Origin of the sequence: Polynucleobacter sp. UK-Gri1-W3, from assembly GCF_018881595.1 — a bacterium.
In the GTDB taxonomy this organism is placed as follows: Bacteria; Pseudomonadota; Gammaproteobacteria; order Burkholderiales; family Burkholderiaceae; genus Polynucleobacter.
In genome coordinates this window covers 287541-399648 of the sequence record NZ_JACVQA010000001.1, presented here as the reverse complement: position 1 = coordinate 399648, position 112108 = coordinate 287541, and the positions used below count along the sequence as shown (strand labels likewise).

General features: G+C 44.6%; 123 protein-coding genes, 4 tRNA genes, 2 rRNA genes and 2 pseudogenes (2 of these 131 only partly in view). 53 read left to right on the top strand and 78 right to left on the bottom strand.

The features are described 5' to 3' along the window. From ICN36_RS02105 to ICN36_RS02090, 4 genes are all read right to left on the bottom strand, one after another. Positions 1-2370, bottom strand: a 23S ribosomal RNA gene (locus ICN36_RS02105); it reaches 504 nt to the left of the window's first position. A gap of 268 nt (positions 2371-2638) precedes the next feature. Next, positions 2639-2714: transfer RNA gene (locus ICN36_RS02100), tRNA-Ala, on the bottom strand. Between the two features lie 30 nt (positions 2715-2744). Then, positions 2745-2821 (bottom strand) — tRNA-Ile (locus ICN36_RS02095). Between the two features lie 58 nt (positions 2822-2879). Beyond that, a 16S ribosomal RNA gene (locus tag ICN36_RS02090) occupies positions 2880-4412 on the bottom strand. Together the 16S and 23S rRNA genes with 2 tRNA genes alongside form the textbook arrangement of a ribosomal RNA operon. Before the next feature lie 481 nt (positions 4413-4893). Between ICN36_RS02090 and ICN36_RS02085 the strand changes: the two genes are divergently transcribed. Beyond that, positions 4894-5550: a GNAT family N-acetyltransferase gene (locus ICN36_RS02085; RefSeq protein ID WP_216226777.1), complete on the top strand. Its 657-nt coding sequence runs from the start codon at positions 4894-4896 to the stop codon at positions 5548-5550. Between the two features lie 21 nt (positions 5551-5571). Here the strand turns inward: ICN36_RS02085 and ICN36_RS02080 are convergent, their stop codons facing one another. From ICN36_RS02080 to ICN36_RS02070, 3 genes are read right to left on the bottom strand one after another with little or no spacing between them, the layout of a single operon-like run. Beyond that, positions 5572-5925: a c-type cytochrome gene (locus tag ICN36_RS02080; RefSeq protein ID WP_216226776.1), complete on the bottom strand. Its 354-nt coding sequence runs from the start codon at positions 5923-5925 to the stop codon at positions 5572-5574. An 18-nt stretch (positions 5926-5943) separates the two neighbouring features. Further along, positions 5944-6594 (bottom strand): BON domain-containing protein, encoded by a 651-nt coding sequence (locus ICN36_RS02075; RefSeq protein ID WP_216152356.1) that lies wholly within the window; start codon positions 6592-6594, stop codon positions 5944-5946. A gap of 33 nt (positions 6595-6627) precedes the next feature. Further along, a complete protein-coding gene (locus tag ICN36_RS02070) occupies positions 6628-7230 on the bottom strand; it encodes a phosphoheptose isomerase (RefSeq protein WP_216226775.1) in 603 nt (200 codons plus the stop codon). 104 nt (positions 7231-7334) lie between these two features. Here ICN36_RS02070 and rsmI point away from each other — a divergent pair, with 104 nt between their 5' ends. Then, entirely contained in the window at positions 7335-8228 is an 894-nt protein-coding gene (gene rsmI, locus ICN36_RS02065; protein ID WP_216226774.1) for a 16S rRNA (cytidine(1402)-2'-O)-methyltransferase, read from the top strand. A gap of 52 nt (positions 8229-8280) precedes the next feature. Here rsmI and ICN36_RS02060 read toward each other — a convergent pair whose 3' ends face one another. Beyond that, the gene (locus ICN36_RS02060) at positions 8281-8514 is read right to left on the bottom strand and encodes a hypothetical protein (protein WP_255531198.1); all 234 of its coding nucleotides are present in this window, start codon (positions 8512-8514) and stop codon (positions 8281-8283) included. A gap of 102 nt (positions 8515-8616) precedes the next feature. Between ICN36_RS02060 and ICN36_RS02055 the strand changes: the two genes are divergently transcribed. The 3 genes from ICN36_RS02055 to ICN36_RS02045 all read left to right on the top strand — a co-directional run bounded on the left by ICN36_RS02055 (position 8617) and on the right by ICN36_RS02045 (position 10144). Then, positions 8617-8692, top strand: a tRNA-Arg gene (locus ICN36_RS02055). Between the two features lie 83 nt (positions 8693-8775). Then, positions 8776-9918, top strand: coding sequence for a fatty acid desaturase (locus ICN36_RS02050; protein ID WP_370623378.1), 1143 nt, complete (start codon positions 8776-8778; stop codon positions 9916-9918). A 40-nt stretch (positions 9919-9958) separates the two neighbouring features. Then, positions 9959-10144 carry a hypothetical protein gene (locus ICN36_RS02045; protein WP_215391856.1) on the top strand — a complete coding sequence of 62 codons (186 nt, stop codon included), beginning with the start codon at positions 9959-9961 and terminating at the stop codon, positions 10142-10144. A 20-nt stretch (positions 10145-10164) separates the two neighbouring features. Here the strand turns inward: ICN36_RS02045 and ICN36_RS02040 are convergent, their stop codons facing one another. Continuing rightward, entirely contained in the window at positions 10165-10809 is a 645-nt protein-coding gene (locus ICN36_RS02040) for an MBL fold metallo-hydrolase (protein ID WP_216862012.1), read from the bottom strand. Between the two features lie 79 nt (positions 10810-10888). Between ICN36_RS02040 and gcvH the strand changes: the two genes are divergently transcribed. Beyond that, positions 10889-11281, top strand: coding sequence for a glycine cleavage system protein GcvH (gene gcvH, locus ICN36_RS02035; protein WP_255531196.1), 393 nt, complete (start codon positions 10889-10891; stop codon positions 11279-11281). 13 nt (positions 11282-11294) lie between these two features. On the opposite strand, the gene priA is transcribed toward gcvH, so the two are convergent. The 26 genes and pseudogenes from priA to dnaA all read right to left on the bottom strand — a co-directional run bounded on the left by priA (position 11295) and on the right by dnaA (position 38029). Further along, a complete protein-coding gene (priA, locus tag ICN36_RS02030) occupies positions 11295-13421 on the bottom strand; it encodes a primosomal protein N' (RefSeq protein ID WP_216226772.1) in 2127 nt (708 codons plus the stop codon). 265 nt (positions 13422-13686) lie between these two features. Continuing rightward, positions 13687-14805, bottom strand: coding sequence for a uroporphyrinogen decarboxylase (gene hemE, locus ICN36_RS02025; protein ID WP_216226870.1), 1119 nt, complete (start codon positions 14803-14805; stop codon positions 13687-13689). 9 nt (positions 14806-14814) lie between these two features. Further along, entirely contained in the window at positions 14815-15231 is a 417-nt protein-coding gene (locus ICN36_RS02020; RefSeq protein WP_216226771.1) for a F0F1 ATP synthase subunit epsilon, read from the bottom strand. Between the two features lie 21 nt (positions 15232-15252). Then, positions 15253-16653, bottom strand: coding sequence for a F0F1 ATP synthase subunit beta (gene atpD, locus ICN36_RS02015; RefSeq protein ID WP_071464385.1), 1401 nt, complete (start codon positions 16651-16653; stop codon positions 15253-15255). A 55-nt stretch (positions 16654-16708) separates the two neighbouring features. Further along, positions 16709-17578, bottom strand: a complete 870-nt coding sequence (gene atpG, locus ICN36_RS02010) for a F0F1 ATP synthase subunit gamma (RefSeq protein ID WP_216226770.1) — start codon at positions 17576-17578, stop codon at positions 16709-16711. A 17-nt stretch (positions 17579-17595) separates the two neighbouring features. After that, positions 17596-19137 carry a F0F1 ATP synthase subunit alpha gene (gene atpA / locus ICN36_RS02005; protein WP_072582050.1) on the bottom strand — a complete coding sequence of 514 codons (1542 nt, stop codon included), beginning with the start codon at positions 19135-19137 and terminating at the stop codon, positions 17596-17598. 45 nt (positions 19138-19182) lie between these two features. Next, on the bottom strand, positions 19183-19719 hold the full coding sequence (locus ICN36_RS02000) for a F0F1 ATP synthase subunit delta (protein ID WP_216226769.1): 537 nt from the start codon (positions 19717-19719) through the stop codon (positions 19183-19185). Position 19720: 1 nt separating this feature from the next. Then, the gene (locus ICN36_RS01995) at positions 19721-20191 is read right to left on the bottom strand and encodes a F0F1 ATP synthase subunit B (RefSeq protein WP_216226768.1); all 471 of its coding nucleotides are present in this window, start codon (positions 20189-20191) and stop codon (positions 19721-19723) included. A gap of 63 nt (positions 20192-20254) precedes the next feature. Next, on the bottom strand, positions 20255-20521 hold the full coding sequence (atpE, locus tag ICN36_RS01990; protein ID WP_011901869.1) for a F0F1 ATP synthase subunit C: 267 nt from the start codon (positions 20519-20521) through the stop codon (positions 20255-20257). Between the two features lie 45 nt (positions 20522-20566). Then, the gene (atpB, locus tag ICN36_RS01985; protein ID WP_216226767.1) at positions 20567-21442 is read right to left on the bottom strand and encodes a F0F1 ATP synthase subunit A; all 876 of its coding nucleotides are present in this window, start codon (positions 21440-21442) and stop codon (positions 20567-20569) included. Between the two features lie 40 nt (positions 21443-21482). Next, the gene (locus ICN36_RS01980) at positions 21483-21974 is read right to left on the bottom strand and encodes an ATP synthase subunit I (protein ID WP_216226766.1); all 492 of its coding nucleotides are present in this window, start codon (positions 21972-21974) and stop codon (positions 21483-21485) included. Between the two features lie 69 nt (positions 21975-22043). Continuing rightward, positions 22044-22934, bottom strand: a complete 891-nt coding sequence (locus ICN36_RS01975) for a ParB/RepB/Spo0J family partition protein (RefSeq protein ID WP_216226765.1) — start codon at positions 22932-22934, stop codon at positions 22044-22046. A gap of 23 nt (positions 22935-22957) precedes the next feature. Continuing rightward, positions 22958-23728, bottom strand: a complete 771-nt coding sequence (locus tag ICN36_RS01970; RefSeq protein WP_216226764.1) for a ParA family protein — start codon at positions 23726-23728, stop codon at positions 22958-22960. Between the two features lie 15 nt (positions 23729-23743). Next, positions 23744-24415 carry a 16S rRNA (guanine(527)-N(7))-methyltransferase RsmG gene (gene rsmG / locus ICN36_RS01965; RefSeq protein ID WP_216226763.1) on the bottom strand — a complete coding sequence of 224 codons (672 nt, stop codon included), beginning with the start codon at positions 24413-24415 and terminating at the stop codon, positions 23744-23746. Beyond that, positions 24408-26330, bottom strand: a complete 1923-nt coding sequence (gene mnmG / locus ICN36_RS01960; protein ID WP_216226762.1) for a tRNA uridine-5-carboxymethylaminomethyl(34) synthesis enzyme MnmG — start codon at positions 26328-26330, stop codon at positions 24408-24410. Before mnmG ends, rsmG begins: the two co-directional genes overlap by 8 nt. 106 nt (positions 26331-26436) lie before the next feature. Next, positions 26437-27186 carry a TSUP family transporter gene (locus tag ICN36_RS01955; protein WP_216862020.1) on the bottom strand — a complete coding sequence of 250 codons (750 nt, stop codon included), beginning with the start codon at positions 27184-27186 and terminating at the stop codon, positions 26437-26439. 107 nt (positions 27187-27293) lie between these two features. Continuing rightward, entirely contained in the window at positions 27294-28223 is a 930-nt protein-coding gene (locus ICN36_RS01950) for a branched-chain amino acid ABC transporter permease (RefSeq protein WP_216226761.1), read from the bottom strand. A 2-nt stretch (positions 28224-28225) separates the two neighbouring features. Further along, entirely contained in the window at positions 28226-29146 is a 921-nt protein-coding gene (locus ICN36_RS01945; protein WP_216226760.1) for a branched-chain amino acid ABC transporter permease, read from the bottom strand. A gap of 18 nt (positions 29147-29164) precedes the next feature. Further along, entirely contained in the window at positions 29165-30388 is a 1224-nt protein-coding gene (locus ICN36_RS01940) for an ABC transporter substrate-binding protein (RefSeq protein WP_216226759.1), read from the bottom strand. A 22-nt stretch (positions 30389-30410) separates the two neighbouring features. Next, a complete protein-coding gene (locus ICN36_RS01935; RefSeq protein WP_216226758.1) occupies positions 30411-31115 on the bottom strand; it encodes an ABC transporter ATP-binding protein in 705 nt (234 codons plus the stop codon). Continuing rightward, on the bottom strand, positions 31112-31879 hold the full coding sequence (locus ICN36_RS01930) for an ABC transporter ATP-binding protein (protein WP_216226757.1): 768 nt from the start codon (positions 31877-31879) through the stop codon (positions 31112-31114). The genes ICN36_RS01935 and ICN36_RS01930 overlap by 4 nt, the downstream gene beginning before the upstream one ends. 107 nt (positions 31880-31986) lie before the next feature. Continuing rightward, positions 31987-32203, bottom strand: a pseudogene (locus ICN36_RS01925) (DUF3717 domain-containing protein). Positions 32204-32214: 11 nt separating this feature from the next. Beyond that, entirely contained in the window at positions 32215-32709 is a 495-nt protein-coding gene (locus ICN36_RS01920; RefSeq protein ID WP_216226756.1) for an SET domain-containing protein, read from the bottom strand. A gap of 3 nt (positions 32710-32712) precedes the next feature. Further along, positions 32713-35211, bottom strand: coding sequence for a DNA topoisomerase (ATP-hydrolyzing) subunit B (gene gyrB / locus ICN36_RS01915; RefSeq protein ID WP_216226755.1), 2499 nt, complete (start codon positions 35209-35211; stop codon positions 32713-32715). Between the two features lie 11 nt (positions 35212-35222). After that, entirely contained in the window at positions 35223-36338 is a 1116-nt protein-coding gene (gene dnaN, locus ICN36_RS01910) for a DNA polymerase III subunit beta (RefSeq protein ID WP_216226754.1), read from the bottom strand. Positions 36339-36601: 263 nt separating this feature from the next. Beyond that, positions 36602-38029 carry a chromosomal replication initiator protein DnaA gene (gene dnaA, locus ICN36_RS01905; RefSeq protein ID WP_255531194.1) on the bottom strand — a complete coding sequence of 476 codons (1428 nt, stop codon included), beginning with the start codon at positions 38027-38029 and terminating at the stop codon, positions 36602-36604. Between the two features lie 222 nt (positions 38030-38251). Between dnaA and rpmH the strand changes: the two genes are divergently transcribed. From rpmH to mnmC, 7 genes and pseudogenes are all read left to right on the top strand, one after another. Continuing rightward, positions 38252-38386 (top strand): 50S ribosomal protein L34, encoded by a 135-nt coding sequence (gene rpmH / locus ICN36_RS01900; protein ID WP_011903922.1) that lies wholly within the window; start codon positions 38252-38254, stop codon positions 38384-38386. Between the two features lie 8 nt (positions 38387-38394). Beyond that, on the top strand, positions 38395-38712 hold the full coding sequence (rnpA, locus tag ICN36_RS01895; protein WP_255531193.1) for a ribonuclease P protein component: 318 nt from the start codon (positions 38395-38397) through the stop codon (positions 38710-38712). Position 38713: 1 nt separating this feature from the next. Next, entirely contained in the window at positions 38714-38956 is a 243-nt protein-coding gene (gene yidD, locus ICN36_RS01890; protein WP_216226753.1) for a membrane protein insertion efficiency factor YidD, read from the top strand. 6 nt (positions 38957-38962) lie between these two features. Further along, on the top strand, positions 38963-40630 hold the full coding sequence (gene yidC / locus ICN36_RS01885) for a membrane protein insertase YidC (RefSeq protein ID WP_216226752.1): 1668 nt from the start codon (positions 38963-38965) through the stop codon (positions 40628-40630). 42 nt (positions 40631-40672) lie between these two features. Then, positions 40673-42034, top strand: coding sequence for a tRNA uridine-5-carboxymethylaminomethyl(34) synthesis GTPase MnmE (mnmE, locus tag ICN36_RS01880; protein WP_216226866.1), 1362 nt, complete (start codon positions 40673-40675; stop codon positions 42032-42034). A gap of 91 nt (positions 42035-42125) precedes the next feature. Next, a complete protein-coding gene (locus tag ICN36_RS01875; protein WP_216226751.1) occupies positions 42126-43991 on the top strand; it encodes a phosphoenolpyruvate carboxykinase (GTP) in 1866 nt (621 codons plus the stop codon). 48 nt (positions 43992-44039) lie between these two features. Then, positions 44040-45137, top strand: a pseudogene (gene mnmC, locus ICN36_RS11995) (FAD-dependent 5-carboxymethylaminomethyl-2-thiouridine(34) oxidoreductase MnmC); the annotation flags it as partial. Here mnmC and ICN36_RS01870 read toward each other — a convergent pair. Then, the gene (locus ICN36_RS01870) at positions 45110-47782 is read right to left on the bottom strand and encodes a DNA topoisomerase III (RefSeq protein WP_370623376.1); all 2673 of its coding nucleotides are present in this window, start codon (positions 47780-47782) and stop codon (positions 45110-45112) included. The pseudogene mnmC and the gene ICN36_RS01870 overlap by 28 nt on opposite strands. A gap of 224 nt (positions 47783-48006) precedes the next feature. Beyond that, positions 48007-48681: a DNA-processing protein DprA gene (gene dprA, locus ICN36_RS01865; RefSeq protein WP_216226750.1), complete on the bottom strand. Its 675-nt coding sequence runs from the start codon at positions 48679-48681 to the stop codon at positions 48007-48009. A 71-nt stretch (positions 48682-48752) separates the two neighbouring features. Between dprA and def the strand changes: the two genes are divergently transcribed. From def to ICN36_RS01830, 7 genes are read left to right on the top strand one after another with little or no spacing between them, the layout of a single operon-like run. Continuing rightward, positions 48753-49268, top strand: coding sequence for a peptide deformylase (gene def / locus ICN36_RS01860; RefSeq protein WP_216226749.1), 516 nt, complete (start codon positions 48753-48755; stop codon positions 49266-49268). Positions 49269-49276: 8 nt separating this feature from the next. After that, positions 49277-50275, top strand: coding sequence for a methionyl-tRNA formyltransferase (gene fmt, locus ICN36_RS01855; RefSeq protein WP_216226748.1), 999 nt, complete (start codon positions 49277-49279; stop codon positions 50273-50275). 2 nt (positions 50276-50277) lie between these two features. After that, positions 50278-51144 (top strand): zinc metalloprotease HtpX, encoded by an 867-nt coding sequence (gene htpX, locus ICN36_RS01850; protein WP_216226747.1) that lies wholly within the window; start codon positions 50278-50280, stop codon positions 51142-51144. 1 nt (position 51145) lies between these two features. Continuing rightward, complete coding sequence (gene rsmB, locus ICN36_RS01845) at positions 51146-52456, top strand: 16S rRNA (cytosine(967)-C(5))-methyltransferase RsmB (protein ID WP_216226746.1); 1311 nt, start codon at positions 51146-51148, stop codon at positions 52454-52456. A 3-nt stretch (positions 52457-52459) separates the two neighbouring features. Further along, positions 52460-53041 (top strand): DUF4390 domain-containing protein, encoded by a 582-nt coding sequence (locus ICN36_RS01840; protein ID WP_255531192.1) that lies wholly within the window; start codon positions 52460-52462, stop codon positions 53039-53041. Then, a complete protein-coding gene (locus ICN36_RS01835; RefSeq protein WP_216226745.1) occupies positions 53038-55326 on the top strand; it encodes an ATP-binding protein in 2289 nt (762 codons plus the stop codon). Before ICN36_RS01840 ends, ICN36_RS01835 begins: the two co-directional genes overlap by 4 nt. Positions 55327-55328: 2 nt before the next feature. Continuing rightward, entirely contained in the window at positions 55329-56012 is a 684-nt protein-coding gene (locus tag ICN36_RS01830) for a response regulator (protein WP_216226744.1), read from the top strand. 354 nt (positions 56013-56366) lie between these two features. Here ICN36_RS01830 and ICN36_RS01825 read toward each other — a convergent pair whose 3' ends face one another. Together ICN36_RS01825 and ICN36_RS01820 are read right to left on the bottom strand one after the other, a co-directional pair. Beyond that, positions 56367-57350 carry a tripartite tricarboxylate transporter substrate binding protein gene (locus ICN36_RS01825; RefSeq protein ID WP_216226743.1) on the bottom strand — a complete coding sequence of 328 codons (984 nt, stop codon included), beginning with the start codon at positions 57348-57350 and terminating at the stop codon, positions 56367-56369. Positions 57351-57373: 23 nt separating this feature from the next. Further along, a complete protein-coding gene (locus tag ICN36_RS01820; RefSeq protein ID WP_216226742.1) occupies positions 57374-58831 on the bottom strand; it encodes a sulfatase-like hydrolase/transferase in 1458 nt (485 codons plus the stop codon). Positions 58832-58924: 93 nt separating this feature from the next. Between ICN36_RS01820 and ICN36_RS01815 the strand changes: the two genes are divergently transcribed. Further along, positions 58925-59716 (top strand): GntR family transcriptional regulator, encoded by a 792-nt coding sequence (locus ICN36_RS01815; protein WP_216226741.1) that lies wholly within the window; start codon positions 58925-58927, stop codon positions 59714-59716. A gap of 50 nt (positions 59717-59766) precedes the next feature. Here the strand turns inward: ICN36_RS01815 and ICN36_RS01810 are convergent, their stop codons facing one another. Beyond that, positions 59767-60192, bottom strand: a complete 426-nt coding sequence (locus ICN36_RS01810) for a hypothetical protein (protein ID WP_216226740.1) — start codon at positions 60190-60192, stop codon at positions 59767-59769. Between the two features lie 113 nt (positions 60193-60305). On the opposite strand from ICN36_RS01810, the gene ICN36_RS01805 reads away from it, so the two are divergent. Beyond that, complete coding sequence (locus tag ICN36_RS01805) at positions 60306-61373, top strand: restriction endonuclease (RefSeq protein WP_216226739.1); 1068 nt, start codon at positions 60306-60308, stop codon at positions 61371-61373. 153 nt (positions 61374-61526) lie between these two features. Here ICN36_RS01805 and ICN36_RS01800 read toward each other — a convergent pair whose 3' ends face one another. From ICN36_RS01800 to ICN36_RS01790, 3 genes are read right to left on the bottom strand one after another with little or no spacing between them, the layout of a single operon-like run. Further along, positions 61527-61955: a hypothetical protein gene (locus tag ICN36_RS01800; RefSeq protein WP_216226738.1), complete on the bottom strand. Its 429-nt coding sequence runs from the start codon at positions 61953-61955 to the stop codon at positions 61527-61529. A gap of 11 nt (positions 61956-61966) precedes the next feature. After that, positions 61967-62365, bottom strand: coding sequence for a surface-adhesin E family protein (locus ICN36_RS01795; protein WP_216226737.1), 399 nt, complete (start codon positions 62363-62365; stop codon positions 61967-61969). Beyond that, the gene (locus ICN36_RS01790; protein WP_216226736.1) at positions 62362-62685 is read right to left on the bottom strand and encodes a hypothetical protein; all 324 of its coding nucleotides are present in this window, start codon (positions 62683-62685) and stop codon (positions 62362-62364) included. Before ICN36_RS01790 ends, ICN36_RS01795 begins: the two co-directional genes overlap by 4 nt. A gap of 112 nt (positions 62686-62797) precedes the next feature. Here ICN36_RS01790 and ICN36_RS01785 point away from each other — a divergent pair, with 112 nt between their 5' ends. Both ICN36_RS01785 and ICN36_RS01780 read left to right on the top strand, forming a co-directional pair. Beyond that, positions 62798-63082 carry a hypothetical protein gene (locus ICN36_RS01785; RefSeq protein WP_216226735.1) on the top strand — a complete coding sequence of 95 codons (285 nt, stop codon included), beginning with the start codon at positions 62798-62800 and terminating at the stop codon, positions 63080-63082. Between the two features lie 109 nt (positions 63083-63191). Then, positions 63192-63506 (top strand): cupin, encoded by a 315-nt coding sequence (locus tag ICN36_RS01780; protein ID WP_216226734.1) that lies wholly within the window; start codon positions 63192-63194, stop codon positions 63504-63506. Between the two features lie 69 nt (positions 63507-63575). Here ICN36_RS01780 and ICN36_RS01775 read toward each other — a convergent pair whose 3' ends face one another. Next, positions 63576-64106 carry a hypothetical protein gene (locus ICN36_RS01775; RefSeq protein WP_216226733.1) on the bottom strand — a complete coding sequence of 177 codons (531 nt, stop codon included), beginning with the start codon at positions 64104-64106 and terminating at the stop codon, positions 63576-63578. A gap of 386 nt (positions 64107-64492) precedes the next feature. On the opposite strand from ICN36_RS01775, the gene ICN36_RS01770 reads away from it, so the two are divergent. Both ICN36_RS01770 and ICN36_RS01765 read left to right on the top strand, forming a co-directional pair. Then, positions 64493-66478: a DUF2075 domain-containing protein gene (locus ICN36_RS01770; protein WP_216226732.1), complete on the top strand. Its 1986-nt coding sequence runs from the start codon at positions 64493-64495 to the stop codon at positions 66476-66478. Continuing rightward, positions 66468-68354, top strand: coding sequence for a DNA/RNA helicase domain-containing protein (locus tag ICN36_RS01765; RefSeq protein ID WP_370623375.1), 1887 nt, complete (start codon positions 66468-66470; stop codon positions 68352-68354). Before ICN36_RS01770 ends, ICN36_RS01765 begins: the two co-directional genes overlap by 11 nt. Here the strand turns inward: ICN36_RS01765 and ICN36_RS01760 are convergent. After that, positions 68344-68679, bottom strand: a complete 336-nt coding sequence (locus tag ICN36_RS01760; RefSeq protein ID WP_216862010.1) for a nucleotide pyrophosphohydrolase — start codon at positions 68677-68679, stop codon at positions 68344-68346. The genes ICN36_RS01765 and ICN36_RS01760 overlap by 11 nt on opposite strands. A gap of 107 nt (positions 68680-68786) precedes the next feature. On the opposite strand from ICN36_RS01760, the gene ICN36_RS01755 reads away from it, so the two are divergent. Then, the gene (locus ICN36_RS01755) at positions 68787-70001 is read left to right on the top strand and encodes a tyrosine-type recombinase/integrase (RefSeq protein ID WP_216226731.1); all 1215 of its coding nucleotides are present in this window, start codon (positions 68787-68789) and stop codon (positions 69999-70001) included. On the opposite strand, the gene ICN36_RS01750 is transcribed toward ICN36_RS01755, so the two are convergent. The 5 genes from ICN36_RS01750 to ICN36_RS01730 form a co-directional block, all read right to left on the bottom strand. Further along, entirely contained in the window at positions 69973-70299 is a 327-nt protein-coding gene (locus tag ICN36_RS01750; protein WP_216226730.1) for a cytoplasmic protein, read from the bottom strand. The two genes, ICN36_RS01755 and ICN36_RS01750, sit on opposite strands and share 29 nt — an antisense overlap. Beyond that, on the bottom strand, positions 70296-70838 hold the full coding sequence (locus tag ICN36_RS01745) for a hypothetical protein (RefSeq protein ID WP_216226729.1): 543 nt from the start codon (positions 70836-70838) through the stop codon (positions 70296-70298). The genes ICN36_RS01750 and ICN36_RS01745 overlap by 4 nt, the downstream gene beginning before the upstream one ends. 9 nt (positions 70839-70847) lie before the next feature. Next, complete coding sequence (locus ICN36_RS01740; protein WP_216226728.1) at positions 70848-71162, bottom strand: hypothetical protein; 315 nt, start codon at positions 71160-71162, stop codon at positions 70848-70850. Positions 71163-71240: 78 nt separating this feature from the next. Further along, complete coding sequence (locus tag ICN36_RS01735) at positions 71241-71933, bottom strand: AAA family ATPase (protein ID WP_216226727.1); 693 nt, start codon at positions 71931-71933, stop codon at positions 71241-71243. Between the two features lie 68 nt (positions 71934-72001). Continuing rightward, positions 72002-72817: a hypothetical protein gene (locus tag ICN36_RS01730; protein ID WP_216226726.1), complete on the bottom strand. Its 816-nt coding sequence runs from the start codon at positions 72815-72817 to the stop codon at positions 72002-72004. A 263-nt stretch (positions 72818-73080) separates the two neighbouring features. Between ICN36_RS01730 and ICN36_RS01725 the strand changes: the two genes are divergently transcribed. Next, positions 73081-73539, top strand: a complete 459-nt coding sequence (locus tag ICN36_RS01725; RefSeq protein ID WP_216226725.1) for a helix-turn-helix domain-containing protein — start codon at positions 73081-73083, stop codon at positions 73537-73539. Here ICN36_RS01725 and ICN36_RS01720 read toward each other — a convergent pair. Both ICN36_RS01720 and ICN36_RS11990 read right to left on the bottom strand, forming a co-directional pair. Next, positions 73536-74102: a site-specific integrase gene (locus tag ICN36_RS01720; protein WP_062306813.1), complete on the bottom strand. Its 567-nt coding sequence runs from the start codon at positions 74100-74102 to the stop codon at positions 73536-73538. The genes ICN36_RS01725 and ICN36_RS01720 overlap by 4 nt on opposite strands. A 314-nt stretch (positions 74103-74416) precedes the next feature. Next, positions 74417-74875 (bottom strand): hypothetical protein, encoded by a 459-nt coding sequence (locus ICN36_RS11990; RefSeq protein ID WP_255531191.1) that lies wholly within the window; start codon positions 74873-74875, stop codon positions 74417-74419. Between the two features lie 385 nt (positions 74876-75260). Here ICN36_RS11990 and ICN36_RS01710 point away from each other — a divergent pair, with 385 nt between their 5' ends. Further along, entirely contained in the window at positions 75261-75701 is a 441-nt protein-coding gene (locus tag ICN36_RS01710) for a DUF6641 family protein (RefSeq protein ID WP_216226724.1), read from the top strand. A 47-nt stretch (positions 75702-75748) separates the two neighbouring features. Here the strand turns inward: ICN36_RS01710 and ICN36_RS01705 are convergent, their stop codons facing one another. After that, a complete protein-coding gene (locus tag ICN36_RS01705) occupies positions 75749-76039 on the bottom strand; it encodes a hypothetical protein (RefSeq protein ID WP_216226723.1) in 291 nt (96 codons plus the stop codon). A gap of 67 nt (positions 76040-76106) precedes the next feature. Here ICN36_RS01705 and ICN36_RS01700 point away from each other — a divergent pair, with 67 nt between their 5' ends. Both ICN36_RS01700 and ICN36_RS01695 read left to right on the top strand, forming a co-directional pair. Continuing rightward, positions 76107-76253 carry a hypothetical protein gene (locus tag ICN36_RS01700; RefSeq protein WP_216226722.1) on the top strand — a complete coding sequence of 49 codons (147 nt, stop codon included), beginning with the start codon at positions 76107-76109 and terminating at the stop codon, positions 76251-76253. A gap of 185 nt (positions 76254-76438) precedes the next feature. After that, on the top strand, positions 76439-76723 hold the full coding sequence (locus tag ICN36_RS01695) for a hypothetical protein (protein ID WP_216226721.1): 285 nt from the start codon (positions 76439-76441) through the stop codon (positions 76721-76723). 561 nt (positions 76724-77284) lie between these two features. Here the strand turns inward: ICN36_RS01695 and ICN36_RS01690 are convergent. Next, positions 77285-77656: a hypothetical protein gene (locus tag ICN36_RS01690; RefSeq protein WP_216226720.1), complete on the bottom strand. Its 372-nt coding sequence runs from the start codon at positions 77654-77656 to the stop codon at positions 77285-77287. A 138-nt stretch (positions 77657-77794) separates the two neighbouring features. On the opposite strand from ICN36_RS01690, the gene ICN36_RS01685 reads away from it, so the two are divergent. Both ICN36_RS01685 and ICN36_RS01680 read left to right on the top strand, forming a co-directional pair. After that, the gene (locus tag ICN36_RS01685) at positions 77795-78064 is read left to right on the top strand and encodes a type II toxin-antitoxin system RelB/DinJ family antitoxin (protein WP_096673161.1); all 270 of its coding nucleotides are present in this window, start codon (positions 77795-77797) and stop codon (positions 78062-78064) included. A gap of 14 nt (positions 78065-78078) precedes the next feature. Beyond that, positions 78079-78354, top strand: a complete 276-nt coding sequence (locus tag ICN36_RS01680) for a type II toxin-antitoxin system mRNA interferase toxin, RelE/StbE family (protein WP_215303927.1) — start codon at positions 78079-78081, stop codon at positions 78352-78354. Between the two features lie 46 nt (positions 78355-78400). Here the strand turns inward: ICN36_RS01680 and ICN36_RS01675 are convergent, their stop codons facing one another. Further along, positions 78401-78553: a hypothetical protein gene (locus ICN36_RS01675; protein ID WP_216226719.1), complete on the bottom strand. Its 153-nt coding sequence runs from the start codon at positions 78551-78553 to the stop codon at positions 78401-78403. On the opposite strand from ICN36_RS01675, the gene ICN36_RS01670 reads away from it, so the two are divergent. Both ICN36_RS01670 and ICN36_RS01665 read left to right on the top strand, forming a co-directional pair. Continuing rightward, positions 78554-78730, top strand: coding sequence for a hypothetical protein (locus tag ICN36_RS01670; RefSeq protein ID WP_216226718.1), 177 nt, complete (start codon positions 78554-78556; stop codon positions 78728-78730). 135 nt (positions 78731-78865) lie between these two features. Beyond that, positions 78866-78941: transfer RNA gene (locus ICN36_RS01665), tRNA-Phe, on the top strand. Positions 78942-79167: 226 nt separating this feature from the next. On the opposite strand, the gene ICN36_RS01660 is transcribed toward ICN36_RS01665, so the two are convergent. Both ICN36_RS01660 and ICN36_RS01655 read right to left on the bottom strand, forming a co-directional pair. After that, positions 79168-79806 (bottom strand): DUF6671 family protein, encoded by a 639-nt coding sequence (locus ICN36_RS01660; RefSeq protein ID WP_216226717.1) that lies wholly within the window; start codon positions 79804-79806, stop codon positions 79168-79170. 231 nt (positions 79807-80037) lie between these two features. Next, the gene (locus ICN36_RS01655; protein WP_216226716.1) at positions 80038-80997 is read right to left on the bottom strand and encodes a sodium-dependent bicarbonate transport family permease; all 960 of its coding nucleotides are present in this window, start codon (positions 80995-80997) and stop codon (positions 80038-80040) included. 83 nt (positions 80998-81080) lie between these two features. On the opposite strand from ICN36_RS01655, the gene ICN36_RS01650 reads away from it, so the two are divergent. From ICN36_RS01650 to ICN36_RS01640, 3 genes are all read left to right on the top strand, one after another. Then, the gene (locus ICN36_RS01650) at positions 81081-81977 is read left to right on the top strand and encodes a LysR family transcriptional regulator (protein WP_112236902.1); all 897 of its coding nucleotides are present in this window, start codon (positions 81081-81083) and stop codon (positions 81975-81977) included. A gap of 156 nt (positions 81978-82133) precedes the next feature. Continuing rightward, entirely contained in the window at positions 82134-82376 is a 243-nt protein-coding gene (locus ICN36_RS01645) for a type II toxin-antitoxin system Phd/YefM family antitoxin (protein ID WP_216226715.1), read from the top strand. Further along, positions 82370-82636 (top strand): Txe/YoeB family addiction module toxin, encoded by a 267-nt coding sequence (locus tag ICN36_RS01640; RefSeq protein ID WP_370623373.1) that lies wholly within the window; start codon positions 82370-82372, stop codon positions 82634-82636. Before ICN36_RS01645 ends, ICN36_RS01640 begins: the two co-directional genes overlap by 7 nt. Before the next feature lie 198 nt (positions 82637-82834). On the opposite strand, the gene ICN36_RS01635 is transcribed toward ICN36_RS01640, so the two are convergent. From ICN36_RS01635 to ICN36_RS01620, 4 genes are all read right to left on the bottom strand, one after another. After that, the gene (locus tag ICN36_RS01635) at positions 82835-83182 is read right to left on the bottom strand and encodes a DUF3024 domain-containing protein (RefSeq protein WP_216226713.1); all 348 of its coding nucleotides are present in this window, start codon (positions 83180-83182) and stop codon (positions 82835-82837) included. A gap of 103 nt (positions 83183-83285) precedes the next feature. Continuing rightward, positions 83286-83597, bottom strand: coding sequence for a helix-turn-helix domain-containing protein (locus tag ICN36_RS01630; protein ID WP_370623372.1), 312 nt, complete (start codon positions 83595-83597; stop codon positions 83286-83288). Beyond that, entirely contained in the window at positions 83594-83869 is a 276-nt protein-coding gene (locus ICN36_RS01625) for a type II toxin-antitoxin system RelE/ParE family toxin (RefSeq protein WP_216226712.1), read from the bottom strand. The genes ICN36_RS01630 and ICN36_RS01625 overlap by 4 nt, the downstream gene beginning before the upstream one ends. 199 nt (positions 83870-84068) lie before the next feature. Further along, positions 84069-84419, bottom strand: coding sequence for a DUF3147 family protein (locus tag ICN36_RS01620; protein WP_216226711.1), 351 nt, complete (start codon positions 84417-84419; stop codon positions 84069-84071). Positions 84420-84566: 147 nt separating this feature from the next. Here ICN36_RS01620 and ICN36_RS01615 point away from each other — a divergent pair, with 147 nt between their 5' ends. The 5 genes from ICN36_RS01615 to ICN36_RS01595 all read left to right on the top strand — a co-directional run bounded on the left by ICN36_RS01615 (position 84567) and on the right by ICN36_RS01595 (position 88714). Then, positions 84567-85787 carry a molybdopterin-dependent oxidoreductase gene (locus ICN36_RS01615; RefSeq protein WP_216226710.1) on the top strand — a complete coding sequence of 407 codons (1221 nt, stop codon included), beginning with the start codon at positions 84567-84569 and terminating at the stop codon, positions 85785-85787. A gap of 10 nt (positions 85788-85797) precedes the next feature. Continuing rightward, positions 85798-86106: a cytochrome c, class I gene (locus ICN36_RS01610; RefSeq protein WP_216226709.1), complete on the top strand. Its 309-nt coding sequence runs from the start codon at positions 85798-85800 to the stop codon at positions 86104-86106. A gap of 141 nt (positions 86107-86247) precedes the next feature. Further along, complete coding sequence (locus ICN36_RS01605) at positions 86248-86916, top strand: glycosyltransferase family A protein (RefSeq protein ID WP_216226708.1); 669 nt, start codon at positions 86248-86250, stop codon at positions 86914-86916. Between the two features lie 405 nt (positions 86917-87321). Beyond that, positions 87322-88218, top strand: a complete 897-nt coding sequence (locus ICN36_RS01600; RefSeq protein ID WP_216226707.1) for a cation diffusion facilitator family transporter — start codon at positions 87322-87324, stop codon at positions 88216-88218. Positions 88219-88267: 49 nt separating this feature from the next. Then, entirely contained in the window at positions 88268-88714 is a 447-nt protein-coding gene (locus tag ICN36_RS01595) for a tetratricopeptide repeat protein (RefSeq protein WP_216226706.1), read from the top strand. Between the two features lie 128 nt (positions 88715-88842). On the opposite strand, the gene katG is transcribed toward ICN36_RS01595, so the two are convergent. Next, entirely contained in the window at positions 88843-90996 is a 2154-nt protein-coding gene (gene katG, locus ICN36_RS01590; RefSeq protein ID WP_216226705.1) for a catalase/peroxidase HPI, read from the bottom strand. Positions 90997-91299: 303 nt separating this feature from the next. Here katG and ICN36_RS01585 point away from each other — a divergent pair, with 303 nt between their 5' ends. The 4 genes from ICN36_RS01585 (at position 91300) to ICN36_RS01570 (ending at position 93880) form a co-directional block, all read left to right on the top strand. After that, complete coding sequence (locus tag ICN36_RS01585) at positions 91300-91860, top strand: peroxiredoxin (protein ID WP_216226704.1); 561 nt, start codon at positions 91300-91302, stop codon at positions 91858-91860. A 7-nt stretch (positions 91861-91867) separates the two neighbouring features. Beyond that, positions 91868-92551, top strand: a complete 684-nt coding sequence (locus tag ICN36_RS01580; protein ID WP_216226703.1) for a haloacid dehalogenase type II — start codon at positions 91868-91870, stop codon at positions 92549-92551. A 10-nt stretch (positions 92552-92561) separates the two neighbouring features. Further along, the gene (locus ICN36_RS01575) at positions 92562-92960 is read left to right on the top strand and encodes an MAPEG family protein (protein ID WP_216226702.1); all 399 of its coding nucleotides are present in this window, start codon (positions 92562-92564) and stop codon (positions 92958-92960) included. 185 nt (positions 92961-93145) lie between these two features. Next, positions 93146-93880 (top strand): sulfite exporter TauE/SafE family protein, encoded by a 735-nt coding sequence (locus ICN36_RS01570; protein WP_216226701.1) that lies wholly within the window; start codon positions 93146-93148, stop codon positions 93878-93880. Positions 93881-93900: 20 nt separating this feature from the next. Here ICN36_RS01570 and ICN36_RS01565 read toward each other — a convergent pair whose 3' ends face one another. Genes ICN36_RS01565 through ICN36_RS01550 form a run of 4 tightly spaced genes read right to left on the bottom strand, consistent with a single transcriptional unit; the run spans position 93901 to position 96254 of the window. Beyond that, positions 93901-94671: a MipA/OmpV family protein gene (locus tag ICN36_RS01565; protein WP_216226700.1), complete on the bottom strand. Its 771-nt coding sequence runs from the start codon at positions 94669-94671 to the stop codon at positions 93901-93903. Between the two features lie 16 nt (positions 94672-94687). Further along, entirely contained in the window at positions 94688-95332 is a 645-nt protein-coding gene (locus ICN36_RS01560; RefSeq protein ID WP_216226699.1) for a histidine phosphatase family protein, read from the bottom strand. 21 nt (positions 95333-95353) lie between these two features. Next, the gene (locus ICN36_RS01555) at positions 95354-95749 is read right to left on the bottom strand and encodes a GNAT family N-acetyltransferase (protein WP_216226698.1); all 396 of its coding nucleotides are present in this window, start codon (positions 95747-95749) and stop codon (positions 95354-95356) included. Next, positions 95742-96254, bottom strand: a complete 513-nt coding sequence (locus ICN36_RS01550; RefSeq protein WP_255531190.1) for an MOSC domain-containing protein — start codon at positions 96252-96254, stop codon at positions 95742-95744. The genes ICN36_RS01555 and ICN36_RS01550 overlap by 8 nt, the downstream gene beginning before the upstream one ends. A 77-nt stretch (positions 96255-96331) precedes the next feature. On the opposite strand from ICN36_RS01550, the gene ICN36_RS01545 reads away from it, so the two are divergent. After that, entirely contained in the window at positions 96332-97204 is an 873-nt protein-coding gene (locus ICN36_RS01545; RefSeq protein WP_370623371.1) for a DMT family transporter, read from the top strand. Between the two features lie 67 nt (positions 97205-97271). Here ICN36_RS01545 and ICN36_RS01540 read toward each other — a convergent pair whose 3' ends face one another. Then, positions 97272-97454 (bottom strand): hypothetical protein, encoded by a 183-nt coding sequence (locus tag ICN36_RS01540; protein WP_216226697.1) that lies wholly within the window; start codon positions 97452-97454, stop codon positions 97272-97274. A gap of 128 nt (positions 97455-97582) precedes the next feature. Here ICN36_RS01540 and ICN36_RS01535 point away from each other — a divergent pair, with 128 nt between their 5' ends. After that, a complete protein-coding gene (locus ICN36_RS01535) occupies positions 97583-97819 on the top strand; it encodes a DUF2798 domain-containing protein (protein WP_216226696.1) in 237 nt (78 codons plus the stop codon). 302 nt (positions 97820-98121) lie between these two features. Here ICN36_RS01535 and ICN36_RS01530 read toward each other — a convergent pair whose 3' ends face one another. Beyond that, entirely contained in the window at positions 98122-99738 is a 1617-nt protein-coding gene (locus ICN36_RS01530; protein WP_216226858.1) for a peptide chain release factor 3, read from the bottom strand. Positions 99739-99806: 68 nt separating this feature from the next. After that, positions 99807-100544 (bottom strand): pseudouridine synthase, encoded by a 738-nt coding sequence (locus ICN36_RS01525; protein WP_216226857.1) that lies wholly within the window; start codon positions 100542-100544, stop codon positions 99807-99809. A 101-nt stretch (positions 100545-100645) separates the two neighbouring features. On the opposite strand from ICN36_RS01525, the gene ICN36_RS01520 reads away from it, so the two are divergent. Continuing rightward, a complete protein-coding gene (locus ICN36_RS01520) occupies positions 100646-101974 on the top strand; it encodes a dicarboxylate/amino acid:cation symporter (RefSeq protein ID WP_216226695.1) in 1329 nt (442 codons plus the stop codon). Positions 101975-101976: 2 nt separating this feature from the next. Here ICN36_RS01520 and ICN36_RS01515 read toward each other — a convergent pair whose 3' ends face one another. From ICN36_RS01515 to can, 4 genes are read right to left on the bottom strand one after another with little or no spacing between them, the layout of a single operon-like run. Then, entirely contained in the window at positions 101977-103395 is a 1419-nt protein-coding gene (locus tag ICN36_RS01515) for a protein kinase (RefSeq protein WP_216226694.1), read from the bottom strand. A 5-nt stretch (positions 103396-103400) separates the two neighbouring features. Further along, positions 103401-104153: a metallophosphoesterase gene (locus tag ICN36_RS01510; RefSeq protein WP_216226693.1), complete on the bottom strand. Its 753-nt coding sequence runs from the start codon at positions 104151-104153 to the stop codon at positions 103401-103403. Positions 104154-104178: 25 nt separating this feature from the next. Then, a complete protein-coding gene (locus ICN36_RS01505; RefSeq protein WP_255531189.1) occupies positions 104179-105063 on the bottom strand; it encodes a lipid A biosynthesis acyltransferase in 885 nt (294 codons plus the stop codon). A gap of 16 nt (positions 105064-105079) precedes the next feature. Continuing rightward, the gene (gene can / locus ICN36_RS01500) at positions 105080-105751 is read right to left on the bottom strand and encodes a carbonate dehydratase (RefSeq protein WP_216226691.1); all 672 of its coding nucleotides are present in this window, start codon (positions 105749-105751) and stop codon (positions 105080-105082) included. A gap of 22 nt (positions 105752-105773) precedes the next feature. On the opposite strand from can, the gene ICN36_RS01495 reads away from it, so the two are divergent. Then, on the top strand, positions 105774-106070 hold the full coding sequence (locus tag ICN36_RS01495) for a DUF167 domain-containing protein (RefSeq protein WP_216226690.1): 297 nt from the start codon (positions 105774-105776) through the stop codon (positions 106068-106070). Between the two features lie 15 nt (positions 106071-106085). On the opposite strand, the gene ICN36_RS01490 is transcribed toward ICN36_RS01495, so the two are convergent. Next, a complete protein-coding gene (locus tag ICN36_RS01490) occupies positions 106086-106982 on the bottom strand; it encodes an aspartyl/asparaginyl beta-hydroxylase domain-containing protein (RefSeq protein WP_216226856.1) in 897 nt (298 codons plus the stop codon). Between the two features lie 157 nt (positions 106983-107139). Between ICN36_RS01490 and ICN36_RS01485 the strand changes: the two genes are divergently transcribed. Next, positions 107140-107505 carry a hypothetical protein gene (locus ICN36_RS01485; protein ID WP_216226689.1) on the top strand — a complete coding sequence of 122 codons (366 nt, stop codon included), beginning with the start codon at positions 107140-107142 and terminating at the stop codon, positions 107503-107505. Between the two features lie 77 nt (positions 107506-107582). Then, positions 107583-107903 (top strand): HU family DNA-binding protein, encoded by a 321-nt coding sequence (locus ICN36_RS01480; RefSeq protein WP_150114176.1) that lies wholly within the window; start codon positions 107583-107585, stop codon positions 107901-107903. 88 nt (positions 107904-107991) lie between these two features. Here the strand turns inward: ICN36_RS01480 and rodA are convergent, their stop codons facing one another. The 4 genes in view from rodA to mreC are tightly spaced (at most 8 nt apart) and all read right to left on the bottom strand, a layout consistent with a single transcriptional unit that may run on beyond the window. Then, positions 107992-109143, bottom strand: a complete 1152-nt coding sequence (gene rodA / locus ICN36_RS01475; protein WP_216226688.1) for a rod shape-determining protein RodA — start codon at positions 109141-109143, stop codon at positions 107992-107994. Then, positions 109125-111032, bottom strand: a complete 1908-nt coding sequence (gene mrdA / locus ICN36_RS01470) for a penicillin-binding protein 2 (RefSeq protein ID WP_216226687.1) — start codon at positions 111030-111032, stop codon at positions 109125-109127. The genes rodA and mrdA overlap by 19 nt, the downstream gene beginning before the upstream one ends. An 8-nt stretch (positions 111033-111040) precedes the next feature. After that, complete coding sequence (mreD, locus tag ICN36_RS01465) at positions 111041-111565, bottom strand: rod shape-determining protein MreD (protein ID WP_216226686.1); 525 nt, start codon at positions 111563-111565, stop codon at positions 111041-111043. Continuing rightward, positions 111562-112108, bottom strand: the 3' portion of a protein-coding gene (gene mreC, locus ICN36_RS01460) for a rod shape-determining protein MreC (RefSeq protein WP_216226685.1). 389 nt of this gene lie beyond the right edge of the window; only the last 547 of its 936 coding nucleotides appear in the window; its start codon lies off the right edge, out of view; its stop codon occupies positions 111562-111564. The genes mreD and mreC overlap by 4 nt, the downstream gene beginning before the upstream one ends.

The window sequence follows — 112108 nt, the reverse complement described above, 5'->3', positions numbered from 1 at the left end:
CACCGGATCACTATGACCTGCTTTCGCACCTGCTCGACTTGTCGGTCTCGCAGTTAAGCACGCTTTTGCCATTGCACTTTAGGTACGATGTCCGACCGTACCAAGCGTACCTTCGTACTCCTCCGTTACACTTTGGGAGGAGACCGCCCCAGTCAAACTGCCTACCATGCACTGTTCCCGACCCGGATAACGGGCCAAGGTTAGAACCTCAAATAAATCAGGGTGGTATTTCAAGGTTGGCTCCAACAGAACTAGCATCCTGTTATCAACGCCTCCCACCTATCCTACACAGACCGATTCAAAGTCCAATGCAAAGCTACAGTAAAGGTTCATGGGGTCTTTCCGTCTAGCCACGGGTAGATTGCATCATCACAAACATTTCAACTTCGCTGAGTCTCAGGAGGAGACAGTGTGGCCATCGTTACGCCATTCGTGCAGGTCGGAACTTACCCGACAAGGAATTTCGCTACCTTAGGACCGTTATAGTTACGGCCGCCGTTTACTGGGACTTCAATCAAGAGCTTGCACCCCATCATTTAATCTTCCAGCACCGGGCAGGCGTCACACCCTATACGTCCACTTTCGTGTTTGCAGAGTGCTGTGTTTTTATTAAACAGTCGCAGCCACCTTTTTATTGCAACCCTTTCGTCCTCCCCTTGTACAGGGTCAAACTACCAGGGCGTACCTTATCCCGAAGTTACGGTACAAATTTGCCGAGTTCCTTCTCCTGAGTTCTCTCAAGCGCCTTAGAATACTCATCTCGCCCACCTGTGTCGGTTTGCGGTACGGTCTTGTTAGACTGAAGCTTAGAGGCTTTTCTTGGAACCACTTCCAATTGCTTCGCGAATGAATTCGCTCGTCTCACGCCCTTGAATTACGCTACCGGATTTACCTAATAGCCATCTCCAACGCAAGAACCGGGACTTCCAACACCCGGACAACTTTCCGCGATCCGTCCCCCCATCGCATCTAACAATGGTCAAGGAATATTAACCTTGTTCCCATCAGCTACGCATCTCTGCCTCGCCTTAGGGGCCGACTCACCCTGTTCCGATGAACGTTGAACAGGAAACCTTGGGCTTACGGCGAGGGGGCTTTTCACCCCCTTTATCGCTACTCATGTCAGCATTCGCACTTCTGATACCTCCAGCATCCTTTACAAGACACCTTCACAGGCTTACAGAACGCTCTCCTACCATCACATTGCTGTGATCCGCAGCTTCGGTTATATGCTTAGCCCCGTTACATCTTCCGCGCAGGACGACTCGATCAGTGAGCTATTACGCTTTCTTTAAAGGATGGCTGCTTCTAAGCCAACCTCCTGACTGTTTTAGCCTTCCCACTTCGTTTCCCACTTAGCATATATTAGGGACCTTAGCTGGCGGTCTGGGTTGTTTCCCTCTTGACACCGGACGTTAGCACCCGATGTCTGTCTCCCGTGCTTGCACTTGTAGGTATTCGGAGTTTGCTATGGCGCAGTAATCCGCAATGGACCCCACTACCATGACAGTGCTCTACCCCCTACAGTGATACACGAGGCACTACCTAAATAGTTTTCGGAGAGAACCAGCTATTTCCAGTTTTGTTTAGCCTTTCACCCCTATCCACAGCTCATCCCCTAACTTTTCAACGTTAGTGGGTTCGGTCCTCCAGTACGTGTTACCGCACCTTCAACCTGGCCATGGATAGATCAACTGGTTTCGGGTCTACACCCAGCAACTAGCGCCCTATTCGGACTCGCTTTCGCTACGCCTTCCCTATTCGGTTAAGCTTGCTACTGAATGTAAGTCGCTGACCCATTATACAAAAGGTACGCAGTCACCCCTTACGAGGCTCCTACTGTTTGTATGCACACAATTTCAGGATCTATTTCACTCCCCTCCCGGGGTTCTTTTCGCCTTTCCCTCACGGTACTTGTTCACTATCGGTCGATTACGAGTATTTAGCCTTGGAGGATGGTCCCCCCATATTCAGACAGGATTTCACGTGTCCCGCCCTACTTGTCTCTAGCCTAGTACCACTCAATAATTTTCACATACGGGACTATCACCCTTTATTGTTGGACTTTCCATTCCATTCTGTTAATTACTGAGATATCACTAGAAGGCTGTTCCCATTTCGCTCGCCACTACTCTGGGAATCTCGGTTGATGTCTTTTCCTCTTGCTACTTAGATGTTTCAGTTCACAAGGTTCGCTTCTCATACCCTATGTATTCAGGTATGGATACCACAAAAGTGGTGGGTTTCCCCATTCAGAAATCCCCGGATCAAAGCTTATTTACCAGCTCCCCGGGGCTTATCGCAGGTTATAACGTCTTTCGTCGCCTGTAATCGCCAAGGCATCCATCATGTGCACTTATTCACTTGATCCTATAACGAGCACCATTGCTAGTAACCGTTATAGGTTTTACTTCTACTTCTGACATGTTTGCCGTAATCCAAACTGTAAGTACTTTGTTAAGAACTTGGTAAAACTCGTTTGTATTACTGATTGATGATTCAATCTTTACCCTTATTACATTGTCAAATGTTCTCTCAAAGAAACATTTGACACTTTGCTTACTCAAATTTTTAAAGAACAGCCATAAATGGCAAAACTAAACGATTAAATATTCGCTTAGTTTTGACATTTAGATGATGGTGGAGGATGACGGGATCGAACCGACGACCCCCTGCTTGCAAAGCAGGTGCTCTCCCAGCTGAGCTAATCCCCCAACGTCCCACTAAGTCTTGTTTCTGGCTGGTGGTGGGTCTGGTAGGACTTGAACCTACGACCCCTGCGTTATCAACACAGTGCTCTAACCAGCTGAGCTACAGACCCGTGGCTTTTATTGTCAACCGATAAGTGTGGGCACTAGGATTCAGCATCTTTTCTCTAGAAAGGAGGTGATCCAGCCGCACCTTCCGATACGGCTACCTTGTTACGACTTTACCCCAGTCATGAACCCTGCCGTGGCAGTCGCCCTCCTTGCGGTTAGGCTAACGGCTTCTGGCAAAACCCACTCCCATGGTATGACGGGCGGTGTGTACAAGACCCGGGAACGTATTCACCGCGACATTCTGATCCGCGATTACTAGCGATTCCAGCTTCACGTAGTCGAGTTGCAGACTACGATCCGGACTACGATGCATTTTCTGAGATTAGCTCCCCCTCGCGGGTTGGCAACCCTCTGTATGCACCATTGTATGACGTGTGAAGCCCTACCCATAAGGGCCATGAGGACTTGACGTCATCCCCACCTTCCTCCGGTTTGTCACCGGCAGTCTCTTTAGAGTGCTCTTGCGTAGCAACTAAAGACAAGGGTTGCGCTCGTTGCGGGACTTAACCCAACATCTCACGACACGAGCTGACGACAGCCATGCAGCACCTGTGTTCACTTTCTCTTACGAGCACCTAATGTATCTCTACTTCGTTAGTGACATGTCAAGGGTAGGTAAGGTTTTTCGCGTTGCATCGAATTAATCCACATCATCCACCGCTTGTGCGGGTCCCCGTCAATTCCTTTGAGTTTTAATCTTGCGACCGTACTCCCCAGGCGGCTGACTTCACGCGTTAGCTACGTTACTCAGGATGTAAATCCCGAACAACTAGTCAGCATCGTTTAGGGCGTGGACTACCAGGGTATCTAATCCTGTTTGCTCCCCACGCTTTCGTGCATGAGCGTCAGTGTTATCCCAGGGGGCTGCCTTCGCCATTGGTATTCCTCCACATATCTACGCATTTCACTGCTACACGTGGAATTCTACCCCCCTCTGACACACTCTAGCTATACAGTCACAGGCGCCATTCCCAGGTTAAGCCCGGGGATTTCACGCCTGTCTTGTATAACCGCCTGCGCACGCTTTACGCCCAGTAATTCCGATTAACGCTTGCACCCTACGTATTACCGCGGCTGCTGGCACGTAGTTAGCCGGTGCTTATTCTTCAGGTACCGTCATTCCCGGACTGTGTTAGAGCCGGTGTTTCTTCCCTGACAAAAGAGCTTTACAACCCGAAGGCCTTCTTCACTCACGCGGCATTGCTGGATCAGGGTTTCCCCCATTGTCCAAAATTCCCCACTGCTGCCTCCCGTAGGAGTCTGGGCCGTGTCTCAGTCCCAGTGTGGCTGATCGTCCTCTCAGACCAGCTACTGATCGTCGCCTTGGTGGGCTTTTACCCCACCAACAAGCTAATCAGGCATCGGCCGCTCTAATCGCGCGAGGTCTTTCGATCCCCCGCTTTCCCCCTCAGGGCGTATGCGGTATTAGCACAGCTTTCGCTGCGTTATCCCCCACGATAAGGTACGTTCCGATGTATTACTCACCCGTTCGCCACTCGCCACCAGGTGCAAGCACCCGTGCTGCCGTTCGACTTGCATGTGTAAGGCATGCCGCCAGCGTTCAATCTGAGCCAGGATCAAACTCTTCAGTTCAATTCCTGTGATCCTTGCGGATCGTCGCACTCATTCAAGAAATTGACTTGGTAATAAAACCAAATCTTTTTACTGTCTATGAGTACTATTTATTTACATCTGTCCCGAAGGACTGGATGCTTTCACTTAGTACCCACAATTATCGGTTGACTAATTTTTAAAGAGGGCTGACTTGTTTCGTATTTCGTAAAACATTCAGCAGAGAGGTGAGACTATATCCCACTTTTTTAGGGTCGTCAACACCTTTCGTAGTCTTTTACTTAAAAAAGGTGAAGTTTTTTCTTTCTTTGGAAATAAACCCAATAAAAACAAGGGTTTAGATTTCGAAAAAAAATTCACTTTTTTTCGAAATATCAATTTTTTTAGCGTTTTGCCTCAATCAGCCAAAAAATTATGCTGTTTTTTCATGTTTATTTAGCCTTTTTCCAACAAACCTAGGGAAAACCCTGAAATTTTCACCTATAACTGCTAATATGGTTTGATGAACAACAAATTAGCGAATAGCCACTTGCCTTCGAGCCTTTATACAGCTGGCCAGGCTGTACCCGTGCGCGAGCTGCATGCCGGTTATAGGCAAGAAATATTGAATCATTTATTGCAACTAAATGATGAAGATAGGCGCTTGCGCTTTGGCACACAGACCCCTGATGAGGTTATTCGTCACTATGTTGAACACCTTGATTTCAATAAAGACGTTGTTTTTGGTGTGTTTGATTTGAATCTTAAGCTTATTGGCATGGCACATTTAGCCTATCTACCAGAGCATAAGGGTCAAGCACGTGCGGCTGAATTTGGGGTCTCTGTATTGCCTGAAGGCCGCTCTCAGGGCTTAGGCACGGCTCTTTTGGAGCGCTCAGCAGTGCATTCACGCAATACCCGCATAGAGACTCTATATGTGCACTGCCTTGCCAACAACAAGGCGATGATGCATTTGGCACAAAAGGCTGGGATGACCGTTGAATATGCTTATGGTGATGCTGATGCCTGTCTTAAGCTTCCGCCAGCGAGTCCTGCGACCATTGTGGCAGAGGCTGCCAATGTGCATTGGGCTGATCTCGATTACGCCTTAAAAGAAAATCTCAAGCGCTCCAATCAAGCATGGTGGTGGCTCTTGGGCAGACCTGATCTCGCGCGTTAATTAATTAATTCGCTTCCTGCATTAGTTCTTACTGGGCGCGCCACGCAATACCCAACCAGTTAGCGCGGATAAATCTGCGTCACTTAATTTTGTATTGGCTGGCATAGGGACTACACCCCAAGAACCAGATCCGCCCTTGGCAATTTTATTTTTTAGAAAAGCTTGTGCACCTGGGGTGTTCTTATATTTTTCGGCTACAGATTGAAAGCTTGGGCCAACAATTTTTTTATTAATTGCATGACAACCTAAGCAGGCATTTTGCTTTGCAATAGCGTATGCATTGTCATCCTCAACAGTCGCTTGCGCAATCGGCACTAAAAAAGCGAGCGTCGTAAAAAGAAAAACTATTTTTACGATTGCTCGCTTATTGAACATCACTAATTTCTATAAAAATTATTGGAATTTTGGTGGACTGCTAGGCTGTGTTTGATCGGCCTTACCTTGTTTTTCTAAACGCATTTTTTCTTCTTGAGAAATGATGTCAAAGTAAACGAAAACTTCTTTTACACCACTAGTATTGCTTGCAACTTTTTTGGCGAGCTCTGCTTCGCTTTGCGTCAAGATACCCATCAAGTAAACACTGCTTCCTTCAGCAATAATAGCCATCGAGTTTGATGGCAGCTGGTCAGTAAAAATCATTTGTGACTTGATCTTAGACTCAAGATAGGAATCATTCGCGCGTGATGTGTAGGTGCTGTTAGGCCCTATAACCAAATCATTAAAGACCGAGCGTGCATTCTTCATAGCTTTTACATAAGCGCCAGCCTCGTTCTTAATGTCATCATCTTTTACTTCACCAGTAAGCAATACTTTTTGATTAAATGCAGTGACATTAATGTGTGCGTTATCGCCAAATCGTTTTGCCAATGCATTCTCTGCCTCTAGCTCAATGCCCTTGTCAATTGCTTGCACTGCGGGGGTTCGACGATCTGCCATGATGGTTGCGCTAGCTGCTACGCCACCAACAGCAACTACCGCACAACCCGAGATCTGCGTTGCAACAAGAGTTGTGAGAAACAATGTTCTGATGAGTGAGGTTTTCATGTGGCTTTTTCTATATTGAAGTAACAATAATTTTTAATCTAGTAAAACGTGGTCTACACCATCACATAAGGCATGAAGTAAAACCAGGTGCGTTTCTTGAATGCGCGCAGTGCGAGTTGATGGTGCGCACAAATGAATATCGTCTTGATCTAATAGCTGAGCAATTTTTCCACCACCATTACCGGTAAGCGCAATAATTTTGATTCCCATCTTTTTTGCAGCTTCAATTGCTTTGATGACATTCTTTGAGTTTCCAGAAGTAGAAATTCCTATAAGAATGTCGCCTTTTTTTCCAAGTCCTCGAACTTGTTTGCTAAAGACTTCGTCATAGCTGTAATCATTTCCTACTGCGGTCAAAATCGAGGTATCTGTTGTCAAGGCAATCGCAGCCAACTCTTGGCGCTCTCGCTCGAAACGCCCAATGAGCTCTGCCGCAAAGTGCTGTGCATCAGCTGCTGAGCCGCCATTGCCACAGGCCATTACTTTGCCGCCAGAGCGCAAGCAATCCACCATCGCCAATACCCCCCTGGCAACAGACTCTGGCAGTAATTTTTCCGCCTCTTGCTTAACGGCAATGCTGTCCAAAAAATGCTGGGATGTGCGCTGGCGCAAACGTTCGTTAATCTCTTTATTCATAACAATATTATGCGCCAAAGATGTCCTAATTTCAGCAGCAAACGGCTTATCTCAAAAGCAACGTATTCTCTTACTAATTACTTAACCTTTCTCAGGCAACCCCTATGGAACTTAGCTCATTCGATTTTTTAAAGCAGCAGGATTTACCTGTTGGGGCTCTTTACATGGTTGCAACACCCATCGGCAATTTAGGCGACATTACCTTGCGTGCCCTACACGTTTTAAATGCGGTAGATGGGATTGCATGCGAGGACACTAGACATAGCGCCGCATTACTCCAGCAATTCGGTATTCATAAAAAATGCTTAGCCCTACATGAGCACAATGAAATTGCAGGAGCGCAAACTGTTATTCAGCATCTTTCTAATAATGAGCGCTGGGCCTATATTTCAGATGCAGGGACCCCAGGAGTCTCAGATCCTGGCGCAAGACTGGTCAATGAAGTTCAAAAAGCGGGGCTAAGAGTCATCCCCATTCCCGGGGCAAGTGCTGTATCAAGTGCAATCTCCGTGGCAGGCTCGGTAATGCATAACTCCGAAGGGCGTTTTCAATTTTTAGGTTTTTGGCCCAATAAAGCCAAAGAACGCGACGCCCTCATGCAAGATATTTCCAAAAGTAAAAAAGCGAATATCTTTTTTGAATCTCCACACCACATTAAAGAAACGCTTATTTTGCTTGCAAAAAATTTAGAGCCCGATCGTCAGCTTCTAGTTTGCCGTGAGTTAACTAAAAAATTTGAGCAACTTGTCTCGCTAAAAGCGGAAGATGTTGTCAGCTGGCTTGATGTAGCAGAGAGCCTTAAGGGCGAGTTTGTCATTGTGGTAGCAGGGCGCTCGTCCAGCAGCGACGAGGCTCCTGAGCATTCATCTCTGCTGTTATGGGCAAATGCATTAAGTCCTTATTTAGGTAGCAAAGAAATCGCTGCCGTTCTCTCGCAAACATTAGGTCTCAGTAAAAAAGAGGCTTATCAAGTAGCGTTGGATGCGAAGAGTGAATAAACGGAAATAAAAAAGCTGGCATGTAGCCAGCTTTTGAATATGCGCCGAAGACTTATTTGGCGCTAGCAGCCGGAGCCGGAGCCGCAGGCTCGCTAGCATCTTTAAAATTGAGTTGTCCCACAGGTTTGATGATTTGATCAGAAGAGGCGGCCGAATCTACTCGCTTGCCATTGTTCACAAATACCATCAGCAACAGAATAATGATGAGTGGCACAAAAAAGCTTGCAAACACCATGATGATGAGTTGTTTTGGGGACTTAATCAGACTTCCGTGCTCGTTGCTCATAAGAATTTATCGTTTGACGGGTTTAGGGTTGAACTGCCGAGATTATAACTAGAGAGCGGGCTTCTGGGCACTTACAATGGAGGGGTAGCTAGTTTGTGATTAGCGCCCGTAGCTCAGTGGATAGAGTATTGGCCTCCGAAGCCAAGGGTCGCAGGTTCGATTCCTGCCGGGCGCGCCAAAACTAGAGGGGTTTTTTGACATACATCATGCGACAAATCATGAAAACCGCTATTATTTGCATCTAACTTATTGATTCTTATCGTGTCTACACATCTAAATTCAGCCCTTTCAGAGCCTTCCCTAAATAATCCTTTGTCACCAGAGGCGCCATTACCGCATCGAAAAATCATTCGAAGCTGGCTAATCCCAATGGCACAAGGCGAAACTGGGCGCGCAATCATGCTCTTAGCAATTGATGCTTTCCTGTGGCTAGGCTGTATCGCGGGAACGATCTTCGTAGAGAGCGTCTTGCTGAAAATTGTTTTTGGTCTTATTGCCGGATTTGTAACTGGTCGCATCTTTATTCTGGGTCATGATGCTTGTCATCAGAGCTTCACGCCAAATCGCGAACTTAACAAAGTTTTAGGTCGCATTGCGTTTTTGCCATCGCTTACGCCATATAGCTTGTGGGATGTTGGTCACAACGTTGTACACCATGGCCAAACCAATCTGAAGGGTTTTGATTTTGTTTGGGCGCCTTTATCGAAATCAGAATACGACGCGCTTCCCCCATGGCGTAAGGCTGTAGAGCGCCTTTACCGTAGTGGCTGGGGCCCTGTTTTTTATTACCTCATTGAAATTTGGTGGAGACGTGAGTACTTCCCAAATGCTAAAAATAAACCTGGCGACCGTCCTATTTTCTTAAAAGACAATTTACTTGTTACTGCATTTGCAATCGTTTGGATTGGCTGCTTAATTGCCGGAGCCATTGCCACTGGACAGTCCATTTGGCTCGGTTTGATCACTGGCTTTGCAGTTCCATTCTTGTTCTGGAACGGCATGATTGGTTTTGTGGTCTACGTGCACCATACCCATCCAAAGGTATCTTGGTACGACAAGAAATCGGAGTGGTTACGCGCCCAGCCATTTGTATCAACAACTGTTCATCTGACATTTAGCTGGATTTGGGGCAAATTGATGCACCACATCATGGAGCATACGGCTCACCATGTGGACATGAGCGTCCCGCTCTATCGCCTGCCAGAAGCCCAGCAAACGCTAGAAACCATCCTTCCAGAGCGTATTTTCATTCAAAAGTTCTCTTGGGGCTGGTACTTCGATACTGCTCGCAAGTGCAAGCTCTACGACTTTGAAAATAAGGCCTGGCTTGATTTCGATGGCAACAAAACGGCTGATTCAGTGCGAGTTGTGCTCAGCCCAGCCCCAGCGGGACAAAACGGGTAAAATAGATCTCTGTATAAGATTTGCCTTACCCGGATTGCCCATGACTACCTCGACTCCAGCAGCTACCCAAGAATCCTCTCAGAGCTTAAAATTTTGCTCTTCTTGCAGCCGTGAAAAACGACTTGAGGGTGGCACATGGATTCCGACAAGTAATCGCAAGCAGCGCTGGATCTGCGCAAGCTGTTTATACAACCGTACACATCGTACTGGTTCTGCAAAAACCTAAATTCATCTGAAGTAAAAGATTTAAGCACCATCCCCAACATAGGGATTGGTTCTACGTTCTTTTCCGAACGTAGACATTGGCCCATGTCCTGGCACAAACTGAACATCATCACCTAGAGGCCACAGTTTCGTTTTTATCGCATGAATTAAATCCGCATGATTGCCGCGAGGAAAATCTGTTCTACCAATTGAGCCGGCGAACAAAACATCGCCAACAATTGCTAAACGATCTTCTTTATCAAAAAATACAATGTGGCCCGGAGTGTGTCCTGGACAATGAAAAACTTCAAGATCAACATTACCTACCTGCACATGATCACCATTGTTTAGCCATCGGTCAGGTTCAAAAACTTTAGCGTGTCCAAATCCAAAGCGCATCGTTTGCTCTGGTAATTGATCAATCCAAAAACGCTCATCCTCTTGTGGGCCCTCAATGGGTGCGCCCAACTGATCGGCCAGGTCCTTTGCGGCTGCGCAGTGATCAAGGTGTCCATGGGTTAGCAAAATCTTTTTAACCTTACCGCCCATCTGTTGAACGCCCTCGAGAATTTTTTCAATATCACCACCTGGATCAACCACGGCAGCGTCGCCAGTCTCTTGGCAAACCAAGATTGAGCAATTTTGCTCATAGGGCGTAACTGGAACAATTCCTAATTTAATTGGCATATATACAAAGCGGTTAAGTGAATCATTGGGCAAGCTAGTTTATGGGAGTCAGCATAAAATGCCTCTAAAGGATAAAACAATGAAAAGCCAAGATACATTTAAATTTGCAGAAACTCATGAATGGGCCACTCAGGAAGATGATGGCTTGGTGTGGGTTGGTATTAGCAATCATGCGCAAGAGGCTTTAGGTGATGTCATGTTTTTTCAAGCGCCCAAAGTTGGGCAACAAGTCAAGCAGGGTGAAGCCATTGCCGCAATTGAGTCTGTAAAGGCGGCGAGCGATATTCATGCACCAGTGAGTGGAGAGATTGTTGCACTCAATGAAGAAGTGGATGCTTCGCCGGAGCTTGTGAATGAAAAACCTTATGGCGTATGGCTATTTAAAATCAAACCGACTTCTGATGAGAGTCTTGCATCTGAATTAAACCAACTATTAAGTCTAGAAAAATATAATTCAGGGCCTGGCGCCTGATAAATCAGATCGCTTAGATGGAAATGGGGTCGCGTTCAATTAACCAGCGAATACGCCCCTCTTTGATAATGCGCCCCTGAGAGTTTTCTCGTAAATAACGATCCATCACCTCTAAGACTTCTTGAAGATTCTTGCGGTCATCAGACTCCACTAAAAGCTGGGCTCGCTCCGATCCAGCTACTCGCATTACAGCTTTTGGCACCGGGTCATAGACCCTTAACCCCTTAGATATAGGGCCTTGAGCTTTTAAATACCTTTTTAGACCACTCAAAAACTGAATAGCCTTATCCAGATTTTTTGCCTCTGCATGGATAAGGGCCTGATAGGCAAATGGTGGCAGGCCCGCTTCTTTTCTTTCATTGGCCGTAAAGGCTAAAAAACCATCTACATCGTGGCGCAATAAAAACTGAAAAACGGCCGCCTCGGGAAACTGGGTTTCGATATAAATTGCACCGCCCATTTCGCCGCTCTTATTGGAGCGGCCAGCACGTCCTGCAACCTGAACCAGCTGTGCAAACAATCTTTCTGCAGCCCTAAAGTCTTGGGAAAAGAGTCTGCTGTCAGCATCCAGTACTGCAACCAAACCTATATTTTGGTAATCATGGCCCTTGGCAATCATTTGAGTACCAACAACAATGTCGATATTGCCCTCATGAATTTGCTGAAAGAGCTCTTCCGCCCCCCTGCTCTTTCTACTGGAGTCTGTATCGACCCGCAGCACTCTTGCGCCGGGCCACATCTCTTCAATAGAGTCCTCGACCTTTTGTGTGCCTTGTCCAAGAGAAGATAAATCGATGTTTCCGCAATCGGGGCAATGGTTTGGGATGGCCTTCACTAGGCCACAGTGATGGCAGTTCAGAACCGACTTCCTGCCTAAAGCACCCGCTTTGTGGAGCACCATATATGAAGTACATTGCTCGCATTTAGAAAGCCATGAACACGCGCCGCAACTAAGAACAGGGGCATAACCACGTCGATTGATGAGTATTAAGCTTTGTTGTTTGCTTTCTAGGTTTTTACTGACTGCATTAGCAAGAGTCTTTGTGATCAGACTTTTTGTTTTGGGCTTTTCGGCATCACCAGGACTAAATTGCGCTTGAGGATCTCGCGTATTGACTAAGCGCACACTTGGCAAGCTTGCTCCTTGTGCACGCTGATCCAAGCGAATATATTCATAACGACCTGCTTGAGCTGCCATCCATGTTTCAAGCGAAGGAGTAGCAGACGCAAGCAAGATCGGTATCTTGAGATCATGAGCGCGCCAAACGGCCAGATCACGCGCAGAATATCGAATACCATCTTGCTGCTTATATGATGGGTCATGCTCTTCATCGACAACAATGGCACGAAGATTCGGCAGGGGCGTTAAAGCCGCCAATCTTGTTCCCAAAATAATTTGGGCTTTACCAGTCAATGCTTCATACCAAGCAATACCTCTTACTTTTTCACTCACGCCACTGTGAAGTACAACCATTTTTTTATCTGGAAAATAGGCGCGGACTCTTCGCTCTAATTGTGGCGTTAAATTTATTTCTGGAACCAAGAGCAATACTTGCGCACTTGCATCCTGCAAAATTCCACTCAACCAATTTAAAAATACAGCGGTTTTTCCGCTACCAGTTTGTCCTTGCAAAAGAATCGCCTTGAATTCATTTGCTGGGAAATTGCGTAATTTTTCAAGCGCTAGTTTTTGCCCATCATTTAAGAGGTGCTCATCAATAAATCCCTCGCTTATTTCTGGCAGAGTTTTTTTCTTCTTCTTTTCTTCATCCGCAGCCAATTTCTTGGGAATCTTTTCCCAGTCGTCTGGCTTTTTCCACATCTGGGGAATGGTTGGAATAATGGTCTCGCCAAGTGCATGAATGTAATACTGGCTTGCAAAATTCATTAGGCGCAAAACAGCTGGGTCCAAAGGGGGCAGCGGGGGAACCTTAGTTACGCCCTTTAATTTATCTATTTCATAATCAGAGTAAGCGCTTACTTTAATTACCATTCCCACGAGCATGCTACGCCCAAAAGGAACCTCGACTATTGAGCCCACCACTGGAAGGCCTCCCAGTAAATTTTCGTCCCACAAGTAGTCAAAGCCCTGGGCAAGGGGCTTATCAATGATGACTTGGACTACGATCGGAGGGGGCATGATTTACTTCAAAACTCTATTTTGCTTGTGGATAAGTCTGTGGATATCATCAGAGGATTCTGATTTATAAGCTAATTTATCAGCTTTTAGTTTTTGCACTCTTTTAAAGCTTTTTAGTAATTTTATATATAAATCAAAGACTTATATTCGTATTCAAAAGTGAATTTTCATCTTTATTCGCAATCTCACTGAATTTCGAATATTCCCGCTATCTGTGCATAACTTTCATTAAAAATTTCAATGGCAAGTTAGCAGTCACTCAGTATTATGACTTTGCCCTGAGAGCCCTTGAGCGATTAATAACTGCTTCAGAGAGGGCTGTGACGCTTTCGGGTGGAGTGAACTGAGAAATTCCATGCCCTAGATTAAAGATATGTCCGTCCAGAGGATGCAAGCCCGGCTTAAGGGCTGGGGCGCTCGCCAGATCCTCCAGCAGAAGGTTAGCCTGCTCTGCAATTTGTTTTGGCTCTGAGAACAGAATAAGCGGGTCTAAATTGCCTTGTAATGCCAAGGGCTTGTTAAGGGTTAGCAATTGTTTACGGGCGCGACTGAGTGACATTGTCCAATCAATAGCAATCACATCGGCGCCAACTTGTGCCATGTCATTTAGCCAAATTGCACCACCTTTAGTAAACATGATGACTGGAATTTTTTTGCCTTCATGCTCGCGTGGCAATAAAGCAATTACTTTTTGCATCGAGGCCAGAGACATTCTTTGATACCAGCCATCTGGAAGCATTCCGCCCCAGGTGTCAAAAATCATCAAGGCTTGTGCGCCAGCTTTTACTTGCTCGGTTAAATAATCGGCCACCGATTGCGCGTTGATGTCTAGAATGTGCTGCATCAAATCGGGGCGACTAAACATCATCGTCTTGGCATGACGAAAATCGTCAGCGCTCGAGCCATCAATCATGTAGCAAGCTAACGTCCAAGGACTTCCAGAGAAGCCAATCAATGGAACGCGTTGTTTGCCATCCTGAATAAGCGCTTTACGAATTTCTGAAACAGCATCAAAAACATATGTAAGTTGATCCATATCAGCAACGCGTAATTTTTTAACCGCCTCTTCAGTGCGAAGGGGGTGTTCAAAGCTTGGGCCTTCGCCTGCAGTAAATTTCAGACCCAATCCCATCGCATCTGGAATGGTCAAAATATCAGAAAATAAAATCGCCGCATCTAATGGATAGCGATCCAAAGGCTGAAGCGTTACTTCTGTGGCATATGCAGGATTTTTTGCGAGGCCTAAAAAACTTCCGGCTCTAGCGCGAGTAGCGTTGTACTCGGGGAGATATCGACCGGCTTGACGCATGAGCCAAAGCGGTGTTTGATCAACCGCTTCGCCCAGGCAGGCCTTTAAAAACCGATCATTTAACAACAAGGAGATGACCGGCTATTACTTTTTACGACGAAAACGAGCAATTGCAGCCAATTGCGCCGCGGCTATTGCAAACTCAGATTGGGCCAAGGCCAAATCAAAGTCAGTACTACGGTTTTGCATAGCTTCTTCAGCACGTTTTTTAGCTTCAATAGCTTTAGCTTCATCAAGATCATGGCCGCGAATAGCAGTGTCTGCTAATACGGTAACGCGATCTGGCTGAACCTCTAAATAGCCACCTGCTACGAATACAAACTCTTCATCACCATCAGCTTTTTCAATACGAACTGAACCTGGACGAATGCGTGTAATCAAAGGGGTGTGGCCGCGCAAAATGCCGAGCTCACCACTTTCGCCGGGAAGCGCAACAAACTTAGCTTCCCCGCTGAAAATAGACTGCTCAGCACTTACTACATCGACGCGTATGGTTGACATAATTTCCCTAGATGAGTTCGATTAAAGCTTCTTGGCTTTCTCGATGGCTTCATCAATTGAACCCACCATGTAGAACGCTTGCTCAGGCAAGTGATCCAATTCGCCGCTACAGATCATTTTGAAACCACGAATAGTTTCTTTCAATGGAACGTATTTGCCTGGTGAACCAGTAAACACTTCAGCAACGTGGAAAGGCTGGGACAAGAAACGCTGAATCTTACGAGCACGTGATACAGACAACTTATCTTCAGGTGACAACTCGTCCATACCCAAAATTGCAATAATGTCGCGCAACTCTTTATAACGCTGCAATGTCATCTGCACTTCGCGAGCTACTTCATAGTGCTCTTGACCAACCACTTGTGGATCGAGCTGACGGCTGGTGGAGTCCAGTGGATCAACCGCTGGGTAAATACCCAATGCAGCGATGTCACGTGACAACACAACTGTGGAGTCTAAGTGCAAGAAGGTTGTTGCTGGTGATGGATCAGTCAAGTCATCCGCGGGAACGTAAACGGCCTGAATAGAGGTAACAGAACCAGTTTTTGTAGAGGTAATACGCTCTTGCAATTTACCCATCTCTTCAGCCAATGTAGGTTGATAACCCACAGCTGAAGGCATACGGCCTAGCAACGCAGAGACTTCAGTACCAGCCAATGTGTAGCGGTAGATGTTGTCAACGAAGAACAAAATGTCGCGGCCTTCGTCACGGAATGCTTCAGCCATTGTCAAACCAGTTAACGCAACGCGCAAACGGTTGCCAGGAGGCTCATTCATCTGACCAAACACCATCGCTACTTTGTCGATAACGTTAGATTCTTTCATCTCGTGGTAGAAGTCATTACCTTCACGAGTACGCTCACCAACACCGGCAAACACTGACAAGCCAGAGTGTTGCTTAGCGATGTTGTTAATCAATTCCATCATGTTCACGGTCTTACCAACACCCGCGCCACCGAACAATCCGACCTTACCGCCCTTAGCAAACGGGCAAACTAAGTCAATAACCTTAATGCCTGTTTCGAGCAAGTCAACGGAAGGAGAGAGTTCGTCAAACTTAGGGGCTGGCTGGTGAATAGCGCGGCGCTCTTCAGTAGCAATCGGACCTGCGTCATCGATTGGGCGACCTAGAACATCCATGATGCGGCCTAAAGTTGCTGGGCCAACAGGCACAGAAATTGGGCCACCAGTAGATTTTACTTCCATGCCGCGACGCAAGCCATCGCTCGCACCCATGGCAATCGCGCGAACTACGCCGTCACCGATTTGTTGCTGAACTTCAAAGGTCAAACCTTTTTCAGCAAATGATTTTTCGCCGCTTTCAACTAATGTCAACGCATCATAAATGTTTGGCATTTTGTCGCGTGGGAACTGAATGTCCACCACTGGACCGATACATTGCACGATATTTCCGTTACTCATCGCATTTCTCCGCTTTTAATTCCTGAATTCTTTCGTATTCTTAAACGCTAACCGCTTAAACCGCAGCCGCTCCGCCAACAATTTCTGACAACTCTTTAGTAATAGCAGCCTGTCGTGTTTTGTTGTATTCCAATTGCAATTCGCCGATTACATTCTTCGCATTATCTGAAGCGGCCTTCATTGAGACCATACGTGCAGATTGTTCTGAAGCCATATTTTCAGCAACAGCTTGATAAATCATTGCCTCTACATAACGCTTTAGCAGGCCATTCAAAATGGACTCTGCATCAGGTTCATAGATGTAATCCCAAGAATTGCCTGTTTTCTCTTGTGGAGTCAAAGCTTCTGACTCCAAGGGCAAGAGTTTTTCTAAAACAGGCTCTTGTTTCATTGCATTTACAAAGCGGGTGTATGCCAAATAAACAGCATCAATCTCGCCACGCTCAAACGCTTCTAATTGGGCAACAATTGCGCCAATCAAAACATCCATATGTGGTGTGTCACCAATTTGGATTGTTTGAGAAATCAATTTTGCTTTTGAGCGATTTAGAAATTGCAGGCCTTTTGAACCAATTGCGGTGTACGCAATCTCAACATTCTTGTCCTGTAAATCGCGCACTTGGTTAGCAATCAAACGCAAGACGTTGGTATTTAAACCACCGCACAAGCCTTTGTCGGTTGTAACCAAAATCGTGCCAACTTTCTTCACTTCACGAGTTGCCATGTAAGCAGGGCGAAACTCGGGATTTGCTTTAGAAAGGTTAGCAACAATCTCACGAATTTTTTCAGCATAGGGACGCGCATTACGCATGCGCTCCTGGGCGCGACGCATCTTGGATGCGGCGACCATTTCCATTGCCTTCGTGATCTTGCGCGTGTTTTGCACGCTCTTGATCTTAGATCGTATCTCTTTTGTGCTTGCCATGATTTATGCGAGCCCTCTTAGAAAGAGGCAGAGCGCTTGTAATCCTCAATAGCAGCGCGCAATGCGGCTTCGTCATCTTTGCTCAAATCTTTGGTCTCTTCAATGCGCGCAACTAAGTCAGCGAATTTAGATTTCAAATGATCTTGCAAACCTTTTTCGAATGGCAAAACATTCTTCACTTCGAGGTCATCGAAGTAGCCGTTATTAACAGCATAAAGTGAAGCGGCCATTTCCCAAACCTGGAGTGGCTTGTACTGAGCTTGCTTACACAATTCAGTAACGCGACGACCACGCTCTAGCTGCTTGCGGGTTGCTTCGTCAAGGTCGGATGCGAACTGAGCAAACGCTGCCAATTCACGATATTGCGCTAAGTCGGTACGAATACCGCCAGACAATTTCTTAATCACTTTAGTTTGTGCAGCGCCACCAACGCGGGATACAGAAATACCGGCGTTAATCGCAGGACGTACACCAGCGTTGAACAAGTCAGTTTCCAAGAAGATCTGACCATCAGTAATCGAAATCACGTTAGTTGGAACGAATGCAGAAACGTCGCCAGCTTGAGTTTCAATAATTGGCAATGCTGTCAAAGAACCAGTCTTGCCTTTTACTGCGCCGTTGGTGAACTTCTCAACATATTCAGCATTTACACGAGCAGCGCGCTCGAGCAAGCGTGAGTGGAGGTAGAACACGTCGCCAGGATAAGCTTCGCGGCCTGGTGGGCGGCGGAGCAACAAGGAAATTTGACGGTAAGCAACTGCTTGCTTAGTTAAGTCATCGTAAACGATCAAAGCGTCTTCGCCGCGATCGCGAAAGTATTCGCCCATGGTGCAACCTGCGTATGCTGAGAGGTACTGCATCGCTGCAGACTCAGAAGCACTCGCTGCAACAACAACGGTGTACTCCATCGCGCCCAATTCTGTGAGCTTGCGAACAACGTTAGCAATAGTGGAAGCTTTTTGACCGATCGCAACGTAAACGCAATAAACGCCTTTACCTTTTTGGTTAATGATCGCGTCAACCGCAACTGCAGTCTTACCAGTTTGACGGTCACCAATGATCAACTCACGCTGACCACGGCCAATTGGAACCATTGCATCAATCGCCTTCAAACCAGTTTGAACTGGCTGGCTAACAGACTGACGTGCGATAACACCTGGAGCAACTTTTTCGATAAAGTCAGTTAACTTAGTATTGATTGGGCCTTTGCCGTCAATAGGCTGACCGAGTGCGTTTACAACGCGACCGAGCAACTCTGGGCCTACTGGAACTTCCAAAATGCGGCCAGTACATTTCACTGGATCGCCTTCTTTAATGTGGGTGTACTCACCCAACACTACGGCGCCAACAGAATCACGCTCAAGGTTTAATGCGAGGCCGATAGTGTTGTTAGGAAATTCCAACATTTCGCCCTGCATAACGCCTGACAAGCCATGTACGCGGCAAATACCGTCGGTCACTGAAATTACAGTGCCTTCGTTGCGAACTTGGGAGTCAACGCCCAATTCGCTAATTCGGCTTTTGATCAGCTCGCTGATCTCGGAAGGGTTGAGTTGCATTACTTACTCCTGGGTCTTATTTCGTATGTTCTTAATAGGGATCACTTATGCGCCAAGACTTGCTTGCATTTGAGCTAACTGGGCCTTAACAGAACTATCCATTACTTCATCGCCAACTTGAATGCGAACTCCGCCAATCAACGTTGGATCAATTTGAATAGTTGGGCGCAATTCTTTACCCCCAAAGCGCTTCTTCAAACTTGACAACAAATCATTTAACGCAGATCCCTCTAAAGGGAATGCGCTAGTAATATTTACTTCTGCTGCGCCTTCGCTCTTGTTCTTCATTGCTTCAAATTGATGAGCAATTTCAGGAACGGCTGCTAAGCGGTGGTTTTGATTCACAAGATTCAAAAAGCTAGCAACCTTAGGGTCGAGCTTGGTTTTCACCATGCCAGAAAGCAACTTGCTTAAATCATCAGCTGATACCTTTGGATTGTTTGATAAAGCAGCAACTTCTGGCAAAGCTACAAGCTGTGCCAATTCGTTTAGTTGCTCCAAACATCCAGCGAGCTCAGCTGGCTTGGCGCTTTGAAAAAGCGCTTCAGCATAAGGACGTGCAATAGTGGCTAATTCAGCCATATCAAAGTTCTGCCTTTAGTTGGTCAAGCAACTGGCCGTGAGCTTTTGCATCAACTTCACGACGCAAAATTTGCTCGGCGCCTTTAACAGCAAGAACAGCAACTTCAGCGCGCAACACTTCACGTGCGCGCGTTACCTGTTGATCTGCATCTTGCTTAGCTTGAGAGATGATTCGAGCGGCTTCAGCTTGTGCGTTAGCGCGAATTTCTTCGGCCGACATTTGTGCACGCTTTTCAGCTTCGGCAACACGTTGAACACCTTCTTGGCGTGCTTTAGATAATTCTTGCTCAGCTTCGTTGCTGGCCAATGCGAGTGCTTCTTTACCGCGCTCGGCAGCAGCTAAACCATCAGCAATTTTGCTTGAACGCTCATCTAACGCCTTAACTAGCGGTGGCCACACAAAGCGTGCAACAACCCACCATAAGACGAAGAAAACGATCATTTGCGCGAATAGGGTCGCATTCAGATTCACGATATTCCTTTCAGTATTGTTGAGAACAGTAGGATGACCTTTTGGTCATCCACGCCAAAACAATTACTTAATAACTGCGAGCAGTGGGTTTGCGAAAGCAAACAACATTGCAACACCAACGCCGATCAAGAACGCAGCATCGATCAAGCCAGCCAAAAGGAACATCTTAGTTTGGAGTGGCTCCATCAATTCTGGTTGACGTGCACATGCTTCGATGTACTTGCCACCCATCAATGCGATACCCAAACATGCACCGATCGCGCCGAGGCCGATGATGATGCCGATACAGATAGCTGTTGAACCTTGAATAGTTGCTAAAAATGCTTGCATGTTGCTGACTCCTGAAGTTAAAAGAGGTAAGTTAAAAATAAAATCTTAGTGATGGCTATGCGCTTGCCCGATGTAAACCAAGGTCAACATCATGAAAATAAAGGCCTGCAACAAAATAACCAAAATGTGGAAGATGGCCCAAGCTGATCCAGCAATAACGTGGCCCACCAATCCGAACAGGGATAAATCTAAATTAAAGGTCCATACGCTGCCGAGTAGGGCGATCAATAAGAAAACCAATTCGCCAGCGTACATATTGCCGAAAAGTCGCATTCCCAAGGAAACGCCTTTCGCCAAATACTCAATGATGTTCAATGCAAGATTGAAAGGGGCCAAATACCATTTCGCACCGAAAGGGGCAGAAATAAGTTCATGCAAGAAGCCGCCAAAACCTTTTACTTTGAAGCTGTAAAAGAACACCAAAACCAATACTGAAAGAGACATGCCCATAGTGGCATTTAAATCGGTTGTTGGAACCATGCGGTTATGCGGTACGTGACCACCAAAGTTACCAATGAAATGATTTACGCCCAACACCCAATCAACAGGAATTAAGTCGAGGGTGTTTAAGAGAATGATCCAGAAAAATACGAAGAGTGCGAGAGGGGCAATGAAAGTACGGTCGCCATGAACAATGCTCTTGGCTTGTGTGTCGACCATCTCCACAATCATTTCAATCAAGGACTGAAACCGACCTGGAACTCCAGGGGTTGCACGACGCGCTGCAATCAGCAGAATAAATACCGCGATGAAGCCCATCAATGAAGCCCAAAAAATGGTGTCTAAATTGATGACGCTGAAATCAACAATAGAAGATTGGTGCTCACCAGTGCTGGTGAGATTTTGTAAATGCTCAGAAATGTACGCCGTTGGCGTCATTTGTTCTGCTGCCTCGTGGGCTTGGTTTACTTCGCTAGACATCTCTTAACTAGTCCTTTGTTTCAATCTCAATTTTCACTACTTATCGCCACAACCACGCCAGCCATACGCACTTCAAAGCAAGCAGGTAAGTCACCAACAAGGGGACCCAAAGCACGCCAGGGACGTAATACGCAATCCCTACAAACAACATCAATGTCACAGCGATTTTGATAAATTCGCCAGAAACTAATGCAGCCAAAAATCTTCCTGGACTTAATTTTTGCGATTTTTTTGCCAACTCCAACCTAATTAAAAACAAGGTCGTAGGCAAGACGCTAATTAAACCACCTAAAAAGGCCGACTGAGTATAAACGCTTACCCCTACTTGCTCCCCAAAAAATGACCAAAACACCATACTGATAGCAGTAACTAGTACTTGGGCCAAAATAATTTTCCAAGGAGATAGGGCGCGGTATTTTGTCGCATCACTTTGCTGCAGCGCAACAATCTCTTCCTTGCTGTAAACCCGAATGACTTCTTCGGGCTCATCCCATTCATTTGCCTCGGAAAATTGATTTTTATGAGGAATCAATTTAGCCCCGGAAGTTTAGTGTGTGCAGTGCAATATGTCAAAGGATTTGGAGACATTTTTCTACCTAATTTATGACTCAATACCCAACTTTTTTAACAGGGAATCAAGCTCATCAAATTGGCTAAAGCGGATTCTGAGTTCTCCGCCCTTGCCTTTAAGCTTAAATTCCGTGCTTAAGCCAATCAAATCTGCTATGTCCTGGGTTAAACGCTGCATATCTGGATCAGCACTTTGCGTAGATTTGCCGAGTTTACTTTTAGACTTTTTGTCCCCTATTTGACCGCCCGCGACCACCAATGCGGCTGTCATTCGCTCTGCTTCACGAACAGACAAGCCCTGCGCAGAGATTTTTTGGGCTAAAGCCACCTGACTAGCGCCCGGCAGCGGCAAGAGTGCACGAGCATGCCCCATGTCGATATCCCCAGCCAACAGCATGGCTTGTACTGGCTTTGCCAGCTGGGCAAGGCGCAATAGGTTGGTAATAGCACTACGAGACTTGCCCACCGCTTTTGCTGCCTGTTCGTGCGTAAAACCAAACTCCTCAATCAGCCTAGCCAATCCTTGGGCTTCTTCAAGGGGATTTAAATCCTCACGCTGCATGTTCTCTACCAAAGCCATTGCTGCAGCAGCCTGATCATCAGCACTCGAAACCAAAACTGGAACTTCTTTTAATCCCGCAATCGTTGCCGCACGAAAACGTCGCTCGCCCGCAATAATTTCATACTTACCAGGAGCCACCAATCGCACCAACAAAGGCTGCATAACACCTTGCTCACGAATGCTTTCTGCCAGCTCTTGTAATGCGCCCGCTTCCATTTTTTGACGCGGCTGATATTTGCCCGCTTGCAAAGCGGTTAGTGGCAAACGATTGATATCAGTAGATGGGCTTACTTGCTGAGTTTTTTCTCCAAGCAAAGCTTCAAGACCTCTACCTAAACCTTTTTTCTTAATAGCAACCATGATCTTTATTTTCTTTCTACAAATTACATCTGTTTGGTGCGCTCAACCATCTCAGCGCCAAACTCTAAATAGGCTTTTGCACCACGGGATGATTTATCAAAAGCTACCCCGGGAAGTCCGTAAGAAGGGGCCTCAGCAAGGCGTACGTTGCGCGGAATAATAGTCTTAAATACTTTGTCGCCAAAGTGCTCAAGTAACTGATCGGAAACCTGTTGCTGCAAAGTCATCCGCGCATCAAACATGACGCGCAACAAACCAATAATGACCAAATCTGGATTCAAATTTGCGTGCACTTGTTTGATCGTATTTACCAAATCAGATAAACCCTCTAGTGCAAAATATTCACATTGCATTGGAACAATCACACCATTTGCCGCACACAATCCGTTAAGGGTTAATAAAGATAATGCTGGCGGACAGTCGATCAAAATAAAGTCGTAATCATTGGCGACTTGTGCGAGCGCATCTTTCAAACGGGATTCGCGCGCATCGATGTCAACCAATTCAATTTCTGCTCCAGCTAAATCGCGATTTGCGGGCAACACGTCGTATCCAGAACTTTCGCAACGTTGTGCACAATCTTTCACCGAAGCTAAGCCAATGAGAACTTGATACACGCTGCTATTGAGATCTGCCTTTTCTACACCAGAACCCATGGTGGCGTTGCCTTGTGGATCTAAATCCACTAGTAGGACACGTTGCTTAAGCCCGGCTAATCCAGCCGCTAAATTAACAGCGGTTGTGGTCTTACCAACACCACCTTTTTGATTTGCGATACAGAAAATTTTGGCCATGGCTACTTTTTGCTTTTACTTAAATGGTGGGGCGGATCTTCTCACGGGGGACAGCACTAAAAGGCGCCGCTCCACCGCTAAGTTAGGTATATGAAGGGGTTCATCGGCCACTAAGCGCCAATCATCCATACAAACATCCTTCATTTCATCATCAGCACGCTTGGCCTTCATTGCGAATACCAGGCCTTCTGGTTTTAAGAAGGGCAATGACAACTCCAAAAAGCGTGCAAGATTAGTAAATGCGCGAGAAATCACCGCATCAAATTGTGCTGGTTGTTGCACTGCAGCATCTTCTACTCGTTCGCAAAGCACTTGAATATTTTTAAGTCTTAACTTGCCGCGCACATGCTGCAGGAATGCGGTCTTCTTGCGTATGGCCTCAATCAATGAAAGCTGCCACCCTGGCTGAAGAATGGCGATCGGAATTGCCGGTAGTCCGCCTCCAGAACCGAGATCTGCTATCTTGGGTGAGGGGGCCTTCAGAAATTGCCTTAACACCGGCAAAACTGCAATGGAGTCAATAAGGTGCAGCCTAATAGAGTCCTTTTCACCCTCAATTGCCGTGAGATTATGGACCTGATTCCAGCGCCCCATTTCCTGCAAAAATAACTCTAAATCAGCAATATTGGTCGAGCTTAATTCGAGGCCAAGCTCCTCAATTCCCAAGGCGAGCAGCCCTTCACTCATGGGTTTCTTGGGTGCGGCCCAAGCCTTTTTTAAGGTGCACCAATAAAAGGGAGAGGGCGGCAGGTGTGACGCCGGAAATACGGCCAGCCTGACCCAATGTTTCAGGTTTATGCAAATTAAGTTTTTGTTGAACTTCCTTAGATAGGCCAACAACCAGGGAATAATCGAGTGATTCGGGCAGGGGGAAGGACTCATTGTGTTCTTGACGAGCAATTTCTGTAGCTTGGCGATCGATGTAACCCTGATATTTAACGGAAATTTCTACCTGATCGCTAATTTGGGCAGCCAAACCTAAATCATCATCGAGGATTTCTGGGGCCCACATTCCATCACCTAAGGCAGTAATTGCCTCATAGGTAACACCTGGACGCCTCAATAGCTCGGTTAAATTACATTCATGGGACAAATCCTGGCCCAACAATTGAGAAACTAAAGGTGCCGCCTCATGTTTTGGCCCAATCCATATATCTTGCAAACGAGATGTTTCACGTGAAACAGCCTCCTGTTTTCTGCAAAACACCTCCCAGCGGTAGTCATCAACCAAACCAAGCTCTCGCCCAATAGTGGTTAAGCGCATATCTGCATTATCTTCACGCAAACTCAAGCGATACTCAGCGCGACTGGTAAACATGCGATACGGCTCTTGAACGCCTCGGGTTATCAGGTCGTCGACCAGAACCCCAATATAGGACTCGCTGCGCTTTGGCAACCAAGGCTCTTTTCCTTTGGCTGCCAATCCAGCATTAATGCCGGCCAACATACCCTGTGCAGCAGCCTCTTCATAGCCTGTTGTGCCATTAATCTGGCCGGCAAAGTAAAGTCCACCAATAGCGCGAGTCTCCAGGCTGTGTCGGAGTTGACGTGGATCAAAGAAGTCATATTCAATTGCATAGCCAGGGCGGACAATTACCGCCGACTCCATGCCACGAATACTGCGAACCAAATCCCACTGAACATCAAAAGGCAGGCTGGTAGAAATTCCGTTAGGGTAAAACTCATTAGTAGTTAAACCTTCTGGCTCCAAAAAGATCTGATGACTGTTTCTGGAGGCAAACCGATGGATCTTGTCCTCGATTGAGGGGCAGTAGCGAGGGCCAACTCCCTCAATGACGCCCGTATACATTGGAGAACGATCTAAACCGCCCCGAATGATGTCGTGAGTCTTTTCATTTGTATGAGAAATCCAGCAGGGAACCTGTTTGGGGTGCTGCTCTGGGCGACCTAAACAAGAAAATACGGGCACAGGATCCAAATCCCCTGGCTGCTCCAGCATGACTGAAAAGTCGATAGTTCGACCATCAATACGGGGTGGGGTGCCGGTCTTTAGTCTTCCCTGAGGAAGTTTCAACTCTTTTAATCTAGATGACAAAGAGACGGCTGCGGGGTCGCCCGCACGTCCGCCAGCATAATTATTTAAGCCAACGTGGATTTTTCCATCCAAGAAGGTGCCGGCCGTGAGCACTACCTTTTTAGCCATAAACTCCAGGCCCATTTGCGTCACCACACCCTGGACCTCATCACCCTTGACCAACAAATCGTCAACAGCAGCCTGAAAAAGGGTCAAATTAGGTTGATTTTCAAGGCGGCGACGAATAGCCGCTTTATATAAAATGCGGTCGCCTTGGGCGCGCGTAGCCCTAACAGCCGGGCCCTTGCTGGAATTGAGGATTCTGAACTGAATACCAGCCTCATCCGTAGCGGCCGCCATTGCGCCACCCATGGCGTCAATTTCTTTAACTAAATGTCCTTTGCCAATCCCGCCAATAGAGGGATTGCAGCTCATAGCGCCGAGGCTTTCAATGCTGTGAGTAATTAATAGGGTTTCGCAACCCATGCGGGCAGATGCAAGGGCGGCCTCAGTCCCAGCGTGGCCGCCGCCAACTACGATGACATCGAAACTTTTGGAATAACGCATGATTTGCCTCAGATAGGGCGATGATCATAGCATTTTGTTTGTTTCACGTGAAACAAAAACTATCAAAGTAACCAGATAATAAGAGTACTATTTCTAAGTGATTGATTTAATTGGAGAAATAAGCATTCCAAGCTGACTTCAATATCAGTGCGCTCACAATAAGTAAAAAAGCTTTTCTTACAAAACCGCTACCATGCTTAATTGCCAGGCGACTACCGAATTGACTCCCCGCAATATTGGCAATCATCATCACAAATCCCAAGGCCCAATTAATTTGTCCAAGACTAGCTAACATCAAAATAGCCGCCAAGTTGGTGGCCGCGTTTACTAGTTTTGTTGCTGCAGATGCATGCAAGAAGTCAAAGCCAAAGAAGCGCACAAAACCAAACAGTAAAAAGCTCCCGGTTCCAGGGCCAAAGAACCCATCATAAAAACCAATAATGAGGCCAAGGAGTAAAGCTTTAAATTGCTGATATGTTGTCACGCCCTTTGGGGCGTGAGCCTCACCAAGTGAGGGCTGAAACCAGGTGTAGATTAATAAAAAAACTAAAACAAAGGGAAGGGCCTTCCGCAAAGGCTCTGCAGGAATGTGGCTTACAGCGTTTGCACCCATAAGCGAGCCCACAAAAGCTGCAACAATTGCTACACCTACAACTGCCCAAGGCAAAGAAACATGGCGCAGAAATTTGCGCGCAGCATTAACCGTCCCCCCAACCGAAGCAAGCTTATTGGTTGCAAGCAATGTTGCTGGGGGTGCGTCTGGATAGGCTGCAAACAAAGCAGGGACCTGAATTAAGCCGCCCCCTCCGGCAACAGCATCAACAAGCCCTGCAAAAAAAGCGGTAGCCAAAAGCAGCGGCCAAATATAAATTGAAAATTCGATGAGAGTCTCTTTTAATTAAATGAGTATGGCGCTTTATGGCGCCATACTAAAAATCAAATAATAAAAGGAAAAACAAAAACTTAGTTTTTGTTTTTATAGTGCGCAGCAATTTCTCCAACTACACCGCGACGGAATGCTAAAACGCAAATTACAAAAATAAATCCCGTAGCAATCGTGCTCCAAGAACCGATGTTTGCTAAATAGTTCTGCAGACCGACAACAATCCCGGCGCCAACCACAGGGCCGAGAATAGTTCCCATGCCACCAAGCAAGGTCATCAATACAACCTCGCCTGACATGTGCCAATGAACATCAGTCAATGTGGCCAACTGGAACACCAGGGACTTCATTGACCCAGCCAACCCGGAAAGAGCGGCGGAGATTACAAAGGACATTAATTTAAAGCGATCAACATCGTAACCAAGAGAAATTGCACGAGGCTCGTTTTCACGGATTGCCTTCAGCACCTGACCAAATGGAGAGTGTACTGCGCGCATGATCACAGCAAAACCAAATAAGAAAACAGCCAGAACAAAGTAATACATCGCCACATCATTTTTCAAGTCGATCAGGCCAAACAACATGCCGCGAGGAACACCCTGAATTCCATCTTCACCGCCAGTGAAGGGAAGTTGAACCGCCAGGAAGTAAACCATTTGCGACAGGGCTAAGGTCACCATTGCAAAATAAATACCTTGCCTACGAATGGCGAGTGCGCCGATCAAGAACCCAAGAGCTCCAGACCCAAGCATGCCGAGCACAATGCCAAGCTCAGGGGATAAGCCAGCCTCTTTACAAAAATAGGCCGTAATGTAAGCCGCGGTTCCAAAGAAGGCGGCATGACCAAAAGACAGCAGCCCGGTAAAACCAAGCAACAAGTTAAATGCGCAGGCAAAAAGAGCAAAGCACAAAACCTTCATTGCAAACACAAGATAAATAAAATCCTGGAATGGCAATAACAGCGCAATCAGAATCAAGATGCCGTATAGCAGTTTTGTTTTTGGATTCATATTTATTTCTCCCGCCCAAACAGACCAGCAGGACGAATCAACAAAACAATTGCCATGATCACAAAAATCACAACGCCAGACGCCTCTGGATAAAAGACTTTGGTGAGGCCCTCAACAAGACCCAACCCTAAGCCAGTCAATATGGCGCCCATGATGGAGCCCATGCCACCAATCACCACCACGGCAAAAACAACAATGATGAGGTTAGAACCCATTAAAGGATTTACCTGGAAAATTGGGGCTGCCAAAACACCAGCAAAACCAGCCAAACCAACGCCGTATGCGTAGGCCAAAGAAATCATCAACGGAACATTGATGCCAAATGCTTGCAGCAGTTTAGGATTTTCAGTTCCAGCGCGTAAATAGGCGCCCAACTTGGTACGCTCAATGACATACCAAGTTGAAAAGCATACCGTCATGGAAATCACTACAACCCATACACGATACTTAGGCAGGATGATGCCCAGCGATTCTAAGGGGATTGCTCCCTGTAACAACTCCGGGGCTGGATAACTCTCACCAGAGATGCCGTACCAATGACGGAACATACCCTCAATTATGAGAGCCAAACCAAAAGTCAACAACAAACCATACAAGTGATCAAGGTGATACAAGCGGCGCAACATCGTGCGCTCAAGAATTAAACCAAATCCCGCCAACACCAGCGGCACAACAATCAGTGCAAACCAATAATTGATAGATAAGTCCGGAAAGCCAAGCCATTGGCTAATTTGAGTTAAACCAATCCAGGCAATAAAAGCACCCATGGTGTACTGAGCCCCATGCGCAAAATTAATGATGTTGAGAAGGCCAAAAATAATGGCCAATCCCAAACTCAAAATGGCATAAAACGAGCCATTAATCAGCCCCACCAAGAGCTGGGCTACCAGCCCTTGAGGGGTAATTCCGAGAAGTTCAAACATTCTTGATTTCTAAGTTTCTTACTTATTAACTAACTTGCACTTCGATTGTGAAAGAGGCAAAGTGGCTTCCGCAGCAGGAATTACAGCGCGAACATTGTAGTAATCCCAAGGACTCTTGGAGTCAGCTGGTTTCTTAACTTCAAGCAAGTACATGTCATGCTCAAATTTGCCGTCAGCACGAATTTTGCCCTTGAAGAGACCGTCATCAATGTTGGTAGATTTAAGAGCCTTCATCACAGCCTGCGTGTCATCGGTACCAGCCTTTTGCACCGCATTTAAATAAGCCAAAACCGAGGAATAAACGCCTGCCTGCACCATGGTTGGCATGCGCTTGTGTTGCAAGATAAAGCGCTTAGCAAATGCGCGAGTTTTATCATCTTTGTCCCAGTAGAAGCCTTCTGTGAGGTACATGCCTTGTGCAGCAGGGAGGCCCAAAGAGTGCACATCTGAAATAAACATCAACAATGGCACAACGGTTTGCTTTTTATTGATGCCAAACTCGGAAGCCTGCTTTACGGTATTAATGGTGTCTTGACCGGCATTAGCCAACGCAACCACATCTGCGCCACTAGCTTGTGCCTTCAGCAAGTAGGAAGAAAAATCGCTGTTAGGGAACGGGTGCTTGCTGGTACCCAAAACTTTACCGCCATTAGCAGTCACAACAGCTGTAGCATCTTTCTCAAGAGCCGCACCGAAAGCGTAGTCAGCGGTAATAAAGTACCAATTCTTTTTACCCTGCTTCACAACTGCCTTGCCTGTGCCATTTGATAATGCATAGGTGTCATAAGCCCAATGCACATTGTTTGGTGTGCATTTTTCGTTGGTAATAGTTAAAGACCCTGCGCCTGAAACGAGCGTAATTTTATTTTTTTGCTCTGCCACTTCCATCACAGCTAAAGCCACGTTGGTTGAAACCAATTCAACAATAACGTCTACACCGTCTTTGTCGTACCATTCGCGCGCTTTATTTGCCGCGATATCAGCCTTGTTTTGGTGATCGGCGCTAACAAGCTCAATCTTCTTGCCAATAACAGTGCCATCTTTAGAAAAATCAGCAATTGCCATCTTCGCTGCAATCACTGCACCAGGGCCAGCCAAGTCAGAATAGGTAGAAGAAAGATCTGTTAACACGCCAATCTTCACTACGTCGCCACTGACCTTTGGTGCGCTTTGCGCAAACACTGGGTTTGAACCAAACATGGTCGCCGCAACCAGACACGCGGTTATTTGCTTTAACTTCATTACCGTCTCCTATAGAAATGCACTAAACACCAAGATACTCATTTAATAGAGTTGCTTTTTCGGCAAGCTCATTCTGATTTACAACCTCAACCACGTTTCCGTGCTCAACCACATAATGGCGATCTGCCAAAGGTGCAGCAAAGCGGAAGTTTTGTTCAACCAACACAATAGTGAAGCCCTTATTGCGCAAGCTAGTTACCACTTCGCCAAGCTTTTGCACAATTACAGGTGCCAACCCCTCGGTAATCTCATCCAATAGCAACAGCTTTGCACCGGTTCTTAAGATGCGCGCCATTGCCAACATTTGCTGCTCGCCACCTGATAGGCGGGTGCCAGGACTGTTTCTTCTCTCATAAAGGTTTGGAAACATTTCATAAATCTCATCCAAACCCATGCCGCCAGGAGCAATCTCCGGCAAAAGCAATAAATTTTCTTCAGCACTTAAGCTTGCAAAAATTCCGCGCTCTTCTGGACAAAAACCAACCCCGAGGCGCGCAATTTTGTAGGTCGGCATGGCGATGGTTTGTGTTCCATAAACCTCAACCGAACCAGCTCTTTTGCTGGTTAGTCCTAGAATTGTTTTCAGGATGGTGCTTCGGCCAGCCCCATTTCTACCAAGCAAAGTAACCACTTCGCCATCGCGTACGGCAAAATTAACGCCGTGCAAAATGTGGGACTCGCCGTACCAAGACTCTAAGTTTTTAACCTCTAGCGCCATGGTGCTCATAGGATGTCTCCCCCATGACTTCCCATATAAGCCTCAACAACCAATGGATTGTTGGAGACCTCGTGATAAGAGCCCTCAGCCAGGACTGAGCCTCGCTGCAAAACTGTAATACGATCAGCAATCGAAGAAACCACCTTCATGTTGTGCTCAACCATCAAAATAGTGCGGCCTTTAGCCACTCGATCAATTAACTCAGTTACGCGCTCCACATCCTCATGCCCCATACCTTGTGTGGGCTCATCCAAAAGCATCAGCTCGGGCTCCATAGCCAAGGTCGTTGCAATTTCAAGGGCCCTTTTTCGGCCATAAGCCAAATTTAAGGTCTCTTCATGAGCAAAGTCTTCTAATCCAACCTCATGAAGAAGCTCTAGGGCGCGCTCATTCAAGACATTTAAGGAGTCTCCGGACTTCCAAAAATGAAATTCCGTACCCAATCCACGTTGGAGTGCAACACGAACATTTTCGATCACAGTTAAGTGTGGAAAAACCGCTGAAATCTGAAAAGAGCGAATAATGCCCCGGCGTGCGATTTGTGCAGGGGCCTCATTGGTGATATCAAAACCGTTAAATAAGATTTGGCCACTACTTGGCTCCAAAAACTTAGTTAGTAAATTAAAGCAGGTAGTCTTACCGGCGCCATTGGGTCCGATTAACGCGTGGATGGTTCCCCGCGCAACATCCAGATTTACGTCAGTAACCGCAGAAAATCCCTTAAAAGATTTCCCCAGTCCTATTGTTTTTAATATTGTTTCTTGCAATCTCATGCCCTCTACCCCCTACCTGGGAGCAAGAATATGAGAATACCCCAAGATAGCCTAGCTTTATATAGCAATAACCCTAAACGACAAAGGTGTGCGCGAATAAAAATTAGTTAGGGGATTTTTTGGAACTTTTGAATTGCCGAGCGCGCCAACTCGTCCAGAACATCTACTGGAACCCTCTGGGCCCCCTGGACGATCATCAGCGCATATGGCTTAGCTAGCGCGGAGGCTTCTGGGCAAAGGGCGCAACTCGTCACCCTCTGATGGGGACTGGCTTCGCCAGTAGTTGATGGCGGCCTCTAACTCTTGAATTGTTACAAACAACATGAAAATTGTTTTTACTTATCTTTGGTTGCAAGCATGGTGCTACGACATTTTTTTGCACCACAACGACATTCGTAATCTTTTTTCATTTGCTTCGTAACTTTCCCCTCAATGTCGAGCGAGTAGTCATAGAACAATTCTTCTCCGACCTTGAGAGCACGCTTTGCGTAGACAAAGACTCTTGGCTCTTCATCAAAGCTGTCTTCGCGAGTTTCGCAACTTGGCTTACAAGAATGGTTAATCCAGCGCGCGGCATTGCCACCGTATTTGGCATCGATTACGCGACCATCTTCCAGTGAAAAATAGAAGGTGTGATTAGGGTCTTTAGGATCGTGTGGATGGCGCTTCTCAGCTAGCTTCCAACTAATGCGCTCGCCTTTGTATTCAATAATTGCTTGGCCTTTTTTGATGGGCTTGGCAACAAAAACACCCTTCCCATGAATGGGCGATGTCTTTACAACAATAGAGGATCGGTCAACCTTGGGGGGTTTCAATTTTTTGGAGGCCATAAATTAAACGTCTAGGTTACGTGCAATGAGTGCATTTTTTTCAATAAACGCACGACGAGGCTCAACCTCATCTCCCATTAGGGTTGTAAAGACCTGGTCTGCAGCAATAGCATCTTCGATCTTTACCTGCAACAGCGTTCTGGAACTTGCGTCCATGGTGGTTTCCCACAGTTGTGATGGGTTCATCTCGCCAAGACCTTTGTAGCGCTGACGACTTAATACACGCTCTGCCTCGGACAACAACCACGCAAAGGCAGCCCTAAAGTCCCCAATGGTTTGCTCTTTTTGGTTTTTATCTGGGTCTCCACGGCGCACTTTAGAGCCTGCAACCACTTTGCCGGATAAAACAGCTGCGGCATTTGCAAGACTTTGATAGTCATCGCCATGAACAAAATCTGAGTTGATAGAAGAAAGCTTTAGATTTCCATGAATTCGGCGGGACAGCAACAAACGGAAGCGCTCGGTGCGATCTTCTTTTTGCACAATGATTTCTGGCGGCAAAGCCAAAGGGTTTAAAGAGTCTGCAAGCGCCTGTCTTAGTCGGTCAGCAGATTCGTTTGCTGATTTTTCTGTATCTAGGTTCAGTGGTGTGCCAGAGGCAATTGCCCGCAGAGCATCTTCGTCAATAGTGCGCGACAAGCGATCAACAATTGATTGAATTACTTGATAGTGCTTAGCCAACTCATTAAGGGCTTCACCTTCAACAACCTCGCCGGATGGCGTTTGAAGGGATGCTGCTTCTAGTGCAATCTTTAACAACAACTGATTTAACTCGTTGTCGTCTTTGATGTACTGTTCGTTTTTACCAAACTTCACTTTGTAAAGTGGTGGTTGAGCGATATAGATGTGGCCACGCTCAATCAGCTCTGGCATCTGTCTATAGAAGAATGTTAACAACAATGTACGAATGTGACTGCCATCTACGTCCGCGTCGGTCATGATAATGATGCGGTGATAGCGAAGTTTGTCCGCCTTATATTCTTCGATGCCGATACCCGTTCCAAGGACGGTGATTAAGGTAACCACCTCTTGGCTTGCCAGCATTTTGTCAAAACGCGCTTTTTCTACGTTCAGAATTTTTCCCTTTAAAGGGAGAATGGCTTGAAAGCGACGATCACGTCCCTGTTTGGCAGAGCCGCCCGCGGAATCGCCCTCAACAATAAAGAGTTCAGATTTGGTTGGGTCTTTTTCTTGGCAGTCGGCTAGTTTGCCAGGCAATCCAAGGCCATCCAGCACGCCTTTGCGTCTTGTCATGTCGCGGGCTTTGCGCGCTGCTTCACGAGCACGTGCTGCATCAACAATCTTGCCGCACAAAATTTTGGCATCGGCTGGACGCTCTTGTAAGTAAGCACTCAAAGCTTCTGCAACAATTTCTTCTACTGGGCCACGAACTTCACTGGAAACTAATTTATCTTTGGTTTGACTTGAGAATTTTGGTTCGGGGACCTTAACAGATAAAACACAGGCTAAACCCTCGCGCATATCATCACCAGAGATTTCTACCTTTGCCTTTTTAGCAACTTCATTCTCATCAATGTATTTATTAATGACACGTGTCATTGCTGCGCGCAAACCAGTTAAGTGTGTGCCACCATCACGCTGAGGAATGTTGTTTGTGAAACAAAGAACTTGTTCGCTAAAGCTATCGTTCCACTGCATAGACACTTCTGCAGTAATTTGCCCACCAAGATCAGACGGGCGAACGCCTTCAGCATAAAAAATATTCGGGTGTAGTACGTTTTTAGTTTGGTTGATGTACTCAACAAACCCTTTAACACCACCAGAGAAGGCAAAATCTTCTTCTTGACCGGTGCGCTGATCAATAAGTTTGATATGAACGCCATTATTTAAAAATGAAAGTTCACGAATACGTTTTACTAAGATTTCATAATGGAACTCTACGTTTCCAAAAATTGTCTCATCAGCTAAGAAGTGAACCTCTGTTCCCGAGAGCTCTGTATCACCAGTAACGCTAATTGGTGAAACCAACACACCGTCTTCATCCACTATGTTCCGATTTTGAATAACGCCGCGCGCAAATTCCATGTAATGGGCCTTGCCATCACGTCGAATAGTTAGCTTTAACCATTTGGATAGCGCATTTACGCAGCTAACACCAACACCATGAAGACCACCAGAAACTTTATAGCTATTTTGGTCAAACTTACCACCAGCATGCAACTCGGTCATTACGATTTCAGCGGCACTACGTTTTGGCTCATGCTTATCGTCGTATTTAATGCCTGTAGGAACACCACGGCCGTTATCAACAATAGAAATGGAGTTATCGGTTTGAATAACCACCGTAATCTCAGAACAATATCCAGCTAACGCTTCATCAATCGAGTTATCCAAAACCTCAAAAACAAGATGATGTAAACCAGTTCCATCAGAGGTATCTCCGATGTACATGCCTGGGCGTTTACGAACAGCCTCGAGACCCTCTAGGATTTGAATCGATGAAGCGCCGTACTGCTCTACTACTTTTTTTTCTTCAGTCATTTTTTTCTAAGTTAAATACGCATTGGCATCACAACATACTTAAAGCTCTCTGAGCCAGGCAGAGTAATTACAGCACTGCTATTTGCATCACCCAAACTAATTTGAATTTTTTCATTCTTAAGATTTGATAAAACATCTAATAAATAACTAACGTTAAATCCAATCTCTACAGAGTCACCCGCATATTCAGTTTCAATCTCTTCCTGTGCCTCTTCTTGCTCAGCATTGGTTGATTGAATTGTGATGCGATTAGGAGATAAAGAAAAACGTACGCCCTTAAATTTGTCTGTCGTCAAAATGGCAGCACGTTGAAGTGCAGATTGCAGCGCGTCGCGCCCAACCACTAGCGAATTTTTTTGCCCTTTAGGAATTACCCGTTGGAAGTCTGGAAATTTACCTTCTACTAATTTTGAGATTAATTCGATATCACCAAATGTAAATTTCACTTGATTTGCAGTCAAACTAATCTCTAAAGGCTCCTCAGAGTCTTCGAGTAAATGTTGACACTCCAGAATCGTTTTGCGAGGAATAATAATTTCTTGTTTTTGGCCAGCGCCAGACGGCGCTTCAGCCAACTCAACTTGTGAGTAAGCAAGGCGATGACCATCAGTTGCTACAGCAACTACCTCTTTACCTTCAATCACCAACAGCATGCCGTTTAAGTAATAACGGATATCTTGCTGAGCCATTGAAAAATGTACTTGGCTAATTAATTGACGGAAACTTTTTTGTGACATCTTCCAGGCAGCAGTAACCTCGCCAACACTCTGCATCACGGGAAACTCAGTCGCCGACAATGTTTGCAAAGAGAAGCGGCTCTTACCGCTTTGAACAACCATCTTGTTATCTTTAAGATTTAAAGATACTGGACCCTCTGGTAAAGCACGCAAGATATCTAATAATTTTCTTGCAGCAACAGTAGTTGTGACATCTTCGGTACCTACACCAAAATTGGCATTGGTTGTTATTTGAATTTCAATATCAGTGGAGATGAATGAAACCTTCTCTCCAACTTTTTTAAATAGTAGGTTTGCCAAAATTGGCAGTGTATGTCTACGTTCAACAATTCCACTTACAACCTGAAGCGGTTTTAGTAGGCTATCGCGAGAAGTGTTAACGAGTTGCATTGCTTTTAAATCCTTGTATATATCTTAGTAGTAATAGTAATAAGGGTCTGAAATTCCGTGGATAAGTCAAAAACCCCTTATAAAACAACGCATTGAAGACTAAAAAACCTGTGGAAAACTTTTGTATAAGCGCTGCATAAAAAGGGGATAACTTTTCATCAACACCCTATTTTTGCATGAAGCCGAGTCTTTCCACAATTTATCCACATCTAATCCCCAAACTTATCCCTAGGGTTGTCCACAAGCTTATCCACAGGCAAAATTTACGCTTTTAAGGTTTGCTCGATCACGTGAATTTCATGATTCAGTTGTCCATCGTGAGCTCGCTCATCCGCAATCTTACGAACAGCATGTAAAACCGTTGTGTGGTCTCTTCCGCCAAACAACTCACCGATCTCAGGAAGGCTCTTTTGTGTGAGCTCCTTGGCCATAAACATGGCGATCTGGCGTGGCCTGGCAATGTTTGCTGGACGCTTTTTAGAGTACATATCTGCCACCTTGATGCTGTAAAAATCAGCAACCGCTTTTTGAATGTTATCTACCGAAATCTGCCGATTTTGTATAGATAGCAAATCTTTTAGGGCTGTCCTGGCAACATCAATCGTTACCTCACGACCATGAAAACGCACAAAAGCCAAAATCTTTCTCAAGGCCCCCTCTAGCTCGCGAACGTTTGAACGCAGGTGCTTGGCCACAAAGAATGCGACATCCTCGCTCATGGGGATCCCCTCACTAATAGCTTTTTTCATCAAAATAGCCACACGCATCTCCAGCTCAGGCGGCTCAATTGCAACAGTTAATCCGGAGTCAAAGCGTGAAATGAGACGATCATCAATTCCCGCCATCTCTTTAGGATAGGTATCGCTAGTGATGATGACCTGGGCTTTGTTGCTTAGTAGCGCCTCAAAGGCGTAGAAAAACTCTTCTTGAGTTCTAGATTTGCCGCTAAAGAACTGAATATCGTCAATTAATAACAAATCTAGTGAGTGGTAGTAGCGCTTAAAGCGGTCAAAAGCCTTTTGTTGATATGCCCTAACTACGTCAGAAACATATTGTTCGGCATGAATATAGCGAATTCGGGCGTTTGGCTTTTCTTTTAAGAGGTGATTGCCAATGGCGTGAATCAAATGTGTTTTGCCTAATCCAACACCCCCATACAAAAACATGGGGTTATAGGATGTGCCGGGGTTGTGCGCCACCTGAATCGATGCCGCCCTAGCTAATTGGTTGGCTTTACCAGTTACAAAGGTATCAAAAGTAAGGTTTGGGTTGAGTTTGGAGTGGTCTTCAATCTCAAAGGCGTTTTCTTCAACCGAGATGTTGGGCTCTACAGACTCGACCGAAACCATTTTTTGTAGAGGCTCAACCACATCTGCGGGAGGTGTTGGGCTCGTAGCCCCACCCTCAACAGCCAGAGTAAAACCGACATTAATGGGGCGTCCAAAGTACTGGGAGGCCAACTCTTGGAAACGATCAGCAAACGTTTTTTTGGTCCAATCTAACTTAAAGCGATTGGGGGCCCCTATTGTTAGTAAGTCATCACTTTCAATAAAAGACAATAGCGTAAGGGGCTGAATCCATGTTTTAAACTGTTGGGGTGACAGTTCGCGGGATAGAATGCCGATGGCATCATCCCAAAACCCCAGTGGGCTAATTGAATTCAAGGCGGGGGGATTGTGTAAGTTGCTCATATTTTTGGAGGATCCATTGTAGCGATGCTCCAAAGTTATCCACAAGCAACAAAAACGTGGAAAAGCTGTGGATAAGTTGTGAATAATGTAAAAAACTCTATTTAAATTAACGATTTAAGAGAAAATCAACAAAAAATAGAGAAAAACACCTACATATTCATCAAGATGGATTGACCTTTTGCTCTGCAACAAGGAAAATACTTGGTTTTCCAGGGATCGAACATGAAAAGAACTTACCAACCCTCAGTAACCCGTCGTAAACGCACACACGGTTTCCGTATTCGTATGAAAACCAAGAGTGGACGCGCAGTTTTAAATGCACGTCGCGCAAAAGGCCGCAAGCGTTTGGCTGTTTAATTTAGCCATTGAATAGCGCAAGGATTTCTGAATTACTAAAAGCACGCCCCAAGACAAGTTTGTATTGGGGTATGTATGTTGCCTCCACGCAAGAGGGCGTTAAGCCTGACCTGGGTGTTGCAGTAGCAAAGAAGTTAGCCAAAAGAGCGGTTGATCGAAATCGACTAAAGCGGATGATCCGTGAGTTGGTTTGGACGGCTCAAGCCAACACATTAAGTAAAGATGTTGTGGTTAAGCTTAAAAAACCAATTGGCCGTGAGACTCGAGGCAGACTCAGAAAAAAAGAAAAAGAAATTTTGCGCTCTCAAATTTCGGAGCTAATTTAAGGTGCGCGCCTTAAATAATGCGGCAATAAGGCTGGTAAAGATATATCAACTAGCCTTAAGCCCTTATTTGGGGATGCACTGCAAATACGTACCCAGTTGTTCGCAATATGCCTGTGACTGCTTTAGTCACTACGGATTCATTAAAAGCTTTAGGCTGATGGTGTGGCGCATTTTGCGCTGTAACCCATGGTCACACGGCGGTTATGATCCTGCTGTAAAAGATACAAAACACCAACTTAAGTGAATGTAAATGGACTTTAAAAAAACAATTCTTTGGGCAGTATTCTCGATGTCGGGTCTCATGCTCTACAACAATTGGCAGGTTCATGAGGGCAAGCCATCCTTGTTTGGTGGGGCTCCAGCCGTTGTTGCTTCATCAAACGATAAAGCGACCCCACCTAAGGTTGACACCCCTGCGGCAATAGCAGGCACACCCATTGCTCAGGCGCCCAACTCTAAAGCAATAACAAATGAGAGTGCTGAAAAATTTGTTTTGTCAAACGACCTTCTTTCATTGGAGATCAGCTCTGCGGGCGCAAACGTTGTTGGTGCGAAATTATTAAAAGAACTAACCGCAGATCAAAAACCTGTAGAAATTTTTCAACACACACCCACCCACACCTATGTAGCTCGTTCAGGTTTGGTGGCTGTTGGCAATGCGGATTTGCCAAACCATACCAGCACATTTAAGCTTGATCGCTCAGGTAAAGATGGATCTGGTAGGCCGTTTTTGGTTCTTTCCGCCGAGCGCAACGGTGTGAAATTAGAAAAAACATTTCTCCTTAATCCCCAAAGTTACGATGTTTATGTTGGACATCGGGTTACACAGGTGGCGGCAAATGGCGCCCCACTGAGTTTGTATACAGAGATTGTGCGAGATGGCTCCCAGGAGCAAAAAATTGGACCTTTTGGAGGCGCTTTTTCTGCAAGCACTTTTACTGGTCCAGCAATTTATACCGATGGGGATAAGTTTAAAAAGATCCCATTTACAGATATAGAGAAAAATAAATTTACTGCACCCGCACAGATATCGGCTGGACAGCCTGGCTGGATTGCTATGGTTCAACACTACTTCGCTAGTGCATGGATTCCGGATGACAAATTACCGCGAGACATCTACTCAGGAAGAATCGATAGTGATTTGTACCGAGTTGGAATGCAGACACAGTTAGGCTCAATTCCAACGGGAACTACATTAATTGCCAATGCGCAGTTATTTGTTGGCCCACAAGAAGAGCGCATGTTGGAAACCATAGCCCCTGGACTTGAGCTGCTTAAAGACTATGGCTATTTAACTATTCTTGCCAAACCTATTTTTTGGTTACTAGAGCACATTCACAATATTGCTGGCAACTGGGGTTGGTCTATTATTTTGTTGACCATCTTAATCAAATTGGTTTTCTTCCCCCTATCCGCTGCTAGCTACAAATCAATGGCTCGCATGAAGGAAGTGCAGCCACGCTTGGCAGCCATGAAGGAGCAGTACAAGGGCGAACCACAAAAGCTCAATCAAGCCATGATGGAGATGTATCGCAAAGAAAAGATAAACCCGTTGGGTGGGTGCTTACCGGTTGTGATTCAGATTCCGGTGTTTATTTCGCTATATTGGGTTTTGTTGTCATCGGTTGAGATGCGTGGTGCACCATGGATTTTGTGGATTCATGACCTCTCAGTCCCTGATCCGTACTATATTCTGCCAGTCATTATGGCCGTCTCAATGTTTGTACAAACTAAACTAAACCCAACGCCTCCAGATCCAATTCAGGCAAAAGTAATGATGTACATGCCGATTGTCTTTTCAATCATGTTCTTTTTCTTTCCTGCTGGCTTGGTTTTATATTGGGTTACTAATAACCTTCTGTCTATTGCGCAACAGTGGCAGATTAATCAGATGTTTGGAAAAAAGCCCGCCAAGTAATTTGCGTGCCGCATAAAAGCTTGTAATAAATAGACAGCAATGATGACGAGAAAATTGCCAATCATTGCTGTCGCTACCGCACCTGGCAAGGCTGGCGTTGGCATCGTTCGTATTAGCGGACAAAGTTTGAGAGGCCTTGCAAGCGCCCTCTTTCAAAAAAATCTTTCCCCGAGACAGGCGAATCTTTTAACCTTATCTGATGAACATGGTCAAGCCATTGATCAACTCATTGCAATTTATTTTGTTGGTCCAGCCTCTTTTACGGGCGAAGATATTTTGGAGCTTCAGTGTCATGGCGGCCCCCAGCTTCTTGAGTTGGTGATGAAACGTTGCCTCGAGCTAGGCAAAGATGAGGGGTTAGTTATTGCAGAGCCAGGCGAATTTACCCTGCGCGCTTATCTAAACAACAAGATTGACTTAACTCAGGCAGAGGCAATTGCCGATTTAATTGATGCACAAAGCGAGGCTGCTGTGCGCGGCGCGGCGCGTTCTTTACAGGGCGCCTTTTCTGATGACATCAATAATTTGGTCGAAGAAATCACCCAACTTAGGATACTGGTTGAGTCAACCCTAGACTTCCCCGAAGAAGAAATCGAATTTCTAGAAAACGCGCAAGCACGTCAGCGCCTAACTGCGGTCAAAGAAAAATTACAGGCCTTGCGCGCAGGCGCTAAGCAGGGAAAAATTTTGCGCGATGGTATACAGCTTGTGCTTGCTGGGGCGCCTAATGTTGGAAAAAGCTCCTTACTGAATCGTTTGGCCGGTGAGGATGTGGCTATCGTCACTCCTATTGCGGGAACAACCCGAGATCGCGTTAAAGAAAGCATCACCATCGAAGGTGTACCTATGCACATTATTGATACGGCGGGCTTGCGCGATACAACGGATGTTGTAGAGGCAAAGGGCATAGAGAGGTCTTGGGATGCAATTCGTTTGGCGGATTTAGTGATTTTTTTGACTGATTCTCGGGCGGGCGCGCAACAAGATGACCTAAAAAACCAGATTTTGAAACAATTACCCCCAAAATGCGCAGTACTCGAGGTTATTAATAAGGTAGATTTGCTGCAGGAGTCGTCAAAAAAAGCAAAAGAGGAGGCTTTATTCATTTCAGCTAAAACCGGGGCTGGAGTTGAGGAATTAAAGCGAAGGATTTTGGAGCTTGTGGGCTGGGCCGGACCTCAGGAGGGTGCAATTTTGGCTCGCAGAAGGCATCTAGACTGTATTGAGCGAGCAGCCGAGCACATTGAAAAATCAGAGCAATTTGCAGCAAATGGCAACAATTCACTTGAATTATTCGCAGAAGAGCTCTCTTTGGCTCAAAAACACCTCGGTGAAATTACCGGAAAACTCCTTCCAGACGATCTTTTAGGCAAAATCTTCAGCCAATTCTGTATTGGTAAGTAAAGGGTTTGGGTTGTGCAGGTTCCGGGGGTAAAAAATCACCCAAAATGATAAAATTATTGGATTAAAAAATTCAATCTTTATAGGGAAACATATGACTTCAACTACCGGCGGCCAGATTAATGTAAATGCGCCAGCTTACGTAAAAAATAAGCGTTTAATTGAGTGGGTTGGCGAAGTGGCCACCCTTACCAAGCCAGATGCTATTCACTGGTGTGATGGTTCGCAAGCCGAGTACGACGAGCTATGCGAGTTGTTGGTTAAAGCGGGCGTATTTAAGCGTCTTAACTCTGCTAAACGTAAAAATTCATTTTTAGCGCTATCTGATCCTGAGGATGTAGCGCGTGTTGAAGATCGCACATTTATTTGTTCGGCAAAGAAAGAAGATGCTGGCCCAACAAACAACTGGGTTGAGCCAAGCGAAATGCGTGCAACATTGAACCCATTGTTCGATGGTTGCATGCGCGGTAGAACAATGTATGTCGTGCCGTTTTCAATGGGTCCAATTGGCTCACCAATCGCTCACATTGGCGTTGAATTGTCTGACAGTCCTTACGTTGCTATCAATATGCGCCTCATGACTCGTATGGGTAAAGCGGTGATTGATCAGCTTGGTGCTGATGGCGAGTTTGTTCCTTGTATTCACACGGTTGGTAAGCCTTTAGCTGCTGGCGAAAAAGATGTTGCGTGGCCTAACAATAAGAACAAATATATTGTTCACTACCCAGAAACCCGCGAGATTTGGTCTTTTGGTTCAGGCTACGGCGGCAACGCATTGTTGGGTAAAAAATGTTTTGCATTGCGTATCGCATCCAATATGGGTCGCGAGCAGGGCTGGTTGGCTGAGCATATGTTGATCTTGGGCGTTACTTCACCCGAGGGCAAGAAATATCACATCGCAGCTGCATTCCCATCTGCATGTGGCAAAACAAACTTCTCCATGATGATTCCTCCAGCAGGATTTGAAGGTTGGAAAGTAACCACCATTGGTGATGACATTGCATGGATCAAGCCACGCAAAGATCCCGTTACAGGTAAAACCCGTTTGTTTGCAATCAACCCAGAGTCTGGTTACTTTGGCGTAGCTCCTGGAACAAACCGTCAAACAAACCAAAACTGTATTGACTCTCTCAATCAAGATGTAATTTTCACTAACGTTGGTTTAACTGATGATGGTGATGTTTGGTGGGAAGGCTTGACTGAAACGCCTCCAGCACATTTGATTGATTGGCAAGGCAAAGACTGGACTCCTGCTGATGGAGCCGCTGGTCGTAAGGCTGCACATCCAAACTCACGCTTTACAGTTGCTGCAACTAACAACCCAGCGGTTGATCCGAACTGGGATGATCCTGCAGGCGTTCCAATCGATGCATTCTTGTTTGGCGGTCGCCGTTCAAATACCGTGCCTTTGGTTAGCGAGGCGCGCGATTGGGTTGAAGGCGTTTACATGGCCGCAACATTGGGTTCAGAAACTACTGCAGCGATTACAGGACAAATTGGCGTTGTACGTCGTGACCCATTTGCAATGATTGCATTTGCTGGTTACAACATGAGCGACTACTTCCAGCATTGGCTTAACATTGGTAAAAAGCTTGAGGCCGAAGGCGCAGTATTGCCGAAGATCTACTGTGTGAACTGGTTCCGCAAAGATGAGAACGGCAAATTCGTATGGCCTGGTTTCGGTGAAAACATGCGCGTGCTTTCTTGGATTTTGGGTCGCGCAGAAGGTAAGGCAAGCGGCAAAGAAACTCCGTTTGGTATTACCCCAGAGTACAGCGATATGCATTGGGGTGGTCTCGACTATTCTGCAGAAAAGTTTACTAAAGCCATCACTGTTGGAATTGATGATTGGAAGAATGAGCTTAAGTTGCATACAGAATTGTTCGAACACCTTGGTGATCGCTTGCCAAAAGAGATGAAAGAAACTCGTTCCAAGATTGAACAACGCTTGAATGCATAAGCCATTAAAGCCTTTTGTAGCAACCAACGTTTTATCTAGATTTATTCAATGACCGAACCCCAACACCATGACATAGTGGTGATTGGGGCAGGCATTTGTGGTGCAGCCATCACAAATGAATTACTCGAGCGCGGCAAAGATGTTTGCATTATTGATGCCGCCTCTTCTCCAGCTACCGCCTGCTCAAGCCATGCATACGCTATTGCGCATCCCCATATCGGCAAAGGCGCACCCCGCTTATTGCGTTTAACGCGCATTGCATTTCTACTAGCCGAAGCGCGCTGGCAAGATGTTTGGCAACAGCATGGAATCTTTCAGCCGACCAAAAAAGACAAAGCTTTCGATCATGCAGAAGTAACTAATCATCTTCGTTCATTGGGGCTTGATCAGGACATGGCTATTGCTATGGACGCTCAAGAGGCAGTAAAAGTTTGTGGAATTAAGCAAAGCGGAGTTTGGTTGCCGCGCGGCGCCGGCTTAAATTTGCCTGAAGCAAGCAAGCGCTTGTTACAAGATCATGAGCGTCTAACCTGTCTGTGGAGTACGCGAGTTGAGCGTCTAGAGACTCACGGCAATCGATGGCATTTACTCAACGCTTCAGGCCAAATGATCGCTACTGCAAATAAGGTTGTGGTGGCTTGCGCCATGGAGGCCAAAGCCTTAATGGGCACTATCGGTATTCGTTTGCCCTTAAGGCCGGTCCGCGGCCAACTGAGTATTTTTAAGATCAAAGAAGATTCAGAAGGTAGCCCTTGGATTGAAAAGCTACCCAAAGTTGGCATCTCCGGTGATGGGTATTGCCTGCCTGCTGAACGGCTTGATGACGTTAGCTATCAATGGATTGTTGGCTCAAGCTTTGATGAAGGTGAGGATGATCTTGCCCCAAGAGAGGCGAGTGATGATTTCAATCGCGATCAAGCGAGGAGTTTATTGAATTATCCAGAAGGCAATCTTCGCTCACTAACAAAGGCTGGAGAGTTTGTTGGCGTTCGCTGTGTTGCCGGAGATCGTTTACCAATCATTGGTGCACTTACTCAGCGCCCAGGAATATTTTTAGCCACAGCCCTGGGGTCGCGAGGAATTTTGTGGTCCGCTCTAGCGGCAAAGCTGATTGCAGCTCAACTGCTAGAGGATGATTTTGCTTTGCTTGCGCGCTTTGGCTTTGCTGCAGACTTGGTCGCTGCGCTAGCGCCAGCACGTTTCTTTGCGGGGGCCGCACCTTCAGCTTTAGGGGCTTTGGCTTCAAATTCAAAACCAATTTTTCCAGCAGAATCTAAGGCTAAATAGGCCTTAAAGCCACGCCCAGTACGGTTTGACTTAAAGTTGGTTAGAAGATCTGTTTTACCTTCTTTCAATAACTTTTGAACCTGCTCTGCTGAAACCTCTTGCTGTAAAACAACTTTTCCAGTTTTGAAATCACATGATTTACTAGGGCCAGTATTGTTTTCGCAAACATAGCGCATACCATCTTCATACACTGCACCAGAGCACTTTGGACAAACACCCAATGCCAGACGTCCTGTGAAATCAACAGCTTCCGTTTCGTCATCTTGTGTATTGCCAAAATCAAACTCAAGCTTAAACCCAGCATTCGGATAATCTTTATCGTCCTCCGGGATTTCGCTTAACTTAATAATGGCAGCGAATGGGCGCCCCATTTTGCTACGGAATCCTTGTAAGGGTCCAATGGTTTTTTCACGCAATAACTCTTCAACCTCGGGATATTCAAAGGCACGTCCGCCAGGGGTCTTGCTGATGGTAAAGCCACACTTTTCACAAGCAAAGCGGCGATAGTTCTCTTTAACTGGGCCCTTGCAGTGTGGGCATGGCGTGGTCATTGTGGCGTAGTCGCCGGGAATAGTATCGCTATCGTATTCTTTGGCACGCTTGACGATGCGCTGAGTCATTTGCGCAATCTCTTGCATGAAGGTGTCGCGATTCATCTTGCCCTGCTCGATGAGTGACAACTTATTCTCCCAACTACCGGTTAGGTCGGGACGCGTTAATTCTTCAACATCAAGGCCTCGCAATAATGTCATCAACTGAAATGCTTTTGCAGTTGGAATCAACTCACGGGCTTCGCGCACCATGTATTTTTCAGCAAGCAGACCTTCGATGATTGCAGCACGTGTTGCAGGTGTGCCCAAGCCTTTTTCAGCCATAGCTTCGCGCATCTCATCGTCATCAACCCATTTTCCGGCACTCTCCATCGCAGAGAGCAAGGTTGCTTCCGTATAGCGTGCAGGAGGCTTAGTTTTTAAAGGCACGGCGACAATAGATTCGGCTTGTACTAACTCGCCCTCTTGAACTGGGACTAGCTCATCATCTGCTTGATTGGATTTGCCGTATACGGTTAACCAACCAGGGTTTACAAGGACTCGGCCTTCAGTTTTGAAGTGGTGTCCAGAAACCTCGCCAATACGCGTTGTGACACGAAATTCTGCGGCAGGATAAAACACCGCTAAAAAGCGACGTACAACCAAGTCATACAGCTTTGCTTCAGGCTCACTTAAGGTTTTCGGCGTTTCTAATGTTGGAATGATCGCAAAGTGATCAGAAATTTTAGAGTTATCAAAAATTCGTTTGTTTGGTTTGACCCAGCCATAGCCTGTTTTAGCTTTTGGATCTTTTGGATCGCCTTTAAGAATTTGCTTAGCAAAAGCACGATAGTCTTGCGAATTCTCGGCAAGATTCTCCATGGTTTGCTTGACGGTATCGAGGTAGTCTTCCGGCAGTGCTTTTGCATCGGTACGCGGATAAGTTAATACTTTATGACGCTCATATAAAGCTTGCGCAAGACCTAATGTATTTTTTGCAGAGAAGCCAAAGCGAGCATTTGCCTCGCGCTGCAAGCTTGTTAAATCAAATAACTGAGGAGCAAGCTGTGTGGCGGGCTTAGCTTCTTCGGTGACGTTTGCTTTTTTGCCGCGACATGCAGCCACAATGCTTTGCGCTGCTGCCTCGCTCCACAATCGGTTCTCACGTGCGTCGGGTTCGGTAACATCTTTTTTAAATTTGGGGTCAAACCAGCGGCCTTCGTAGATACCGGCAGCAGCGATAAATTCAGCTTTTACTTCCCAATAATCTTTAGAGACAAACTTACGAATCAGCTCTTCACGTTCCACCACAATAGAAAGTGTTGGAGTTTGTACGCGGCCCACTGTCGTTAAGAAGAAGCCGCCGCTCTTGCTATTAAAAGCCGTCATGGCACGCGTACCATTGATGCCGACCAACCAGTCTGCCTCTGACCGGCAACGTGCAGCATCAGCAAGTGGCTTCATGTCTTCATCGGAGCGCAAGCTCGTAAAGCCTTCGCGAATTGCTGCTGGCGTCATTGATTGCAGCCATAGGCGTTTAATAGATTGCGATGCTTTTGCATGTTGCGCAATTAAGCGGAAAATTAACTCACCCTCACGCCCCGCGTCGCAGGCATTAATGAGGCCGGTAACATCTTTACGCTTAATAAGTTTTTGTAAGACCTTGAGGCGCGACTCAGTTTTTGCGATTGGACGCAAATCAAAATAAGGGGGCACTACAGGCAAATTAGCAAACGACCATTTGCCGCGCTTTACATCAAACTCTTCAGGGGCGGCAATTTCTAATAAATGACCCACCGCAGAAGAGATTAGGAATTCATCGCTCTCAAAATAATCTTCATATTTCGTAAATCCGCCCAAAGCCTTGGCAATGTCATTGGCTACAGAAGGCTTCTCTGCAATGATGAGCGTCTTGGGGTGATCCCCGGCGGTAGTCTTTGAGCTGCTTTTTTTGGTAGTTGCTTTAGTTGCCACGCGTTTTGCCTAAATTTGAGCTAGAAATGATGTTTTTTTTGGATAAAACGGATGGCCAATTTAAACCAAAATCAGGCCTGACCAACGACTTACCCCTTTTTTATTATTAACCGATAAATTAAGAAAAGTCCAAAAACCCCTATTTTTTGCTATTTTTGGGCAGGTTGATATCACGATTTTTCGGCATAAAACCCTCTTTTAGGCCATTTAAATGCAGTTTTTGCTTAAAAACAAAGCTCCTCAAGAACATCGCTAGGCCTAAAGGCTAGCTTTGCCCCTTGCTGAATAAGCAGATGGCAGCCAGCAGAATTGACGCTATGGATAGGCCCTGGAAGCGCAAATACCTCCCTGCCAAGATCTGCCGCTAAGCGAGCAGTGATTAAGGACCCCGATTTTTCTGCTGCCTCTACCACCACCACACCCGCCGCAAGCGCAGCAATGATGCGATTGCGCCTGGGAAAATGCCAGGGTTTTGGCCCCACCCCCAGGGGAAATTCTGATATCAAAAGGCCCTGCTGACTAATGGCCTTGAATAGGGCAAAGTTTTGGCGTGGGTAAACAACATCCAAGCCCGTGCCCAGTATGGCTGCGGTGTAGTGGTTGGGCCCGTTCTCAATAGTGGCTAGGTGGGCAGCACTATCAATGCCTTTTGCAAGGCCAGAAACGATCATCACACCTGTTTTTGAGAGCGCTTGAGCAAACAGGCGGGCATTTTTCAGACCCTCTAGGCTGGCGCTTCTAGAGCCTACGATGGCAATCATTGGCATTTTTAAAAGGCCAATATCGCCATATATATAGAGTGAGGCTGGTGGGTCGTATAAATCCTGGAGGCGGAGTGGGTATTGAGGGCTTCCACGATCGATTTGGGTAATGGGTTTTGGCGTAGGTGGTATTTGCATAAAACAATTTTGTCTTGTGGGGAAATTAGATCAATCAGGACAGACTGATAGCTCTGTTGGATAATTCTTATATGGCTTTATTAACCGTCCTTTGTTATCCAGACCCCCGCTTGCATAAGGTTGCCAAACCTGTTGCGCAGGTTGATACGCGTATTCAGAAAATTGTTGCCGACATGGCAGAGACTATGTATGAAGCACCTGGCGTTGGGCTAGCAGCAACCCAGGTAGATGTTCATGAGCGCATTGTGGTGATTGATGTATCTGACGAACAAAATGAATTGATGGTTTTCATCAACCCAGAAATTATTTGGGCAAGCACTGAAACTAAATCCTGGCGCGAAGGCTGTTTATCCGTTCCCGAGTTTTATGATGAAGTAGAAAGGCCTGCAGAGATCCGAGTGAAAGCCTTGGATGTTAACGGCAAAGAATTTGAGATTGACGCCGATGGTTTGTTAGCCGTTTGTCTGCAGCATGAGTTAGATCATTTGCAGGGAAAAGTATTTGTTGAGTACCTATCAATCCTCAAGCGCACTCGTATCTCACAAAAAATGAAGAAGCGCGCTAAAGAGTTAGAGAGTCAGCGCTAAGCGCACCAATGAAGATTGTCTTTGCTGGAACTCCTGAGTTTGCTGCGCAAGCAATGCGCGCTATCTTTGATGCTGGTCATGAAGTTGTATTGGCCTTAACGCAGCCTGATCGTCGAGCTGGCAGAGGTATGCACTTGCAAGCTAGCCCTGTTAAAGAGTTTGCCTTACAAAATAGCATTCCGGTGTTACAGCCAGAAACATTGAGGCGTAACAGCAGCGATCCGCAAAAACAAGCTCAGGCACAGGCTGCTTATGAGCGTCTATCCTCCATCGAGTTTGACGCTATGGTAGTAGTTGCTTACGGCTTGATCTTGCCTCAAGAAATTTTGGACATTAGCGAGAGGGCCGGCAGACACGGTAGCTTTAATATTCACGCATCATTGCTTCCTCGTTGGCGAGGCGCCGCACCAATTCAGCGAGCCATTGAATCAGGCGACTCAAAAACGGGTGTTTGCATTATGCAAATGGACGCTGGCTTAGATACTGGGGATACCGTTTTAGTTGCAGAACTTGAAATTGCTAAAGATGAAAATAGTGCAAGCTTGCATGATCGATTAGCGCACCTCGGCTCTAAGCTCATTGTTGATGTTTTAAATGAGTTACAGCAAGGCAAAAAATTAACCCGAGTGCCACAAGAAACAAACGGTATTACTTATGCAGAAAAAATACTGAAGAGCGAGGCTGAGATTGATTGGACGCTGAGCGCCAAAGAAATTGATCTACGTATTCGGGCCTTTAATCCCTTTCCAGGGGCAAGCAGCAATTGCAATGGGACTGCAATAAAGTTTTGGAATTCCGGGGTTGCAGAAAATCAAGATGTAGGCTCATCCGGTAATGCAGGCGATGTCCTGGGGGTTAGCGGTGATAGCGTATATATTCAGTGTGGTGAAGGTGTTCTCGAGGTTTTTGAAATGCAAAAACCTGGTGGAAAAAAAATAGACGCCAAAACATGCCTGCAGTCGATAGGCAGTGGTGAAAAATTGTTGCGCTTTGAAGCAAAGGAGTAGAAATGTTTAATTTTGCAAAGACTGCAGTTTTGATGGCGGCAATTACTGCTCTATTTATTGTGGTTGGCGGAATGTTAGGTGGTGAGCAGGGCATGTTGCTAGCATTGCTCATGGCTGTTGGTATGAACTTTTTTAGCTATTGGTTTTCTGACACCATGGTCTTGAAAATGACCAATGCGCAGCAGGTTGACGAAAGATCAGCGCCCCAGTTTTATGGCCTAGTTAAAGAGTTATCGGAAAAGGCTGGCCTGCCAATGCCCAAAGTATTCTTGATTGACGAGGACGCTCCTAATGCCTTTGCAACTGGTCGCAACCCAGACAATGCTTCTGTTGCCGCAACCACAGGCATCCTGAAAATTCTCTCTAATCGTGAATTGCGTGGCGTAATGGCGCATGAGTTGGCGCATGTTCGTCATCGTGATATTTTGATTTCGACTATTGCCGCTACTATGGCCGGAGCCATTTCGGCATTGGCCAATTTTGCTATGTTCTTTGGCGGACGCGACTCAGAGGGGCGTCCCAACAATCCAATTGCTAGCTTGATGGTGGCAATTTTGGCACCGATAGCCGCAAGCTTGATTCAAATGAGTATTTCGCGTGCAAGGGAGTATGAGGCTGATCGAGGTGGTGCAGAAATTAGCTCTGATCCCGAAGCGCTTGCGCACGCATTAGAGAAGATTCATAACTATGCGCAAGGCATCCCGTTTCAAGCCGTTGAACAACATCCTGAAACAGCGCAGATGATGATTCTTAATCCTTTAAGTGGCAGCGGTCTTGCGCAACTTTTTTCTACTCACCCGCCTACTGAAGAGCGTGTTGCACGCTTAATGAGTATGGCCAAAAACGGGACTTATCCCGGAGCAAATTAATTTGACTGATCAAAAAACACCACGCAGTCTCCCGCTTTCTGAAGCAATCACGATTGCTGCACAAGCGATTAGCGAGGTGATGAGCGGAAGATCGCTTACGGAAGTTTTGGACCAATTAGAGGCTCACGAGAGGCCGATTGTCCAGAGTTTGACATTCGATGCTCTTCGTAAATGGGTGCGCTCACATGAATTGATTAAGCAATTTATCCCAAAGACGCCCCCTCCTGAAGTTGATCATCTATTGAGCGTTGCAATTGCTTTATTTTTACAAGATACAACTGAGGGTAAAGGCTATCCGGCCCACACGATCGTTGATCAGTCAGTAAAGGCATGCGGTGAATATGACCCTACTATGTATGCCAAAGGTTTGGTGAATGCAGTTCTGCGTAAGGTAAGTCTATTGGTTCAGCCGCCAGAGGGTGAGAAACGCTTTCCACCCGATCCAATTCCAATGTACGTACCCGCATGGTGGCGAGCAAATCTTAAGCGTAATTATTCCAAGGCGTGGCAATCCATTTTGTTTCAACAGGCCAAGCGTGCGCCATTAATTTTGCGCGTTAACCAAAAGCAATACACGCGTGAGCAATACCAAACTCTATTGTCTGAGAATGGAATTTCATCTAAGCCAATAGATGAGCTGGCAGGCATTCAATTAAATTCCGCTCTCTTATTGCCTGAAGCAGTACCCGTGTCTGACCTACCTGGTTTTTATAGCGGCGCCTTATCTGTTCAGGACGCAGGCGCGCAAGTAGCTGCTGTCTTATTAAACCCTCAGGAGGGAGACTTGGTGCTTGATGCTTGCGCCGCTCCTGGCGGAAAAACAGCGCATCTATTGGAGCTTGCAGATTGTTCAATGAGGGCCCTAGAGTTAGATGGAGAGCGAATCGGGAAAATTGGTGGGAACTTAGATCGCTTGCGTTTGCACTCTGAAAAGGTGCAGGTTTTACGTGGGGATGCTTCAAAAGGTGCGTGGTGGGATGGTGTTCTTTTTGACAAAATTCTGCTGGATGCCCCCTGTTCAGCGTCTGGAATAGTCTCTCGCCATCCCGACATTCCGTTCCTTAGGCGCGAAGCAGACATCAGGGCTCTTCAAGAAAGGCAGCGAGCGATTTTGCAGCAAGCATGGAAAATGCTCAAAGCTGGAGGCGATCTCTTATACGTCACTTGCTCAATATTTCCCGAAGAAGGGGAGGAGCAGGCAATTTGGTTTGCTGAGCAATATCCCGATGCAGTACGATTAGGCGCTCCAGGCCAGCTTTTGCCTGGAGAGTTAAATGATGGTTTTTACTATGCTTTGTTTAAGAAAAAATAGGCTATGAGCCGAAGCGTTAAACAATTCCTCTTTTTGTTCTTGATGGTGTTGGGTATTTTTTCAACAACCGTTAATGCAGAAGGCATCAAGCTTAAATCCTTTGAGTTAGAGAAGGCGGATAACGACTGGCTTCTTAATGCTTCTTTTCAGATTGAGCTATCCCCAGGATTAGAGGATGCCGTTCAAAAAGGCGTGGTTTTATATTTCCAAACAGAGTTTGATTTAATAAGATCGCGTTGGTATTGGTTTGATGAAAAACCCGCACTAGTACAAAGGCAAACACGCTTGTCTTATCAGCCGCTGACACAGCAGTATCGAATTGCCTCAGAAGGCTTTACCTTTTCTGCCAAAACGATGTCTGAAGCATTGCAAGCGGTAGGTAGTATTGGTGGGTGGAGGGTGATGGAAGGCTCTCAGTTAGATCCCAGCAAATTATATACAGCTAGCATGCGCATGAGTTTGGATCTTAGTAAGCTACCAAAACCATTCCAGGTAAACGCGCTGAACAATCGCGATTGGAATGTATCAAGCGATTGGTATCGTTTTCCATTCTCTTCGACCGGTCCCAATCTAATTAAGCGATGAGATCGATAGCGGCCATGCTAGACCCAGGCTTTTTTACATCTAAAGCTTGGAGCAAAAAAATAATTCCGGTCACGATTGGAATTATTGGCGCCTTTGCCTTACTGCTTTTGGTTCTATTGGCCATTGCCTCATCCAACACAGAATTTTTTGATAACTACTTTATTTGGCTATACGCCGCTAATGTGGTGATTGGAATTTGCCTAACTTTAGTTATCTTGATTTTGGTGGCTGTAATTGCCGTGCGATGGTATCGAGGGCACTTTGGCACTCGATTGATTGCAAAGTTGGCCATGATTTTTGCTTTGGTTGGCATTGTCCCTGGTTTAATTTTGTATGGGGTTTCTTTGCAGTTCGTGTCTCGCAGTATTGAGTCTTGGTTTGACGTAAAGGTAGAAACGGCGCTTAACTCCGGCTTGGAGTTGGGGCGCGTTACATTACGAGTGGCCCAAGAAGAAATTTTGGGTGAGGGAAACTTCATAGCTGAACAGATTGTGCAAATCCCTTCGGGCACAACGTCTGAGCAGGTTGCCGTCACTGTTATGAAAATTCGCAATCAATTTGGTATTCAGGAGGTTAGCCTCTTTAACATCCAGCGTAATTTGATCTTTACGAGCGAGGTAAAGCCAAAAAAATATTTCCCTGCCCCTAGTGCTGATGTAGTTGCAGAAGCGTTCAGGAAGAAAGGGCTTACCTTTCTGGATCAAGTGGAGATGGATGGTGGACAGCGGGGCTATCGAGTCAGAGCCATTGTTCCAATTGTTCGTAAAAAGTCTAACAACAGCAAAGATGCAGAAGATAAATATTTCTTGCAGTTAGTTCGCTATATTCCAGTCCCGCTCGCTAAGAATATTTATGCAGTTGAATCTGCATACAGCGAATATCAAGAGAAGTCTTTGGGGCGCACCGGTCTGCGTAAGATGTTTGTCGGCACATTAACGTTGACTCTTTTCTTTGCGGTATTTGTAGCGATTACTTTGGCTCTCATGTTGGGTAGACAGCTCGCTCGACCTCTGTTGATGCTTTTAAGGGGCACCCAGGCTGTTGCACAAGGCGATTTGTCTCCCAAGCCAGAGCTTGATACTGGCGATGAGCTTGGCATGCTTACGCGGCAATTTAATGTCATGACCAGGCAGTTGGCAGATACGCGTACATCTCTACAGGAGTCCAAGGCATTCTTAGAGCGTGTATTGGGAAGTCTTACTGCGGGCGTATGTATTTTTGATAAAAATTACAACGTTGTTTCTAGCAATGCAGGTGCAGACAGAATCTTTAAGCAAGACCTTACTCACCTTGATGGCAAACCCCTTAGTAGCAATCCTGCTTTGCAGGAATTTGAGGCGGCTATTAGAGAGGGCTTTGCAACTATGAAGCTCGCAGTAGTTGGAGAGGGCGAGCAAAAATCTACACAAAACAATGCGCCGGTGTGGCAAAAACAAATTCAATTGCACAGTACAAATGAATTTGAAAATGAACTGGGCGTTACTTTATTTGTGCGCGGCACGGAGCTTACCGGTGATTTGCGTATGGTGGTCTTTGACGACATTACCGACGTGGTGAGCGCGCAAAGATCGATTGCGTGGAGTGAAGTAGCAAGACGCCTTGCGCATGAAATTAAGAACCCTTTAACCCCAATTCAGCTCTCAGCCGAAAGATTGCAACATAAACTTGCAGGCAAATTGAGCCCAGAACAAGAAGAAATGATCAATCGCAGCACTGAAACCATTATTGGACAGGTGCAGGCCATGAAAGAAATGGTTAATGATTTTAGAGATTTTGCCAAGACGCCAACGCCGCAACTAAAACCAGTCTCGATTAATACCCTGACTACAGAAATTTTGGGTCTTTACGAGGGTAGCCCCTTGAAAACACGGTTAGATCCAAATTGTCCAGAAATCATGGGCGACCCTACGCAGCTAAGACAAGTTATTCATAACTTATTACAAAATGCCCAAGATGCCACGCTAGAAGGGCCCCGTCCCAGCAGTCCTGTAGAGGTTAAAACGGAGTTAGTGCCGTATGGTGAGCACAATGGCGTAGTTCAAAACGCTGTGCGATTAACAATAAGTGATAGTGGTATTGGATTTCCAGCTAAGATATTGGCAAGAGCATTTGAACCTTATGTCACTACAAAGAGCAAAGGTACGGGATTGGGTTTGGCGGTGGTCAAGAAAATCATTGATGACCATGCTGCAAGAATTGAAATCCGGAACCGCATGCAGGGCGAAGAAGTGGTTGGTGCGCAAGTGTCGATATTGTTTATGAATCTAGCAAAAGAGGCGGCCTAATAATGGCTAGTATTTTGGTTGTTGATGACGAGATGGGAATTCGTGAGCTTCTCAATGAGATCCTCACTGATGAAGGTCATACCGTCTACTCTGCAGAGAGCGCCATTCAGGCACGTACTATTCGTGAGCAAATGCGCCCTGACCTTGTCTTGCTAGATATTTGGATGCCCGACACTGATGGCATTACTTTATTAAAAGAGTGGTCGAACACGGGCCAGCTCACGATGCCTGTAGTGATGATGTCTGGCCACGCAACAATTGATACTGCTGTTGAGGCTACGCGTATTGGCGCACTCAACTTTTTAGAAAAGCCAATCGCCTTACAAAAACTTTTGAAGACGGTCAGTAAGGCTTTAGAGAGTTCCCCTAAGTATGTGGAGCCAGAACAAGAGCGCGCCGTGCAGTCAAGCTCAAGCGCAATGGCCGCACCAAAGCATGTTGCTGTAGAACCTGCGCACACACAAACTGAAGGCGAGTTCATCAGTGGAATTGCAAAAACCTATTACGATCTCCCTCTAAGAGAGGCAAGAGATTTGTTTGAGAAAGCGTATTTTGAACACCAAATGCAAATCATGGGCGGCAGCATGACCAAGATTTCAGAGTACACCGGCTTAGAAAGAACACACTTGTATCGCAAGCTAAAGGCCCTAGGAATTGATACTTCCCGCAATAAGGGCGAAAGCTAAAAGCCCATTTAATAGGGGTAGCCGGTCCGAAGGTTTCAGAAAAATCAGCTATATAGGGACCCCTTAGGGAAATTTGATGAAACCCTAAGCCAATTCGTTATAATCCTCAGTCTTGGCTTGGTAGCTCAGTCGGTAGAGCAGAGGATTGAAAACGTAGGATAGAGGACTAAAACAGTTCTGCACATTGGGTCTAAGCTGGTTGCGACCTACCGCCCTACAAGCACCGAATTCATTGGCTCTGAGCGGTTTCCTATATCCCCGAGTTGGCATCCGCAGCGTCGTTTTGGCCAATTAATTTATGTTCGATTCATAACAATAAAATTCAGCGTCTAGTTGCGGGACGCTGATAAATTTTTATTCGTTCATCTTGATATTACGATCGGTGGCAATCTTGGAATAGGTCGTATATTCCTGCTTCAAAAATTCAGAAAATTCTTTAGGCGAGCTGCCAATCGGCTCTACACCCTGCGAGAGTAACTTATCCCGAATTGCAGGTTCTTTAACAATCTTAGCGGTTGCCGAAGCTAGTTTATTTGTAATTTCATTAGGCGTTTTGGCAGGAACAAAAAGTCCCATCCAATTAGTAAACCTATACCCCTTCATACCAGGCTGTTCAGCTACCGTCAGAACGTCAGGCATTGCAGCAGACCTTTTTTCACTTGTGACCGCAAGGATTGTAATTTTCCCATTTTTTGCGTGAGCAATTGTTGGCGGCATTCCTACGATCGCTATTGGAATTTGCCCACCTAGCACATCTGCTGTTGCTGGAGCAGCCCCTTTGTAAGGGATATGCAAAATATCAATTCCAGCAATAGCATTTAATGATTCACCAGCAAATTGCATTGAACTGCCATTGCCCGGTGTTCCATAAGAATACTTTCCAGGGTTAGCTTTTGCTAAAACAATAAACTCGTTTAGATTTTTGGCGGGAACGCTTGGGTGCGCTGCAATTACTAGAGGCGTTTCCCCGATTAAGGAGATAGGAATTAAATCAACTTTTGAATCATAGGGTACTTTTTGACCTGCACTAGGTCCAACCACAACTTCTGCAGGTGACGCTATTAAAAGGGTATATCCATCAGGCGCACTTTTAGCAACTAGATCGGCCCCAATAGCGCCTGAGGCGCCTGCTTTATTTTCTACTAAGACGGTGGTGTTGAGAATTTCACCGAGTCTTTGTGCATACGTTCTCGCTACACCATCCACTCCGCCTCCAGGAGGATAAGGGACAATAATTTTTATTGGCCTTTCGGGCCATGGGGCGCCCAACGCAGGAGTAATTAGTAAAAAGCTAGTCAATAGCGAGGTAGTAAATTTCAATACCAGATTCGTTTGCATCTCTTCTCCAATCAATTTTCGTATTAAAGGAAGTCTGCTGCAGCGCCAGGTGCTGGAGTAAATCCAATATCCCCACGGGCAATCACAGCCTCTCGCCCGCCATTTGCTGCTAAATTTTCAGCCTGTCTTGCTTTGGCCCTTCTGTCAGTCTCATCAGGATCGCAAACACTCAGAAGTTTTAAGTGACACTCACTAAGAATATGTTTGTAATCTGGGTTCTGCCCAAGATCCGTTGTTTCATTTGGATCGCTTTCAAGATCAAACAATTGAGCTGGGTACTTTGCGTAATATACATATTTCCATTTGCCATTTCTAATGGCATAGGCCCCAGTTGTAGAGCCCATACCGTGATATTCGGAAAGTACAGTTCTGTCGGGCTTGTAACCATTTGCAATATCAAACAGTGATACCCCTAGATGACCATCTTTAACGGAATTAAAATTAATTCCAACCCCTTCAAGAATGGTTGGGAAGCAATCTACGTGACTTACCGGCGTTTCAATACGAAGCCCTTTTGGAACATCTGGGCCAGCCATAATTAAGGGCACACCTGCAATTTCTTCAAACATCGTTGATTTGCCCCACAGACCGCGAGCACCTAAGTTGTCTCCGTGATCACTTGTGTAAATTATGTTGGTATTGTCTGCAAAGCCAAGATCTTGCAAGGTAGTCAGGATCTTTCCCACATTCTCATCTAGATAGGAAACTAAACCAAAGTAGCCGCATAGAGCGCGCTTGACTTGGTCTTCATTTTCAAAGTAGTCGTCATAACAAAATGAATTCCTGTAATCCTCTAAATAAGGATGATTGGGGCGCTCTTCCCGCGCATACATTAATGGCATTGGTAATTCTTTGCCCCAGTATTTGTAATAATGTTCTGGGGGCGCTGTTAGTGGAAAGTGTGGCGCTACAAACGAAACAAAAAGAACCCAGGGCTTATCTACAGCCCGCTCTTTGGTTGCCTGCTCATGTAACCAGATTTGGGCTTTGGAGCAAATTTCTTTATCGTAGAACGTGTATTGTGATTCTCCTGGCCCAGCTAACGCTGCCATTTTTTTTGAGCCGCCACGCTTAGGCAGATCGTCGCGCACAAGTCCGAGCAAGTCCCCTTTTCCCTTGAGAATATGCATAGGAATTTGTTCTTCAGTAAAGCCATGATCTTCTTCGTATTCACGAAAATGTAGTTTTCCAATTGAGGTTACGTTAAACCCCTGGTCTCTGATAATGTGATGCCAGGAGGGAATTGAGCCATCGTATGCATCAGCGTTATCCCAAAATCCAATTTGATTGATGTATTTTCCAGTTGCAAATCCTGCTCGAGCAGGTATGCAAACAGGACTAGTTGTGTAAGTGTGCTCAAAAACGGTCCCCGTCTTTGCAAGAGCATCTAGATTTGGGGTTTGTATGATTGGGTGGCCAGATTTTCCAAGAACCTTTGGATTGTGTTCGTCCGACATGATGACGAGAAAATTATTTGCCATACAACTCCTATCTTTAACCAGTTGAAATTCTATTAAATACTATATTACTATATAGTAATAGTTAAATGAGCCAATGATGGCTAAAATAGTCTGATGAGTAAATCACCTGATCTAAAAGAGTTCTTAGCAGTTTTAAATAAGCATTCACGCCCAGGAGTGCCCAAATATATTGCGCTGCGGGATGCGATTATCGACATGGCATCAAGTGGTGTATGGCCATCTGGAATGCGCCTAATGACTGAAGCGCGGTGGGCCCAAGAGTTACCTATTTCACTTGGAACAATTCAGCGTGCATTTAGGATGTTGGTTGAAGATGGCGTAATCCTACGTCGCCAGGGGGCGGGATCATTCTTGGCCAGTGGTGATTTGGGCAGGATGCATGCTCCATTGCATTGTAGGTTTATTGACGACTCTGGTCGTTCATATTTACCCGTTTATTCCACAGTGATATCTAGAGAGCTGGCTCACGGTGAAGGAGTGTGGACTGAACATGTGGGCAAAAAAGATACCTACAAGATAGATCGCATTCTTGATATTGGAAATGAATTCTTTGCTTACAGTTCTTTCTGGATTAATGTTCACAAATTTACGGAGTTCAAAAAGTTATCACTTAAAAAGTTATCAGGTGAAAATTTTAAAGAAATCATATGGAATAACACCCATCAACCAGTAGGCAGGCTTATTCAGCATCTTGAAATAAAGTTGCCATCTAAAGATATTCAGCAAAGATTAAAAATTAAAACAGGCATCATGTGTCAATTTTTGCAAGTGTTTGCATATATTGGCCAGAATCAACCTCTGTACTATCAAGAAATATGGATTCCACCAAATTCCAGAAAACTAGATTTGGCTTCTGATGGCCGTGATAAAGGTCTCTATAGATAGAGGATGGTTAATTGCTTGTTCCAAACGGAACAAATTAAGTCGGCGTCTAGTTACGGGACGCTCGATAAAGTATCACCGCTCTGTTCTTCTTGAATTCTTGTCCCCCAAGTTTCTGAAAGTTTTTTATATTCAGAATAGATATGCCTATCTTTAATTCTTGAGGCTATAAAAAAATCTTCTACACATTTCTGTTCGAGCGGCTTGCAATATAGTTCCCAATAAGAGCTATAAACAAGTTCATTATCAAAGGCCTTCTTGTTCACTAGCAAGGCCATTTGCTCAAGTCTATTCAAGAATAATTTAATTACCTTTTGATCGGCATCATTTGCTTGAATTAGCTCCCACTGCTCCCTTAAGACGTCAGCATGCCTATCCATGTAAGCAATCGTTTCTCTATAGGCAGCTACTTCAGAGTCTTTATTTAGTTTTATGTAGAAGGTGATTATCCCAATGATGATTGCTGCAGCCGAAAGCATAAAGACTCCCCATGTGTTTCGTTAATCTTCCCACCTTTAGGTGTGCTGGGCAACCCTATGCATTAAGAATGGGTTAAGGTATAAACTGATAAAAATAATAACGAGGTAACAAAATGGCAATTTGGCTAATTCGAGCAGGCAAGTATGGAGAACATGAGGATAGATTCCTTAATGACAACCGTATATACCTAACTTGGGGTGGTTTGGAAGCCATCGATTTAGCTGTAGCTAAAGATTACGAACAGGTTAAAGAAATCATTCAAGCCAACTATCAAGGCGAGCCATCAAGAAAGATAGGTAATTGGTCTGGCCAAATTTGGGCATTTACCTTGGCAATGAAAGATAAGGATTGGGTTGTGATGCCCAAAAAAGGTAAAGGCACAATCGCGCTTGCGGAAATCCAATCTCCTTATAAGTACGATCAATCAGCTGATTATGACTATCGACACTTCCGCGAGGTTCGTTGGTTAAATCAAGATGTACCTAGGGGGGCTTTTGATCAAGATTTGCTCTATTCCATGGGGGCGTTTCTGACTGTATGCGAAATTAAGAGAAATAATGCCGAGGCAAGGATCAGGGCAATGTTTAAGAATGGTTTTGATAACCCAATTGCAAACATAACAATTACTCAAGCACCGCCGACAACTGGTAAGCAAGCTCAGAATGAAGCAGTAGAAGAGGTGGAAGAGACTGGCAATTTCGACATTGAGCAATACACAAGAGACTTAATTGCCAAATTCATTATTCAAAAATTTAAGGGCCATGGTTTAGCAAGATTGGTAGATGCGGTATTGAAAGCGCAGGGCTATACAACCTACTTAAGCCCCGAAGGCCCTGACAAGGGAATTGATATTCTTGCCGCCAAAGGATCATTAGGTTTTGAAAGCCCAAAGATTTGTGTACAGGTTAAGTCTGGCGATGTCCCATCAGATAGGCCAGAGCTCACTCAACTCATTGGAGCGATTCAGAATTCACAAGCCGAAAAAGGATTGTTTGTATCGTGGTCAGGTTTTAAGTCTTCTGTATATCGGGAGGTCCCATCCCAATTCTTTAAGGTAAGGCTATGGGATGCAAACGATCTGATTGAGCAAATTTTAGAGAATTACGAAAATCTAGATCAAACAATCAAATCAGAATTGCCATTAAAGAGAATCTGGACCTTAGTGGATGGCGAAGATTAAAACTGTTGTAGTCGAATAACCAAACAATCAGCTTTCATCCTCATTCCATCAAGCCTCGATAGATAGAGGATTAGTTATTGTCTGTTCCAAATAGAACAAATTTATTAGGCGTCTAGTTACGGGACGCCTATTTAGTAAATTTGAGCTTGTGGATCATTTGCAGCTGCCCGAGATCGACTCACCCCATCTGAATCCTATAAAAGGGCTTTCATCCCCATTCTTATATGCAGGATAGTCATTGATTTGCAAATACAAGATTGATGGGTTTGGCCCGAATCTAGTAATTAGTCTAAAAGCATTTCCTCCGTTACCGTTGCTCAAAATTTCAGTCTTGATTGCATTGGCGCTTTGATTGCTAACTATCTCTCCAATTACTGTGCCAGTAATTTTATCAACTGTAAATTTGGTGCCAATATATGAAGAGAGCATGCCATTTTTTCCTTTATTAACATTGGTGGCATAGTCCATATCCCCTGCATTTGTTACTTCGCCTGCATACTTAACTACACAAGAGTAAGAGGTGTTGCCAGCATAGGAATTTGTGACAATGAATACCAAAATCACGGCTAATAGTTTTTTCATGGTCATACCCCTTAATTAGGCGAAGCTTTGCAAACAAAATCAAATAATGCGTTATCAACTGAGCCCGGTGTAATTAGATTCCAGGGGTGGTTTCCAGTCAAATCAATATGTACTAAATCACCAGTAGCAAAAGATTTGTTGTAATCAAAAATATTAAGGTTCTTATATTTCTTATTTTGACAATCCACAAGCATTTGAATTTTTGATGAGAGCAGGATGATATTGCCAGCTATCAATGGTTTGGAGTAGTTTTCCAATTCCCAATACCTCACCATATTCCCATCTCTAATAATGTTGGTTGGATCATAGAAGAAGGTTGTGCCGGTTTCTGATGTAACGGCCGCATTCCACAACTCTGCATTGGCGTTTATCGCTACCAATAGAAGAATGGCAGCAACAAAGCATTTCACGGCTTTGACCGTTCTGCCAACTTTTTTCTTTTGAATCTGTTGTAACCAAGCGCAATGATGGCTAGAAGAAGACCAACACGACGCACATTTTTATCGGCAAAAAAGGCTGAAATGTTATCTGTAATGTCGCCTTTTGAAGCAGGTTTTAGATTTGGATTAATTGGCGGGCTTGAGTTGGTGTCTGAATGTGCGGTTCCGAGATCCAATAATGGCTTACCAGTTGGCTCACTCTGACTGTAAGGCTGAGTTTGGGGCTGGGAATATGCGGGCACAGCAAAATTGCACATGAGGACTGCTAGGGCAAAAAATAGATATTTCATGGTGCGTCCAATTAATGATGAGTGTTGAAATTATTCTACCCTGACGTACTTAAACGATAATGAATTCTGTAATTATTTTCTAAGTATGAGAAATTAACAAATGGGAGCCCATATGAATAAGCTACTTCTTACCTTTTTATTATTGAGTGCGCCAGCGTGGGCTCAAGCCCCCGATTGGAATAGTTGCCAGTATCAGCAAAATCCCCAGCAATGTATGCAAGGCGTCCCCGCCTGGCAGCAGACTCCAGCGCCAATTCAACAACAAGGAAACGTAAATCAACAGCCTCGCCAGCAAATTCAGCTGCAAGGAATGCCTGATCCCAATAGACCTCAAACAGTAGCGCCAATGTCCAAAACATGTATGCCGAATGGATATGGCGGCTTCAATTGCAATTAAGCCAGGAGTCTATTTACGAGGCGCTTAAGAATCAAAGGGGTTTCGATGGTTTAGTGTGACCTGGATCATTTTTGCAAAGCAGCAAAGTAACTACAATAAAGATTGATAAATGATGGTTACCAAACAAATGAAGCAAGAAGTATTTTTAGATAAGTTAGTAAAAGAGGGGTTTCCCGAGCCAGTATTTGTAGAGCGTGAAGTAGGTGGTTTTTTGGATCTACATTCACATCCATACGAAGTTCAAGCCCTGGTACTTGAAGGTCAAATTGATATCATCATCGGCGGTATAAAAAGCACTTTCTTGGCGGGCGATGTATTTCATCTGTTGCCAAATCAAATCCATACTGAAAACTATGGAGCCAAAGGCGTCAAATACCTTGCCAGTAGAAAATCCCTTTTGAATCAAGAAGAGCTGAGCGTCTAGTTACGAGACCCCTACCGAAAGAAGATTTCTTATCCTCTGTTCAGCTCCCTTGTCGGGAAGCACGACAAATCAGAAGCCCCTGGGTTTGTAGAATTCACCCCATTTTTCTGGGTTGTAAGTTTCTCCATCAATGCTTGCCTCAAACATCTCCCAAATAACCCTTTGCTCTTGCTCGTTGGGCTTCTTTGGAAGATGTCTATCTATATTATGGATTTCAAAGGATGTGAGCACTTGCTTCTCTTTTTCATTTAAAGCCGATTCCCTGTAAATCCAGTCACTTTTGCTGTAATCTGCGAAGCCGTTAAGATGGGTTTTAACTATCTTGAAGTCCAGCCCTTTTACGTAGTCGGTAGGTAATTCATCAATATTAGGATTTAGGAGCCCAGCTCGAATTGGGTTGAAAAGTTGGGGACTGACTACAAAACGGCGAATAGGATTTGCTGGTTTTTCAGGTTCTATGAGATCACTTTGGCAGACAAAACCATGGAAGAGATAGGTGCGCTTTTTCCAATATTTGCGCCCCATTTCCTCTAATTGGGGTTCTTTAAGCCAAGCCCTGACTTCGGCAAGAATGGGGCAAGTCTCATTCCACATTTCCATGCAGGGGACGTAAACCACCGATGGCTTAGATTCGTTTTGTCCCCGAACGCCGTTAAAGGGAAGTCTAATCATTGCCCTTTCCACCCAAAAGAATGGATTGTCAGGATTGCCATCTGGCAGAAAGCGAACTGTTGCTGTCCCTTGGTCTGGGAGATCCCAGTGAGAAAAGATGGGTGGGTGACTCGCCGGTCTTGATGGGGTTTTTTGTGTGGAGCCTAGTTGGGCGAGCAATCTATTGCGAAGTTTGGAAATTGTCATCAAAAAAACTGACAGTAAAACTATCGCTGCAACAGTAAGCCCAAAGCCTTAATAGGACAACCAGCCAAGAAATTCTCATTGCAAGGGCAAATGTGCATAAAATGAACTAATCATTAAAAATAATAGAAATGAATTTATCTAATCGCTTTGCATATAAGGCAGAAGCTTGTCAATTTATACAAACTTCAGAAGACGAGGTTCTGGGGCAATTAATCAATCAACATAAGTTTAGGCAATTAGAGCAGCAGCAGATTAATGCCTGGCTTAGGCAGATTAAAGACTTAAAGCAGGTATTGGCAGGCTTCCCAGGTGTAACCCTGCTGCTTGAGTTTGAAATACCCAGGATTGGTAGGCGCGTAGACGCCATTCTGATATTAAATGGCGCAATCTTGGTAATGGAATACAAAGTAGGCGCTAAGTCATATGACTCTACTTCAATCGATCAAGCCTATGACTATGCTCTGGACTTAAAAAACTTTCATAAAGCCAGTCATAATCTAAACATTGTTCCGATACTGATTGCTACGGATGCCCCTAATAAAAGCCCTAAGCTAGAGATTGGGGCCGATGGGATTGCAACTCCAATATTGGCTAACTCAGAGAACTTATTGAGTATTTTGTCGTTTGTTTCAAATTCATTGCCAAAGTCAGTTCTAGATGCTGAGTCATGGATAAGTTCAGCCTATCACCCAACTCCAACGATAGTTGAGGCTGCTCAGGCCTTATATAAAGGACATAAGGTTGAAGAAATATCACGGTCTGATGCTGGCGCAATAAATCTTACAAAGACTTGCGCCCAAGTTTCAAGGGTGATTGATGATGCAAAGGCAAACAATAAGAAAGTAATTTGTTTAATTACGGGCGCACCGGGCGCGGGTAAAAGTTTGGCTGGATTGAATATTGCTATAGAGCGTATGCACTATTTAGAAAACGAGCATGCCGTTTTTTTATCCGGCAATGGCCCATTAGTTGCCGTATTGCGAGAGGCATTAGTACAAGATCAATTGGCTGAGAATGATTCTTTGCCAAAAGACGAAAGAATCAAACGAAAGCCTGCGGAGCAAAAGGCATCTGCATTTATTCAAAATATTCATCATTTTCGTGACGACAATCTAGCCTCTAATGAGCCGCCCATTGAAAAGGTTGTGATATTTGATGAAGCCCAGAGAGCTTGGAATGAGGAGCAGGCATCCTCTTTTATGAAGCGTAAGCGTGGGCAGGATAACTTTTCCATGTCTGAGCCTGATTTTTTATTGTCCGTGATGAATCGCCATAAGGATTGGTGTGTGGTGGTTTGTTTAATTGGCGGTGGTCAAGAGATCAATACTGGTGAAGGCGGAATCATCGAGTGGATTTCCGCATTAAAAGAAAGCTATAAAGATTGGGAAATCCATTTTTCTAATGAAATTTTCAAATCTGATTACGCGCTAAGTAGGGAGTGGCTCGAAGATCAAGGCCCCCTTAAATTGCATCTTGAACCCGACTTAAATTTGTCCGTCTCATTAAGATCATTTAGGGCTGAGAAATTATCTGCATTTGTAAGCGCCGTCATTTCGGGTGACTCAATCAAGGCAAGGGAGATAAAGGGACATTTAACTCGCTACCCAATTTATTTGACTCGTAATTTGGAGGTGGCTAGAAGTGCTCTGAGGGGCTGGGCTAGAGGAAGTGAGCGCATAGGTTTAGTTGCCTCATCAAATGCTATACGTTTAAAGCCGTCTGGAATTTTTGTTAAGGGCGAAATAGATCCAATTCACTGGTTTCTTAAGGGCAAGACTGACATACGCTCTTCCCATTATCTTGAAGATGTTGCCACTGAATTTGATATTCAAGGCCTGGAGATAGATTGGGTTGGTGTCTGTTGGGACGCCAACTTTAGAATCGAAGACGGGAGGTGGGCAACCTATAACTTCTCTGGGTCTAAGTGGCAGTCGGTTCATGATCTGGAAAAACAAAAGTACATTACAAACTCTTATCGTGTATTGCTTACTCGTGGCAGACAAGGGATGGTGATCTTTGTTCCGGAAGGAGATGACTTGGATCCAACAAGACAAAAATCTTACTACGACCAAACTTATGATTTCTTAAAGAGTTGTGGGATGGGTGAAATATAAGATGATCATCTATCAATCCAACAAAGAACGCTTCATAAAGCATTTGCTCTCAAATGAAATTCACGAAATCATTGAGGCAACATATCAAGCAAAGACTGGGCATCGTGTAGCTAAGAATGAGCTTAGGTCTTGGCAAGAATCCATGAGGTATATGGGCGCAGTTTTAGATGACGTTGAAATACCTAATGATGCGGGGGTAAGCATTGAATATTCAATCCCACAGACATCCAAAAGAATTGATTTCATATTGACCGGGCAGAATCACGAAAAAAAAGATCAAGTAGTTATTATTGAGTTAAAGCAATGGGAGGCGGCAGAGCTAACGGACAAAGATGCCATTGTTAAAACAAGGTTTCAGCATGGGGTAGCTGAAACAAGTCACCCCTCATATCAGGCATGGTCTTATAGCGAGCTATTAAACCAGCTCAATGAAACTGTCTACACCGACAATATTCACCTCTCTCCTTGTGCTTATCTTCATAACTACATTGAAGATAGCGTTATAACAAATAGCTTTTATCAGCCTTACCTTGAAAAAGCCCCAGTATTTCTCAAAGGCAAGTCAGAGAAAGAAAGGCTCAAGGCATTCATCAAGGGCTTTGTAAAGTATGGGGATAAGTCCGATTTAATGTTCCGGATTGAAAACGGCAAGATTAAGCCCTCGAAGAGTCTTGCCGATAGCTTAGCAAAAATGATTGCTGGCAACCCTGAATTCATCATGCTAGATGAGCAGAAGCTGGTATATGAAACCGCTATAAAATTAGCAAAAGAATCTTCTCCAACAAACAAGAATGTATTGATTGTTCAAGGTGGCCCCGGAACCGGAAAGTCAGTAGTAGCCGTAAACCTATTGGTTAATATCATTCAGCAGTTACGTTTGGTGGCTCAATACATCACTAAGAATGCGGCACCTCGGGCGGTATATGAGGCTAAGTTGACTGGCTCAATGAGAAAGTCGGCCATATCTAATTTATTTTCTGGGTCAGGATCATTTCATTCGCTAGAGAAAAATGCATTTGATGTGTTGATTGTGGATGAGGCGCATCGCCTCAATGAAAAATCTGGAATGTTTAAAAATATTGGCGAGAACCAGGTTAAGGAAATTATTCACTCCAGCAAGCTCTCAATCTTTTTTATAGATGAAGACCAGAAAGTAACCTTTAGTGATATTGGCAGCAAAGAAGAAATTGAGAGATGGGCAAAACTTGAAGGTGCCAAGGTTCATCATTTGGCGCTGGAGTCTCAATTTAGATGCAATGGCTCTGACGGTTATTTGGCTTGGCTAGATGATGTTTTGGCAATTAGAGAAACGGCCAACAAGACGCTAGATGAACTTGAATATGACTTTCAGGTTCTATCAACACCCAATGAGCTCAAGGAATTAATCTTTGAGAAAAACAAAATTAACAATAAAGCCAGGATGGTTGCTGGCTACTGCTGGAATTGGATTAGTCGAGGCGATAAGTCTGCTTTTGATATTAGTCTTCCTGAATATGATTTTGGAATGCAGTGGAATTTAGATACAGATGGCTCGCTCTGGATTCAAGCTCCAGACTCAGTATCAGAGGTTGGTTGCATTCACACATGCCAAGGACTTGAGGTTGACTACGTGGGCGTGATCATTGGGGATGATTTAATAGTTCGCGACGGTAATGTCATAACAAACCCAAAAGCTCGGGCTAAGACCGATAAATCGATCAGCGGATATAAGAAGCTGTTAAAAATAAATCCAGAGGCGGCCAATAAGAAAGTCGACGGCATCATCAGAAATACTTACAGAACTTTAATGACCCGAGGAATGAAAGGTTGCTATATCTTCTGCACCGACCCAGAAACCCAGGCCTACTTTGAAGAGAGACTGAGAGCTAGAAGTTAGACTCGTTGTACTTCTTGGCGCTACCTTTGACTTTATCGGCTGGATATTTAAGATTATTTGCCTCAATCTTCGCAGTTACTATTTCAGCAACATCTAGTCCACATTCGTTGGCAAGTAAAAGGGCGTAAGCAAGGACATCAGCTAACTCCTCTTTGATTTTTTCTTGCGATGCCTGTTCGGATGATTTCCAAAGAAACGCCTCTAGAAGTTCGCCTGATTCAATAGATAGCGCAACAGCAAGATCCTTGGGATTATGAAACTGTTTCCAATCCCGGGCATCTCTAAATTCGATTAGTTTTTTAGTTAAATCAGATATGTCAGACATAAGACAATGCTACTACAGTTCAAAGAAGCATTTTCAAGGGTCTTAAAGGTCGTCCAAACCCTAATCTGAAATTAAGCTAACTAGCGTCCCTTAACTAGACGCTCAACTTGCAAAACTTTCAATATCTATTTCCTGCAAATACAAACCTAGGCTCACCAAAAAGAATTAAATTGTTACGGGGTGAGCTAACTCTATTCAAGCGACCTAAAAGTCGGCAATGGCAATGCCGCTTTAAGTTGCCCAATGGGCAATGGCATGCCGCTTCTACTGCTACAGAAGATCTTGATATTGCTCAAACCCAAGCTATCTCAATATATGAAACCGTCAAAGTTAAGATTGGGGCTGGCCTTGCTGTTACAACCAAGACCTTCAGGCAAGTAGCTTTAGATGAGATTGCCAATATGGCACAAGCTACCGATAACAAAACAGGCAAACGAACTTATCGTGACTATGCCTTCGCCATTAACAAATATCTCGTTCCCTTTTTTGGGCAATATGAGATCAGCAAAATTACAAATGAATTGCTGGGAGATTTTGAGGCTTGGCGAATCGCCGAGATGGGCAAGACTCCCATGGCGAGCACCAAGCGTAATCACGCCAGTGCTTATATTCGTGTGATTAATCTAGCCCGTGATCGTGGCTATATTGGACTTAATCAAGCGGTCCCATTATTGGATAGCAAAGGTAAAAAGAGCCAACCCCGCCCTGCTTTTTCAGCGGAAGAAATTAAAGAGTTGCTCAGCTATACAGAGACGTGGCAAAAGAGTAGCTATACAGATAGAACGGCATTAATGAGAACGCTGTGCGTATATTACATAGAGTTTTTGGTCAATACAGGCGTTCGTCATGGAACAGAGGCTTTGCCACTGAAGTGGAAGCATTTGCAATGGCATTGGATTGGGGAAAAGAAATACTTAAGGATATGGGTCTCAGGTAAGACGGGACCCAGATATTTGATAGCAAGAACTGCTGTGGTGAAGGTGTTAGAACGAGTAATGAAGTGGCAGAAGCTGCCTTACTCGGGACTCAATGCAGTGATTGAGGCTAAGGTTGATGCTGTGATATTTAGATTGCCAACAGGTGAGCAAATCAGCAATATGGAAAACATTTTTCGCAACTTAATGGTTCGTAGCAATATGAGAGTCGATGGAGGTGGGCAGAATAGAACCTTATATAGCCTGCGTCATACATATGCCACATTCGCCTTAGCGAGAGGGGTTGATATCCACACTCTCGCTAGGCAAATGGGCACTAGTGTTGGCATGATTGAGCGACATTATTCGAAGCTAACTCCTATGATGAATGCAGCGAAGTTGGCTTGAGTTCATCTGCTTCAATTGCACAATCTGCATCGAAATACTTCCCATTCATAGCTGCTAAAAACGATGGCGTCAGTGGAATGCCAGATGCATCACCAATTAGACTATCCACCCCACATCTTGGGCACCATCCCGTATCACCTTGTCCATTAGCCTCGCTTAACCATTGCTCAACCATAGTTGCTGGAAACACACAACAGCAATAGAAGCAACTACATTGCTCGCTTTTTTGAATGGTCTTGCGATTAGCAAGGCTATGCTTGTGAGCCGTTTCGAGCTCAACATCAGAGTAGTTATTCATACATCCTCCATATATTGGCAAATATTATCAATAAATTCTTTGCGAATTAAATCATTTAGTTTTAATCGAGCAACTTTTCTAACCGATAGCACATGAGACATGCTTTCAATCTCCTGATAATCCAAAGGCGATGCCATTTGAAGATTAAAGGTTTCTAGGATCTTGTAACAAGTTCGCATATTGCTTTCAAGCCCGCTGATATTTTGCATTGTGCCTTCAAGCTTTCTGTTAATGTTGACTAGAGATTTCGCTAGAGTAAAGTGCTTATCTGACTTGATATAGCAGTACTCCGAGATATTAAATTTTAAAATGGTTGCCAAAATTTCTTGCGGCTTAGAGTCGTAGATGCAGGTGACATAATTTGGGTAAATCGGCTTGTTACAAGCGTTATATAGATTTAGTGCGCAGGCTAAATCTATATGCGACTTTTTATTCCTACAAAGCTGATTAACACCAAAAGTTAAGGTAATTGGACTTGAAATTAAATGATCTAGCCCTTCCAAGTCTGCATCGTGAAATAAGTATGCTTTTGGATACATAAGTCCTCCTTAACCTAAAGAGGCAATGACATCGCCTGTATAGCAAGGTAATAGGGTGACTTCTGCGTTAGCAAGATCGATAAATGGATTGCGCTTTTTAAGTTCTTGTCCGAACCAAGCTAATTTAGCGTTAGCGCGATATGTACCTTTGTGTTTGCAAATACTGTCTGTGCCGTTTACAAGTTCTAATACGCCGCTAAATTTGGCCCCACGGTACATGGCATTTTTAACTTCAATTGCAAAGACATCTTGAACTCGCTGTAATTTGCTTACTTGAGCTTTAGATGACGTGTGAGGAATAGTGTTGTTTGAGAGATTATTCATTTTTTAAGTCCTTTATTAAATTAATTGAGTATGAGATTGGTTTATCAAGCGTCTAGTCACTAGACGCTTGATAATTAGTTAAACAAGAGACAGCTTGATTTTGTTGCTGTTAAGAATGACATTGGGCGCTGGTGGAAATGTCCCACCTGTTTTAAAGAGATAGATGATCTCGTCTAACTTAGCGAAATACTTGCGCAAGTCCCCAAAGTGCTCGATCTGCGTTAAGTAATGCAGAACTTGTTTTTCAGGGACATCGACACCCTCTGCCGCAAGAATCTTTAGCGCACGAGGCAATACTTGACGAGCAGTTAGAGCTGGGAAATGTATTTCATCGCAACGCGAACGCAGACTTTTGTGAATGTTCATCGGATCATTGCTGGTGATGATGAGCATTAACTGATCTGCGTACTCTTCGATAACAGTCCAGAACTTGCTTACATTGGCTTTTGCGTTATCAAACTCATGAAAGACCATGAAGTACTTAGAGTTTGAAAAGCTAGCAATGCTGCATGAATTTGCTATATAGCCGCGCAAATCATCTTTTTTGAGAATCTCGTCAAAACTTTGAGTCTCAATAAAAGCAGCGTCGCCACTAATATATGAAGGGAGCAAATCGGCTACGGTAGTTTTGCCAGTACCGTTCGGTCCCCATAACAAGATGTTGCCTTCTAATTGACCTGACATATATGCTTGTATGCGTGTTCTGACGGCTGAATTAGGGTAAATCACATCGCCCAAAATCTTTGGCGCATATTTGACTGATGTTTTCACTATGTCCTCCTATGTGTAAGTGAAGTTAAAAAGGGTGACGGGAATGTCCCGCCCCCTTGAATTACTGCTTAGGCTGCAAGCAGTTCTTTTTGAGTTACAGAATCGTTGGCGGCGATAGAACTGCTACCGGCTAACAAATCTGTGCCCTCTTTGCTAAGAGCTAGCGATTCAGCGTTATCTGCTGCTTTAACGCGAGCCATCTTTAGCAGACATGCGTTATAGAAAGCTTCGTTGATGTCAGATATTGCGCCGACGATAGAGACAGTCCCATCAGGTGAAGGCTTTGCAAGGAGTAAGGCATATTCCCCGCTTACACCAGACATACTGAATTTCGCTAGTGGTGTTACAGAAGCTTGTTCAACATTGGCTACAACCTGGGCTTTTGCGCTTTCAAGAGCTGTTCGGTTTGCTAAAGCTTTCTCCGAAACAATCATGCGCTTGCGAACTTCTTCGATGCCGCCTTGCTCAACAATCCAGCTTGGCAGGCTAGCTGCTGTAACGTCATATGAAATTGCTGCTTTAAGCACGTAGGTGTAGCCGTGTGCACGTTTGCGATCAGAACCAAAAACAAAGCGTACGAACATGGTTAAGGTGGTTGTATTGCGTTGTACCCGAACCCCATCTGCTATCAGGCGATTTTTTAATTCGCCGCGCAAGGTTTTCTTGTCGTCATCGCTAGCATTAACAAACTTGCTGTTGAAGACGTCTAGACAGCTTGCTAATAAGCTATATAAACCCTCATTAGCTTTTTTGTAATCAGTAGCTTCCCACTGCTTACGCTTTACAACTAAACCATCTAGTTGCGTTACAAGTCCACCTGAAAAGGCGAGGTTTTCTGCTGTTGGTTGAAATGCTGCTTTTACTGCATTAGCTGTATTAGCCATTTGTAATACCTCCATTTAGGAACCAGCTCAGCGGGTTGTGGCGAAGGTGCCGTACTGCTTGCTGAGTTGATGTATGAACTATAGATTTTTGCGATTTTTTTGTGACATGTTGGTTAGAGAATGATTTTTATTGACAGTAAATACGAAAATTCAAGCCATATAAATAATGACTTTGCTGTCTATCATGTCTTTTATGTGTTACATTAATAACTGACAAAAAATTGATCAATTGTTTTGTGCCAAGCTCTATTTTTCAATGAAAAATGATAGAAATTTCTAAAAAGCCAAAGAGAAAAATCAAAGCCATGGAAGGGCGCCGCATGCAAGGCGTACGAATGCTGCGCCGTGGAATTTCGCAATCAGAGGTTGCCAGGCGTTTGGAGGTGTCTAGGCAAAGCGTATTTGCTTGGGCAAAAGTGGATGAAGTTAATAAGATGGGTTGGCGCTCTACTCCGCTAGGTAGGCCTAGTTCTTTAGAGAAGGAAGAAAATTACAAGTTACAAAGAATGTTGCGCAAAGGCGGACTACGCAATGGTTTTGATAAAGATAAATGGTCGCTAGCAATGGTTGTTGAGCTATTGGAAATATGGCCTTTTCATTGCAAACTTAGCAGAACCCAGGCAATGCGTTTATTAAAGGAATTAGGCTTTTCTTGCGAGAAGCCTAATATTGAAGACGAGGCGAGATTCGCTAAATGGCAGCGCCTCGGTTGGATTGATTAAATTAATTCCACCGCATTGCGTTTCATATCGTCTGAAGCGTCAATGTATTTCATCGTTACAGCAATATTGCGGTGTCCTGCTAGCGCTGCAAGTACACGAACACCTACGCCCTTTGAGGCAAGCGAGGTAAGAAAGTTTCTTCTTCCGCTATGGCTGCTTGCGCCACTAATGCCCGCATTGCGATAGGTGTGATAGAACCACTGACATAGTGAATTAGCAGTAAATCTTAGGCGTGTATTGGTGTGGAAGAGTGGAATGTCAGGATATTTTGCGTGACGAGTTTTTAAATATTCCTCCAGTTCAGCACGTAATTTAGTGGATAAGAAAACTGTCCTCGGATATTTACCTTTGGTTTGTTCGGCAGATAAACGAACTTCCGCCTTGACTGTGCCATCTGTATTTAAAACATCACCCATTGTTAAGGATGCGATCTCTGCAACACGAAGCCCTGCAAGAAAGCTTGTCATTAGTAATGCCCTATCGCGTTCGGGATATTTTTTGGTAGATACATAACGCAGCACTTGATCTAGTTCTGCTTGGGTTAAAGTTTTTGCTTGAGCCATTTGTAAAACCTTTCATAAATAAAAAAGCACTATTAGTGTGTTTTCTTATTGCCAAATGGTCGACCGAAATTTGCCAAAATAATTCTTCCAAGAATCAATGGCTTACGCGCCGCATAAGAAAATGTATATTTTCTTAACCAAATTTGCTCTTAAGTATTTAGCTCTAATTGCGCTTAATTCGTGGGATTTAGACGACAAATTAGGTTTTGGGGTCAAAAAAGCCCTACACGCTGTTTGATTGGCGTCCAGCAACTAGACGCTGTGATGCTTGAAGATCGTTGCTTGTAGGGCATTTTTGAGGTGTTCTTAGCAAATTACTGCTTGGCGCTTAAATCTACATTTGTCGCAACAAATACGGGCTTATTTGCACCTACAGCTTTGCAATGATGTGCTTTTAAGTCCCACTCATCTTTTGTTCCATTTAGAACATCGTCAATTTCAATATGAACCTCGCCTGTTGTTTGTAGGTAGATGCAATAGCCATCAACAAGTTCCTTTGATTTGGTTAACGGTTCGTAATGCACAATCCACGACATCACTAAATCTGGCGTACTGCCTATGCCGCAGGCGTCTAATTTCTTAAGTGTTCTTATTTGATCATCTGTTTTAGCAGTATGTTGAAATTGTTCATATTCATAAAAGTCAACTAGATACTTTTGGTTTGGATTATGAAGTTCCACTGAGCCGTTATAGATGGCTCGTCTGAATAATCCTTTGCCAAATGGCGTGTTGTACTTCTCGTTGATAAAGCCTCTGATTGCTATTTCTCTCATTTTTATTCTCCTTGTGTTCTAAATTGAGTTCTCGTTGCTAGTTGCTTTGTTGGTTACAAGAGAGATCAGAAGAGATCAGTTGCAGTAAAAGTCGCAGATCTCAAAAGAGAAGTTACGAAGTTGTGTTGCTTGGTCAGAGTTACTCATTTGCTACTACGAGTAACTTACTAGCAACTACTCAAACTCAACTTTGCGACTTCTTTTTCTTCTTGCGACATCTACTTTGTAACCAAGCAACTCGCAAAAATATTTATCTCTCTTAAAGAAAAACCATTAATTTCTTGTCCAAAATGCGGCAAAAGAAGTGGATTGACAAAAATAGGTCGACCAAATAAACAGATCGAAAACAAACTGCTTATGCCCATTAACTACATAGGAGAAAACAATGAGCGCATTAAGTAACTTAAAGTTAGTAGCAGTTAAAAAACCAACCCATATGCCTGCAATCGTGATTCGCAGAAATAAGCTTTCTAGCAAGCTATGGGAGCAGATCCAGCTAGCTAAGAGTCAGATGGATGGCACGCCCTTTGTTGTAACAAAGTTCAAAACAATTAAAGACAAAGAGACGGGGTTGCGTAAGCAGGTAGAAATGCCAAAGCGATTAAAGCCTTGGTGGTTCCAATCAGAGCAGGGCAAAGTCTGTGTATCTGTGAAATATGGAAGTTGGACAATAGAGTTGGCAAAGGGCAAACCTAGCGTTGAAGTAGCAAGTGGTCCAGAGCTGGTAAAGGCGCTAGAGTCCATCAAGTCGGCGGTAGAGGCTGGCGAGCTCGATGCTCAAATAGAAACCGCAAGTGCTAGCTTAAGGAGTGGGTTTAAACGTTGATTTACTAGCAAGCGTCTAGCAACTAGACGCTTGCTAGCCCTTGTGCGCTAAATCCAATTGCCTTCATTATCAAGTTGACACCCCTTTGCAAGCGTCTTAAAAACTTCTTGTAGGTCACTTAAAAACTTTGCGTTATCTTGAATTTCATCAGAGCCCATATCTGCAACCTCCATTACGGTGGGACTATCTGACCCCGATATTTTTGCGACAACAGCAAAGGCATTCGCCCACTCTTTTGCCATGTGGGCTGCGATGGCATTTTCCCAGCGATCATAAAGCGATTCGTTGGATTGCATAATATCTAGTGCTTTATCGTAAAGACTTTGTTTAGTTGCCATTGTCTAATCCTTTTATTAGTTATTTGTTTAATTTACACGTGAAATTAGTTTGCCACTAAATATCTATATGAGGCGATATAAGGCAACAGTCAATGCAGCAGGAATATGGGTAGAAACAATTCTCTACGCACAGAATCAAGCTCAAGCCTACGCACTCTTCAAAGCCATCTTCGGCGCCAATAACGTGCCACACCAACCACTACTCATTAGTTAATTATGAGGTTCGATGAAATAGCCCCAATCAAACCCCTAAGTCCAGAGCAAGCCAGGCTTAAATCAATGAATGATCGTGTTAAGCGGGATCAAGAGGCTGTAAAAGCTGAGCGTGCCAGGCAAAAGATTAAGGCTGGACAGCAAGAACTTGGTAAAGTTGAGCTATGACTTCTAAGGGCTCAAAATATGAAATTAATAGTCTCTAAAATTATCGCCTCAGTCAACGAAATTGCAATTGATCTGAATGCCTCTAATTGGAGGCGAATAAAGGCGGAAATTGAGGCCGTTCAGGAGGAGGGGCGATGCGAGGATGTTGATGTAAGCTCCCAAAAGAAGTTTATCGACTGCTTTATTGGCAATGAGGAATTGCATGCGGAACTATTTGATATTTTGACGTCTAATAATTTGGGCGAAGAGGAAGTCTTTTTAGATTCATCAAATGAGACTTTTGAGGGAAGGGTTGATGGTTAGTGGTTGCTCATAAGCCCTTAAAGCAGAGCAGGAGAGGCAAAAGGTAGCTAAGGTACAGCAAGCCTTACAAAAGTCATATAAATGATGAGTCGCCACCGTCCCACAGGATTGAATATCCCCACTGCCACAGGATTTACAAGGTTTCCAGCAGAGTTGGCCACAGTAGGCACATTTAGCAAGCCCATTCCCAGTTTCATTTATAATTCTCAGTCTTGGCCTGGTAGCTCAGTCGGTAGAGTAGAGGATTGAAAAGCATCCTGTAAGACGGCAGAGCCATATAGAATAATACTTTGCGGGCGATTAGAGTTTGGTAAGTTACAAAGTTTGCTAAACAAAATCACAGAATATTTTTACAGTCGTTAAAAATTTCTTCACATAAAAAGTAGCGTAGCAAAACGTAATTACGTATTTCAAAACGTATGACGTTGCCAACGCTTAACCATTTTTACTATGCCTGTCTTCCGTATCGCCAATGTTTTTTACACGGCATATATTTTCTACAAATACCGCTGATATTGACGCATAAACGCACTTAAGCGAAGTGACGTGTTGAAACGACACTTACTTGTTGTCAAACTTTTGCTGCGCTACGTTACGCAATGCCAGCACTTTATCTGTTTCTGTTGGTTGGGCTTGCTGCTTTAAGGCGGACTGGGTATAGCGATTGGCAAGCGCATTCATTTTGCGTTGCTGTACGTTGTGGAGTTTTTGCGGAAGGGTTGGTGGCTTAGCTTGTGGGGGTGGTGCTTTTTGTTGTGGGAGTTGGGCAGAGGCTGGTGAGGGTATGGCTTTATTAGGCGGGGGTGTTAGTTTGGGTTGGGAGGGCTGGTTGGGTTGGGCTTGTGGCGCAGCAAACTTACTGGCAAAGAATTGGTTTAGCAGTTGTAGCAATTCATTCTTATCCTCGTCCCTCATAAATTCATTCATACGCATAGCACCTCTCCTTTTATGTATTTATTGGAAATGCTTACGTAGTCGTGTTGAAACGACAGTGAAAGCGCATTAGGGCATAGATTTGACGTTGTTACAATTTGTAGCTACAATAGCGGCATATAAAAAAAGGAGCACAAAATGCTAACTACAGACGTGCGTTGCCGAATTGACGCTAAAGTAAAAGCAGACGCAGCAGAGGTGATTGAAGCAATGGGACTTAATGTCTCCGACGCTATACGCCTATTCTTAAAGCGTGTGGCTACTGACGGCACTATTCCGTTTGACTTGCGTGTGCCTAATACAAAAACTATTGCGGCAATGGAGGAGATTGAAAATCCAAAAACACGTGCTAAATTAAAACGTCATAAGTCCGTAGCAGAAATGAATAAAGCATTAGCTCGTAGCTAATAGACGCCACCTTAATGCTTGTTCCTATTACCAGTACGCAGTACGGCAAAGACTTTAAGCGGATTGTCCAAAGCCCTAAATTTAATCACTCTGAATATTTGGTGGTGTTGAGTTTGCTCATTGCTGGCAAAGCATTACCAGCAAAATATGCCAACCACTCTCTTATCGGTACATACAAAGATTTTTGGGATTGTCACATTACCAATGACTGTGTGCTTATCTACCGCATTATTGAAAAAGAGTTGTACTTAGTGCGCATTGGTACACACTCTGAAGTATTCAAAAAATAACTGAATAAGAGGTGGGTGCTACGCATACGGCAGCACCCTTACCCGCTTAATGCTTAAACGCAGCAGCTACAGCGCCACTAACTTGCTCTAACTGCGTGTCCAATTCACCCGCTTCTACAGCGCCCTTAATAATTTCTAATGTAGGTACAAGCTCTGTTGTTGTGCCAACTTCTACTGTGCTTTTAGGGGATACAGTCATATGCGTATTAAAGAGATAGAACAGAGGATTAAAACAAGTCCGCTTACACCGCAACAAGCACGCTTAGATGCATTAAAAACGCAGAAAGACAATGTCAGCCGAGCGTTAGACAGCGAAAGAAAGCGTCAAAAAGTAACGAAAGCACAGCAAAACTTACGCAATGCATTATCTGCGTAAGCAGGAAAAGCAGAACACCGTTAAACAGGATTAAACATCCTTAACTGCCGTAGGATTAAGCAAATACAAGGCGATTGAGTACAGTTGCACACATTTGTGTAGCTTAAAAACAGTTCCGCTATAATTCTCAGTCTTGGCCTGGTAGCTCAGTCGGTAGAGCAGAGGATTGAAAATCCTTGTGTCGGTGGTTCGATTCCGCCCCGGGCCACCAAGATTCACAATAGCCCACTTGTTGGGCTATTTTTATTAGAAGTCCTCAATGGCGCCTCTACCTTGCTATTAGCGTAGTCGGTCACTTTCCATAGAGTCAATCCGTCAATCAGGATGCCACCACTCTGGCTCTAGATTGGGATATCAGGGTCATCAAATGTCCTTTAAAAGGACAAGTCAATTATTCATCTTTGTGTTGGCAATGTCGTTTTAAACGACAAATATATTTAGGGATTACAGTAATCGCACTTTGATGGATCCGCCTTGATTTGATCCAGCAACATTTCTTCTTTTTTGTACGCACACTTTACGCATGACCATACATTAGCTATTGGCAGATTTGTTAGCGCTTCACAGCTAGAGCATGGCAAGCCCTTCTTTCTTTCTGTGATCCAGAAGCCAGGCGACTCACACTCTGGGCATACAGAATTCATCTTTCTTGAGAGATCTTGTGTAGCCTTCAATATGTTAGACATACGCGTGGGATTGGTATGTGCTCTTAAATCATTCTCTACAAATACATTTCCCTTTTTTGAAAGGTTAGTTGCCCAATCGAACGCTTCTTTCAAAGACTCAAGATCTTTGATTCCTTTACGACACTCTGGGTGATATTCATCATCAGGTCGAACGACTAATTGATGGGTAGTAAATTGTGCCTCTGAAAGAAGCGCATTTAATTCATCCCAACTTGATACTTGCCGGCTGGTGCTTTGAGCGTGCCCGCCAAAAAAACCAATAACTTCAAGTTTGCGTATGTCATCTATTAAAACTACTAACTCGTAATTCCAAGGAAGCATGCCCGTATAGGGATCATTATCAAAAGCACCTTCGCTGGCAATGCCAAGCATAGAATCTGATAATTCCATTCCAACCCTAGCCTTTTTTCTGGCGGCATCTAGTTGGGAGCCATATCTTAGAATATCTCTAGTAAAGGTACCTAGTTTGTCTGTGTCATACCCAGAGATATGGACAACTTCTAAGCCATTAGAGTCAAGGAGTTGTGGACAAATGACCGACTCTTTGCCATGTTGAGTTAGCAAACTCGCCTTGAGTCCAGAATAGGGTTTTGGATGAGTTGGCATTTTATTTGGATGTTTTTAAACAAAATATTTGGCTACTGCGCTATAGATTGGAATGCCTAAGATAATATTTAAAGGGAAGGTGATGCCAAGGGACATGCCCATATACAAGGCTGGACTTACCTCGGGCATTGCATGGCGCAATACTGCTGGAACCGCAATATAAGAAGCGCTTGCCGCCAAAATCATCAAAAGGATCGTATCTCCCAGAGAGATATGAAATATATGGCATAAACCCAAGGCAATCATCGCATGGGTAGGCGGCGCGATGAAGGCATAAGCTAAAGTCACCGAAGGCTTGCCTTTGAGCTCCCCTAAACTCTTGGCGGCAAGCAATCCCATATCGAGCAAGAAGAATGCTAATAAACCCTTAAATAAATCAATCGAAAAGGGCGCCATGACTTTATGGCCCGAATCACCTGAAATGATCCCTACTACTAAGGCTCCCAATAAGAGTAGTTGCCCACCATCAGTAAATGATTCGTGAAGTATCTTGCCCAATGAAGTGTGGCCACTGGCATTGCCTGAGCGTTGTTGACGAATTCTGTTGGCAAGAATGATGGCGATGATGATGGCGGGCGACTCCATGAGGGCCATTGCCGCGGCCATGTGTCCGCCATAACTAATACCGCTTTGATCTAAGACCTGTGTAGTAGTAATAAAAGTAACCGCACTAATAGATCCGTAAGTAGCGGCAATCGCGGCGGCATCCAGTTTATCTAGTTTGTATTTAAGACAGTTGTAGCCCAATAGCGGAATGGCTATTGCTAAAGTGATCGCCAGACCAAGACTAATAGCAATCTCAGGAGTAAAGCCTGATTTGTTTAAAGCAAATCCACCTTTTAATCCCAGAGCCATCAGTAGATATAGCGAAAGAAATCGAGAAATGGGCTGTGGAATTTCTAAATTGGATTTCACGAGGCCCGCAAAGACGCCGAAGATGAAAAAGAGGATGGTGGGATCTAGCAAGATATTCATAAATTGTCCTTTGAGGCGATCTTAGGGAAATTTATATGTAAAGTAAAATCGATATTAATACGTTTATATATAGGTAAATGCTGATGAATATTACTTTTAGGCAGTTAAGACTATTTCTCGCTCTTGCTGAGACTGGAAGCGTTAGCGCGGCCGCTCGCATGGTTCATGTTACCCAACCAACGGCCTCTATGGGCTTAAAAGAAATTACGGATGCTGTTGGAGTGCCCCTCTACGAAGTGGTAGCCAGGAAAGTACATTTAACGCAAATGGGTCATGAGTTGGCTAAGACGGCTCGTGCGATTTCTGGGGAGTGGGATTCTTTCGAACAGCAAGTTAATAGCGTCAAAGGGTTAACACGAGGAAAGTTAAAAGTAGCAGTGGTAAGTACCGCTAAATATTTCATTCCCAGAATATTGGGAACTTTTTGTGCGAAGTATCCTCAAATCGATATTTCTCTAGAGGTGCTCAATCGTGATGGTGTAGTGAAAAGATTGGAAGAAAACTTGGATGATCTTTACATCATGTCCCAGCCACCACTTCATCTCGATATAGAAGATGAAGTGTTTATGCCCAACCCTTTGTTATTAGTTGCCCCAAAAGATCATGCTTTTGCCAAAAAAAAGAATATTGATATCAGTGCGCTTAAGAGTGAAAAGTTTATTTTTAGAGAAAAGGGCTCTGGTACAAGAATGGCAACGGATGCTCACCTTAAGCGACTAAAGTTCAAGCCTGATGTTAGGTTAGAGCTAGGGAGCAATGAGGCAATTAAACAGGCAGTTATAGGTGGTCTCGGTATCGCAGTTCTATCCAAGTATTCTCTTGGTGATAAGATTGACCAAGAAGAGGTTGCCATATTGAAATGTAAAGAATTTCCTATTGAATCAAGCTGGCACCTTGTGAGTCCCAAAGGCAAAAAGTTATCTCCAATAGCCACAATCTTTAAGAAGCATCTATCTCAACAGGCTAAAAGCTGGAAATAGAGTCAGGCATCCTGGACCCTGGTCGATTCCGCCCCGGGCCACCAAACTCAAATAATGCCCTGCTTCGTGCAGGGCATTTTCTTTTGGTCGGGTGGGTGAGATGGCCACTTGACAAAGCGTACGCTTTTGCGTACTATATTGAAAAGGAGTGAAATCATGACCACATTAACCGCAAGTGAAGCTCGAGCAGGTCTCTACCGTTTAATTGATCAGGCGGCAGAGTCACACAAGCCAGTAGTCATTTCTGGTAAGCGAGCAAATGCTGTTTTAGTTTCTGAAGAAGATTGGAGTGCTATTCAGGAGACGCTTTATCTATTGGCAATTCCAGGAATGCGTGAGTCAATTAAAGAGTCAATGGCTAAGCCTATTACTAAAAGTAAAAGGGCATTGAAGTGGTGACTTGGAATTTAGCTTATTCCAAATATGCCGTTAAGGATGCTAAAAAACTATCTGCCGCAGGTCTTAAAGATAAAGCCCAGACTTTACTGGATATTTTAGAAGTAGACCCTCTCCAAAATCCGCCACCTTATGAGAAGTTGGTTGGTGATTTAAAAGGGGCTTACTCACGCAGAATTAATATTCAACATCGCTTAGTTTATGAAATTTTGCGCAAGGAGAAGACGGTTCGAATCCTAAGAATGTGGACTCACTACGAATGAAGTGGGCATTAGCCTAAAGCAGAGTCAGGCATCCTCGGTCCTGGTTCGATTCCGCCCCGGGCCACCAAGAATTTAAAAAGAGAGCTTCTAGCCCTCTTTTTTCATTTGAAAGTTAGCATCGACACTATAAATCTTGTTTTTTATTCCAGGGTAGCTAATAGTCAAGGCAATGCAACTAGGGTGACTAACCCAAGCTTGTTATCCAAAGAAGCAGCCATACTGATCGGCATCAATAACTTGTAGTGCCTCATTGAGATCTTTTGAGATTGGATTTGGCTCATAGGCTTGCCATTTTCCGCTGGCTCGCATCCAATAAATATGCCACAGAGCCTCAGACTGTATATACCGAAATTTTACAAACGGTCGTCGAGTTAACTCTCCTGGTTTTCCACGCCACAAAGGGCGAACTTCAAAAACACTTACAGCCTGGCCATCGATTTCGTAATCGTAATCAAGATCTTTTTTGATTTCAAGTGGAGCCAGAAGCAGACACCACCGCCCGACCAAATAGTCAATATCCCCTAGCTGTTCAATGCTAAATGCCATACCTGATTAGTTATCCCAGAAAATAAAACTGATCAATCAATTTTATTTCAAACATAGCCATTATGAATTATGGGTGAAATGATTACAGTGGATATAGACGTCCTCAGACTAAATGAAGCTCAACTCTCTTGCCCAAGGCCGCCGCATACTTTCTTAGGGTAGTTAGGCTTGGGGAATGTTTGCCAGTAGCCAGAGAGCTTTCTAATCTAGCAATAGCCGGGGTTTGCGTTCCCATCTTTTTTGCCACTTGAGCTTGCGTTAATCCAGCCTCTTTCCTTGCCGTAAGAATCTCATCAAGAATAGCAAATTCAGTGCGATCAAGTTCTTTGACTGCGGCTTTTACAGCGGGCTTTTTAAGCATTTTGCTTATCATTTGTTTATGGGTAAGCATTTTTGTTTTCTTCTGCGTTGTCATTTTTTCCACTCCTTCATACGTGCTTTCGCAATCTTTAATTCTTTCTCAGGCGTCTTTTGAGTCTTCTTAATAAAGCTATGGAGCATCACTATTTCTTTCTCCACCATCGTACAAAAGAAAACTCGGGCGATACCTTCAGCCCCTTTAAGTCTTAATTCAAATAAGCCGCCGCCAAATGAATCCGTATGAGGCAAGCCTAAATTCGACCCATGCTCAATCATTCGAGTGGTCAATCCAATATAGCGAGCTTGAAGCGTGTCGGGAAGATTCATAATGTCTTCTTGAACCTGCTCGCTGTAATAAAGGATGGAATAGCTCGTCCGTGTATGTTAACAAATTTGTTAACATTGAGCAAGAGTAAATTGTCTTTTAAAGCACCAGTCTAGAGACGGAATTAAGCATCCTAGGCTCTGGTCGATTCCGCTCCGGGCCACCAAGAAACACCAAAACCACCTTAGGGTGGTTTTTTACTTACAACAGATTTATTCCAAAGCTTTTCATCACCAAGGCAAATAAGCCAAAGCAGATGGCTGTTGCCACTACACAGGCACCCATGGTCAGCCAAAATCCTAGCCTTGGTAGCAGGTAAGGAAACAATAGAAACATTGGTAGCGTTGGAATCACATACCAAAATGTGTAATAGGCGTGATTAGCAATTTTTTCATCAGGTTGATTTTCTACATAGAGCCATACCAGAGTTAAGAGTGTCATTAGTGGCAATGCCGCAATAAAACCACCTAACCTATCACTGCGTTTGGCAACCTCAGAGATGAATACAACCATTCCTGCTGTTAATAGATACTTTGTAATGATCCAAGCCATAAAAGCCTTTATTGTGTGTGCTTGCCCCATTATAGGAATGTCGTTTAAAACGACATTATTAATGCGTGATGAGGGTAATCACCAACGCATGCCTCTTCAAAAGTAGCTATTCTTACTTCAACCAAAAATACTATGGAGGAGACATCCATGAATTCAGATAACTTTACCAATAGACGTAAAGTCATTACAGCCGCACTGGCTGGTGGAGCCAGTTCATTATTGCCATCTTGGGCGATAGGCGCAGAGAAAACAAATTTACCTATAGCCTATGGTGAACGCGAACTCATGGCATTTCCTGAAAAGAAGCCCATGATTGTATTGACTTCTAGGCCACCGCAATTAGAAACACCATTTAAGTATTACGACAATCATGTCATTACACCAAATGATGAATTCTTTGTGCGCTATCACATGGCCGGCATTCCAACATCGATAGATCCCAATACTTATAGATTAAAAGTTGGCGGTAATGTAGAAAAGCCTTTAGAGATTTCTTTAGAATCTTTAAAGAAAAACTTTCCATCTCAACGAATTGTTGCTGTTAATCAATGCTCTGGCAATAGTCGCGGATTATTTGAGCCTAGAGTGAATGGTGGACAGCTCGGTAATGGTGCGATGGGTAATGCCGCTTGGGTTGGTATTGCCTTAAAAGATATTTTGAAAGCAGCCAATCCTGGCAGTGAGGCCAAGCAAGTAACATTCAATGGCTTGGATCAGCCAGTTCTCCCAAGCGATTCGGATTTTGTAAAAGGTCTAGATATTGATCACGCCATGGACGGCAATGTGATGGTCGCTTATCAAATGAACGGCACAGATATTCCTTTCTTAAATGGTTATCCAATCAAGTTAATTGTTCCTGGCTACTACGGAACATATTGGGTTAAGCACCTTAGTGAAATTAAAGTGGTTGATGATGTCTATAACGGTTACTGGATGAATCCTGCTTATCGCATTCCTGATAATGACTGTAACTGTGTTGCGCCTGGAACTGCCCCTTCTAAAACGATTCCAATTAATCAATTTACGATTCGCTCTTTTATTACAAACTTCACAGACAATAGCGTTGTCACTGTTGGTAAGCCGGTTCAAGCCCGAGGCATTGCTTTTGATGCTGGCTATGGAATAAAGAAAGTTTTGTTTTCTCAGGACAATGGACAAAATTGGACAGAAGCGAGATTGGGTCAAGATCTGGGTCGCTTCTCATTTAGAGAGTGGCGCATTGAATTTACGCCAAAACAAAAAGGGACATTGGACTTGAGGGTTAGAGCATTTAACCATGCTGGCCAGGTTCAGCCAATGACTGCAAGCTGGATGCCGGCAGGCTATATGAGAAATATTGTTGAGACTGTCAAAGTCACAGCGGTTTAAGGAGAAGAATATGAAAAAAATAATTCTTCTATCTGCCCTTGCTTTTGTACAAGTTGCCCAAGCCAAATCAATTGAATTGCCAGCCGATACTGTTTTGTGGAGGCCATCAGATTTACCAGGCTATCAGCTGACTTTGCAGAAATGCTCTACCTGTCACTCTGCACACTATGCAGAATATCAACCGCCCAATACTGGAGTGGGCTATTGGAATGCCCAAGTTTTAAGGATGAAAAATGTATTTAAGGCGCCTATAACTGATGAGGAAGTTCCAGTCATAGTCGATTATCTAAATAAGACTTATGGGCCCAATAGAAAATAAGGATTAAGCATCCTGGGCCCTAGTTCGATCCCGCCCGGGCAACTAAGAAACATCAAAACCACCTTAGGGTGGTTTTTTCTTTTGACTAGATAAGTCTTATGAGCATCAATGTCATAGATTCGTGCTCTAATGCCACTCAATATGATTACTGTCGTTATTGCTTCCTATAGATACGGGCACCTTGCAGCCCATTGCATCGAGTCGCTGCTCTCACAAACTATTCGTCCCGAAAGGATTCTATTTGTAGATGATGGCGGGTTAGATTGCAGTCATTTGCCAAGCTTATATCCTAATATTGAATATATATTGAGGCATAAAAATTTGGGAGTGGTAGATAATTTTCAAAACATACTGTCTCAAATCGATACCGAATATGTGTTGTTCATAGGCGCCGACAATTGGTTGCGCTCAGATGCCATTGAGTTGTTATCAACCGGTAACACCGACATTGTTACTTACGACATTGTTGTAACTGGTGAGCTAAAAGAAGAAATATTATCCCGTGTACCTGGCGAGACTTTGCCCTATCAGGGCGACCTTTATTGGGATCGCCAAGAACAGCACCATGGGTCGATGATGTACCGCACATCTTTTGGTCAGAAAATTGGCTACAAAAAAAGATTCAAAGATGGAATCCACCCTCAAGAAGATTGGAATCTATGGGATAAGATGCTTGAGCAAGGCGCCTCGGTGGCCAGCATCAAAGAGGGGCTTTTGTTTTATAGAAGACACCGTGAAAATTTTCTGAAATATTCTCATGAAACTTCGCAGCTTCAGGATTTAGAAATAAGCTCTACCCATGAAGGATAGACTTTATCGGGCTCAAAAGTGAAAACCATCCGAAGTTGGTTTTAGGATTTCTTGATGAATCAAGAATTGGCTCGTCACTATGTGTGCTGTAGAACATCACTATTGAAGTAAAGCCTATAAAGTAAATCAAAGAATGGTCAAGCAGACATTAGAGGAAACGATAAGCAAGAAGTTTTTCTGCTTTCCAACTTACAGCTAGCAATCGCAAAATCTTCATTCTTCATGTTTTTCGATCAACTCTTGCTGAGTTGGCGTCCCAGTGCAGACATAATTCCTTCAGGATTTACGCCTAGCCCCGAAATGAGTACATACTAGTAGGGTGTGTGAGGCGGTATGCACGCTACTCAATAATTTACAAAGCTAAGACAACATCAACACTGAGTATGTATTTGACGAGATAGACAAATGGATAAAGCGATAGAAGATCACGAGTCACAAACACCCGCCAAGCAACAGGCTGCAAAGAAAAGCACGCTAGTCAGCGTCGTTGTTAATATCGGTCTAACAGTTTCTCAAGTATTTGCGGGCATTGTGTCAGGATCCCAGGGCTTGATTGCAGATGGCATCCATTCAGCCACAGATTTGGTTGCGGATTTTGTCGTGCTTTTTGCCAATCACCATAGTGCTAAGGATGCAGATGAAGATCATCGTTATGGTCATCAAAGATATGAAACGGCCGCCTCTCTTTTTTTAGGAATTTCTTTATTGGCCGTTGGTGCCGGCATGCTTTTTAAAGCTGGAGAAAAAATTATTAATCCTCTTCCGCCTGGACAAATTCAAATTCTGGCGTTGTATGTAGCATTAACCTCTTTAGTTTTTAAAGAACTTCTGTTTAGATACATGTTGGCAGTGGCTAAGCGAGTTCGCTCCTCAATGCTGGTAGCTAATGCTTGGCATGCCAGATCTGATGCGGCTTCTTCTTTGGTGGTTTCGATTGGTATTATTGGCGCCTTAATGGGCCACCCGATTTTTGATGCCATTGGTGCTTTGGTAGTCGGCCTAATGGTGGTAAAAATGGGTTGGAAGTTTGGCTGGGATGCCCTACATGACTTAATGGATAGGTCAGCATCAGAAGAAGAGCATCGTCAAATAGAGGAGATTATTAAATCTACCGATGGCGTAAGAGGCTTTCATGACCTAAGAACGCGCAAGATGGGCGACATGATTTTGGTCGATGTTCATATTGATGTTGATGCAAATGCTACTGTTAAGCATGGACACGATATTGCTCTAAACGCTGGCAATCAAATTAAGAAAAAATTACCAGTACTAAATGTTATGACTCATATAGACCCTGTGTAGAAATGTAGCTTTAAATGACGTTAATAAATTCTTAACCAAAGGCCTGCAAATGAAAAAAATACTCTCAGCACTTTTGTTGTTACTTTCAATCGTTGGTTTATCTCATGCGGCTGATTCTGCTCCAGCCAAGCAAGATCCAATATGGCTAACTCAGGTCAGGGCAAGCATTAAAGCCGAAAAATATGATCAGGCAATACAGCAACTGCAATCTGCAAATGACACAAGCTCGGCTGATTGGAATAATTTGCTGGGTTACAGTCTTCGTAAAAAACAACCGCCTGATTTGGTGGGCGCAGAGAAATATTATCAAGCCGCATTGAAAATAGATCCTAATCATCGCGGTGCTCTTGAGTATTACGGAAAGCTTAAGTTAATCAACAACGATTTACCAGGCGCAGAGGCGCTATTAGCGAGACTGGATAAAGCCTGCACTTTTGGGTGTGAGGAATATTCAGACTTAAAAGAGGCTGTAAAAAAATACAAGTCTAAGAAGTAGGGCTAGATATCCCATAGTCTTCGACAAATTCATGTTGGGCTGCCAATAAACACCAAAGCCACCCGCAGGTGGGTTTGGTGGACAAAAAAGCAATAATCCTCCCCTTTGCGCTGCCTTCAAATTAAACGTTATTCAAACATATCTGCATTCATTACTTTCACCCAAGCAGAAACAAAATCATTTACAAATTTCTCTTTGTTATCGTCCTGTGCGTAGACTTCGGCATAAGCGCGCAGAATAGAGTTTGAGCCAAGCACCAGATCAACGCGTGTGGCGGTCCACTTGGTTTTGCCAGTACCGTTATCAATAATGTCGTAGCTGTTACGACCCGTTGGCTTCCATGAATAATTCATATCGGTCAGATTGATGAAGAAGTCGTTACTGAGCGCTCCCTCCTTGTCTGTAAATACCCCATGCTTAGAATCGCCATAATTTGTACCGAGTACGCGCATCCCGCCAATAAGAACAGTCATTTCTTGTGCCGTAAGACCGAGTAACTGAGTACGATCTAGCAGCAACTCTTCAGGAGTCACCACATAGTTTTCTTTTAACCAGTTTCGATACCCGTCGGCTAATGGCTCGAGAACTTCAAAGGATTCAATATCAGTCATTGCTTGAGTAGCATCTCCGCGGCCTGGAGTAAATGCGATGTTGATAGTAAAACCACCCGCCTTAGCAGCTTGCTCAATGCCCACATTTCCAGCGAGTATGATGATGTCTGCAATGCTCACCCCAGACTCTTTGGAGATGGTTTCGTATGCACTAAGCATCCTTGCTAAGCGCTCAGGCTCATTACCGGCCCAACTCTTTTGAGGCGCCAAGCAAATACGTGCTCCATTTGCCCCGCCGCGCTTATCCGACCCTCGAAAAGTGCGCGCACTATCCCACGCAGTTGTCACCATATCGCTAACTGAAAGTCCGCTACTTTTAATCTTGGCTTTAATAGACTCAATGTCATAGTCTTTCCGACCGGCTGGCACGGGGTCTTGCCAAATCAAATCTTGCTTAGGAACATCGGGGCCAAAGTATCTCGCTTTAGGACCCATGTCGCGGTGAGTTAACTTAAACCAAGCTCTTGCAAAAGTGTCAGCGAAATAGGCTTGATCCTGGGAAAATTTTTCAGAGATTTTGCGATACTCTGGATCCACCTTTAGGGCTATATCTGCATCAGTCATCATTGGCATGCGCAGAATACTTGGATCTTCAATGTCAACAGGTCGATCCTCATCTTTGATATTGATTGGCTCGTATTGCCAAGCGCCCGCAGGACTCTTAGTAAGCCTCCATTCATAATTGAGCAATAAGCGGAAGTAGCCGTTATCCCATTGAGTTGGGTGGGTAGTCCATGCACCTTCTAAGCAGCTTGTAACCGCATCTCTGCCAATGCCACGCGTCTTGTGATTCATCCAGCCAAGGCCCCGCTCTTCTATGGGCGCGCCTTCAGGGGCTGGGCCAAGATTGGCTGCATTACCGTTTCCGTGGGCCTTACCCACGGTATGTCCACCTGCAGTAAGTGCAACGGTTTCTTCATCGTTCATAGCCATACGAGCAAAAGTGACCCGCATGTCTCCAGCCGTTTTAAGTGGATCCGGCTCTCCATCAACGCCCTCAGGATTGACATAGATTAAGCCCATCATGACTGCGGCTAGGGGATTGGCTAAATCTCGATCACCCGAATAACGACTGCCTTCCCCACCACTTTTTTGTAACCATTCTTTTTCAGATCCCCAGTAGATATCTTTTTCTGGATGCCAAATATCTTCACGACCAAATGAGAAACCAAAAGTTTTTAGCCCCATTGATTCGTAAGCAATTGTTCCAGCCAGAACTATGAGATCTGCCCAGCTAATTTTGTTGCCATATTTTTTCTTGATGGGCCACAGGAGTCTGCGAGCCTTATCTAGATTGGTGTTGTCTGGCCAAGAATTGAGCGGTGCAAAACGTTGGTTACCTGTACCAGCGCCGCCGCGTCCATCAGCAATGCGATAGCTTCCTGCAGAGTGCCATGCCATGCGAATCATCAGGCCGCCATAATGCCCCCAATCGGCCGGCCACCAATCTTGACTATTCGTCATCAAGTCGCGCATATCTTTTTTGAGGCCGGCAACATCGAGTTTTTTTAATTCATCGCGATAGTTAAAAGATGGCCCCATGGGGTTAGTCTTCGTATCGTGCTGGTGAAGAATATCGAGATTGAGTGACTTGGGCCACCATGCCATAGGAGAGTTACCAGATTCTGTATTTGCCCCGTGAGCAACAGGACACATTCCCTTTGATGTCATAACAATCTCCTAATAGGTAAAAACAATTTAGATTTACTAATGCGCGTCACTCAGGCTAACCGATAAAGCTAACGATAGTCTGTGTGTTTGGCGGTTTTCTTTGCTCATGAAGCCATCTTGTACCTAAGATGAAAAGTAGTCAATTGAATCAATATGACCTCATTGATCGAATAAACTGATAACTAAATTTAACGCCTCTAGTTGATAAAACCCTGGCACATCAAGAAATGGCCAAACCACCTTCAGGCAGTTGTATTTGTTTTGCGAACTTGCTGTTGGAATTGTTTTGTATAGAATCAACAAATGACCAATCTCAATCAGCTCCCTACAGACCTGCCCATTCCCCAAGACGATGGCTCGACCAATCACTTGAAGGGGATGAGCTTGCCCAACATTTCTTTAAACGCCACCAATGGTCAGAGCATGCATATTGGTGACATTAAAGGAAGGTTGGTTATCTACTGTTATCCAATGACGGGGCAGCCTAATGTTGCTTTGCCTGATGGCTGGGATCAAATTCCTGGAGCAAGAGGGTGTACGCCCCAGAGCTGTTCATTTAGAGATCACTATCAAGAGCTTCAAGCGCTGGGCGCACAGGTTGTGGGTTTGAGCGTGCAATCTACTGAATATCAAAAAGAAATGGCCGATAGACTTCATCTGCCATTTCCAGTGCTCAGTGATGAGGGCCATCAGTTTCAAAAGGCATTGAATATACCTACCTTTGTAGCGGCCGGAATGACTTTATTAAAGCGCGTGACATTAATTGCCAATAATGGCGTGATTGAGGCCGTTCATTACCCCATCTTCCCAAGTGATAGCGATCCAGCCTGGGTAATGGATTATTTGAAGAGCCATCAGAGTTAGGGGCCGCATGTATAAGCTGATAGCTTTTGATGCCTACGGCACATTATTTGATGTGTATTCCATGGGGCAGTTGGCGGAAGAATTATTTCCAGGCCATGGACAAGCCCTTGCTTTGATGTGGCGTGATCGCCAGATTGAATACACCAGACTTGTGACCATGAGCGACCCTAGTCCGAATGGTAGTAAGCACTACCTTCCATTTTGGGAGCTAACCATTCGTTCATTGCGTTATGTTTGTAAGCGTATGGACTTAGATCTCACGGAGACATACGAAAAACGTCTGATGGATCAGTATGCAAAGCTCACTGGCTTTGAAGACAGCCTTCAAGTATTGAAGACAATTAAGCAGAAAGGAATTTCTACGGCGATATTGTCCAATGGCAGTAGAGAGATGCTGGCTACTGTAGTACAAAGTAATGGCTTAGAGCCTTATCTGGATAAAGTAGTCACCATTGAAGAGGTACGCTTATTTAAAACAGTCCCACAGGCCTATGAATTGCTGCTAAAGGCATTTCCCGTTAAGAAAGAAGACATTCTCTTTGTATCAAGCAATGCTTGGGACGCCCTTGCAGCGAAGTGGTATGGCTTTGATGTCTTTTGGGTTAATCGTTTAGGACACCCCTTTGAAGAGATTGGGGAAAAGCCGACCTATGCAGGAAACTCTTTAAGTCAAGTGTTAGAAGTTATCTAAGGAAATATTCATGCTCTTAATTACCTCAATCATTGCATCTGTTTTAACGATTATTTTTATCAAGCTCTCTCTTGCTGTTATTAGCCTAAGAAGAAAAAATAAAGTTGGATTAGGAAGTGGTGGCCATGATGATCTAGAAAGAGCTATTCGTGCTCAGGGCAACTTCGCTGAATACGTGCCAGTTGGAATCATTTTAATAGCGTGTCTTGAGTTAAATGGTGCCCCATGGCTATTGGTTGCTATTTCGGGTGTCGCACTCATTGTTGGACGCTTGATTCATGCAAAGGGCATGATTACCCCTGCGCCTGATTTCAGTAAACGTGTTTTAGGAATGAAATTTACCTTTTTCACACTCATGGCATTGGTTGTTTTGAACTTAGGGTGGACTCTATATGAATTGGTTGGCTGATATGAGAAAGCTTTCCCTAACTTTGGCTGTCGCTTTCTTTGCCCTAGTATTAACTGGCTGCCTCGCAAGCACAACCTCTCCTGATGGGGTGAACTGCAACTACTCACAAGAGAAGCCGCTGTGGGAAATGCCTATAGCCTGCCAGGGGCGCTAATATTTACAAACAATAATTGAGATAAGTCAGTTTGTCTGATCTTATTTTGCAGGCTCTGGTACTCGGCTCCCTCGGGCTGGGGGCTGGCGTATTGGGTGGCGTCATTGGCTTTGGAACCACCATCATATTGATGCCCGCCCTAGTTTATTTTTATGGACCCATCCAGGCAATTCCGGTAATAGCTTTGGTAGCCACCGTAGCAAATCTTTCGCGTATTTTCTTGTGGTGGAGCGTCATTCAATGGCGGGTTTGCTTTGTCTACGGCCTGACGGCAATTCCATTTACTGTGCTTGGTGTTAATACCCTAGTGCAGCTTGACGAGCGCCTTATTGAAATAACACTAGGAATATTTTTAATACTACTCATTCCGACTCGTCGTTGGATGCGCAAAAAGAATTTTTATTTAAAACTTTGGCAGATGGCCCTAGTAGGGGCTGGCATTGGCTATTTGACTGGCATTGTTGCGACTACCGGCGCTATTAATACACCCTTCTTTTTGGCTTATGGCTTAAGCAAGGGGGCTTTCCTGGGCACTGAAGCAGCTAGTACATTGTCAATCTTGTTTACTAAAGGCATTACTTTTCACCAGTTAGGCTTTCTTAATACAACGGCGATTATTCAAGGCTTACTGATTGGAGGCTGCGTTTTGGTAGGCTCCATCTTCTCCAAAAAAATCGTCTTGGCGTTGCCTGAAAAGAAATTTTTATTGCTGATGGAGTTAGTAATGTTGGTTTCGGGACTTTCCATTCTGGGAATGTCTTTGTAAGGCGGCTTATTTATTCCTGCTTACTTAAAGCGATATGCCAGGGCCATAAAAATGTTGTCCTGAAATGAGCGATTCATGACGGGACTGTTATTGATTCCACCGCCCATCCATTTGCGCTTGCCATAAATATTGATATACCAGTCATCCACTACCGGAATTTCTACCACTAGGCCCGCCAAAAGGTTATTTGTTGCTGGAGCGCTATAGGCTGCATAGCCAGTCAAGCTCGACTCTCCAGGGTTGATGCCATAGTAATAATTGGCATACTGACTCGACTGCCGTTCTAGACCAATTTGAGGATAGAACATCACTTTTTTATAAGCTTCAAATTCGGCGAAATATAAAAATTCATACATCGCCCCTTTTGACTTTCCGAAGTCGTGATATGCGTTTATAAAAAATCCACCAATCGGTGTTTCTTGAAAAGTTCCCAGTCCCAAAGGAATTGGATCGCTTCGATTAATTGAGTTTCCATTAATCGAGGACTTCACTTTATAGGTATCTAAATTTACTTTTCCGATTACCTCAAAGTAGCCATAACCCATCTTAAAAGTCTTAACACCCACTTCATCAATGCGAACAAATAAACGTTGATAGTCAGCAAAGGCATAAGGTAAGACTAGGGACTGAGTGCCTTCAGTTCCAATGTGTAAATTGGAGGTGTAAAAAGCTGCGCCGATATTTCCCACAATGCGATCTGGCAGCTCATCGGGGACATCATCCATTGCATAGCTAGGATTGCACGCCAAAGAGGCAATAAAAAGTGTGGTCGCTAAGGAGAGTAACTTCATGCGCACATCATAGACCCTAGAGATCTAAATTATCTAGGGCCAAACCTTCAAGGTGGCTTGTGTCGCCCCAGTCATTCACCGTCCACGCATATCCATCGTGACTAATCCAGTTAACGGAAGCGTTGGGCACGGCAACCTTTTTTTCTGCATGCAAGGGCTGATTGCTCGCAATTCTGTACATCATGTCTAATACACCGCCATGACTTACTAGCAAAATAGTTTTACCTGAATGTTGCTCCCGAATTTGCTCAAGCGCAGTTTTAATGCGATCTGCAAATTGCTGAATACTTTCACCGTTACGTAAGCGCTCTTCAATATTTCTGCTGAGGTGGGATTTCCAAAGCGCTGGCTCGCGTATCGGAGCCTCATCAGTGGTCAGCCCTTGTAATGCGCCAAGATGTCGCTCCCTCAGAGCTGAATTGCTTATTGCAGATGTTTTAAATAATGCTTCGATAGCTTTAGCGGTCTTGGCTGCACGCTGGAGATCACTCGTGTATAAAACATCAAATTGCAAATTGATTTTTTTGAGAGCATGCGCCATTTGATTTGCTTGGGCGAGGCCTCTAGTATTTAAATCAATATCTGTATGGCCTTGAAGGCGGCGCGCTGCATTCCAGTCGGTTTCACCATGGCGCACTAAACAAAATCGAGTAATAGTCATGCGGCAATGATAAAGACTTAATTATTTTTTGAGAGTCCAGGCGCGCGGATTATGCTCAAAACCAATATGTTCGTAGTAATCATTTGCCTTGGGCGCCGCCAATAGCACAATCATGCATTCTGGGCCTAGTAGCGCTTTGGTTTCTTCAATGAGCTGTTTGCCAATACCAGAGCGTTGATATTGTTCGTCAACCGCTAGATCGGCAAGATAGGCCACATAAGAAAAATCCGTTAGCGAGCGAGAAATGCCTACTAACTTTGCCCCATCCCAGGCGGTAACTGTGAGATTTGCATTTTTGAGCATGGCCTCAAATGTTTGAACATTGTGAATTGGGCGCCGCTCACCAAGAGTCGAACGCTTATACAGATCTATAGCTTGCTCAGCAGTAATTAAGGCATCGTTGCGGTATTCAATCATGCCACTTTCCATTTTCTAGGAATAATTGGTCACCAATAGCAAGTGTTCCCGAATTGAGTATCTCAGCCCTAATACCGCCCCGTCTTTCAAATGCCTCCATGAAGCTAGGCCTGCTCAATAGCTGAGCGGGCCGTTCGCAGGGGGTGCAAAGCTCAGTGCCTAATAGTTGCAGACTACCCAGTTGAAACGACTTCCCCACTAGTGCATTTAACTCCTCAGCGGTAATGTCTTTAAGCACGATATTGCGGCGTGTCTCTGCGCCATCAAAGGTCGGTTCATCGCCGGCTATTAGCCAGTCATTTGCTGTCTCAATGCCTGATGAGGCAATTAGGCTGATATGCCTTATTTTTATTGGCTGGACGGCTGAATATGCGCCTGTACCTAGGGCATAACGATCACCCTCAATACCCAGACCAGCATTGACTTTGGCGTAGCTGACAGATTGCATCGGCTCACCTGCAGAGGTCGCAAGATAAATGGCTTGAATGTAGGCGTTCGATTTCATAAGGATTACCTTCATATTACAGCCCGCTCATTGAGGATTGTTAATACAATTAATCCACTATTAGATAAAGGGTGACGGTGAATAAAGAAAGCAAGGGAATGCTGATTGGGTTTATCGGCATCCTGATTTTTAGCTTAACGCTGCCAGTCAGCAAGATTGCCGTTCTAAGTTTTGATCCCTATTTCATTGCTTACGGTAGGGCAACTTTAGCTGGGCTTGTTGCGCTCGCTTATCTGGCTTACAAAAAAGAGCCCATACCTAGCAAAGTTGATTTCATAAAATTTGTTGTCATAGCTCTAGGTGTCGTTTTCGGATTTCCCATCTTTACTACCGTAGCCATGGCTCATGGATCCTCGTCACATGGCGCAGTCATCTTGGGGATGATGCCACTCGCTACAACAGTTATTGGAGTTCTTCGCTTTAAAGAGCGTCCTTCCTTAGGATTTTGGTTGGTATCCCTACTGGGCGCGGGCTTAGTTGTAATGTATGCCTTACTAAAAAACGCCGGCAGCTTTACTTATATTGATGGCCTTCTAGTTCTTGGCGGAATCAGTGCATGTATTGGTTATGTTGAGGGTGGCGAGCTCTCCAGAAAGATGAATCCTCGCGCCGTCATTTCTTGGGCCTTGGTTATTTCATTGCCAGTAAATATTTTGATGACTTGGCTTACTTACAGTCCAGATTACATAAGTGCAGGAACTATTGCCTGGACTAGTTTTATCTACCTGAGTTTGTTCCCAATGTTTCTGGGCTTCTTCTTTTGGTACGAGGGGCTTGCGATTGGTGGCATTGCGAGGGTTAGCCAAGTACAGTTGATTCAACCTTTTTGCACACTAGTGGCCGCCAGCATTTTGCTTGATGATTCGCTTACGATAATGAATTTAATCTTTGCTATGCTAGTTGTATCGACAGTCATCCTTGGAAAAAGAATGCTGGTTAAAAGAGCTTAGGGGCGCCTAGTCTTTTGAGGCACTGAAATTAAAAAGCCCCGCTCATTTGATTGGCGGGGCCTTTTAATTATGCGGCAACAGCCGGATGTTTCTTAAGTGCTCGTAAAATTTTGCCTTTTTCTTTAGGCTTAGTGCTTGATTCTAATAGCTTAGTAAGCTGTGCTGTATTCAGGGGACCTAAGCGGGCTTTTCCTGTCTTGGTGAGCATAGAGTCATTTTTTCTGGTTCTTTGATTTTGGCCTACAGCCATGGAGTTTTCCTAGAGTAATGGAATGATGAATCTCAAAGACTTTCTCAAGAGATTCCCCTGTCTAGGGCGCACAATAGTGATCACAGTCCAGAATAACAGTTAACAAGCGCAGACGCTATGATGATGTCATGATCAATCTACCCAACCTTATTTTTACCTTAGTCATGGGCTGCTTAATGTCTTTGAGCATTACTCTAGCCACTACATTTGTTCGGGTTGGCCTCGCAGAAAACTTCTTTTGGGTTTGGCTTGAAGTGTGGCTGGTGGCTTATCCAGTAGCGATTGTTTGCATCTTGATATACAGACCGTTCGCTAGCAAAATCACTGCACAGATTATGAAAGCGCTGGACTCTAATAAACCGTAACTTCAATACGAAAGATCCTTACATGAATACGTTGATGAAATTTTTTATCTTGAGCCTAAGTTGTATATCTATACTGGGGGCTTGCGCTGCGGTGTACACTGATGCATCAGATGCAAATCACGTGACTTTTCTCAATAGCAGCGGTGAGTCGATCGACCAGTTAACTCAGAAGGCCAGCGCTTATTGTGCCCAGTATGGCAAGGTTGCCTCATTTAGGAGTAGCGATAATCAGCTCGTTGTCGTCTTTGATTGCAAAGCAACGCGTTAATCAATAGGCCAATCTAGAAATTGAACTTCCCTTATTAACCAGCCAAATCGGATTGATAAATTAGGCCGGCATGCTCTCTGAGGGCATGGAATTGAATGGACTCCCAGCGTTGTTGGGCAACGTCTAGCTCTGATTTGTGTGACGCCAAGAATACGGAGGCACCGACAACATCTTCTGCCATCCTGTGGATATTTTCTTGGGTAAATTTTTTCAACGCTACAGGATCATCTGAGCTAACCCAACGCGCCAAGTTATAACGGGCTGGTAAAAGACGAACTTCAGCACCATATTCAGTCTGGAGACGATGGCTTACCACTTCAAATTGGAGCTGGCCAAATGCGCCAAGTAGCATAGTGCCGCCTGCCATTGGCCTAAAGACCTGAATCGCACCTTCTTCACCCAGTTGCATCAGTCCAGTGCGCAGCTGTTTTGAGCGCAATGGATCTGCAGACTCAACCATGCGGAAAATTTCTGGAGCGAAGAATGGCAAGCCAGTAAATTGCAATTGCTCCCCTTCAGTCAGGGTATCGCCTAAGCGTAGTAAGCCGTGATTAGGGAGACCGATGATGTCGCCCGGAAAGGCCTCATCCAAAATATCGCGCCTTTGTGACAAGAAGGAAAGCGCATTGTTGGTGCGCACCTCTTTGCCATTTCGGCAAATCTTTAATTTCATGCCGCGCTGAAAATGTCCAGAGCAGATGCGTAAAAAAGCAACACGGTCGCGATGTGCTGGATCCATGTTTGCTTGAATCTTGAACACTACCGCTGAGAATTTATTTTCTGCAGGACTTACTTCTCGTTGCAATGCTTTACGTGATCCTGGTGATGGCGCAAGCTCAACTAATGTGTTGAGAATCTCGCGCACGCCAAAGTTATTGATCGCAGAGCCAAAGAAAACGGGTGACTGACGGCCTGCCAAGAAGGCTTCAAGATCAAATGCTGGCATCGCTTCTTTGATTAACTCTACTTCAGTCAAGGCGATTTCAAGGTCAGTACCAAGTCGCTCTTTAAGAGCTGGGTCATTTACATCAACCACAGCATGAGAATCTTCAGTGACACGATCCTCGCCGGCTTTAAACATCCGCATACGCATGTTGGCAATATCGATAACACCTGCAAAAGATTTACCCATGCCTACTGGCCAAGTAAAAGGAACCACTTCAATACCAAGCGCTGTTTCAATCTCATCCATTAATTCCATCGGAGGCTTGACCTCGCGATCCATCTTATTAATGAATGTGACGATAGGTGTGTTGCGTGCGCGGCAAACTTCAAGCAAGCGCAAGGTTTGAGATTCAACGCCATTAGCAGCATCGATGACCATGAGTGCTGAATCAACAGCAGTAAGAACTCGATAGGTATCTTCCGAGAAATCCTGGTGCCCCGGCGTATCTAATAGGTTAATGATGCAATCGCGATACTCCATCTGCATCACCGAGCTTGCTACAGAAATACCCCGCTGCTTTTCAATCTCCATCCAGTCAGAAGTTGCATGACGACTTGCTTTGCGAGCTTTAACGCTTCCCGCAATTTGAATAGCTCCTGCGTAAAGCAATAACTTTTCAGTAAGCGTCGTTTTGCCCGCATCCGGGTGAGAGATGATGGCAAAGCTGCGGCGTCTAAGTACTTCTGCGCCTGGAGTGCTGGAGATAAGAGTTTCGATGGGAATTCTGCGCTGATTAATCTAGGTTCGAACGCAATTATAAGCGTGCGAGGCCTTCAAAATTGCTCTTCAGGCCTTACATAGCGCCATTGGCCAGGGGGAAGTGGGCCCAATGAGATGCGGCCCATTCTGACGCGTTTGAGACCTATTACTTTGAGGCCAACCATTTCGCACATCCTGCGAATCTGACGTTTGCGTCCTTCTCGTAATACAAAACGCAGTTGATCTTCATTTTGCCAACTAACTTGCGCAGGCTTTAGCTCTACACCATCAAGCGAGAGGCCATGGCGCAGACGATCTAAATCTTCGAAAGAAAGTAATCCCTCAACGCGTACTAAATATTCTTTTTCGATGGGACTATTTTCGCCAATCAATAATTTGGCAATGCGACCATCCTGAGTTAGGACTAACATGCCAGTGGAGTCAATATCTAGACGGCCTGCAGGAGCCAACCCCTTAGTATTAAAGCGAGGGTTTCTGCCCTTATCCATCGGACTGGCAAAGTAGTTTTCGGGGGTGATCAATGAAGCAGCCGGCTGGTATTCCTGTTCATCGTCATAGTGAGATATGTAACCAACAGGCTTGTTGAGAATAACGGTAATGCGAGATGCTTGTTGCGCTTTGGCGCCTGATTGCAATTCAATCTTTTGATGGCGGAACGCACGCGTACCCAGCTCATTGACTACTTCCCCGTCTACGGTCACTAAACCTTGCTCAATATAAGAGTCTGCTTCTCGACGTGAGCAAAGACCTAGCTCTGAGAGTAATTTTGAGACGCGTACTTTTTCTTCCATCCCTGCATTATCCGGTATGAAGGCCATTTCCTAGTCTAGAGTTAATATGTAGTCAGCCGAGATAAAAAATGCCTGCAAGTAACTAAATAAAGGATATCGAAATGACCGTTACATTAAAAAAACCACCTTTTTATAAAGTCCTTTATTTTCAAGTACTTACAGCAGTTGTAATTGGTGTTTTATTGGGCCATTTTTACCCTAGCTTGGGTACAGAAATGAAGCCTTTTGGTGATGCCTTCATTAAAGGTATCAAGATGTTAATTGCCCCCGTTATTTTCTGTACGGTAGTGCTTGGTATTGCCGGCATGGAAGATATGAAGAAGGTTGGTAAAACCGGCGGACTAGCCCTTTTGTATTTTGAGATCGTAAGTAGCATTGCTTTGGTGGTGGGGTTGGTCGTGGTTAATCTGCTCCAGCCAGGTGCGGGCATGAACATCGATCCAGCAAGTTTGGACACCAAAGGAATTGCTGCATATACCGGGCCGGGGAAGATGGGCACCACCACCGATTTCTTAATGAACATCATCCCGAGCAGTGCAGTAGATGCATTTGCTAAGGGTGAAATTTTGCAAGTCCTTTTCATTGCAATATTGTTTGGATTTGCACTGCATAAGTTCGGCGGTCGCGGAACATTGGTGTTTGACTTAATTGAAAAATCATCACACGTTCTTTTTGACATGATTGGCGTCATCATGAAGTTTGCGCCTATTGGCGCTTTTGGCGCAATGTCATTCACTATTGGTAAATATGGCATAAGTTCTTTGTTCTCATTGGGTAAATTAATGGGTGCGTTTTATTTAACCTGCTTACTCTTTATATTTATCGTCTTGGGGCTCATTGCGCGATTTAATGGGTTTAATATTTTTAAATTCGTTCGCTACATTAAAGAAGAGCTATTAATTGTTTTAGGGACCTCATCCTCTGAATCTGTCTTGCCGCGCATGATGGAAAAAATGGAGCTATTGGGCGCCAAGAAAACCTGTGTTGGTCTCGTCATTCCAACAGGGTATTCATTCAACCTAGATGGCACTTCTATTTATCTGACTATGGCCGCAGTATTTATTGCACAAGCAACCAATACGCCTATGACGCTTATGCAAGAGGTCACACTTTTGCTGGTGCTGTTACTTACATCTAAAGGCGCTGCAGGTGTAACTGGTAGCGGATTTATTGTGTTGGCAGCCACTCTTTCTGCCGTCGGAGATGTGCCGGTTGCAGGTTTAGCGATTATCTTGGGCATTGATCGCTTTATGTCCGAGGCACGGGCATTAACTAATTTGGTTGGCAATGGCGTGGCCACTATTGTGGTTGCTAAGTGGACTGGCGAATTAGACCAAAAGCAATTAACAAGCGTACTAAATCGCGATAACTGGATTGAGGCGCAAGAGCCTGAGCTTATCTTGGATCAAAAGCAAGACAAAATGCGCTGAGTTTAAGTCCTGACAATATGCACGCTGCAGGGGGCTTCCTCGACAATCTTAGTCATGGAAGTTCTCCAAGGCGTTACTTTGTTGGGTAGCTTATGTGATGCCCCAATCAAAATAAGAGATGCGTCATTGTCTTTAGCAAACTCTACGATTCGAGAGGCGGGATCAAGAGCCTCTAGTACGTGATAAGAAATTCTTTCTGGCGGTAGCTTAAGTGGTTTGGCCCAAGCCATCAGTTGTACTAAATGACCGCGCACAATTCCGCTCGCGGTTTCATTTTCTTGATTACCTTCAAAGGTAGGGGTGCTACTAATAGTGCTCAAGCAAATTAAGCGGCTTTCAGGATAGGCCTGTAATAAATTTTTTGCAGTGATTTGCATGCGTTCACGCAAATCTTCATCTGACTGACGTGTATCGATCGCCGCAATCATCAGGGGGGCATCAAAATTGCCCATACTGGGACGCGGGCTAGGAGAGGGCTCATAGCCCGCAGCTTTGAACATGCCTTTGAGGTTTTGCCAAAAGCTAGGCGGCTCAACTCGGTCGGCACGCTCAGTGAGCGTAACACCCTCTGGGTCTCGTAACACTTGGCGTAAACGCGCGGCACTTTGATAACGATCTGCAGCCCTCGGCTCTAAGCACCTGAGCACAACCTCTTGTAACCAGCGAGGGATTTCTCTGCGAATAGCGCGTGGAGGAAATGGTTCAGCCCACATTCTTTTGCGAAGACCGCTCATGGTTTGAGGGTTGTCAAATGGCAGTTCACCAGTCAGCAACTCATACATAATTGCGCCGATTGAAAAAATATCGCTACGAGAGTCTGAGCGAATGCCGACCACTTGTTCTGGAGAAATGTATGGTGCTGATCCAACGCCTTTGCGCATTTCTTCTGCGAGTAAGTCTGGGTAACGGGCGTGATGCGATAAACCAAAATCAATGAGCGTTAGCCTGCCTTTGGCATCGACCAAAATATTTTCAGGCTTGATATCTAAGTGAATGGCATCTTGTGAGTGCAAAGACTGAACGGCTTGTGCAAGATCTGCGCCAATGCGAACAACTTCATCAATCGTAAATACTTTTCCTTCCTTAATGTAGTCCTCTAACGGGCGACCTTCAACCCTTTCCATTGCAATATACGGATGCGTGGCCATATTGCCAGATCCTAAATATTGAGGAACATAAGGACTTTTTAGTGAGCGCAAGATCGTAAGCTCGGTTTCAAAGCCGATCAAGCTTTCCACAGGCTGGTCTTTGCCAACGCGTGGAATCTTTAGCAGTATAGGTACGTCAATGCCTTCTTTCGTTGCTGAAAAGAGGCTAGCCATTCCGCCGCGATGCACTTCTTTGCCCAAGACAAAACCGTCAACTACTTTGCCCTCTTGGAATATATCGTCTACTGCTTCAATATCTGTCTTGATTGCCATTAATTTTATTTGCCGGTAATAAGGCGATTTGCCAGATCTTCTGGCAGGCCGGCGCGACGTACCTTATCTGCGGCAGTAAAGTAGTCGTAGGCCTCACGATGAAATGTGAGTACTTCAGACTCCGGTTCAAATACTGCAAAACATGCTTCAGGATTGCCATCTCTAGGCTGACCAAGCGAGCCTACAACTCCTACCCATTGGCGATGGTGAAGTACAGGTATTTCGTCGCCAGGGTGTGGTGCAAAGCGAATCAATTTCCCAACGGCGCTTTGATAAAAAAGTGCTTGCTCGTGCGCATGACCAACAAAGGTATAACTTTTCCCAGAGTTTTGTGCGCATTGCCATGCACTCATGCTGTCAGTAATGTAATTCCAGTCAGATGGATTGTGTGCTGAAGCATGCACAAAGCAGATATTTTCTTCTTGAACTATGAGCGGAAGATTCTTAAGAAAATCTACATGATGATTTTTTAGTTGTGACTTAGTCCACTCAATTGCGGCGTTGGCATTTGCATTCATTTGATCGCGACTATCTTTAAAAATAGCTTCATCATGATTGCCTAGGATAGCAATTGCCTTTTTATCTTCCACGAGTGATGCGATACGATCAATGACCGCCACCGGGTCAGCGTTGTAGCCCACTAGGTCACCAATGAATACCATGCGCGTAACGCCAAGCTCCTCTGCCCGAGACATGCAGGCTTCAAAAGCTTCTAAATTACTGTGGAGATCGGCAAATAGCCCAATACGTTCAGTCATCCCCTAATGATAGGACAAATGACCTTTATTTAGAAGGGTTATAGGGGCTTGGGCCGCTATCTGGCGGGTTTTTGAAACGCTTGTGTACCCAATAGTATTCAGCAGGTCGAAGCCGAATCTCAGCCTCAAAATATTGATTCAGGCGTGCCGTGTCTGCCTTGGGGTCTGTCCCCGGAAAGTGTTCTATAGGCTTTCTAATTTCGCAAAGATAGCCAGATTCATCTGGCTTTAATGTCGTTGTCATTAAGCATACGTCTGCACCAGTAATTTTTGCCAAACGGGAGATGGTAGTGATGGTGTTGGTCTGAATTCCAAAAAAAGGGACAAATTCAGAATCTTTGAGGCCAAGATCAATATCGGGCGCAATGATGATGAAGTCTCCATTGCGAATTTCTCGAATGATTGCCTTCGCATTGCCTTGTCGATCAATGGAGTTGCCACCAAAACGATTGCGCCAATCAATAATCTTTTTATTGAAGAATGGATTTTTCATTCTTTGAAAAAAACCAGAAGTGCGCGGCCAATGTTTTTCTTTGGAAAGAGCGCTCAAAATAATGCTCCCCTCAATGCCTGTGAAATGCATATTGACTAGGATGCGCGGTTTTTTGCTCGAGAGATCTACTGCTGATCTCACTTCAATCATATTGCTGAGCTGTTTTGAGCTGCCGCACCAGATAATGCTTTTTTCTACTAGGCTCCGCCCAAGCAATCGCCAATGCTCCTTGGCAAGATCATCTATTTCGGTTGCGTTTAATTTTGGAAAACATAAATGGAGATTTGTTTTGACTACTCGATTTCTATCGCTCGGAATGCGAGCAGCTATATAGCCAAGGCCATAGCCAACAGAAACTAATAGCTTGTATGGGAGTATTGCAAGGAGCGCAAGAAAACCAACTCCCAGGTAGTTCAAAAATGACTTAAGCAAGTTAGTTGTGTTCTGATTCGTAGCGCTTTACTGATTTGGCATAACGCTCTGTCATCTCTTTAATAGAGCTACAAGACATTCCCAAATCATTTACTAAGCCAGTTTCTAGGCGGTAAGCCCAGCCATGTACAGTCAGATCTTGACCGCGGGCCCAGGCATCCTGCACGATAGTTGTTTCACATACGTTAACAACTTGCTCAATGACATTCAGTTCACACAGTCGATCTTGACGTTTGGGGGTTGGAATCGCATCACCCAAATAACGTTCATGTTTTTGATGTACATCTTTCACATGACGTAACCAATTGTCAGCTAGACCTACTCGCCTATCTGCTAGTGCTGCATGCACCCCTGAGCACCCATAATGACCAACTACCAAGATGTGCTTCACTTTAAGTAAATCAATAGCAAATTGAATAACAGACAAGCAATTCAAATCAGTATGAACAACTACGTTCGCAACATTTCGATGAACGAATAATTCGCCAGGCAATAAATTCACAATGTCATTTGCCGGCACTCGGCTATCGGAGCAACCAATCCATAAATATTCAGGGGCTTGCTGTGAAACGAGGCGCTTAAAAAAGTTGGCATCTTCTGCCACCATGCTTTCGGCCCAGGCGCGATTATTGGCAAATAGTTGCTCTAAAGCTAGAGAATTCTTCATCGTCATGGTTTCAGTTTAAAGTACTTTAATGACACCTAATTGGTTAAAACAAACCCCCACCGGAATTATCTTAGATTTACATTGCCAACCAGGAGCAAAGGTGACCAAGGTCGTTGGCCTGCATGATGGCTGCCTTAAAATTTCTCTCAAGGCGCCAGCCCTTGAAAATAAGGCTAATGAGCTTTTATTAGCGTGGCTTTCAAAGCAATTAAGGGTGCCCCAAAAGCAGATTCAATTTGTTTCCGGCCAAAACAGCCGTAAGAAACGAATAGAAATTTGGGGCCCTATTAGTCCAGAGCAAATTGTTCAGTTACTGAGTCCATAAAACTCAGGTTTGGGCTTACCAAAAAATAGCCCACAAAATTCCTAGAATAAGAACCCACTTACCCACGTAATATACGGAGCGATGTTTTGCTTTTAGCTTTTTAGCTTGCGCACGAAGATGGTAGAAATAGGTGAAGAGAATATTTACAAAACCTATTTTTTCACCTTCAACGTTTTGGGATGATGCGGCGCTCATGACATAACGCCCAAACCAACGATTAAATAGCTCGACTGCTTTGGTGTACACGGGACGCTCAACGTCGCAAAACAAGATAATTCTTTGTTGATCTGTTTCGTTTGCGGCGAAATGAATATAGGTCTCATCAAACATGACCGCTTCGCCATCTTTCCAGAAATAACGCTCGCCATCGACATTGATAAAGCATTTAGGATCATTGGGTGTCACTAGGCCAATGTGATAACGCAAGGAGCCTGCATAGGGATCACGGTGGCGTACAAGCGTTGCCCCAGGGGGCAAAGAGGCGAACATGGCAGCTTTGACCGATGGGATAGATTTTAGGAGGGCCACTGTTTTGGGGCATTTTGCTTGCGCTGATGGCACCTCTTTGCCATACCAGCAAAGGTGAAAACGCTTCCAGCCGGTGCGAAAGAAGGAATTAAAGCCAATATCGTTATATCCGGTGGCCGCTGCAATCGAGCCACCTTCTTGCAAAGAAAGCGCCTCTTGGCGAATCATTTCCCAATTATCTTGAATGGGTTTCATCTCAGGAAATTGACTTACTGGAATATAAGCTCCAGGCTTCACTTTCGAGAATAGATATAAAAGTGCATTTACTGGCGCTAATAGCACTTGATAGTCGGTAAGAGATCTGACAACCCCAAAACGAACTTTGCCGCGGAAATATACATAGATCGCAGAGGCTACAAAAATAAAAAAGATGATGTGGCGAATTTCCATGGGCTTTGTCTAAGTAAGGTAATTGCTAGTATTTTAATTTGTAAGTTACCGCTAATTAGACTATTTCTTCCGCTAGGATGCTCATATACTGCGTATAGAAGATATCAGGACCCGCTAAGGGTTTGTGTGTAGATTTACCAAGGAAATTCTGATGAATGGCTTTATAAAGTGGCTCTTAAGCCTTGTTTTAATTGGGTTAGTGGGTATTTCAGTCTATACATGGGGGATGCTAACTTGGAGCTACGGAAGTGGTGAGCGCGCAGGATATGTACAGAAATTCTCTAATCGTGGCTACATCTGCAAAACCTGGGAAGGTGAATTAGCCATGGTTTCTATGCCGGGCACAATGTCAGAAAAATTCTTCTTTACCGTGCCTGAAGATGCCGTAGCGCAGAAAATAAATGCCAATTTGGGTAAAAAAGTTGCCCTAAAGTATGAGCAGCACATTGGTTTGCCAACTACGTGTTTTGGCGATACCGAGTATTTTGTTTCTGATATCACCGTTTTGGATGAGTAATTTGTAGTCGCAGTAAAAAATTGCTGTAACGCAACTATATTTTTGTAATTTTTTGTGGTTAAAATCATGTAAGCGTAATGTGCGCTGACATCAATATCTATAAGGAGCTTCACTTGAACAAAGCCGAACTAATCGCAGCGATTGCTGACGACGCGGAGATTTCTAAAGCCAAAGCCGAATTCGCATTGAATTCTGCAATCGAGACAATCATTAAAGCTGTTACTAAAGGTGACTCAGTACAACTGATCGGCTTTGGTACTTTTGCTTCTGGCAAACGTGCTGCACGTATGGGTCGTAACCCAAAAACTGGCGAGCCACTCAAAATTGCTGCTGCGAAAACTGTTAAGTTTTCTGCTGGTAAAGCATTTAAAGATTCAGTTAACAAGCGTAAGAAGTAATTCTTCCTTTGTTGATAAAAAGCCCGGCATGCCGGGCTTTTTTATTTCCTCAGAATCAAAATAAATAAAAAGACAGTAGCTCGTTGAATTAACTTTGCACTAAACGACGGTGACGATGAATGCTCATCAGTATTCCCGCTCCAAATCCGAGCGTTACAAGTGCAGTGCCACCATAACTAATGAATGGCAGTGGCACACCAACAACTGGCAATAAACCACTCACCATGCCGATGTTCACAAATGCATAGGTAAAGAAAATTAAAGTAACTGCTGCACCCAGCAACCGTGTAAATAAATTGGGTGCACTTGCAGAGATGGCAAGACCGCGCTTAATTAGTGCGAAGAAAAGCCCTAGTAACACTAAGTTGCCCAGCAAGCCAAACTCTTCTGAAAAAACAGCAAATACAAAGTCGGTATGTTTTTCTGGAATAAATTCCAAATGCGCTTGAGTTCCCTGGAACCAACCTTTGCCAAAGAATCCACCAGAGCCAATTGCAATCATCGATTGAATTGTGTGGAAACCTTTGCCTAATGGATCGGTTGTAGGGTCTAGCAAAGTGCAGATACGGTGCTTTTGATAGTCATGAACAAATGGCCACACTACATCACGAGCGCAAATAGTGCTACCGAAAATAATGATTAACAAAATACCTACAACACCTAGTCCTACAAATGGCAGAATCCACTTCCAAGGCAATCCTGCCAAAATAATGACATAGAGCCCAGCAGCAAAAACAAGCAGTGCAGTTCCAAGGTCTGGTTGGCGCGCAATTAAAAAGACGGGGATTGCCAGAATGATTGCAGCAACGCCATAGTCCCAAGATTTTTGAATCCCTTCGCGCTTTTGAAAGTACCAAGCGAGCATTAGCGGCATTGCAATCTTCATAATTTCAGATGGTTGAATCACAACGCCGATATTGAGCCAACGACGCGCACCTTTTTTAATTAATCCAAATGCAGCTACAGCGATTAAAAGGGCAACACCAAACCCATAAATCCAAACCGCCCCCATCTCTAACCACTTAGGCGGAATGCGTGACACAACCCACATCACTACAAAGGAGAGTGCAAGATTGCGCAACTCATCTGTAATTTGAACGGGAGTATTTTGACTGGCGGACAAAAATGTAAAAAAACCAACAGCCGCTAAGCCAAGCAGAATAAGGCCTAGCTGGCGATCTAAACCAGAAAATATACTGAAGAAAAATCCTTTAACTTTTATTAAGGGGCTCTTTTCCATTCAGGAATCTCCTTAGGCCACTTGCCCTCTAAATAAAAATCCAACGCTTTGCGTGCAATTGGAGCGGCATATTGCGCACCAAAGCCCGCGTTCTCTACAACCATTGCAATCACAATGGTTGGTTTATCTGCTGGCGCAAAAGCAATGTATAAAGCGTGGTCACGTAAAAATTCTGCAGTGGAACCATGCTTATATTCTTTTGAATTCAAACTAAAGACTTGGGCGGTACCAGTTTTTCCGCCAACTTGATATCCAGTTCCTTTAAATGCTGCCGCAGAAGTGCCAGAGTTATTTACTTCAAGCATTGCCTTTTTAATTACTTCAATATTTTCAGCATTTAGATCGATGCGATAACTTTCTTTTGACGTGGTGAGCACTCTATTGCGTGTAAATGGATCTTCAATTGCTTTTACTAGGTGGGGCTTCATCACAATGCCGTTATTAGCAACGTTTGCCATAGCATGAGCTAGTTGCAAAATGGTAAAGGCGTTATAGCCCTGGCCAATGCCAAGAGAGATCGTTTCACCCTCGTACCATTTTTGCTGCTCAGGCTTATTAAAGGTATTTTTTTTCCACTCGGTAGAAGGCAAAACACCCCTTGCCTCACCTTGCAAATCGATACCAGTAATTTGACCGAAGCCAAGGGGCTTCATGAAATCGGCAATCATGTTTACACCCATATCACGGGCAAGCATGTAGTAGTAGGTATCGCAAGACTCAACAATCGACTTTTGCATATCGACAATTCCGTGCCCACCTTTTTTATCATCACGGAAAGTGTGATTACCAAAGTCAAAGTAACCAGGATCAGAAATAGTTTGTGATGGCGTACGCTTTTTATTTTCTAAGGCTGCAAGCGCCATAAACGGTTTGTAAGTTGAACCCGGTGGGTAGATGCCTTTCAGTGGACGGTTGTAGAGCGGCTTCTCTGGCGAGTCATTGAGCTCTTTCCAGGTTACGGAGTCAATGCCCTCAACAAAGTCATTCGGATTGAAGTTAGGCTTTGATACAAATGCCAATACATCACCGGTTTCGGGCTCAATCGCTACAAATGCACCACGGAAATTACCGTACAGTTGCTCGACTAAATATTGCAGCTTGATATCAACTGAGAGAACAACATTTTTACCGGGAACCGATGGCGAGCTTGAAAGCGTTCGCACTGGTTTGCCGCCCGCCGTAATTTCTACTTGATCGTATCCAGGAACGCCGCGCAAAACAGTTTCATAACTTTGCTCTAGACCAATCTTGCCAACGTACTGAATGCCTGGCAAAAAAGAGGTCTGCAATGCATCGGGATCATCTGCTTTGGCACCCTCAATTTCGGCCTGCATGCGCTCCTTATCTTTTTGGGAAACGCGGCCAATATAGCCAATCAGATGGGAGGCTAATTCGTTGTATGGATACTCCCGAAAGCTTCTGGCGCGGATTTCTACCCCAGGGAAGCGGTAGCGATTGGCCATAAAACGGGCTGTTTCGGTCTCGTTGAGCATGGAGCGCAAGGGAAAAGTCCCCATATTTCGGGAATCTTCAAGGGATCGCTTGAAATTACGACGATCTCGAGGGGAAATATCAATAATCTCAGAAAGATCGCTTATGAGCTGGTCAACATTCCCTTTTACCTCTTCAGCATTCACATCCAAGGTAAGCGCAGAATAATTTCGACCAATGACGATGCCATTACGATCAATTAAAAGACCGCGATTTGCAGGCGCTGGCACTAAAGCAATGCGATTACTCTCTGCCAGTAGCGCATATTTCCCATGGCTGACTAATTGAAGCCATACAAGGCGAGTAATGAGTAGCAAAAAGCAAAAGGTGACAAATAGAGTCGCAATATGAATGCGCTCTTGAAATGAGTCGAGATCCGGTTTTTTAAAAGAAACCATGCTACTTCTTAGAGTGGTCGATTGTGATCAACATCTATAGGACGACGCTGCGGTGCAAGCAAAATACGTGTAGCAAATGGCCATAGTATTGCTTCAATCAGTGCCTGAATGGCGCCCGTTAAGGCCCACCAATAGAGTTCGCCGCTGAGCAGCCAATGCGCCAATACCGGAAACAGCGATACCAATAAGAAAATAGGCAGCAGGTGCAGAGCTTGCGAGAGAACGGTAAGGGCGACGATGCGCCGATGCCAAGAGATGGCTACATAAGCAACGAGCGAATAACTAAAGGCATGTAGTCCCAATAAATCTGAATTGTGGACATCCATCATCAAGCCCAAAATGAAAGCGGTAATGACGCTGACATAGCGATGCTGATGAATATTCCAAAACACAATGCACAGAATTAACCAATCTGGTACCCAACCATAATTGCCTATAGGCAATAGATTTAGTAACAGCGCACAAAATAAGCTGAAATAAATAAAGACCGGATTTACCGGGCGCAAAATGTAGCCGCTCTGGAAATCGATCATTGCATTCCTCTTGCGCGGGTTTGGCGTCTGCCCGGTGTATTGGTCAAAGGTGCGCCAGAAGCGGATTTGTTATTTGCAGCTGGCGCCTTCGCATCAAACTGAGGGTCATACAATAGGGCAAGTGCCTGACGATAGCGATTGACTGCGGCAACCGGCACACAAAATACATTGGAAGAGTTTTTATCGGCGTTACGCTCAATTTTACTAATGACGGCTACCGCAAAGCCTGGCGGGTAAACACCATCAATGCCTGAGGTCAGCAAAATATCTCCAACCTCCAGATCACTTGCTACTGGTAAATAGCGAAGTTCAAGCGGATTTCCGCGTCCTGCGCCAAATACGGCAGCACGAAGTCCATTACGCGCGACTTGGACAGGAACCGCAAAATCGCGGTCTTCCAGCAGTGAAACCTCGGCCGAGCGTTCATACAGGCGGACTACCTGGCCCAGGATGCCAGAGTCATTGGCAATTGGGTTGCCAAGCTTGAGGCCGTCATTGCTGCCGCGATTAATAACGATGCGTTGTGAAATCGGATTGGGTGGA

Excerpts from the sequence above, each read along its gene's own strand:
- ICN36_RS01840 (WP_255531192.1), top strand. The coding sequence starts at position 52,460 with ATGAGCCGAAGCGTTAAACAATTCCTCTTTTTGTTCTTGATGGTGTTG.
- ICN36_RS01710 (WP_216226724.1), top strand. The coding sequence starts at position 75,261 with ATGAGCGCATTAAGTAACTTAAAGTTAGTAGCAGTTAAAAAACCAACC.
- ICN36_RS01680 (WP_215303927.1), top strand. The coding sequence starts at position 78,079 with ATGCTTGTTCCTATTACCAGTACGCAGTACGGCAAAGACTTTAAGCGG.
- ICN36_RS01815 (WP_216226741.1), top strand. The coding sequence starts at position 58,925 with ATGAGTAAATCACCTGATCTAAAAGAGTTCTTAGCAGTTTTAAATAAG.
- katG (WP_216226705.1), bottom strand. The coding sequence starts at position 90,996 with ATGACATCAAAGGGAATGTGTCCTGTTGCTCACGGGGCAAATACAGAA.
- ICN36_RS01700 (WP_216226722.1), top strand. The coding sequence starts at position 76,107 with ATGAGGCGATATAAGGCAACAGTCAATGCAGCAGGAATATGGGTAGAA.
- gcvH (WP_255531196.1), top strand. The coding sequence starts at position 10,889 with ATGAAAAGCCAAGATACATTTAAATTTGCAGAAACTCATGAATGGGCC.
- ICN36_RS01510 (WP_216226693.1), bottom strand. The coding sequence starts at position 104,153 with ATGACTGAACGTATTGGGCTATTTGCCGATCTCCACAGTAATTTAGAA.
- ICN36_RS01620 (WP_216226711.1), bottom strand. The coding sequence starts at position 84,419 with ATGGCTTGGATCATTACAAAGTATCTATTAACAGCAGGAATGGTTGTA.
- ICN36_RS11990 (WP_255531191.1), bottom strand. The coding sequence starts at position 74,875 with ATGAGAGAAATAGCAATCAGAGGCTTTATCAACGAGAAGTACAACACG.
- mrdA (WP_216226687.1), bottom strand. The coding sequence starts at position 111,032 with ATGGTTTCTTTTAAAAAACCGGATCTCGACTCATTTCAAGAGCGCATT.
- ICN36_RS02045 (WP_215391856.1), top strand. The coding sequence starts at position 9,959 with ATGACTACCTCGACTCCAGCAGCTACCCAAGAATCCTCTCAGAGCTTA.
- ICN36_RS01740 (WP_216226728.1), bottom strand. The coding sequence starts at position 71,162 with ATGAATAATCTCTCAAACAACACTATTCCTCACACGTCATCTAAAGCT.
- ICN36_RS01940 (WP_216226759.1), bottom strand. The coding sequence starts at position 30,388 with ATGAAGTTAAAGCAAATAACCGCGTGTCTGGTTGCGGCGACCATGTTT.
- ICN36_RS02080 (WP_216226776.1), bottom strand. The coding sequence starts at position 5,925 with ATGTTCAATAAGCGAGCAATCGTAAAAATAGTTTTTCTTTTTACGACG.
- ICN36_RS02000 (WP_216226769.1), bottom strand. The coding sequence starts at position 19,719 with ATGGCTGAATTAGCCACTATTGCACGTCCTTATGCTGAAGCGCTTTTT.
- atpE (WP_011901869.1), bottom strand. The coding sequence starts at position 20,521 with ATGCAAGCATTTTTAGCAACTATTCAAGGTTCAACAGCTATCTGTATC.
- ICN36_RS01730 (WP_216226726.1), bottom strand. The coding sequence starts at position 72,817 with ATGGCTAATACAGCTAATGCAGTAAAAGCAGCATTTCAACCAACAGCA.
- ICN36_RS02040 (WP_216862012.1), bottom strand. The coding sequence starts at position 10,809 with ATGCCAATTAAATTAGGAATTGTTCCAGTTACGCCCTATGAGCAAAAT.
- ICN36_RS01520 (WP_216226695.1), top strand. The coding sequence starts at position 100,646 with ATGACCGTTACATTAAAAAAACCACCTTTTTATAAAGTCCTTTATTTT.
- ICN36_RS01495 (WP_216226690.1), top strand. The coding sequence starts at position 105,774 with ATGACACCTAATTGGTTAAAACAAACCCCCACCGGAATTATCTTAGAT.
- ICN36_RS01485 (WP_216226689.1), top strand. The coding sequence starts at position 107,140 with ATGAATGGCTTTATAAAGTGGCTCTTAAGCCTTGTTTTAATTGGGTTA.
- ICN36_RS01800 (WP_216226738.1), bottom strand. The coding sequence starts at position 61,955 with ATGAAAAAACTATTAGCCGTGATTTTGGTATTCATTGTCACAAATTCC.
- ICN36_RS01745 (WP_216226729.1), bottom strand. The coding sequence starts at position 70,838 with ATGTATCCAAAAGCATACTTATTTCACGATGCAGACTTGGAAGGGCTA.
- ICN36_RS01610 (WP_216226709.1), top strand. The coding sequence starts at position 85,798 with ATGAAAAAAATAATTCTTCTATCTGCCCTTGCTTTTGTACAAGTTGCC.
- atpB (WP_216226767.1), bottom strand. The coding sequence starts at position 21,442 with ATGTCTAGCGAAGTAAACCAAGCCCACGAGGCAGCAGAACAAATGACG.
- priA (WP_216226772.1), bottom strand. The coding sequence starts at position 13,421 with ATGCCCCCTCCGATCGTAGTCCAAGTCATCATTGATAAGCCCCTTGCC.
- ICN36_RS01770 (WP_216226732.1), top strand. The coding sequence starts at position 64,493 with ATGAATTTATCTAATCGCTTTGCATATAAGGCAGAAGCTTGTCAATTT.
- ICN36_RS02070 (WP_216226775.1), bottom strand. The coding sequence starts at position 7,230 with ATGAATAAAGAGATTAACGAACGTTTGCGCCAGCGCACATCCCAGCAT.
- ICN36_RS02060 (WP_255531198.1), bottom strand. The coding sequence starts at position 8,514 with ATGAGCAACGAGCACGGAAGTCTGATTAAGTCCCCAAAACAACTCATC.
- ICN36_RS01480 (WP_150114176.1), top strand. The coding sequence starts at position 107,583 with ATGTGCGCTGACATCAATATCTATAAGGAGCTTCACTTGAACAAAGCC.
- ICN36_RS01650 (WP_112236902.1), top strand. The coding sequence starts at position 81,081 with ATGAATATTACTTTTAGGCAGTTAAGACTATTTCTCGCTCTTGCTGAG.
- ICN36_RS01600 (WP_216226707.1), top strand. The coding sequence starts at position 87,322 with ATGGATAAAGCGATAGAAGATCACGAGTCACAAACACCCGCCAAGCAA.
- ICN36_RS01555 (WP_216226698.1), bottom strand. The coding sequence starts at position 95,749 with ATGATTGAATACCGCAACGATGCCTTAATTACTGCTGAGCAAGCTATA.
- mnmG (WP_216226762.1), bottom strand. The coding sequence starts at position 26,330 with ATGCGTTATTCCAAAAGTTTCGATGTCATCGTAGTTGGCGGCGGCCAC.
- ICN36_RS01690 (WP_216226720.1), bottom strand. The coding sequence starts at position 77,656 with ATGCGTATGAATGAATTTATGAGGGACGAGGATAAGAATGAATTGCTA.
- ICN36_RS01695 (WP_216226721.1), top strand. The coding sequence starts at position 76,439 with ATGAAATTAATAGTCTCTAAAATTATCGCCTCAGTCAACGAAATTGCA.
- ICN36_RS01605 (WP_216226708.1), top strand. The coding sequence starts at position 86,248 with ATGATTACTGTCGTTATTGCTTCCTATAGATACGGGCACCTTGCAGCC.
- mreD (WP_216226686.1), bottom strand. The coding sequence starts at position 111,565 with ATGATCGATTTCCAGAGCGGCTACATTTTGCGCCCGGTAAATCCGGTC.
- atpD (WP_071464385.1), bottom strand. The coding sequence starts at position 16,653 with ATGAGTAACGGAAATATCGTGCAATGTATCGGTCCAGTGGTGGACATT.
- ICN36_RS01970 (WP_216226764.1), bottom strand. The coding sequence starts at position 23,728 with ATGGCCAAAATTTTCTGTATCGCAAATCAAAAAGGTGGTGTTGGTAAG.
- rpmH (WP_011903922.1), top strand. The coding sequence starts at position 38,252 with ATGAAAAGAACTTACCAACCCTCAGTAACCCGTCGTAAACGCACACAC.
- ICN36_RS01930 (WP_216226757.1), bottom strand. The coding sequence starts at position 31,879 with ATGAGATTGCAAGAAACAATATTAAAAACAATAGGACTGGGGAAATCT.
- rodA (WP_216226688.1), bottom strand. The coding sequence starts at position 109,143 with ATGGAAAAGAGCCCCTTAATAAAAGTTAAAGGATTTTTCTTCAGTATA.
- ICN36_RS02085 (WP_216226777.1), top strand. The coding sequence starts at position 4,894 with ATGAACAACAAATTAGCGAATAGCCACTTGCCTTCGAGCCTTTATACA.
- ICN36_RS01975 (WP_216226765.1), bottom strand. The coding sequence starts at position 22,934 with ATGGTTGCTATTAAGAAAAAAGGTTTAGGTAGAGGTCTTGAAGCTTTG.
- dnaA (WP_255531194.1), bottom strand. The coding sequence starts at position 38,029 with ATGAGCAACTTACACAATCCCCCCGCCTTGAATTCAATTAGCCCACTG.
- ICN36_RS01575 (WP_216226702.1), top strand. The coding sequence starts at position 92,562 with ATGCTCTTAATTACCTCAATCATTGCATCTGTTTTAACGATTATTTTT.
- ICN36_RS01655 (WP_216226716.1), bottom strand. The coding sequence starts at position 80,997 with ATGAATATCTTGCTAGATCCCACCATCCTCTTTTTCATCTTCGGCGTC.
- ICN36_RS01525 (WP_216226857.1), bottom strand. The coding sequence starts at position 100,544 with ATGGAAGAAAAAGTACGCGTCTCAAAATTACTCTCAGAGCTAGGTCTT.
- ICN36_RS01515 (WP_216226694.1), bottom strand. The coding sequence starts at position 103,395 with ATGGCAATCAAGACAGATATTGAAGCAGTAGACGATATATTCCAAGAG.
- htpX (WP_216226747.1), top strand. The coding sequence starts at position 50,278 with ATGTTTAATTTTGCAAAGACTGCAGTTTTGATGGCGGCAATTACTGCT.
- yidC (WP_216226752.1), top strand. The coding sequence starts at position 38,963 with ATGGACTTTAAAAAAACAATTCTTTGGGCAGTATTCTCGATGTCGGGT.
- ICN36_RS01595 (WP_216226706.1), top strand. The coding sequence starts at position 88,268 with ATGAAAAAAATACTCTCAGCACTTTTGTTGTTACTTTCAATCGTTGGT.
- gyrB (WP_216226755.1), bottom strand. The coding sequence starts at position 35,211 with ATGACTGAAGAAAAAAAAGTAGTAGAGCAGTACGGCGCTTCATCGATT.
- ICN36_RS01775 (WP_216226733.1), bottom strand. The coding sequence starts at position 64,106 with ATGGAAATGTGGAATGAGACTTGCCCCATTCTTGCCGAAGTCAGGGCT.
- rsmG (WP_216226763.1), bottom strand. The coding sequence starts at position 24,415 with ATGAGTGAAGGGCTGCTCGCCTTGGGAATTGAGGAGCTTGGCCTCGAA.
- ICN36_RS01945 (WP_216226760.1), bottom strand. The coding sequence starts at position 29,146 with ATGTTTGAACTTCTCGGAATTACCCCTCAAGGGCTGGTAGCCCAGCTC.
- ICN36_RS01645 (WP_216226715.1), top strand. The coding sequence starts at position 82,134 with ATGACCACATTAACCGCAAGTGAAGCTCGAGCAGGTCTCTACCGTTTA.
- ICN36_RS01675 (WP_216226719.1), bottom strand. The coding sequence starts at position 78,553 with ATGACTGTATCCCCTAAAAGCACAGTAGAAGTTGGCACAACAACAGAG.
- ICN36_RS01760 (WP_216862010.1), bottom strand. The coding sequence starts at position 68,679 with ATGTCTGACATATCTGATTTAACTAAAAAACTAATCGAATTTAGAGAT.
- ICN36_RS01950 (WP_216226761.1), bottom strand. The coding sequence starts at position 28,223 with ATGAATCCAAAAACAAAACTGCTATACGGCATCTTGATTCTGATTGCG.
- ICN36_RS01535 (WP_216226696.1), top strand. The coding sequence starts at position 97,583 with ATGATCAATCTACCCAACCTTATTTTTACCTTAGTCATGGGCTGCTTA.
- dprA (WP_216226750.1), bottom strand. The coding sequence starts at position 48,681 with ATGCAAATACCACCTACGCCAAAACCCATTACCCAAATCGATCGTGGA.
- ICN36_RS02075 (WP_216152356.1), bottom strand. The coding sequence starts at position 6,594 with ATGAAAACCTCACTCATCAGAACATTGTTTCTCACAACTCTTGTTGCA.
- ICN36_RS01875 (WP_216226751.1), top strand. The coding sequence starts at position 42,126 with ATGACTTCAACTACCGGCGGCCAGATTAATGTAAATGCGCCAGCTTAC.
- ICN36_RS01560 (WP_216226699.1), bottom strand. The coding sequence starts at position 95,332 with ATGACTATTACTCGATTTTGTTTAGTGCGCCATGGTGAAACCGACTGG.
- ICN36_RS01550 (WP_255531190.1), bottom strand. The coding sequence starts at position 96,254 with ATGAAATCGAACGCCTACATTCAAGCCATTTATCTTGCGACCTCTGCA.
- ICN36_RS01580 (WP_216226703.1), top strand. The coding sequence starts at position 91,868 with ATGTATAAGCTGATAGCTTTTGATGCCTACGGCACATTATTTGATGTG.
- ICN36_RS01820 (WP_216226742.1), bottom strand. The coding sequence starts at position 58,831 with ATGGCAAATAATTTTCTCGTCATCATGTCGGACGAACACAATCCAAAG.
- ICN36_RS01825 (WP_216226743.1), bottom strand. The coding sequence starts at position 57,350 with ATGCAAACGAATCTGGTATTGAAATTTACTACCTCGCTATTGACTAGC.
- ICN36_RS01790 (WP_216226736.1), bottom strand. The coding sequence starts at position 62,685 with ATGAAATATCTATTTTTTGCCCTAGCAGTCCTCATGTGCAATTTTGCT.
- ICN36_RS01625 (WP_216226712.1), bottom strand. The coding sequence starts at position 83,869 with ATGAATCTTCCCGACACGCTTCAAGCTCGCTATATTGGATTGACCACT.
- ICN36_RS01585 (WP_216226704.1), top strand. The coding sequence starts at position 91,300 with ATGACCAATCTCAATCAGCTCCCTACAGACCTGCCCATTCCCCAAGAC.
- fmt (WP_216226748.1), top strand. The coding sequence starts at position 49,277 with ATGAAGATTGTCTTTGCTGGAACTCCTGAGTTTGCTGCGCAAGCAATG.
- atpG (WP_216226770.1), bottom strand. The coding sequence starts at position 17,578 with ATGGCAAGCACAAAAGAGATACGATCTAAGATCAAGAGCGTGCAAAAC.
- ICN36_RS01780 (WP_216226734.1), top strand. The coding sequence starts at position 63,192 with ATGATGGTTACCAAACAAATGAAGCAAGAAGTATTTTTAGATAAGTTA.
- ICN36_RS01725 (WP_216226725.1), top strand. The coding sequence starts at position 73,081 with ATGATAGAAATTTCTAAAAAGCCAAAGAGAAAAATCAAAGCCATGGAA.
- ICN36_RS01750 (WP_216226730.1), bottom strand. The coding sequence starts at position 70,299 with ATGAATAACTACTCTGATGTTGAGCTCGAAACGGCTCACAAGCATAGC.
- ICN36_RS01935 (WP_216226758.1), bottom strand. The coding sequence starts at position 31,115 with ATGAGCACCATGGCGCTAGAGGTTAAAAACTTAGAGTCTTGGTACGGC.
- ICN36_RS01785 (WP_216226735.1), top strand. The coding sequence starts at position 62,798 with ATGAATAAGCTACTTCTTACCTTTTTATTATTGAGTGCGCCAGCGTGG.
- ICN36_RS01810 (WP_216226740.1), bottom strand. The coding sequence starts at position 60,192 with ATGCTTTCGGCTGCAGCAATCATCATTGGGATAATCACCTTCTACATA.
- ICN36_RS02020 (WP_216226771.1), bottom strand. The coding sequence starts at position 15,231 with ATGTCAACCATACGCGTCGATGTAGTAAGTGCTGAGCAGTCTATTTTC.
- ICN36_RS01670 (WP_216226718.1), top strand. The coding sequence starts at position 78,554 with ATGCGTATTAAAGAGATAGAACAGAGGATTAAAACAAGTCCGCTTACA.
- dnaN (WP_216226754.1), bottom strand. The coding sequence starts at position 36,338 with ATGCAACTCGTTAACACTTCTCGCGATAGCCTACTAAAACCGCTTCAG.
- ICN36_RS01635 (WP_216226713.1), bottom strand. The coding sequence starts at position 83,182 with ATGGCATTTAGCATTGAACAGCTAGGGGATATTGACTATTTGGTCGGG.
- ICN36_RS01615 (WP_216226710.1), top strand. The coding sequence starts at position 84,567 with ATGAATTCAGATAACTTTACCAATAGACGTAAAGTCATTACAGCCGCA.
- ICN36_RS01630 (WP_370623372.1), bottom strand. The coding sequence starts at position 83,597 with ATGACAACGCAGAAGAAAACAAAAATGCTTACCCATAAACAAATGATA.
- def (WP_216226749.1), top strand. The coding sequence starts at position 48,753 with ATGGCTTTATTAACCGTCCTTTGTTATCCAGACCCCCGCTTGCATAAG.
- ICN36_RS01720 (WP_062306813.1), bottom strand. The coding sequence starts at position 74,102 with ATGGCTCAAGCAAAAACTTTAACCCAAGCAGAACTAGATCAAGTGCTG.
- ICN36_RS01565 (WP_216226700.1), bottom strand. The coding sequence starts at position 94,671 with ATGAAGTTACTCTCCTTAGCGACCACACTTTTTATTGCCTCTTTGGCG.
- ICN36_RS01540 (WP_216226697.1), bottom strand. The coding sequence starts at position 97,454 with ATGGCTGTAGGCCAAAATCAAAGAACCAGAAAAAATGACTCTATGCTC.
- ICN36_RS01705 (WP_216226723.1), bottom strand. The coding sequence starts at position 76,039 with ATGGCAACTAAACAAAGTCTTTACGATAAAGCACTAGATATTATGCAA.
- ICN36_RS01805 (WP_216226739.1), top strand. The coding sequence starts at position 60,306 with ATGGCAATTTGGCTAATTCGAGCAGGCAAGTATGGAGAACATGAGGAT.
- ICN36_RS01660 (WP_216226717.1), bottom strand. The coding sequence starts at position 79,806 with ATGGAATTATCAGATTCTATGCTTGGCATTGCCAGCGAAGGTGCTTTT.
- ICN36_RS01920 (WP_216226756.1), bottom strand. The coding sequence starts at position 32,709 with ATGGCCTCCAAAAAATTGAAACCCCCCAAGGTTGACCGATCCTCTATT.
- ICN36_RS01685 (WP_096673161.1), top strand. The coding sequence starts at position 77,795 with ATGCTAACTACAGACGTGCGTTGCCGAATTGACGCTAAAGTAAAAGCA.
- ICN36_RS01830 (WP_216226744.1), top strand. The coding sequence starts at position 55,329 with ATGGCTAGTATTTTGGTTGTTGATGACGAGATGGGAATTCGTGAGCTT.
- rsmI (WP_216226774.1), top strand. The coding sequence starts at position 7,335 with ATGGAACTTAGCTCATTCGATTTTTTAAAGCAGCAGGATTTACCTGTT.
- ICN36_RS01835 (WP_216226745.1), top strand. The coding sequence starts at position 53,038 with ATGAGATCGATAGCGGCCATGCTAGACCCAGGCTTTTTTACATCTAAA.
- can (WP_216226691.1), bottom strand. The coding sequence starts at position 105,751 with ATGACGATGAAGAATTCTCTAGCTTTAGAGCAACTATTTGCCAATAAT.
- atpA (WP_072582050.1), bottom strand. The coding sequence starts at position 19,137 with ATGCAACTCAACCCTTCCGAGATCAGCGAGCTGATCAAAAGCCGAATT.
- mnmE (WP_216226866.1), top strand. The coding sequence starts at position 40,673 with ATGACGAGAAAATTGCCAATCATTGCTGTCGCTACCGCACCTGGCAAG.